General features: G+C 34.7%; 99 protein-coding genes and 3 tRNA genes (2 of these 102 running past the window's edge). 70 read left to right on the top strand and 32 right to left on the bottom strand.

Translation table 11 applies throughout. The features are described 5' to 3' along the window. From B0A80_RS05905 to B0A80_RS05875, 7 genes are all read left to right on the top strand, one after another. Nucleotides 1–2,618 carry the 3' portion of a 2-oxoglutarate dehydrogenase E1 component gene (locus B0A80_RS05905; protein WP_089076714.1) on the top strand. The gene continues 157 nt to the left of window position 1, outside the view, so the window shows 2,618 of its 2,775 coding nt (coding positions 158–2,775); the start codon falls outside the window, past its left edge; the stop codon is at nt 2,616–2,618. 83 nt (nt 2,619–2,701) lie between these two features. Continuing rightward, on the top strand, nt 2,702–3,937 hold the full coding sequence (odhB, locus tag B0A80_RS05900; RefSeq protein WP_017494618.1) for a 2-oxoglutarate dehydrogenase complex dihydrolipoyllysine-residue succinyltransferase: 1,236 nt from the start codon (nt 2,702–2,704) through the stop codon (nt 3,935–3,937). Between the two features lie 216 nt (nt 3,938–4,153). Beyond that, on the top strand, nt 4,154–6,619 hold the full coding sequence (locus B0A80_RS05895; protein WP_070906108.1) for a TonB-dependent receptor: 2,466 nt from the start codon (nt 4,154–4,156) through the stop codon (nt 6,617–6,619). 58 nt (nt 6,620–6,677) lie between these two features. Then, entirely contained in the window at nt 6,678–7,010 is a 333-nt protein-coding gene (locus tag B0A80_RS05890; RefSeq protein ID WP_017494616.1) for a hypothetical protein, read from the top strand. 18 nt (nt 7,011–7,028) lie between these two features. Then, nucleotides 7,029–7,331 carry a hypothetical protein gene (locus tag B0A80_RS05885; protein ID WP_070906109.1) on the top strand — a complete coding sequence of 101 codons (303 nt, stop codon included), beginning with the start codon at nt 7,029–7,031 and terminating at the stop codon, nt 7,329–7,331. A gap of 3 nt (nt 7,332–7,334) precedes the next feature. Then, nucleotides 7,335–8,894, top strand: coding sequence for a PepSY-associated TM helix domain-containing protein (locus B0A80_RS05880; protein ID WP_070906110.1), 1,560 nt, complete (start codon nt 7,335–7,337; stop codon nt 8,892–8,894). Nucleotides 8,895–8,904: 10 nt separating this feature from the next. After that, entirely contained in the window at nt 8,905–10,062 is a 1,158-nt protein-coding gene (locus tag B0A80_RS05875) for a PepSY-associated TM helix domain-containing protein (protein WP_233430715.1), read from the top strand. Nucleotides 10,063–10,630: 568 nt separating this feature from the next. Here B0A80_RS05875 and B0A80_RS05870 read toward each other — a convergent pair. Further along, a complete protein-coding gene (locus tag B0A80_RS05870) occupies nt 10,631–10,978 on the bottom strand; it encodes a toxin-antitoxin system YwqK family antitoxin (protein ID WP_017494612.1) in 348 nt (115 codons plus the stop codon). A 210-nt stretch (nt 10,979–11,188) separates the two neighbouring features. Then, nucleotides 11,189–12,184: a TlpA family protein disulfide reductase gene (locus B0A80_RS05865; protein ID WP_089076713.1), complete on the bottom strand. Its 996-nt coding sequence runs from the start codon at nt 12,182–12,184 to the stop codon at nt 11,189–11,191. A gap of 157 nt (nt 12,185–12,341) precedes the next feature. Between B0A80_RS05865 and aspS the strand changes: the two genes are divergently transcribed. The 18 genes from aspS (at nt 12,342) to B0A80_RS05775 (ending at nt 32,921) form a co-directional block, all read left to right on the top strand. Continuing rightward, on the top strand, nt 12,342–14,093 hold the full coding sequence (gene aspS / locus B0A80_RS05860) for an aspartate--tRNA ligase (RefSeq protein WP_017494610.1): 1,752 nt from the start codon (nt 12,342–12,344) through the stop codon (nt 14,091–14,093). 402 nt (nt 14,094–14,495) lie between these two features. Next, on the top strand, nt 14,496–14,690 hold the full coding sequence (locus tag B0A80_RS05855) for a cold-shock protein (protein ID WP_007137066.1): 195 nt from the start codon (nt 14,496–14,498) through the stop codon (nt 14,688–14,690). Nucleotides 14,691–14,931: 241 nt separating this feature from the next. Then, complete coding sequence (locus B0A80_RS05850; protein ID WP_026109777.1) at nt 14,932–15,297, top strand: NADH-quinone oxidoreductase subunit A; 366 nt, start codon at nt 14,932–14,934, stop codon at nt 15,295–15,297. A gap of 161 nt (nt 15,298–15,458) precedes the next feature. After that, a complete protein-coding gene (locus tag B0A80_RS05845) occupies nt 15,459–16,007 on the top strand; it encodes an NADH-quinone oxidoreductase subunit B (RefSeq protein ID WP_017494608.1) in 549 nt (182 codons plus the stop codon). Between the two features lies 1 nt (nt 16,008). Then, a complete protein-coding gene (locus B0A80_RS05840; RefSeq protein WP_017494607.1) occupies nt 16,009–16,530 on the top strand; it encodes an NADH-quinone oxidoreductase subunit C in 522 nt (173 codons plus the stop codon). A gap of 24 nt (nt 16,531–16,554) precedes the next feature. Continuing rightward, nucleotides 16,555–17,793: an NADH-quinone oxidoreductase subunit D gene (locus tag B0A80_RS05835; protein ID WP_070906113.1), complete on the top strand. Its 1,239-nt coding sequence runs from the start codon at nt 16,555–16,557 to the stop codon at nt 17,791–17,793. A 194-nt stretch (nt 17,794–17,987) separates the two neighbouring features. After that, nucleotides 17,988–18,518 carry a complex I 24 kDa subunit family protein gene (locus tag B0A80_RS05830; RefSeq protein WP_070906572.1) on the top strand — a complete coding sequence of 177 codons (531 nt, stop codon included), beginning with the start codon at nt 17,988–17,990 and terminating at the stop codon, nt 18,516–18,518. Between the two features lies 1 nt (nt 18,519). Next, a complete protein-coding gene (nuoF, locus tag B0A80_RS05825) occupies nt 18,520–19,887 on the top strand; it encodes an NADH-quinone oxidoreductase subunit NuoF (protein WP_017494604.1) in 1,368 nt (455 codons plus the stop codon). A gap of 86 nt (nt 19,888–19,973) precedes the next feature. Further along, nucleotides 19,974–21,005 carry a 2Fe-2S iron-sulfur cluster-binding protein gene (locus tag B0A80_RS05820; protein ID WP_017494603.1) on the top strand — a complete coding sequence of 344 codons (1,032 nt, stop codon included), beginning with the start codon at nt 19,974–19,976 and terminating at the stop codon, nt 21,003–21,005. Between the two features lie 3 nt (nt 21,006–21,008). Next, nucleotides 21,009–22,061, top strand: a complete 1,053-nt coding sequence (gene nuoH / locus B0A80_RS05815; RefSeq protein ID WP_070906114.1) for an NADH-quinone oxidoreductase subunit NuoH — start codon at nt 21,009–21,011, stop codon at nt 22,059–22,061. A gap of 156 nt (nt 22,062–22,217) precedes the next feature. Next, complete coding sequence (locus tag B0A80_RS05810) at nt 22,218–22,763, top strand: NuoI/complex I 23 kDa subunit family protein (RefSeq protein ID WP_026109775.1); 546 nt, start codon at nt 22,218–22,220, stop codon at nt 22,761–22,763. Then, entirely contained in the window at nt 22,764–23,303 is a 540-nt protein-coding gene (locus B0A80_RS05805) for an NADH-quinone oxidoreductase subunit J family protein (RefSeq protein ID WP_017494600.1), read from the top strand. It begins immediately after the preceding gene. Then, entirely contained in the window at nt 23,303–23,623 is a 321-nt protein-coding gene (gene nuoK, locus B0A80_RS05800) for an NADH-quinone oxidoreductase subunit NuoK (RefSeq protein WP_017494599.1), read from the top strand. The genes B0A80_RS05805 and nuoK overlap by 1 nt, the downstream gene beginning before the upstream one ends. Before the next feature lie 6 nt (nt 23,624–23,629). Beyond that, nucleotides 23,630–25,513, top strand: a complete 1,884-nt coding sequence (gene nuoL, locus B0A80_RS05795; protein ID WP_089076712.1) for an NADH-quinone oxidoreductase subunit L — start codon at nt 23,630–23,632, stop codon at nt 25,511–25,513. A gap of 10 nt (nt 25,514–25,523) precedes the next feature. Continuing rightward, nucleotides 25,524–26,963 carry a complex I subunit 4 family protein gene (locus B0A80_RS05790; RefSeq protein ID WP_017494597.1) on the top strand — a complete coding sequence of 480 codons (1,440 nt, stop codon included), beginning with the start codon at nt 25,524–25,526 and terminating at the stop codon, nt 26,961–26,963. Nucleotides 26,964–27,031: 68 nt separating this feature from the next. Next, nucleotides 27,032–28,423: an NADH-quinone oxidoreductase subunit N gene (locus B0A80_RS05785; RefSeq protein ID WP_070906116.1), complete on the top strand. Its 1,392-nt coding sequence runs from the start codon at nt 27,032–27,034 to the stop codon at nt 28,421–28,423. Nucleotides 28,424–28,590: 167 nt separating this feature from the next. Then, nucleotides 28,591–29,364 (top strand): Bax inhibitor-1/YccA family protein, encoded by a 774-nt coding sequence (locus tag B0A80_RS05780; RefSeq protein WP_089076711.1) that lies wholly within the window; start codon nt 28,591–28,593, stop codon nt 29,362–29,364. A gap of 707 nt (nt 29,365–30,071) precedes the next feature. Then, nucleotides 30,072–32,921: a pectate lyase family protein gene (locus B0A80_RS05775; protein WP_089076710.1), complete on the top strand. Its 2,850-nt coding sequence runs from the start codon at nt 30,072–30,074 to the stop codon at nt 32,919–32,921. Between the two features lie 85 nt (nt 32,922–33,006). Here the strand turns inward: B0A80_RS05775 and B0A80_RS05770 are convergent, their stop codons facing one another. Together B0A80_RS05770 and amaB are read right to left on the bottom strand one after the other, a co-directional pair. After that, entirely contained in the window at nt 33,007–33,750 is a 744-nt protein-coding gene (locus B0A80_RS05770; RefSeq protein WP_070906119.1) for a hypothetical protein, read from the bottom strand. A gap of 110 nt (nt 33,751–33,860) precedes the next feature. Continuing rightward, nucleotides 33,861–35,414, bottom strand: coding sequence for an L-piperidine-6-carboxylate dehydrogenase (gene amaB, locus B0A80_RS05765; protein ID WP_017494592.1), 1,554 nt, complete (start codon nt 35,412–35,414; stop codon nt 33,861–33,863). A gap of 181 nt (nt 35,415–35,595) precedes the next feature. Between amaB and B0A80_RS05760 the strand changes: the two genes are divergently transcribed. After that, the gene (locus B0A80_RS05760) at nt 35,596–36,555 is read left to right on the top strand and encodes an MBL fold metallo-hydrolase (RefSeq protein WP_089076709.1); all 960 of its coding nucleotides are present in this window, start codon (nt 35,596–35,598) and stop codon (nt 36,553–36,555) included. 340 nt (nt 36,556–36,895) lie between these two features. Here the strand turns inward: B0A80_RS05760 and B0A80_RS05750 are convergent, their stop codons facing one another. The 3 genes from B0A80_RS05750 to B0A80_RS05740 all read right to left on the bottom strand — a co-directional run bounded on the left by B0A80_RS05750 (nt 36,896) and on the right by B0A80_RS05740 (nt 39,114). Next, nucleotides 36,896–37,207 carry a hypothetical protein gene (locus B0A80_RS05750; RefSeq protein WP_070906122.1) on the bottom strand — a complete coding sequence of 104 codons (312 nt, stop codon included), beginning with the start codon at nt 37,205–37,207 and terminating at the stop codon, nt 36,896–36,898. 126 nt (nt 37,208–37,333) lie between these two features. After that, nucleotides 37,334–37,873, bottom strand: a complete 540-nt coding sequence (locus B0A80_RS05745; protein WP_089076707.1) for a 3-hydroxyanthranilate 3,4-dioxygenase — start codon at nt 37,871–37,873, stop codon at nt 37,334–37,336. 140 nt (nt 37,874–38,013) lie between these two features. Next, a complete protein-coding gene (locus B0A80_RS05740; RefSeq protein ID WP_089076706.1) occupies nt 38,014–39,114 on the bottom strand; it encodes an endonuclease/exonuclease/phosphatase family protein in 1,101 nt (366 codons plus the stop codon). Nucleotides 39,115–39,342: 228 nt separating this feature from the next. On the opposite strand from B0A80_RS05740, the gene B0A80_RS05735 reads away from it, so the two are divergent. The 3 genes from B0A80_RS05735 (at nt 39,343) to B0A80_RS05725 (ending at nt 41,544) form a co-directional block, all read left to right on the top strand. Further along, a complete protein-coding gene (locus tag B0A80_RS05735) occupies nt 39,343–40,242 on the top strand; it encodes a S66 peptidase family protein (protein ID WP_089076705.1) in 900 nt (299 codons plus the stop codon). A 167-nt stretch (nt 40,243–40,409) separates the two neighbouring features. Next, nucleotides 40,410–40,769, top strand: coding sequence for a YraN family protein (locus B0A80_RS05730; protein WP_089076704.1), 360 nt, complete (start codon nt 40,410–40,412; stop codon nt 40,767–40,769). Nucleotides 40,770–40,887: 118 nt separating this feature from the next. Then, complete coding sequence (locus tag B0A80_RS05725) at nt 40,888–41,544, top strand: hypothetical protein (protein WP_008466087.1); 657 nt, start codon at nt 40,888–40,890, stop codon at nt 41,542–41,544. Between the two features lie 68 nt (nt 41,545–41,612). On the opposite strand, the gene mfd is transcribed toward B0A80_RS05725, so the two are convergent. Beyond that, on the bottom strand, nt 41,613–44,978 hold the full coding sequence (gene mfd / locus B0A80_RS05720; protein ID WP_089076703.1) for a transcription-repair coupling factor: 3,366 nt from the start codon (nt 44,976–44,978) through the stop codon (nt 41,613–41,615). After that, nucleotides 44,971–45,597: a hypothetical protein gene (locus B0A80_RS05715; protein WP_017494582.1), complete on the bottom strand. Its 627-nt coding sequence runs from the start codon at nt 45,595–45,597 to the stop codon at nt 44,971–44,973. The genes mfd and B0A80_RS05715 overlap by 8 nt, the downstream gene beginning before the upstream one ends. Nucleotides 45,598–45,906: 309 nt before the next feature. On the opposite strand from B0A80_RS05715, the gene B0A80_RS05710 reads away from it, so the two are divergent. Then, the gene (locus B0A80_RS05710; RefSeq protein WP_017494581.1) at nt 45,907–46,845 is read left to right on the top strand and encodes an L-threonine 3-dehydrogenase; all 939 of its coding nucleotides are present in this window, start codon (nt 45,907–45,909) and stop codon (nt 46,843–46,845) included. A gap of 194 nt (nt 46,846–47,039) precedes the next feature. Here B0A80_RS05710 and B0A80_RS05705 read toward each other — a convergent pair whose 3' ends face one another. From B0A80_RS05705 to B0A80_RS05695, 3 genes are all read right to left on the bottom strand, one after another. After that, nucleotides 47,040–47,387 (bottom strand): helix-turn-helix domain-containing protein, encoded by a 348-nt coding sequence (locus B0A80_RS05705; RefSeq protein ID WP_089076702.1) that lies wholly within the window; start codon nt 47,385–47,387, stop codon nt 47,040–47,042. A gap of 234 nt (nt 47,388–47,621) precedes the next feature. Next, nucleotides 47,622–49,502 (bottom strand): M1 family metallopeptidase, encoded by a 1,881-nt coding sequence (locus B0A80_RS05700; RefSeq protein WP_070906129.1) that lies wholly within the window; start codon nt 49,500–49,502, stop codon nt 47,622–47,624. Between the two features lie 62 nt (nt 49,503–49,564). Continuing rightward, nucleotides 49,565–51,199, bottom strand: coding sequence for a S8 family peptidase (locus B0A80_RS05695; RefSeq protein WP_089076701.1), 1,635 nt, complete (start codon nt 51,197–51,199; stop codon nt 49,565–49,567). Nucleotides 51,200–51,711: 512 nt separating this feature from the next. Here B0A80_RS05695 and B0A80_RS05690 point away from each other — a divergent pair. The 4 genes from B0A80_RS05690 to B0A80_RS05675 all read left to right on the top strand — a co-directional run bounded on the left by B0A80_RS05690 (nt 51,712) and on the right by B0A80_RS05675 (nt 65,009). After that, nucleotides 51,712–55,830: an RCC1 domain-containing protein gene (locus B0A80_RS05690; RefSeq protein WP_089076700.1), complete on the top strand. Its 4,119-nt coding sequence runs from the start codon at nt 51,712–51,714 to the stop codon at nt 55,828–55,830. Between the two features lie 149 nt (nt 55,831–55,979). Further along, the gene (locus B0A80_RS05685) at nt 55,980–60,806 is read left to right on the top strand and encodes a T9SS type A sorting domain-containing protein (protein ID WP_089076699.1); all 4,827 of its coding nucleotides are present in this window, start codon (nt 55,980–55,982) and stop codon (nt 60,804–60,806) included. Nucleotides 60,807–60,808: 2 nt separating this feature from the next. Beyond that, nucleotides 60,809–61,501 (top strand): glycoside hydrolase family 78 protein, encoded by a 693-nt coding sequence (locus B0A80_RS05680; protein ID WP_089076698.1) that lies wholly within the window; start codon nt 60,809–60,811, stop codon nt 61,499–61,501. A 178-nt stretch (nt 61,502–61,679) separates the two neighbouring features. Then, nucleotides 61,680–65,009, top strand: coding sequence for a T9SS type A sorting domain-containing protein (locus tag B0A80_RS05675; protein WP_089076697.1), 3,330 nt, complete (start codon nt 61,680–61,682; stop codon nt 65,007–65,009). Nucleotides 65,010–65,097: 88 nt separating this feature from the next. On the opposite strand, the gene B0A80_RS05670 is transcribed toward B0A80_RS05675, so the two are convergent. Further along, on the bottom strand, nt 65,098–65,955 hold the full coding sequence (locus tag B0A80_RS05670; RefSeq protein ID WP_070906135.1) for an MBL fold metallo-hydrolase: 858 nt from the start codon (nt 65,953–65,955) through the stop codon (nt 65,098–65,100). A gap of 296 nt (nt 65,956–66,251) precedes the next feature. Between B0A80_RS05670 and B0A80_RS05665 the strand changes: the two genes are divergently transcribed. The 6 genes from B0A80_RS05665 (at nt 66,252) to sufD (ending at nt 71,222) form a co-directional block, all read left to right on the top strand. Further along, nucleotides 66,252–66,581, top strand: coding sequence for a HesB/IscA family protein (locus B0A80_RS05665; RefSeq protein WP_017494570.1), 330 nt, complete (start codon nt 66,252–66,254; stop codon nt 66,579–66,581). 94 nt (nt 66,582–66,675) lie between these two features. Beyond that, nucleotides 66,676–68,124, top strand: coding sequence for a Fe-S cluster assembly protein SufB (gene sufB / locus B0A80_RS05660; protein WP_017494569.1), 1,449 nt, complete (start codon nt 66,676–66,678; stop codon nt 68,122–68,124). A gap of 7 nt (nt 68,125–68,131) precedes the next feature. Beyond that, on the top strand, nt 68,132–68,620 hold the full coding sequence (locus B0A80_RS05655; protein WP_070906136.1) for a flavodoxin family protein: 489 nt from the start codon (nt 68,132–68,134) through the stop codon (nt 68,618–68,620). A gap of 12 nt (nt 68,621–68,632) precedes the next feature. After that, nucleotides 68,633–69,379 carry a Fe-S cluster assembly ATPase SufC gene (gene sufC, locus B0A80_RS05650; RefSeq protein WP_017494567.1) on the top strand — a complete coding sequence of 249 codons (747 nt, stop codon included), beginning with the start codon at nt 68,633–68,635 and terminating at the stop codon, nt 69,377–69,379. Between the two features lie 39 nt (nt 69,380–69,418). Next, entirely contained in the window at nt 69,419–69,787 is a 369-nt protein-coding gene (locus B0A80_RS05645) for a four helix bundle protein (RefSeq protein WP_089076696.1), read from the top strand. A 118-nt stretch (nt 69,788–69,905) separates the two neighbouring features. Then, nucleotides 69,906–71,222 (top strand): Fe-S cluster assembly protein SufD, encoded by a 1,317-nt coding sequence (sufD, locus tag B0A80_RS05640; protein ID WP_017494565.1) that lies wholly within the window; start codon nt 69,906–69,908, stop codon nt 71,220–71,222. Nucleotides 71,223–71,327: 105 nt separating this feature from the next. On the opposite strand, the gene B0A80_RS05635 is transcribed toward sufD, so the two are convergent. Then, nucleotides 71,328–72,677, bottom strand: coding sequence for a serine hydrolase domain-containing protein (locus B0A80_RS05635; RefSeq protein ID WP_089076695.1), 1,350 nt, complete (start codon nt 72,675–72,677; stop codon nt 71,328–71,330). Between the two features lie 220 nt (nt 72,678–72,897). On the opposite strand from B0A80_RS05635, the gene B0A80_RS05630 reads away from it, so the two are divergent. The 6 genes from B0A80_RS05630 to B0A80_RS05605 all read left to right on the top strand — a co-directional run bounded on the left by B0A80_RS05630 (nt 72,898) and on the right by B0A80_RS05605 (nt 76,998). Then, on the top strand, nt 72,898–74,112 hold the full coding sequence (locus B0A80_RS05630; protein ID WP_089076694.1) for an aminotransferase class V-fold PLP-dependent enzyme: 1,215 nt from the start codon (nt 72,898–72,900) through the stop codon (nt 74,110–74,112). An 83-nt stretch (nt 74,113–74,195) separates the two neighbouring features. Next, the gene (locus B0A80_RS05625) at nt 74,196–74,549 is read left to right on the top strand and encodes a hypothetical protein (protein WP_233430714.1); all 354 of its coding nucleotides are present in this window, start codon (nt 74,196–74,198) and stop codon (nt 74,547–74,549) included. 2 nt (nt 74,550–74,551) lie between these two features. Beyond that, entirely contained in the window at nt 74,552–74,977 is a 426-nt protein-coding gene (locus B0A80_RS05620) for a SufE family protein (protein ID WP_070906141.1), read from the top strand. 87 nt (nt 74,978–75,064) lie between these two features. After that, nucleotides 75,065–75,388 (top strand): SUF system Fe-S cluster assembly protein, encoded by a 324-nt coding sequence (locus B0A80_RS05615; RefSeq protein ID WP_017494560.1) that lies wholly within the window; start codon nt 75,065–75,067, stop codon nt 75,386–75,388. 69 nt (nt 75,389–75,457) lie between these two features. Beyond that, nucleotides 75,458–75,967: a DUF2480 family protein gene (locus B0A80_RS05610; protein ID WP_089076692.1), complete on the top strand. Its 510-nt coding sequence runs from the start codon at nt 75,458–75,460 to the stop codon at nt 75,965–75,967. Nucleotides 75,968–76,047: 80 nt separating this feature from the next. Further along, nucleotides 76,048–76,998 carry a DUF3078 domain-containing protein gene (locus B0A80_RS05605; RefSeq protein WP_089076691.1) on the top strand — a complete coding sequence of 317 codons (951 nt, stop codon included), beginning with the start codon at nt 76,048–76,050 and terminating at the stop codon, nt 76,996–76,998. 41 nt (nt 76,999–77,039) lie between these two features. On the opposite strand, the gene hflX is transcribed toward B0A80_RS05605, so the two are convergent. The 11 genes from hflX to B0A80_RS05560 all read right to left on the bottom strand — a co-directional run bounded on the left by hflX (nt 77,040) and on the right by B0A80_RS05560 (nt 89,775). Beyond that, on the bottom strand, nt 77,040–78,269 hold the full coding sequence (hflX, locus tag B0A80_RS05600; RefSeq protein ID WP_017494557.1) for a GTPase HflX: 1,230 nt from the start codon (nt 78,267–78,269) through the stop codon (nt 77,040–77,042). A 173-nt stretch (nt 78,270–78,442) separates the two neighbouring features. Further along, on the bottom strand, nt 78,443–79,312 hold the full coding sequence (locus B0A80_RS05595; protein ID WP_017494556.1) for a hypothetical protein: 870 nt from the start codon (nt 79,310–79,312) through the stop codon (nt 78,443–78,445). Between the two features lie 138 nt (nt 79,313–79,450). Then, nucleotides 79,451–80,800 carry a DUF5689 domain-containing protein gene (locus tag B0A80_RS05590; protein ID WP_089076690.1) on the bottom strand — a complete coding sequence of 450 codons (1,350 nt, stop codon included), beginning with the start codon at nt 80,798–80,800 and terminating at the stop codon, nt 79,451–79,453. Nucleotides 80,801–80,820: 20 nt separating this feature from the next. Then, nucleotides 80,821–83,658 (bottom strand): carboxypeptidase-like regulatory domain-containing protein, encoded by a 2,838-nt coding sequence (locus tag B0A80_RS05585; protein WP_089076689.1) that lies wholly within the window; start codon nt 83,656–83,658, stop codon nt 80,821–80,823. A gap of 239 nt (nt 83,659–83,897) precedes the next feature. Further along, nucleotides 83,898–85,115, bottom strand: coding sequence for an MFS transporter (locus B0A80_RS05580; RefSeq protein WP_081603498.1), 1,218 nt, complete (start codon nt 85,113–85,115; stop codon nt 83,898–83,900). Between the two features lie 265 nt (nt 85,116–85,380). Continuing rightward, nucleotides 85,381–86,421 carry a Gfo/Idh/MocA family oxidoreductase gene (locus tag B0A80_RS05575; RefSeq protein ID WP_089076688.1) on the bottom strand — a complete coding sequence of 347 codons (1,041 nt, stop codon included), beginning with the start codon at nt 86,419–86,421 and terminating at the stop codon, nt 85,381–85,383. Nucleotides 86,422–86,579: 158 nt separating this feature from the next. Continuing rightward, nucleotides 86,580–87,650: an NADH:flavin oxidoreductase/NADH oxidase gene (locus B0A80_RS05570; protein WP_089076687.1), complete on the bottom strand. Its 1,071-nt coding sequence runs from the start codon at nt 87,648–87,650 to the stop codon at nt 86,580–86,582. 468 nt (nt 87,651–88,118) lie between these two features. Further along, nucleotides 88,119–88,913 (bottom strand): CPBP family intramembrane glutamic endopeptidase, encoded by a 795-nt coding sequence (locus B0A80_RS05565; protein WP_165769225.1) that lies wholly within the window; start codon nt 88,911–88,913, stop codon nt 88,119–88,121. A gap of 78 nt (nt 88,914–88,991) precedes the next feature. Further along, complete coding sequence (locus tag B0A80_RS21070; protein WP_262487638.1) at nt 88,992–89,117, bottom strand: hypothetical protein; 126 nt, start codon at nt 89,115–89,117, stop codon at nt 88,992–88,994. Between the two features lie 52 nt (nt 89,118–89,169). Beyond that, the gene (locus B0A80_RS20945) at nt 89,170–89,331 is read right to left on the bottom strand and encodes a hypothetical protein (RefSeq protein ID WP_017494546.1); all 162 of its coding nucleotides are present in this window, start codon (nt 89,329–89,331) and stop codon (nt 89,170–89,172) included. 111 nt (nt 89,332–89,442) lie between these two features. Next, nucleotides 89,443–89,775 carry a hypothetical protein gene (locus B0A80_RS05560; protein WP_233430713.1) on the bottom strand — a complete coding sequence of 111 codons (333 nt, stop codon included), beginning with the start codon at nt 89,773–89,775 and terminating at the stop codon, nt 89,443–89,445. A gap of 296 nt (nt 89,776–90,071) precedes the next feature. Between B0A80_RS05560 and rseP the strand changes: the two genes are divergently transcribed. The 3 genes from rseP to B0A80_RS05545 all read left to right on the top strand — a co-directional run bounded on the left by rseP (nt 90,072) and on the right by B0A80_RS05545 (nt 91,682). Further along, nucleotides 90,072–91,412 (top strand): RIP metalloprotease RseP, encoded by a 1,341-nt coding sequence (rseP, locus tag B0A80_RS05555; protein ID WP_017494544.1) that lies wholly within the window; start codon nt 90,072–90,074, stop codon nt 91,410–91,412. 86 nt (nt 91,413–91,498) lie between these two features. Continuing rightward, nucleotides 91,499–91,572: transfer RNA gene (locus B0A80_RS05550), tRNA-Asn, on the top strand. A 36-nt stretch (nt 91,573–91,608) separates the two neighbouring features. After that, nucleotides 91,609–91,682: transfer RNA gene (locus B0A80_RS05545), tRNA-Asn, on the top strand. 74 nt (nt 91,683–91,756) lie between these two features. On the opposite strand, the gene B0A80_RS05540 is transcribed toward B0A80_RS05545, so the two are convergent. Then, nucleotides 91,757–92,209, bottom strand: a complete 453-nt coding sequence (locus tag B0A80_RS05540; RefSeq protein WP_233430712.1) for an SRPBCC family protein — start codon at nt 92,207–92,209, stop codon at nt 91,757–91,759. A gap of 426 nt (nt 92,210–92,635) precedes the next feature. Here B0A80_RS05540 and B0A80_RS05535 point away from each other — a divergent pair, with 426 nt between their 5' ends. The 17 genes from B0A80_RS05535 to B0A80_RS05450 all read left to right on the top strand — a co-directional run bounded on the left by B0A80_RS05535 (nt 92,636) and on the right by B0A80_RS05450 (nt 106,527). Then, nucleotides 92,636–93,868, top strand: a complete 1,233-nt coding sequence (locus B0A80_RS05535; RefSeq protein ID WP_089076685.1) for a site-specific integrase — start codon at nt 92,636–92,638, stop codon at nt 93,866–93,868. Then, on the top strand, nt 93,858–94,835 hold the full coding sequence (locus tag B0A80_RS05530) for a hypothetical protein (RefSeq protein WP_123922192.1): 978 nt from the start codon (nt 93,858–93,860) through the stop codon (nt 94,833–94,835). Before B0A80_RS05535 ends, B0A80_RS05530 begins: the two co-directional genes overlap by 11 nt. Nucleotides 94,836–95,002: 167 nt before the next feature. Beyond that, entirely contained in the window at nt 95,003–95,284 is a 282-nt protein-coding gene (locus B0A80_RS05525) for a helix-turn-helix domain-containing protein (RefSeq protein ID WP_089058909.1), read from the top strand. Nucleotides 95,285–95,632: 348 nt separating this feature from the next. Beyond that, nucleotides 95,633–96,793, top strand: a complete 1,161-nt coding sequence (locus tag B0A80_RS05515; protein ID WP_089058910.1) for a VapE domain-containing protein — start codon at nt 95,633–95,635, stop codon at nt 96,791–96,793. Nucleotides 96,794–97,075: 282 nt separating this feature from the next. Then, nucleotides 97,076–97,990, top strand: coding sequence for a toprim domain-containing protein (locus B0A80_RS05510; RefSeq protein WP_165769224.1), 915 nt, complete (start codon nt 97,076–97,078; stop codon nt 97,988–97,990). A 5-nt stretch (nt 97,991–97,995) separates the two neighbouring features. Continuing rightward, on the top strand, nt 97,996–98,247 hold the full coding sequence (locus B0A80_RS05505; RefSeq protein WP_089058911.1) for a hypothetical protein: 252 nt from the start codon (nt 97,996–97,998) through the stop codon (nt 98,245–98,247). Between the two features lie 152 nt (nt 98,248–98,399). After that, a complete protein-coding gene (locus B0A80_RS05500; protein ID WP_123922193.1) occupies nt 98,400–98,717 on the top strand; it encodes a plasmid mobilization protein in 318 nt (105 codons plus the stop codon). Next, nucleotides 98,701–99,798 (top strand): relaxase/mobilization nuclease domain-containing protein, encoded by a 1,098-nt coding sequence (locus tag B0A80_RS05495; protein ID WP_089076683.1) that lies wholly within the window; start codon nt 98,701–98,703, stop codon nt 99,796–99,798. Before B0A80_RS05500 ends, B0A80_RS05495 begins: the two co-directional genes overlap by 17 nt. Beyond that, nucleotides 99,795–100,127, top strand: a complete 333-nt coding sequence (locus B0A80_RS05490; RefSeq protein WP_165768080.1) for a hypothetical protein — start codon at nt 99,795–99,797, stop codon at nt 100,125–100,127. Before B0A80_RS05495 ends, B0A80_RS05490 begins: the two co-directional genes overlap by 4 nt. A gap of 1 nt (nt 100,128) precedes the next feature. After that, complete coding sequence (locus B0A80_RS05485; RefSeq protein WP_089076682.1) at nt 100,129–102,051, top strand: type IV secretory system conjugative DNA transfer family protein; 1,923 nt, start codon at nt 100,129–100,131, stop codon at nt 102,049–102,051. 40 nt (nt 102,052–102,091) lie between these two features. Next, nucleotides 102,092–102,631: a conjugal transfer protein TraO gene (locus B0A80_RS05480; protein ID WP_089058915.1), complete on the top strand. Its 540-nt coding sequence runs from the start codon at nt 102,092–102,094 to the stop codon at nt 102,629–102,631. Between the two features lie 70 nt (nt 102,632–102,701). Beyond that, entirely contained in the window at nt 102,702–103,163 is a 462-nt protein-coding gene (locus B0A80_RS05475) for a hypothetical protein (protein WP_123922194.1), read from the top strand. Between the two features lie 156 nt (nt 103,164–103,319). After that, a complete protein-coding gene (locus B0A80_RS05470) occupies nt 103,320–103,520 on the top strand; it encodes a hypothetical protein (RefSeq protein ID WP_089076680.1) in 201 nt (66 codons plus the stop codon). A gap of 83 nt (nt 103,521–103,603) precedes the next feature. Continuing rightward, nucleotides 103,604–104,017 (top strand): hypothetical protein, encoded by a 414-nt coding sequence (locus tag B0A80_RS05465; RefSeq protein WP_089058918.1) that lies wholly within the window; start codon nt 103,604–103,606, stop codon nt 104,015–104,017. 207 nt (nt 104,018–104,224) lie between these two features. Then, nucleotides 104,225–104,695 (top strand): hypothetical protein, encoded by a 471-nt coding sequence (locus tag B0A80_RS05460; protein WP_123922195.1) that lies wholly within the window; start codon nt 104,225–104,227, stop codon nt 104,693–104,695. Between the two features lie 205 nt (nt 104,696–104,900). Then, a complete protein-coding gene (locus tag B0A80_RS05455; protein ID WP_089058920.1) occupies nt 104,901–105,869 on the top strand; it encodes a hypothetical protein in 969 nt (322 codons plus the stop codon). Nucleotides 105,870–105,957: 88 nt separating this feature from the next. Continuing rightward, nucleotides 105,958–106,527 (top strand): YkgJ family cysteine cluster protein, encoded by a 570-nt coding sequence (locus B0A80_RS05450; RefSeq protein ID WP_123922196.1) that lies wholly within the window; start codon nt 105,958–105,960, stop codon nt 106,525–106,527. Between the two features lie 127 nt (nt 106,528–106,654). Here B0A80_RS05450 and B0A80_RS05445 read toward each other — a convergent pair. Further along, a tRNA-Leu gene (locus B0A80_RS05445) sits at nt 106,655–106,734 on the bottom strand. A gap of 228 nt (nt 106,735–106,962) precedes the next feature. Between B0A80_RS05445 and B0A80_RS05440 the strand changes: the two genes are divergently transcribed. From B0A80_RS05440 to B0A80_RS05425, 4 genes are all read left to right on the top strand, one after another. After that, complete coding sequence (locus B0A80_RS05440; RefSeq protein WP_017494542.1) at nt 106,963–107,904, top strand: ribose-phosphate pyrophosphokinase; 942 nt, start codon at nt 106,963–106,965, stop codon at nt 107,902–107,904. 128 nt (nt 107,905–108,032) lie between these two features. After that, nucleotides 108,033–108,644, top strand: a complete 612-nt coding sequence (locus B0A80_RS05435) for a 50S ribosomal protein L25/general stress protein Ctc (RefSeq protein WP_017494541.1) — start codon at nt 108,033–108,035, stop codon at nt 108,642–108,644. A 541-nt stretch (nt 108,645–109,185) separates the two neighbouring features. Next, complete coding sequence (gene pth / locus B0A80_RS05430; RefSeq protein WP_089076679.1) at nt 109,186–109,812, top strand: aminoacyl-tRNA hydrolase; 627 nt, start codon at nt 109,186–109,188, stop codon at nt 109,810–109,812. A 138-nt stretch (nt 109,813–109,950) separates the two neighbouring features. Next, complete coding sequence (locus B0A80_RS05425; protein ID WP_017494539.1) at nt 109,951–110,559, top strand: superoxide dismutase; 609 nt, start codon at nt 109,951–109,953, stop codon at nt 110,557–110,559. Nucleotides 110,560–110,649: 90 nt separating this feature from the next. On the opposite strand, the gene B0A80_RS05420 is transcribed toward B0A80_RS05425, so the two are convergent. The 5 genes from B0A80_RS05420 to B0A80_RS05400 form a co-directional block, all read right to left on the bottom strand. After that, complete coding sequence (locus B0A80_RS05420; protein ID WP_070906151.1) at nt 110,650–110,994, bottom strand: hypothetical protein; 345 nt, start codon at nt 110,992–110,994, stop codon at nt 110,650–110,652. 711 nt (nt 110,995–111,705) lie between these two features. Then, nucleotides 111,706–113,604, bottom strand: a complete 1,899-nt coding sequence (locus tag B0A80_RS05415; RefSeq protein ID WP_070906152.1) for an amidophosphoribosyltransferase — start codon at nt 113,602–113,604, stop codon at nt 111,706–111,708. Nucleotides 113,605–113,686: 82 nt separating this feature from the next. Beyond that, nucleotides 113,687–114,610 (bottom strand): PfkB family carbohydrate kinase, encoded by a 924-nt coding sequence (locus B0A80_RS05410; protein WP_017494535.1) that lies wholly within the window; start codon nt 114,608–114,610, stop codon nt 113,687–113,689. Between the two features lie 240 nt (nt 114,611–114,850). Continuing rightward, on the bottom strand, nt 114,851–115,246 hold the full coding sequence (locus B0A80_RS05405) for a hypothetical protein (protein WP_089076678.1): 396 nt from the start codon (nt 115,244–115,246) through the stop codon (nt 114,851–114,853). A gap of 4 nt (nt 115,247–115,250) precedes the next feature. Further along, nucleotides 115,251–115,343, bottom strand: the end of a protein-coding gene (locus tag B0A80_RS05400) for an RNA polymerase sigma factor (RefSeq protein ID WP_089076677.1). It continues 474 nt past the right edge of the window; only the last 93 of its 567 coding nucleotides appear in the window; its start codon lies beyond the right edge, outside the window — the gene reads right to left on this strand; the stop codon is at nt 115,251–115,253.

Below are 115,343 nucleotides of genomic sequence, written 5' to 3'. Positions count from 1 at the left end.
TTCAACGAATCGTTGAATACGTAACAAACGACAACGTAGATTGTAGTTTAGTTTCTGATAAATTACAAAAAGAATTCAATGTCCTAAAATTAATCGATGCTTACCGTACTCGCGGGCACTTGTTTACCAAAACAAACCCTGTTCGTGATCGCAGAACATCGTCTCCAACTTTAGACATTGAAAATTTCGGATTAACAACTGCTGATCTTTCAACAGTTTTTGATGCTGCTCAGGCAATCGGAGTAGCTCCTTCTACACTACAGGATATTGTTACACGTCTTCAGACTATTTACTGCCAGCACATTGGTATCGAATACATGTACATCAGAAATCCCGGCGTTGTAAAATGGATCCAGGACAAACTGGCTGTAAACGTAAACCAGCCAAACTTCTCTTCTGACGAAAAGAAAACAATCTTAAATAAATTAAACCAGGCCGTATCTTTCGAGAACTTCCTGCATACTAAATATGTAGGACAAAAACGATTCTCATTAGAAGGTGGAGAATCTATCATCCCGGCTTTGGACGCTTTGATCGAGCAGGCTGCCGAAAAAGGAGTAGAACAATTCGTAATGGGAATGGCTCACCGTGGTCGTTTGAACGTTTTGGCTAACATCTTCGGAAAATCAACTCAGGATATTTTTGGTGAGTTTGACGGTAAAGATTACGATCAGGAATATTTTGACGGTGACGTAAAATACCACTTAGGTCTTACTGCTGACAAAAAAACAAGAACAGGAAAAAACATCAACATCAATTTAGCACCAAACCCTTCACACTTAGAAACGGTTGGAGCTGTAATTGAAGGAATCACAAGAGCAAAACAAGACAAATACTATCCGAACGATTTTTCTAAAGTATTACCTATTGCCGTTCACGGTGATGCTGCAATCGCAGGTCAGGGAATCTTGTACGAAATCATTCAAATGTCATTGCTTGACGGATACAAAACAGGCGGTACTATTCATATCGTAATCAACAATCAGGTTGGTTTTACCACTAACTATTTAGATGCACGTTCGTCTACGTACTGTACAGATGTTGCCAAAGTAACGCTTTCACCGGTATTACACGTAAATGCTGACGATGCTGAAGCGGTTGTACATGCTGTATCTTTTGCCTTAGATTACAGAATGAAATTTGGACGTGACGTATTTATCGATTTATTAGGATACAGAAAGTACGGTCATAACGAAGGTGATGAGCCTCGTTTTACACAACCTGTTTTATATAAAATCATCGCTAAACATAAAAATCCAAGAGATATTTATGCAGAGAAATTATTGTCTGAAGGCATAATCGATGCGTCTTATGTAAATGCTTTAGAAAAAGAATACAAATCTGCTTTAGAGGAAAACTTAGAAGCTTCCCGTAAAAAAGATTTGACTATTATAACTCCGTTCATGCAAAATGAATGGAATGGATTTGTTCAGGTAACAGATACACAAATGTTAGGAAAAACAGATACTACTTTTGACAAGAAGGAACTGGATTCTATCATCAATACAATCTCAACGTTACCGGCAGACAAGAAATTCATCAACAAGATCACTAAAATTGTTACCGACAGAAAAGTAGGATACGACAACAACACTCTTGATTGGGGAACTGCAGAAGCATTGGCTTACGGTTCACTTTTAACAGAAGGATTTGACGTTCGTATTTCCGGTCAGGACGTAGAGCGTGGTACATTCTCTCACCGTCATGCGGTAGTTAAAGTGGAAGATTCTGAAGAAGAAGTAATTTTACTGGACACTATAGCGAACAAAAAAGGAAAATTCGGTGTTTTCAACTCGCTTTTATCTGAATACGGTGTCCTTGGTTTTGATTATGGATATGCATTAGCGAATCCAAATGCTTTAACGATCTGGGAAGCACAGTTTGGAGATTTCTCTAACGGAGCCCAAATCATGATTGACCAGTATATTTCTTGTGGAGAAGACAAATGGAACAACCAAAACGGTATTGTTTTATTATTGCCTCACGGATATGAAGGTCAGGGAGCGGAACACTCTTCTGCAAGAATGGAACGTTACTTACAACTTTGTGCAAGACACAATATGTATGTTGCCGATTGTACAACACCGGCTAACTTCTTCCACTTGATCAGAAGACAGATGAAAACGAAATTCCGTAAACCATTGGTAGTTTTCTCTCCAAAAAGTTTATTACGTGATCCAAGATGCGTATCTACTGTTGAGGAATTAGCAAACGGAAGCTTCCAGGAAACAATCGACGATACTACAGTAAACAAAAAAGACGTAAAATCTTTAGTATTCTGTACCGGTAAATTCTACTACGACATTGTAGCTGAAAGAGAAAACAACGGAAGAAATGATGTTGCAGTGGTTCGTATCGAGCAATTATTCCCTTTCCCTGTAGAGCAAATCAAAGAAATCATCGCACAATATCCAAATGCTGACGATTACGTTTGGGCACAGGAAGAACCTAAAAACATGGGAGCTTACAGCTTTATGTTGATGAACTTTGACCTTGTGAAATGGAGATTAGCTTCATTAAAAGCTTACTCTGCTCCGGCATCAGGAAGTTACACACGTTCAAAACGTCGTCATGCTGATGCTATCAGAATGGTATTCGATAAAAATTTATTCAGATAAAAAACAATGTTTCAAGTTTAAAGTTTCGGGCCCCTACAAAACCTGAAACTTTAAACAAAATAAACTTTAAACAAAGAAATAAGATGATTTTAGAAATGAAAGTCCCTTCACCAGGGGAATCTATAAAAGAAGTTGAAATCGCAACTTGGTTAGTAAAAGACGGCGATTATGTAGAAAAAGATCAGGCTATTGCTGAAGTTGATTCAGACAAAGCTACTCTTGAACTTCCTGCTGAAATGAGCGGAGTTATTACGCTTAAAGCGGAAGAAGGTGATACAGTAGCAGTAGGTGCTGTAGTTTGTTTAATCGATACTGACGCAGCTAAACCATCAGGATCTGCTCCGGCTGCTGAAGCTCCAAAGGCAGAAGCACCAAAAGCGGAAGTAAAAGCTGAAGCACCAAAAGCTGCTCCGGTTCAGGCTCCGGCAGCAACAAGTTACGCAGCAGGAACTCCATCTCCGGCAGCAAGAAAAATATTAGACGAGAAAAACATTGCTCCGGCTTCAGTTTCAGGAACTGGTAAAGGTGGAAGAATCACTAAAGATGACGCTGTAAATGCAGTACCTTCAATGGGAACTCCAACAGGAGGAAGCCGTGGAACTGAGCGTACAAAATTATCTATGTTGCGTCGTAAAGTAGCAGAGAGATTAGTTTCGGCTAAAAACGAAACAGCTATGCTTACTACTTTCAACGAAGTAAACATGACACCAATCAACCAAATTCGTAACGAATACAAAGATGCTTTCAAAGCAAAACATGGCGGTTTAGGTTTAGGATTCATGTCATTCTTTACAAAAGCAGTTACAAGAGCTTTAGAATTATACCCTGATGTTAACTCTATGATGGATGGTGACTACAAAATTGCTTACGATTTTGCCGACATCTCAATCGCAGTTTCAGGACCAAAAGGATTAATGGTACCAGTAGTTCGTAACGCTGAATTATTAACTTTCCGCGGAATCGAGGCTGAAATCAAAAGATTAGCACTTAGAGCACGTGACGGTCAAATTACCGTTGACGACATGACAGGAGGAACTTTCACTATTACTAATGGTGGAGTTTTCGGAAGTATGTTGAGTACTCCAATTATCAACCCTCCTCAGTCAGGAATCTTAGGAATGCACAACATCATCGAGCGTCCAATTGCTGTAAACGGTAAAGTGGAAATTCACCCAATGATGTACGTTGCACTTTCTTACGACCACAGAATCATTGACGGACGTGAGTCAGTTGGTTTCTTAGTAGCTGTAAAAGAAGCTTTAGAGAATCCATTAGAGTTATTGATGAATGGAGATGCTAAACGCGCTTTAGAATTGTAATTGTAATACTTTTCAACAATCATACAAAACCTGCTTCTTAACTGAAGCAGGTTTTTTTTCTTAATATTAACTTAAAATCGACTTAAGATGTTAAAAAATTAAACAATAAAAAATTTTACCCTTTAAAAATTGTTTTATTTAGAATAAATAAGAATAGTTTGTTTGGTTTGTATTCTGCACTTAAATTTGCGCTATTAAAATCAATTCTAAATAATAATGAAAACCAAATACACAACAACAATTTTGGCTTTTCTCTTTGTACTGCTTGCAACTCCAACCATGTGGGCACAGCAAAGAGCAAGCATAAAAGGACAAATTAGCCTCACTAACAATCAGGCCGCAGATAATGTGACCATTATCTTAAAAGGGACCAAAATAGGAACCAATACGGACAGCAGAGGTTTTTACGAAATTAAAAACATCAAACCGGGAAATTATGTGATTAAAGTTTCTGCGGTTGGGCATTCTTCAAAAGAAAAAAGTATTTCTCTTAATGGCGGAGACGAAATAATTGAAGATTTCACGATCAGTTCCAATTCTGAACAACTGGACGAAATTGTAATCAACGGTCACGGAAAAAAGAATCCATTAGCCCGCAAAGAAAACCAACAAGTATCAAGATTACCTCTTAAAAATCTTGAAAACCCACAAGTTTATTCTACTATTACAGGCGAGTTGTTAAAAGAACAAGTCGTAACCAATATCGACGACGCTCTTAAAAACGCACCGGGATTAACCACACTGTGGGCTTCTACAGGACGTGGAAATGATGGTGCAGGCTACTTTTCCCTAAGAGGTTTTGCTGTTCAGCCGACTATGATTAACGGATTACCGGGATTAACAAATGGAAGCCTTGATCCTGCCAATATCGACAGAATAGAAGTAATCAAAGGACCATCAGGAACCTTGTTTGGAAGCAGCCTTATTTCCTACGGAGGATTAATCAATATTACAACCAAAAGACCTTACGATCATTTCGGAGGAGAAATAAACTACACTACAGCTAGTTACGGATTAAACAGAGTTACTGCCGACGTCAACACCCCATTAGACGACGAGCACAAAGTAAACCTGCGCATTAATTCTGCTTATCACAATGAAAATAGTTTTCAGGATGCAGGATTTAAAAAATCATTCTTTTTTGCCCCTTCTCTGTCTTACGAAGTAAACGATAAACTTTCGTTCTTTGTTAATACTGAATTCATGAACAATAAAGCGACCAATCCAACCATGTTGTTTTTAGACAGAGGGACACCTTTAAGAGTTCACAATATGAAAGAACTAGGTTATGATAACAAACGTTCTTATACCAGCAACCAGCTTGCTATAGAAACGCCTTCTTACAATCTGCAAGGACAGATGGTTTACAAGTTTACTAACGAATGGACTTCTCAAACTGTTATTTCAAGAGGATCATCAAGATCAGAAGGCTACTATTCTTACTTATACGAAGGAACTAAAGGTTATCCAAAAGTCACTGAAGGTATTGTATTAGGACGTTTTATAAACTACCAGAATTCTACGACACTAACCACCGATATTCAACAGAATTTTATTGGTGATTTTAAAATTGGTAAGTTGAGAAACAGAATTGTTGCCGGTTTCGACTACTTCAACAACGCTACAACAGACAACGGAACAGGATATATTGCCAATGGAAGCATCTATATTGGTAACGCAAGTTTACAAACCGTAAACGAAAATGTTTTCAAAATTACCGACCCTACAAAATACATTACAACCGGTGATAACGGAAATTTATCAAAAGCCGGAACTGACGATCTTTTGGCAAAGGCAAAGACAAACAACAACAAAACAAAACAGGAAGTGTACAGTGTTTATGTTTCTGACGTAATCAACTTTACCCCTGCATTGTCTGCAATGGCAAGTGTACGTATAGACCGTTTTATGAACGCAGACAACGGAGGATACAATCAAACTGCTTTTTCTCCTAAATTCGGATTAGTGTATCAGCCAATTTTGGATAAAGTTTCTGTTTTCGCCAATTATATGGATGGATTCTCAAACGTCGCCCCGGGTGAAGACCTAAATGCCGGCATAAGAACTCCAAGAATTTACAACCCGGAACATGCCAATCAATTTGAAGTTGGTACCAAACTGAACCTTTTCAAAGACAAACTTTACGCCACTTTCAGTTACTATGACATCAAAGTTACCGATCAGGTTTACAGCATCAGAACAGATGCTACAAACTCTACTTCTTACCAAAATGGAGGTCAGAGAAACAAAGGTTTCGAAGCTGAAATCGTTTCTAACCCTGTTCCCGGTTTAAATATTGTATTTGGATACAGCTATAATGATGCAGTACTTACAGCTGGTGATTCTGAATTTGTAAACTTCAGACCGGAAAGCGCAGGAGCAAGAAATTTAGCGAATCTTTGGGCCAGCTACAAATTTTTGGAAGGACCGTTACAAGGATTCGGATTAGGTTTTGGAGGAAATTATGTAGGTGATAACAAAATCATGAACAGAAAAACAACCGGAGCATTTACGATTCCTGAATATACTGTATTAAACTCTTCTATTTTCTATGCTGCAGAGAAATTCACTTTAACCTTAAAAATGGATAACATTGCAAATGCAGATACTTATGATGGATGGTCTACGATTCATCCCAGAAACATGAGAAGTGTAGCAGCAAGTTTCGCTTATAAATTCTAATAAAAATCAAAAAAACACCTTTCTTTACAGGAAAGGTGTTTTTTAAATTTCATCAATCATGATCACAATTGCAAGTCTTATTGTTTTTTTAGCTTTTTACACGCTGTACTACACCTCGAAAAGAGCCACATTATCGTATGATTTAGGCTTTGAAAAATGGATGAAAAGCAATCCTAAATCAACCAGGTTTTTAGGCCTGGGGCTTCTTTTACTGGCTTATGCGCTCTGGCTGTTCACACAATCTTTGTGCTGCGGCACCCTAATGTTCTTTATTCAGCTCATGACCATTGGGAGTTTGATCATCATTTTGGCTCCTCTAAAAAAAATAAGCCGCTTTACTATTCTCGGTTTTTTTATACTTGCAGCTCTACTGGAATTTTATTACTACTAATTCATTTCTAATTAAAATATGCCGGCCAATCCAAAATATTTAACCCAATCCAAATGGCAAAGATTTGCCAAAATTACAGCTGCCATATTAGGCGGCTACTTTGTTTCAGTCACCTTTCATTTGGCTTTAGCAGCCTGGTTCAGCCGTGCCGATATATTGATGACCATGGCTTTTAGCGGATTCATCCTCTGGGTAGCCCTGATGGTCGTTGCCTTTCTGGCTAAAAACGGATGGAAAATATGGGGAATCTACATCCTTATTACTTTAGTTTTCTCTCTTTTAATATACCTGGGTCAAACCTACAATCCAATAGCAAAATAATCCATGAACAATCGTAATTACAACATCTATTTTCATACCCATACCGTTAGCGGAATTGTGATCAGCGTAGTGCTTTTTGTGATTTTCTTCGCGGGCTCCTTTTCTTTCTTCAGAGATGAAATCATCAATTGGGAAAGAAATGAATCCTCAGCTATAAGTAGAGAAATTCAACTGGACTATACGTCGGCCCTAAAGAAACTTGACAAAGAATACGTACTACACGGGAGAAATCTGACCTTTTCTAAACCAAATATCGAACGAAGAGTTGCCGTTTATATGGAAGGTACAAAAGATACTTTGGCGCCTAAAGAACAAAAAGAAGGATCCTTTTTTTATCTCGATACCAAAACCTTCAAAACCTTTACCTACGAACAATCTTATTCGCTGGGAGAATTTTTATACCGTCTGCATTTCCTGGCACAGATTCCCTATCCTGTTGGGTATTATCTATCGGGTTTCACAGCATTGTTCTTTTTATTTGCCATCGTAACCGGGCTTTTACTGCATTGGAAAAAAATCGTCTCTAACTTCTATATCTTCCGTCCAAAAGAAAAACTAAAAACCTTATGGACAGATGCGCATACCGCCTTAGGAATGATTGGTCTGCCTTTTCAATTTGTATATGCTGTAACCGGAACCTTTTTCATGATTAAACTCTTAATTGTGGCTCCGGCAGTAATGGCTTTATACAAAGGCGATCAGGACAAATTATACAAAGAACTGGAATATACCGATCCTGAGTACAAATTCGATAATAAGAAATTAGCAGCCCCATTTAATATTGATCAGCTTGTTGCGAAAACAAAAAGCAGCTGGAAAGATTTTGAAATTACCCGAGTTTTCATTCAGAATTACGGAGATGCTAACATGCACGTTTTGGTTGAAGGTGAAATGTTAAGCCACAAAAAATTCACCGGAATTGGGAAGATCGTGTATCGAATTGCGGACGGAAAAGAAATTGCCAGAAAAAATCCGATTACTCAAACAAGCTATTTAGATGTCGTAAAAAATGTGCTATACCGCATACATTTTGGCGATTACGGAGGTTACGCTCTCAAAATTGTAAGTTTCGTTTTAGGTATAATTACCTGTTTTGTCATCATTTCGGGCGTTATGATTTGGTTAGTCGCCAGGCAAAAAAACAACTTACCCGAAAAGAAAAAACGCTTTAATGCCGGAGTCGTTCGTATTTATTTGGCCATATGCCTGAGCATGTACCCTATCACGGCCTTTGCTTTTATTGCTGCCAAAATATTCCACCCTCTTACTCAGGATCAGTTATATATGGTTTACTTTATAGGATGGCTTATTCTTACCGTATTTTTCATCCTTAAAAAGAATGATGCTTTTACCAACAAATACTGCTTAATTTCAGGAAGTATGCTAGGTTTTTTAATCCCAATTACAAACGGAATTGTCTCCGGAAATTGGTTTTGGACCTCTTTCATGCAGAACAGAATTCAGGTCTTTTTTGTGGATGTTTTTTGGATATTCCTGGCTTCCATAACCCTTTATGTTGCCTATTCATTAAAACCTAAAAACGAAGCCGTTTCTAAAAAATAAATAAAATTACTTGCTCCCCATTGATTTTGCGTATAATTTTGCGTTTTACGATAAAATGGGATTCAAAACACAAATACGATTTCTACACAAATGGCTCGGATTAATTTCCGGGCTTATTGTTTTTATTATCAGTATTACCGGTTGTATTTTTTGTTTCCATGATGAAATAAAAGACATCACCCGTAAAGAATGGCGAATCGTTGAACCTCAGAACAAACCTTTTGTTCTACCCTCCGTATTGAAGGAAAAAGCCAAAGAGATTCTTCCAAATTACAAATCGAGTATGGTTTCATATTACGGAAAAAACCGTTCCGCAATTGTTTACACCTATGCTGATAGCGAAAACCGATACCTCTACTTCAATCCCTACACAGGAAAACACCTGAAAATCGAAGATCCCGATACCGACTTTTTCATTATTGTCGAACGCATTCATTTGTATTTACTCTTACCGGATTATATAGGAAAACATATCATTGGAAGCGCAACCATCATCTTCATTCTATTAGTAATTTCAGGACTCATCCAATGGTGGCCCAAACGAAAAAGCGATCTCAAACGAAGCTTTACTGTAAAATGGTCCGCTAAATGGAGACGTGTCAATTACGACTGGCACAATACTTCCGGATTTTACATTTCGATAATTGCCGTAATTATAGCCATAACCGGTTTAACTTTTACCTACGAATGGGTAGGTGACGGAATCTATAGTACGTTCAATTTCGGGGGAGACAAAACGCTGGAAATAAAAGTACCTGTGATCGATACCACTAAATTCAATAACAACTCCGTTACTGCCGTCGATCGCGCTTTTACAACAACCGCAAAACTTCAACCCGATGCCGAAATGTATTTTGTTACCTTTCCACAGCAAAAAGGTAGCATAATCGACACAGGGGCTTATCCGCATGCTTTACGATACGACCATCAAAGCAACTATTATTTTCATCCGAACACCGGAAAACTGCTCCAAAGCGAACCGTTCCAAAAGAAAACTCTAGGCCTACAGGTTGTCGAAATGAATTATGGCATACATACTGGACAAATCTTAAACCTGCCCGGCAAAATTATTGCCTTTATCGTAAGCTTAATTGCGGCCGCACTTCCTTTAACCGGTTTTATCATCTGGTACGGAAGAAATAAAAAAAGTAAAAAAAGCAGAGCATAAAAAAAACTCTCCTCAATTTTATTGACTTATTCATCCACAAGTTTTTTTTAAACTCCCGCAGATTTAGCAGATTTAGATTGTTTTGCAGAATACCAAACAAAAAAACCAGCACAATCAGCTAACCCGAGCGAAAGCGAATTGGCGAAGCAATCTGCGTAAAAAAAGGATCAAGAACAAAAGTCGGGAAGAAAAAGGCTGAAAGCCTGAAAAGCAACAACATCGTGCGCAGCACTATGAATTAGACTAAGGTGTAGAATTACCCTGAAAGGGCAAAAGCAAAATTATACCTTACAATTTTCAATAAAGACCAAACCGCTCTTTTATAAAATATAATTCAAAATAGAATAAAATCAACTTTTTGCGTGTAAGCTTCTGCCCTTTCAGGGCGTAACCGATATTTGCTATCATTACTCATAGTGCTGCGCACCATTCTATTGCTTAAGCTCTTTCAGAGCAATACTCCCAACTTTTGCACCTGATCCGAAAAAACTAAAATACCGAAATACAAAGGCATAAAAAAACCGTCTCGTTAAAAAACGAGACGGTTTTTTTATATCTCAGAAATCTTCTAATTTCTATTGGCTAAAGCATTTTTCTGTAAATTCTTAACAGATGTTACTTTGCTGTTTTCATACGCCACTTCGCAAAGATTTTTATCATTGAAGAAAATCCATTTTCCTGTTTTTACTCCTTCAGTGTATTCTCCAACAGCCATCTTATTTCCTTTTGTATCATAAGATACCCAAACACCATCTAACTTACCGTCTTTGAAGAAACCCTCTTGTTGAACACTACCATTTTCATAGTAATACGTAGCTTTTACTCTATTTCCAACAGCTTCCAATTCCGGTTTTATCTCTTGTGCAACTAAAATTCCAGAGAACAATATTGCAACTAAAATTACACACTTTTTCATATCTTTAGGTATTAATGTTATCAAATCTTTATCAAATATAATCAATTGTTTACATTAAAAAAACTTTTACTTAACAATTTGGTAACATTAGATGAAAGCTTAACATTGGAAATTTTTCAAAAACAAAAAAACCAAAGCTTAAGCCTTGGTTTTACTGCTATTTCCTAAAAAAATATAAACCTTTTATAAACTTGTAATTTGAAACGTAAGTTACTTTAATAACGCATCTAATTGCGTCTGAAGTTCTGGAGATGAAGGTCTTTCCGCATCACTACTTACTACTTTACCGCTTGGATCCACAATAATAAATCTTGGAATTCCGGTAACACCATAGCTTGTTACAAACTCAGATTCCCAGTCTTTATCAGCAAATAATTGAATTCCTCCAAGCTTCTTATCCGTCACAAACTTCTTCCATTTTTCATTATCCTTCGCTTTATCCACAGATACGCTCACGAACTCAATATTTTTTCCATGATACTTCTCTTCCAATTTTTGTAAATACGGAATCTCAGCTCTGCATGGTGCGCACCAGGTAGCCCAAAGATCAATATAAACATACTTCCCTTTTAAATCAGAAAGCTTTGTCTTTCCTCCTTTATGATTTTCATAATTAAAATCAGGAGATAAGGTTCCCGTCATTTTTTTGGCTTTTGCAGCACTCTCATAATCATCTTTAGCATAGCGGTTAAAACTTTCAAATTTCTTTTTCAAAGCCGTCGTAAACTCAGCATCAAAATTACCTTTCTCTAAACTTCCCAGATCCGTTTTCAGCTTTGCTTCCAATAGTGATGCAAATTCTGTAGCTTCCTTAACAAAAGCTTCCTTCTGAAACTTTTCATCATTTAAAGCCTGCTGAGCCAGAAAATTACTTTCGTCAACCCCTTTACCTTTGTACACAATCGTTTCATCAAACTCCTTGGCATCCATTGTCAGGTTAACATCCGAATTCGGTTTTAAATACAAGTTAGAACCTTCCGTTCCATCTGAAAACATATAAAACCCTTTAGGAGCATCAAAAGAAGCCACAAAAATTCCCTTTTTATTAATTGGAATCACCTGTTTGAAATTATCCTTTCCTTTTATCACTAAAGTATCACTGTTTCTATTCGTAATCTTAGCGGTAAATTTAATTGGGCTCTTGACCTGACCGATCACACCCAAGGTGCTGCAAATCAACAAACCGGTTATTAAAAATTTGTTCATATCAATTAGAGTTTAGATTTTGTAATCCAAATCTAACGAAATTAGCCTCTCGAAATTTAAGAATTAACAAAATATTTCAAATTTCTAAGCATCAAGTGATCACTTTACTATATTAATTTGAATTTTGTGTTTACTTTTGCAGTCTAAAATTTTGATCATGTATAGAAGTCATAATTGTGGCGAATTAAACGCCTCAAATATTAACACGGAAGTTACACTAGCGGGTTGGGTTCAAAAATCACGCGATAAAGGATTTATGAATTGGGTTGATTTACGTGACCGTTATGGAATTACACAACTTATTTTTGACGAAAGCCGTACGGATAAAGCGGTTTTTGAACTTGCCAAAACATTGGGAAGAGAATTTGTAATTCAGGTAAAAGGAACCGTAATTGAGCGTGAAGCCAAGAACAAAAATATTCCAACCGGTGAAATCGAAATTTTAGTATCAGAACTAACCATTCTGAATGCTGCTTTAACACCTCCTTTCACAATCGAAGATGAAACGGATGGTGGTGAAGATATCCGAATGAAATACCGTTACTTAGACATCAGAAGAAATCCTGTAAAAAACAGTTTATTGTTCCGTCATAAAGTAGCTATGGAAGTTCGTAAATATTTATCAGACTTAGATTTCTGCGAAGTAGAAACTCCATACCTTATCAAATCGACTCCGGAAGGAGCGAGAGATTTCGTTGTACCAAGCCGTATGAACGAAGGACAATTTTATGCCTTGCCGCAATCACCGCAAACCTTCAAACAATTATTGATGGTGGGTGGAATGGATAAATATTTTCAGATCGTAAAATGTTTCCGTGACGAAGATTTACGTGCGGACCGTCAGCCTGAGTTTACACAAATTGACTGCGAAATGGCATTTGTGGAACAGGAAGACATTTTAAATATTTTCGAAGGTCTGACCAGACATTTATTAAAAGAAATCAAAGGTATCGAAGTAGATAAATTCCCAAGAATTACCTACGACTATGCCATGAAAACATATGGAAATGACAAACCTGACATTCGTTTCGGAATGGAATTTGGTGAATTAAACGAATTTGCGCAACACAAAGAATTTCCGGTATTCAACGCTGCAGAATTAGTAGTAGGTATTGCCGTTCCGGGAGCAGGAAACTATACCCGTAAAGAAATCGATGCCTTAATTGACTGGGTAAAACGCCCTCAGGTTGGAGCATCAGGAATGGTGTATGCCAAATGCAACGACGACGGAACTTACAAATCTTCTGTAGATAAGTTTTACGATCAGGATGATTTAGGCCAATGGGCAAAAATCACAGGAGCAAAACCGGGAGACATGATTTTTGTTCTTTCGGGACCTGCCAATAAAACCCGTGCACAGCTTTCGGCACTTCGTATGGAACTTGCAACCCGTTTAGGCTTGCGTAATCCTGAAGTATTTGCACCATTATGGGTAATTGATTTTCCACTATTGGAATTAGACGAAGAATCAGGGCGTTATCACGCAATGCACCACCCGTTTACCTCTCCAAAACCGGAAGACATGCAATTGCTGGAAACTGAACCAGGGAAAGTTCGCGCAAACGCTTACGATATGGTGTTAAACGGAAATGAAATTGGCGGAGGTTCGATTCGTATTCACGATAAAGCAACACAGCAATTAATGTTCAAATATTTAGGCTTTACCGAAGAAGAAGCAAAAGCACAGTTTGGTTTCTTAATGGACGCCTTCCAATTTGGAGCACCGCCACACGGAGGTTTAGCTTTTGGATTAGACCGTTTAGTAGCCATCTTAGGAGGTCAGGAAACCATCAGAGACTTCATTGCATTCCCAAAAAACAATTCGGGACGCGATGTGATGATCGATGCTCCTGCCGCAATCGATGAAGCTCAATTGAAAGAACTTGCTATAAAATTGGATTTGAAATAATTTCTTATTCTTTTTCTAGAAAACAAAAAACGACAGCTAAAAGTTTCAGTTGTCGTTTTTTTATGCAGTTTGTCGTCATTTTACCCTTTTTTCGTGTTAATAAAATCTTAAAACAGGAAAGAAATCCCTAGTAAACACAGGCTTTTTCCCACAAAAACAAGTCTTAAAAAATCAAACTCCGCTTAATATACGAAATTTTTGTAAAATATAAGCTACTTTTTTAACATTTAATTATAATAATTAATGATTCTCAAATAAAGTATACACATACCAAATTTGATGCAATATAAATAGCGAAAAGACTGTTAATCAATAATTTTTACAAAAATTTAACAGGTATATGTCTTTTGTATGAATTTATATGTTACATTTGCTTTATTATAAATTATTATTACAATTACAATGCGTACAGGTACAGTAAAATTTTTCAATGAGTCTAAAGGTTATGGATTCATTACAGACGAAGAAACAGGAAAAGACATCTTCGTTCACGCTTCAGGAATTAACGCGGAAGAATTACGCGAAGGAGACCGTGTAAGCTACGAAGAAGAAGAAGGAAGAAAAGGGAAAGTTGCTGCTAAAGTAGCAGTAATCTAAGAAAAATATAGCAATTTATTTTTTTTGCCTCTGAATGGTTTTCAAAACGTCCCGAAGTATCGGGGCGTTTTTTTTTGCTCAAATCTTAAAAAAATACTAAAATCCTTGGATCTTATTTATAATCAATAAAAATTAGCGGTTAACGCGGTTTCAGGGTACACTTAAATCATTTTTTAGCTTGTGATTTACAGAGTTGAAAGTTATCTTTGTGGCTTATTCTTTAAGTAAAAAAGCTAAGTTTATGCAATCTGATCAATACAGTTACATTCCTATTTTAATGCAGTTCATTTTGGCTGTGGGTTTTGTCGCAGGAACCATCGTTATTTCCGGAAAATTAGGTCCAAAAAGAAGTTCTGAAGTAAAAGATAAAAACTTCGAATGTGGTATCGAATCTGTTGGAAACGCACGTATTCCTTTTTCTGTAAAATATTTCCTTGTAGCCATTTTATTTGTACTGTTTGACGTAGAGGTAATTTTCCTTTACCCATGGGCAGTAAACTTTAAAGAATTAGGCGTAGAAGGAATGCTTAAGATGATTGTTTTCATGTCGCTTCTTTTAGTGGGTTTCTTTTATATCATCAAAAAGAAAGCCTTAGACTGGGAATAAAGAAATTTTAGATTTTAGATTTCTGATTTTAGATCTAAGCATCTGAAATTAAAATTTAAAATTTAATCTTAAACTAAATTTAATACTGATTTAAAAAAATTGATTTTACTTTTTAAGGTTTCAACAATCTAAAATCTAAAATCAGAAATCTAAAATAAAAAATGAGCGATTCAAATGTAAATATGGTTGCGCCGCCGGAGGGAGTTACTGGTGAAGGTTTCTTCGCTACAAAACTGAATGATGTTGTAGGTTTGGCAAGAGCCAATTCATTATGGCCACTACCTTTTGCAACCTCATGCTGTGGTATCGAATTCATGGCAACAATGGCTTCACATTACGATTTAGCACGATTTGGTTCTGAGCGTGTGAGTTTCTCTCCTCGTCAGGCAGATATGCTTTTAGTAATGGGAACTATTTCAAAAAAAATGGCGCCTATTTTAAGACAGGTTTACGAACAAATGTCTGAACCACGCTGGGTAATTGCTGTTGGAGCCTGTGCTTCATCAGGCGGAATCTTCGATACTTATTCTGTTTTACAAGGAATTGACAAAGTAATTCCGGTTGACGTTTACGTACCGGGATGTCCTCCAAGACCGGAACAAATTGTTGACGGAGTAATGAAACTTCAGGAATTAGTAAAAAGCGAATCTGTAAGACGCAGAAGCTCTCCTGAATACCAAGAATTACTAGCTTCATATAATATTACTTAAGATGGCTTTAGAAAATACCCTGATCCAAGATAAACTTACAGAAACATTTGACACAAGTGTTTTTAACTTTCAACAGGAAAGAGATATTTTTTCATTGGAAACTACCGCTGATAAAATCACAGCCCTGATTCTTTTTTTAAAAAACGATTCCGATTTACGCTTCCACTTTCTAACTGATTTATGCGGTGTTCATTATCCGGACAACGAAACGGATCGTCAGTATGCTATTGTTTATCATTTGCACAACTGGTACGAAAACAAACGTATTCGAATCAAAGTATATCTAAACGGTGAAAAACCGGAGATCAAAACCATTTCAAATATTTTCCTGAGTTCAAACTGGATGGAAAGAGAAACATACGATTTCTTCGGAGTCAATTTTATTGGACACCCACAATTGAAACGTATTTTGAATATGGACGAAATGGTGTCTTTCCCAATGCGAAAAGAATTCCCAATGGAAGACAGCGGAAGAACTGATAAAGACGACAGATTCTTTGGAAGAACAACAACAAATTGCTAAAAATAAATAATTCAACATTATAAAATGTCAGAACTATTATTATCACCAGAGCATCGATATGCTAAAATAATTAAGGACAAACTAAACGAAGACGGAAGTGAACTTTCGGTACTGAATTTAGGTCCTACGCACCCGGCGACTCACGGTATTTTTCAAAATATCCTGTTGATGGATGGTGAAAGAATTCTTGAGGCTGAACCAACAATCGGTTACATCCATAGAGCTTTTGAAAAAATTGCTGAAAATCGCCCTTTTTACCAGATTACTCCTCTTACAGACCGAATGAACTATTGCTCCTCTCCTATTAACAATATGGGATGGTGGATGACTATAGAAAAACTATTGGGAATTGAAGTTCCAAAAAGAGCTCAGTATCTTAGAGTAATTGTAATGGAGCTGGCCCGTATTACAGATCACTTAATCTGTAACTCGATTCTGGGTGTAGATACTGGTGCTTATACTGGTTTCTTGTACGTTTTTCAATTCAGAGAAAAAGTTTATGAGATTTACGAAGAAATTTGTGGAGCTCGTTTAACAACAAATATGGGAAGAATTGGTGGTTTCGAGAGAGACTGGTCGCCTGAAGCTTTCCGCAAACTAGACGTTTTTTTAGAAGAATTCCCTGTGGCCTGGCAAGAGTTTGTTAACTTATTTGAAAGAAACAGAATTTTCCTTGACAGAACCGTAAACGTTGGTGCTATCTCAGCAGAGCAGGCAATGGCTTACGGATTTACAGGTCCAAACTTACGTGCAGCGGGAGTTGATTATGACGTTCGTGTAGCACAACCTTACTCCTCTTACGAAGATTTTGATTTTGTTGTCCCGGTTGGAAAATCAGGTGATACTTACGATCGTTTCTGTGTTCGTAATGCTGAAGTTTGGGAAAGTTTGAGCATTATTCGTCAGGCTTTGGCTAAAATGCCGGCAGGAAACGAATACCATGCAGAAGTTCCGGATTACTACCTTCCTCCAAAAGAAGACGTTTACACTTCGATGGAATCTTTAATTTATCACTTTAAGATTGTAATGGGAGAAGTTCCTGTACCGGTTGCAGAAATTTACCACCCGGTTGAAGGAGGAAATGGAGAAGTAGGATTCTATTTGGTTACAGACGGAAGCCGAACGCCATACAGATTACATTTCAGAAGACCTTGTTTCATTTATTACCAGGCTTATCCGGATATGATTAAAGGAGCTTTACTTTCGGATGCAATTGTTATTCTATCCAGTTTAAATGTAATTGCAGGAGAATTAGACGCGTAAAGATATTGTAGATTGAAAATTTTAGATTTTAGATTGCAGAATGGCATACTTAAAATTTAGATTGAAAATCTAGACTTATATAGAATTGAAGAATTCAGATTGAAAAATCTAAAAACTAATAAAGATTGCAGAATATGGGTTATGGACAAAGATTTAAAAAATCTGAAATCCAAAATCTAAAATCTAAAATAAAAATGGAACGAAAACATTACAAACAAGAAATAAACATGACTGAAGCGTTGATGTCCCGCATCAATGAGTTGATCAGTCATTATCCTGAGGACAGAAGAAAATCAGCTTTGTTACCTGTTTTGCATGAAGTGCAGGACGCTCATGACAACTGGTTAAGCATTGAGTTACAGGATAAAGTTGCCGAAATTTTGCACATCAAACCAATTGAGGTTTACGAAGTGGTTACTTTTTATACCATGTACAACCAAAAACCAATTGGAAAATACATGTTCGAATTTTGCCAGACTTCTTGTTGTTGTTTAAATGGTGCTGAGAATTTAATGGATTATACTTCTGAGAAATTAGGCATCAAAATGGGAGAAACCACTCCGGACGGAATGTTTACCATTGCCGGTGTAGAATGTTTAGGCGCTTGCGGATACGCTCCGATGATGCAGTTGGGAGATTTCTACAAAGAAAAATTGACAGAAGAAAAAATCGATCAGTTAATTGCTGATTGCAGAGAGGATAAAATAATATTACACGATAAATAAGATGTCACAGAAAATATTATTAGATAAAATCAACATTCCGGGTATCAAAACCTACGAAGTATACCGCCAAAATGGTGGATATGCCTCTGTAGAAAAAGCTTTGAAAACACTTACACCGGATGAAGTTACCGAAGAAGTAAAAAAATCAGGACTACGTGGTCGTGGTGGTGCAGGTTTCCCTGCCGGAATGAAATGGAGTTTTATTGATAAAAAATCAGGAAAACCAAGACACTTAGTATGCAATGCCGACGAGTCTGAACCGGGAACTTTCAAAGATCGTTATTTGATGGAATTTATTCCTCACTTATTGATCGAAGGAATGATTACCTCAAGTTATGCCTTAGGCGCTAACCTGTCTTATATCTACATTCGTGGAGAATATATGTGGGTTTTCAAAATATTAGAAAGAGCAATCGCCGAAGCTAAAGCTGCCGGTTGGTTAGGAAAAAATATATTAGGTACAGGTTACGATTTAGAGTTACACGTTCACTGTGGAGCCGGAGCTTATATTTGCGGAGAAGAAACTGCACTTATCGAATCTCTGGAAGGTAAAAGAGGAAATCCTCGTATTAAACCACCTTTCCCGGCGGTTTCAGGACTTTGGGCCAATCCAACAGTGGTAAACAACGTAGAAACTATCGCTACTGTGCCATGGATCGTAAACAATTCCGGTGACGATTATGCGAAAATCGGTATTGGACGTTCAACGGGAACTAAATTGATTTCGGCTTCAGGACACATTAAAAACCCAGGAGTTTATGAAATTGAATTGGGTTTAAGTGTTGACGAATTCATGAATTCTGATGAGTACTTAGGAGGAATGTCTTCCAGCAGACCTTTAAAAGCGTTTGTTCCGGGAGGATCTTCGGTGCCTATTTTACCTGCCGAATTAATTTTTAAAACAGCAAACGGTGAAGACCGTTTAATGACTTACGAATCTTTAAGTGATGGTGGTTTTGCTACCGGATCGATGTTAGGTTCAGGAGGATTTATTGTGTACAACGACACCGCTTGTGTGGTTCGTAATACCTGGAATTTTGCCCGTTTTTACCACCATGAATCTTGCGGACAATGTACACCTTGTCGTGAAGGAACAGGATGGTTGGAGAAAATATTATGGAGAATCGAGAACGGCCAGGGCCGTGAAGAGGATATCGAATTATTGTGGAGCATCCAGAGTAAAATCGAAGGAAATACGATTTGTCCGCTAGGTGACGCAGCCTCATGGCCGGTAGCCGCAGCAATTCGCCACTTTAGAGATGAATTTGAATATCACGTTCGTTTCCCGGAGAAAATTAAAAATAGAGATCACTTTGTTGCTGAACCTTTCTCACAAGTGAAGCATTTAGTAGGCAAACAAACAGTTTAAAAATATAGTTTAAAGTTTTAAGTTTTTTTAGTTTCAAGTGAAAGCCTGAAACCTGAAACCTGAAACTAAAAAAACAAAAGTAAGAGATGAAAGTAACCATAGACGGTCAAAGTATAGACGTAGAGCCAGGAACAACAATCCTGCAGGCTGCACGTATGATTGGTGGAGATTTAGTTCCGCCAGCCATGTGTTATTACTCAAAATTAAAAGGCAGCGGTGGAAAATGTCGTTGTTGTTTAGTTGAAGTTTCGAAAGGTAGTGAAGCTGACCCAAGACCAATGCCAAAATTAATGGCATCTTGCGTAACAGGATGTATGGACGGAATGGAAGTGAACAGTAAATCTTCTGATCGTGTAACAGAAGCCCGTAAATCGGTAACGGAATTTTTATTGATCAACCACCCGCTGGATTGCCCTATTTGTGATCAGGCTGGAGAATGTGATCTTCAGAACTTAAGTTTTGAGCACGGAAATCCAAAATCACGTTTTATTGAAGAAAAAAGAACGTTCGAACCGGAAGATATCGGTCCGAATATTCAACTGCATATGAACCGTTGTATCTTATGTCAAAGATGTGTACAAGTTGCCGATCAATTGACAGACAACAGAGTTCACGGGGTATTAGATCGTGGAGATCACGCTAATATTTCAACCGGAATTTCTAAAGCAATCGACAATGAATTCTCAGGAAACATGATCGACGTTTGTCCGGTTGGAGCTTTAACCGATAAGACTTTCCGTTTCAAATCGAGAGTATGGTTCAACAAACCTTTTAATGCTCACAGAGAATGTACCACTCCTGGATGTTGTGGTAAAACAACTGTATGGATGTTTGGAGGAGAAATTCAACGTGTTACCGGTCGTAAAGATGAGTACCATGAAGTAGAAGAATTCATTTGCAACAGCTGTCGTTTTGACCATAAAAATGTGAGTGACTGGGTAATTGAAGGACCAAGAGAATTTGAAAAAGATTCTGTAATCAACCAAAACAACTACACTCAAAAATTAGAGAAAGTTGAAATCGATACAGAGAAAAATATCCTTTTAGGTAGAGATATCGATCGTAAAAAAATTAGTATGGCTGCAATTCCATTAACTACTAATGATAAAAAATCTTAAGAAATGGAAAGTGCATTTATTATAGAAAAAAGTGTCGTTATTGTTGTCGTTTTTGCGATTACTATGATTATGGCGATGTATTCTACCTGGGCTGAGCGTAAAGTTGCTGCTTTTTTACAGGACCGTGTAGGACCAAACCGTGCCGGATGGGGAGGATTATTACAACCTCTTGCTGATGGTATGAAATTATTCTCGAAAGAGGAGTTTTTCCCAAATACACCAAATAAATTTTTATTCATCGTAGGACCCGGAATCGCAATGAGTACGGCTTTAATGACCAGTGCTGTTATTCCTTGGGGAGACAAATTACATGTTTTTGGCCGTGATGTTTATTTACAGGCCACTGATATCAATATTGCGTTATTATATATTTTTGGTGTTCTTTCTGTTGGAGTTTATGGTATCATGATTGGTGGATGGGCTTCTAACAATAAATTCTCTTTGATGGGAGCTGTTCGTGCAGCTTCACAAATGGTTTCTTATGAAGTTGCCATGGGATTATCGATGATTGCTTTGTTGATGATGACCGGAACTTTAAGCTTAAAAGAAATTTCCTTACAACAACAAGGAATGAACTGGAATGTTTTTTACCAGCCGTTATCTTTTCTAATCTTCTTAATTTGTTCTTTCGCTGAAACCAACAGAACTCCTTTTGATTTGGCAGAATGTGAAAACGAATTAATTGGAGGTTACCATACGGAATATTCCTCCATGAAAATGGGATTCTATTTATTTGCTGAATATGCAAGTATGTTCATCTCAGCTACTATTATCTCGGTATTATTCTTTGGTGGATACAATTATCCCGGAATGCAATGGATGGTTGATAATGTAGGGGTAAACGCAGGAAATATTTTAGGTATCGTAGTATTGTTTGCTAAAATATGTTTCTTCATCTTTTTCTATATGTGGGTACGTTGGACGATTCCAAGATTCAGATACGACCAATTAATGAATTTAGGCTGGAGAATTTTAATACCGCTTTCCATTATTAACATTATGATTACGGGTGCTGTAATATTAAGACACGATATCGCAGCAGCTTTAGGATTCTAAGAACCGTAATGCCCTAGCCCTGATAGCAGCGGCATCCTTTTGTGGTGGGGTTCACCACAAAAGATACAGCGGATAGCAGGATTAGCTTAAAAACAAAAATAAAACAGATTTAATTTGTATCATACAAATAGTGAATCGTAAATCATACATTAAAAAATGTCAATAGAAACTATATCATTATCGGGTAGAAAAAAGGTGGTCTCTAATAAGGAGATGACTTTTATGGAACGATTGTATCTTGTGGCGATTGTAAAAGGATTGTTTATCACACTTAAACACTTATTCAGAAAAAAAGTGACGATTCACTACCCTGAACAAGTGCGTGAAATGAGTCCGGTTTATCGTGGTCAGCACCAATTGAAACGTGATGAACAAGGTCGTGAAAACTGTACTGCCTGCGGATTATGTGCTTTATCATGCCCAGCAGAAGCGATCACAATGAAAGCTGCTGAACGTAAAGCAGATGAAAAACATTTGTACAGAGAAGAAAAATATGCTTCAATCTACGAAATCAATATGTTACGTTGCATTTTCTGTGGTTTATGTGAAGAAGCCTGCCCAAAAGACGCCATTTACCTGACGACTTCAAAAGTTTTGGTACCTTCAAGCTATGAAAGAGAAGATTTCATTTTTGGAAAAGACAGATTAGTGATGCCTCTTGACGTGGCTATCAAAAATGCTCAACTTAATAATGCTAACTAAATGATACATATTCCCGATTTTGCACACGCAACAACTGTACAAATTATATTTTGTTTCTTAGCGTTTATTACGGTGATTACCGCTTTCCTGACTATTTTTAGCAGAAACCCAATTCATAGTGCTATTTACTTAGTGATTTGTTTTTTCTCTATTGCCGGTCATTATTTACTATTAAACTCTCAATTTTTGGCTATCGTACACATCATAGTCTACTCGGGAGCGATTATGATTCTGTTCCTGTTTACGATCATGTTGATGAACCTGAACGAACAAAAAGAAGTGCACCGTCCCAGAATTACTCGTTTAGGGGCCATTGTCTCTTTTTGTTTGATTTGCATAGTATTAATCGCAATTTTTATCAACTCTAAACCAATTGTTGGCGAATACGACTCAACGGGTGAAGATTTCCAATCAATCAAAGTATTGGGTAAAATTTTGCTGAACGAATATATGGTTCCGTTTGAATTTGCTTCGATCTTGCTTTTAGTAGCCATGATTGGAACTGTATTATTGTCTAAAAAAGAAAAATTAAATAAATAATGGGTAATATATTAAATCAAATAGGTATTGAAAACTACATCTTTTTGAGTGTTGTACTTTTCTGTATTGGTATTTTTGGTGTATTGTACAGACGAAACGCTATTATCGTTTTCATGTCTATCGAAATCATGTTGAATGCTGTTAACCTTTTATTTGTTGCTTTTTCAACTTACCATCAGGATGCGCAGGGACAAGTCTTTGTGTTCTTTTCGATGGCAGTTGCTGCAGCAGAAGTTGCAGTTGGATTGGCTATTTTAGTTTCGATCTTTAGAAATTTAGGTTCGATTAGTATCGATAATTTAAAAAATTTAAAAGGATAAATAAAAATGGATACCAATTTAGCTTTACTTTTAGTTTTATCTCCTTTTTTAGGATTTTTAATCAATGTTTTCTTCGGCAAGAGCTTAGGAAAAACCGTTTCAGGAATCATCGGAACTGCTGCTGTAGTGGTTTCTTTTGCTGTTACACTTTTCTTTTTCAATCAGGTGAGCCAAACCAAACAAGCGCTTCAGGTTACTTTATTTGACTGGATTCAAATTAGTAATTTAAAGATCAATCTTGGATTTTTATTAGATCAGTTGTCTTTACTTTGGTTGCTTTTCGTAACTGGTATTGGATCGCTGATTCATTTATACTCTATCAGCTATATGCACGACGATGAGAATATGCACAAGTTTTTTGCTTATTTGAATCTGTTCGTATTCTTCATGATTACTCTTGTAATGGGAAGTAACTTGTTAGTTTTATTTATTGGTTGGGAAGGTGTTGGACTTTGTTCGTACTTATTAATTGGATTCTGGCACAAAAACCAGGATTACAATGATGCTGCGAAAAAAGCTTTCATCATGAACAGAATTGGAGATTTAGGTTTATTAATCGGAATGTTCATACTAGGTTCAATGTTCTCTACTTTAGATTATGCTACTTTAAAAACGGCAATCGCAGGAGCAGCGAACTTAAACATCCCATTGCTTTCATTAGCTGCTTTATGTTTGTTTATTGGAGCTTGTGGTAAATCAGCACAAATTCCATTATACACCTGGTTACCTGATGCGATGGCAGGACCAACTCCGGTTTCGGCATTAATTCACGCTGCGACAATGGTAACCGCCGGTATCTTCATGATTACCCGTTTGAACTTTGTATTTGATTTAGCTCCGGATGTTCAGTCTGTTATCGCTATTATTGGAGCTGTAACTTCATTAGTTGCTGCAACAATCGGTTTGGTTCAGACCGATATCAAAAAAGTATTGGCTTACTCTACCGTTTCTCAATTAGGTTTAATGTTTTTGGCCTTAGGATTTGGTGCTTATGAAGTAGCTGTTTTTCACGTAATCACACACGCTTTCTTCAAAGCTTGTCTGTTCTTAGGTTCAGGATCTGTAATTCATGGTTTACATGGGGAACAGGATATGCGTAAAATGGGTGGTTTGCGTAAAGCGATGCCAATCACTTTCTGGACAATGTTAATTTCATCATTAGCCATTTCAGGAGTTCCATTTTTCTCTGGTTTCTTCTCTAAAGACGAAATTTTATTAACGGCTTTCCACCATAGCATCCCGCTTTATGTGGTAGGATCTGTCGCTTCTATCATGACGGCATTTTATATGTTCAGATTAATGTTCCTTACTTTCTTTAAAAATTTCAGAGGAACCGAAGAGCAAAAACACCACTTACATGAAAGTGACGGATTGATTACTTTTCCATTAGTGATTTTAGCTATTCTGGCTACTTTTGGAGGATTGATCAGTTTACCTGGAAACAGCTGGTTAAATGGTTACCTAGCCCCTCTTTTCACTAAAGTAGCAGGCGAAGAACATCATTTAGGCACAACAGAATACACTTTAATGGGTGTTGCTGTTTTGGGTGGATTGTTAGGTATTCTAATTGCTTATGTGAAATACTTCAAACTAGATAATGTTCCGGAAGCGGATGAAAACATTAGCGGTTTGACCAAAGTGTTATACAACAAATATTATGTAGACGAAGCTTACGATGCTATTTTCGTTCGCTCTATCAACGGATTATCAAGATTTTTCAGAGACTATATCGAAACTGGCCTTTCTGCCCTTGTTTTTGGATTAGGAAAAGTAGCCAACGAATTGGCTTTTCAAGGTAAAAAATTACAAAACGGAAGTATCGGATTATATCTTTTTGCATTTGTTTTAGGGCTTTGTGCCATTGTTTCCTATATATTTTTAGCTAAATAATTTTACAACTATGAACGTTTCTCTTATATTAATTATTCTTCTAATTGGTGCATTTGCCACTTATTTTGTTGGTGACAAGCTAGCATCAAAAGTAGCTTTGTTCTTTAGTTTGGCGGCTTTAGGTTGTTCAATTGTTTTATTAAATCATTTTTCAGCTGGTGAGAATATCAGCCTGATTAATACCTGGATTACTCAGCCTAAAATTTCATTTGCTCTTAACGCAGATGGTTTAGGTATGGCGATGCTTTTGCTTACTGTAGCTTTAACACCAATTATTATATTCTCTTCTTTTGGTAACGAATACAAAAATGCCAAAGGTTTTTATGCTCTAATTTTATTTATGGCTTTTGCTATGACAGGAACGTTCCTGGCAGCAGACGGTCTTTTATATTATATTTTCTGGGAGTTGGCGCTTATTCCAATTTACTTTATTGCCCTTATCTGGGGTAATGGTGATGCCGAAGAACGCAGAAAAGCAGTAGTTAAATTCTTTATCTACACGCTGGCAGGTTCCTTGTTCATGTTAGTTGCTTTTATCTACCTGTATCAAAAAGCCGGAAGCTTCTTAATCGAAGATTTGTACAAATTAAATTTATCAGCTTGCGAGCAATTATGGATATTCTTAGCTTTCTTCCTTGCTTATGCTATTAAAATTCCAATTATTCCTTTCCATACCTGGCAGGCAAATGTATACCAAAAAGCACCAACTGTTGGAACGATGCTTTTATCCGGTATCATGTTAAAAATGGGATTGTACAGTGTTATTCGTTGGCAATTACCCCTTGCACCATTGGCTGCAAAAGAATACATGAACATCTTTATCGCTCTTGGAATTGCTGGTGTGATCTACGGATCAATTGTAGCTTTAAGACAAAAAGATCTGAAGAAATTGTTAGCTTACTCGTCTTTGGCGCACGTTGGTTTAATTGCTGCGGGAACTTACACCCTAACTATTGACGGTTTACGTGGAGCTGTATTGCAAATGATTGCTCACGGTTTTGTGGTAGTAGGTTTGTTCTATGCTGCCGAAATTATCTTCAGAAGATACGAAACCAGAGAAATTTCACAATTAGGCGGTATTCGTACACAATCTCCAAAATTCACTTCAATGTTTTTAATTTTGGTATTGGCTTCTGTTGCTTTACCAAGTACTTTTAACTTTGTTGGAGAATTTACTGTTTTGTATAGTCTTTCTCAAATTAATATCTGGTTTGCTGTTTTAGGTGGAACTACTATTATTTTAGGAGCTTATTATATGCTTAAAATGTTTCAAAATGTAATGTTGGGAGAAACCAATTCGAAAACTTTTGCTGACGTTTCTGTTAATGAAGGAATTTCATTAGTAGCGATTATTGCAGTGTTGATTTTCTTCGGATTCTATCCAAAACCAATTACAGATTTGATTACACCAAGTTTAGAAACGATTCTGAACGTTATCAATAAAAATTAAAAAATATTTTAAATAAAAATAAATTAGGGCATCATTAGTTTTAGATTTCCTAAATCAAAAAAACAAAAATGAATACATTAATAGCTATAACAGGATTGGGTATTTTTTGCCTATTGTTTGAAATTCTTAATTTAAGAAAGGCCATTGTTCCTATTACCATCATTGGTTTACTAGGTGTTTTGGCGCTTAACTTTTACGAATTCGGATCAACAGCAAGTTACTATAACAATATGATTACAGTGAGTAAGTTCTCTGTCACATTTTCATCGTTGTTTATTGTGTTGACCATTTTCCTGGTAGCATTAAGTCATAATTTTTACGAAAATCATCCAACCAAAATCTCCGATTTCGTTGCGATCAAAGTATTTTTATTAGCCGGGGGAGTGGCTATGGTTTCTTTCGGAAACTTAGCAATGTTCTTCTTAGGAATTGAAATTCTGTCTATTGCTCTTTACGTTTTGGCTGCGAGCGATCGTTTGAATCTAAAAAGTAATGAGGCGGGTATGAAATATTTCTTAATGGGATCTTTCGCATCAGGAATCATTTTGTTCGGAATTTGTTTGATCTACGGAGCAATGGGAACTTTTGATGTAGCTGAAATCCACGAAGTCTCTTTATCTGCCGAATTGCCAATCTGGTTCCCAATCGGAATGATTTTGATGATTATTGGTATGTTGTTCAAAGTAGCAGCGGTTCCGTTTCATTTCTGGGCTCCGGATGTTTACGAAGGTTCTCCTGCATTAACTACTGCTTTAATGAGTACCTTGGCAAAAGTTGTAGCGATCGCTACTCTTTATAAATTGGTTTCTGCATTGAATTTCATTCCATCACTAGACAATCAGGATCTTTTAGGAACTTTTGAAACTATTGTTGTAATCGTTTCAATCGCTTCTATGACTGTTGGAAATATAATGGCATTACGTCAGGTAAATGTAAAACGTATGCTGGCATTCTCAGGAATCTCGCATGCCGGTTTTATGTTGATGACTTTATTAACGATAGCAACCTCAGCAGGTGTTTTATTGTACTACACAGCTGCTTATGCATTGGCCGGAATCGCTGCATTTAGTGTTGTTTTATATGTGTGCAAAAATCAGGATAACGAAGATATCACGAACTTTCACGGTTTAGGAAAAACAAATCCTTTATTGGCAGCAATCCTTACAGGTTCGTTGTTGTCTATGGCCGGTATTCCTATTTTCTCTGGTTTCTTTGCTAAATTATTCTTGTTCAACCAAACCATTCAGGCAGGATATATTGCTCTGGTAATTGTAGCGGTTATCAATTCAATTATTAGTGTTGGATACTATTTCAAACTAATCTTAGCGATGTACTCTAAAGAACCGAATCAGGAGCGTACCGGAAAACCTTTCCTTATTTATGCCGTTGCTGTTATTTCAATTGCCTTGAACATTGCTTTAGGTTTATTCCCTTCTTTAGTTTTAGATCTTTTAAAATAAGAATTTCAATATCAAAATACGAGCCGTCAATACTTAATTGACGGCTTTTTTATTTAGAAGAATAATGCTTCAAAACAAATGCTCCGAATTGTTAAAAATTCTATAGGAATCAAGGCACATCAAAAAATATCGATTATATTTGATAAGTTTTTAAAACCAATTACATTATGAACTTTAATTCAAAAAATCCATTTTTAAGCAACAAGCGTTTTTCCTCTAATGCTGTTTCAAAAGCTGAAGAAGTACATCAGGCACAAATTATCGACTACAATCAGGAGATGACTTTGTCTGGTACAATCAACAAAACGGCCATCTTGTTTTTAATTTTATGCGGATCGGCTATGGTAACGTGGTGGATGGCATTTAATGGTATGAATGTGATGCTGCCTGCTATTGGTGGTGCCATCATTGGACTAATTTTAGTTATAATTTCAGCCTTCAAACCTCAGGCTTCTCCTTATTTAGCTCCTGGTTATGCTTTATTTGAGGGACTATTCATTGGAGGAATTTCAGCCATCTTTGAAGCCAAATATCCCGGAATTGTAATTAACGCCGTTGGAGCAACTCTGGTTACTTTTTTAGTATGCCTTGGTTTATATAAATTCAGAATTGTAAAAGTAACAGAGCAATTTAAGTCAGTAGTTGTTGCGGCAACATTAGCAATTGCTACCTATTATTTAATTTCATGGTTAGTTTCTTTATTCACAAGCTGGACTCCGGTTCACTATGGAAATTCAATGATGAGTATCGGAATTAGTGTTTTTGTTATTATTATTGCTGCGTTAAACTTATTCTTAGACTTTGATCAGATCGAAAAAGGAGTACAGCAAAGAATGCCAAAATTCATGGAATGGTATGGTGCAATGGGATTAATTATCACACTAGTTTGGTTGTACATCGAATTCTTACGACTATTGTCAAAATTATCAAGCAAAGATTAATTCTTTCTTTTTCTCATAACCAAAGCCTTTTGAAATATTCAAAAGGCTTTTTTTTTGCTCTTACCCCTTCAGGATAATGCCAACTCCAAGTTAAACTATACTACTGTTTTTAAGCTTTCAGTCTGCTTTAAAACTTCATCTAATCAATACTGCGGAAATTGACAGACACCTTTAATACTTCTTTTTTCATCTCAAAAACGATCAATACCGATTGTATATTCAATATAGTCCAATTGTATTGTACTATTTTCATATTACACCGGCATTATATCAGAAAACATTCGACTAAAAAATAAGTAAAATCGATATAATTTTCAAACTCAAAAGGTATCAACAGCTGTAGAAAAGACGACTTTTAAATCACAAAACACGACTTTTTTATCGCTATAACATAAATTACTCAAAATGTTATAAATCTAATATTTTGGTTTTATTGCATTTGTTTTCTTCTCTCCATTATGCTCACAAATGCAATAAAAATGCTACTTCACAAAACCTATCGTATTTATGTAATAAATTACAATTAATGCAATTTATTACATTATCAATATTCAAAAGCACAATTTTTTATTGTTTTTCCTTTTTTATAACAAATATTTTACACATATCGAAAAATAATATATTTTTGTGTAATCGATTACAAATTTGTTTATTGAATCAATACCCAAAAAATCACAAGAAACTTTATTAACCAAAAAACCACAATTATGAAAAAAAACCTACTTATTCTGCTGCTTTTACTGCTTACAGTTCCCTTATGGGCACAACAAGTTCAAATTACCGAATCCTCGGGTTGGCTTGAATCGGCATTTGTTAAATGGCAACCTGTAAGCAATGCACAAACCTACAATGTGTATTACTCCGGTAATGGAGTCACCGATAAAAAAATTGACGACCAATTGATCAGAAGTTACGGAAGTTATTTTCGTGCAGACATTCCGGGTTTAAAAGCGGGATCTTATACCGTTAAAATCAAACCAGTCATTTCGGGTGCAGAAGGTACCGGTTCAACAACAGGTTCGTTAACCGTTGCTGCCCAAGATCGTAATGGATTTGCTTTTGAGGGCGGACGCGTTCCGGGAGGATACAAATCTGACGGAACTCCGAAAGACAATGCGGTTATTTTATACATCACGCAAAATACCAAAAACACTATTTCGATGAATATCACCGGAGCCAGTGCAAACCCTTGCGTTGGTTTACAAAACATATTGTATGCCATCAAAAAAGGAAAAGATACACGTCCGTTTATCATTCGTTTAATTGGAAATATTACCGACATGTCTGTGATGGAAGGCGGAGATGTTGTTATTGAAAATGCCAACAATGCAGCCAGTTATCTTACGATCGAAGGAATTGGAAATGATGCTGTTGCCAATGGCTGGGGCGTACGTTTGAAATCGGCATCAAACATTGAAGTAAGTAATCTTGGATTTATGAACTGCAACAGTACCGCAGGTGACAATGTTGGCATGCAGCAAGACAATGACCACGTTTGGGTGCACAACTGTGATTTGTTCTACGGAAATGCGGGAAGCGATGCTGATCAAATTAAAGGAGACGGAGCTTTAGACAATAAAACGTCAACTTACATTACTCTGTCTTACAATCACTTTTGGGACAACGGAAAAGCAAGTCTTTTAGGTTTGAGCGAAGGCACTACAAGCGGTTTGTACATCACCTATCACCACAACTGGTTCGATCACTCTGATTCGCGTCATCCTCGTGTGCGTTATTATTCGGCCCACATTTACAACAATTATTTTGATGGTGTAGCCAAATACGGTTCGGGTTCTACGTTAGGATCTTCGTTATTCGTGGAAGGAAACTACTTCCGAAACAGTAAACATCCCATGTTAACTTCTTTGCAGGGAACTGATATCTGGGACGAAACCAATCAGGTAAACAATGCCGGAACTATGGGAACCTTTTCAGGTGAAGCTGGAGGATCAATTAAAGCTTTCAACAATACTTTTGACGCTTCAAACGGAACTAATAGCATGCGTTTTGTAGCCTACAATGATCCTAATCCGTTATACAATATTTCAGGAAAAATTAGCTCCACAACCGACTTCGATGCTTATGTTGCCACAACAAGGGGAGAAACAGTAAGCAGCGCTGTTAAATCTAAATCCGGAGCCAATACTTATAATAATTTTGATACCGATGCTACGCTTTACGTAAAAAATTTAACCATCGAACAACCGGCGACTGCTAAAACAAAAGCAACTCAATACGCCGGACGTGTTTCGGGAGGTGATTTAAAATGGACATTTAACAATAGTATCGATGATACTTCTTCAACAGTAATCACGGCACTTAAATCGACACTTACCAATTACACAGGGACTTTGGTTGCTGTACAAGGGGAAGGCAATCCGCCTACAAGTTCTCAAACCCTAACTTCAACTTCCAATAACAATCAAACTGTAACCAGCGGTACTGCTATTGGAACAATTGTTTTCACCTGGGGAGGCGACGCAACAGATGCAACGGTTACAGGTTTGCCGACATCAGGAATTAGTTTTGTAAAAAATGCCACCGCCAAAACAATCACCATTACCGGAACTCCAACGGCTAATATTTCCTACTCTATCGCAACTACCGGAACAGGAACTCCGGCAACGGGTACAGGAACTATTACGGTAACCACAGCCGGCACGCAAACACTGACATCCACAAACAATAACAGTCAAACGGTTGCCAGCGGAAACGCAATTGCAACGATTGTTTTCACCTGGGGAGGAAATGCGACAGATGCTACAGTTACCGGTTTGCCAGCTTCAGGAATTAGTTTTGTAAAAAATACCAGCGCCAAAACAATCACCATTACCGGAACTCCGACGGCTACTGTTTCATACTCTATCGCAACTACCGGAACAGGAACTCCGGCAACGGGTTCAGGAACTATTACCGTTACTACCGGAACACCTGCCGGAGATGAGATTCATAACTTTACAACATCCGGAAAAACAAGTTCATTTTACACCATTACCGGAAATATGAATTCAACTAACGGATCAATAACCTATGCGGGATTAACTCTTACAGCACGTCTCAAAATAGAATCAAGTACTACCATTACCTATACTACTGCGAGTCCTTCTACTCTGACATTGGTTTTCGACTCTAACTTTACCGGAACGATCAAAGTAAACAATGTCTCGTACACTGCATCGGCCGGAATTGTGACGGCTTCAATTCCTACGGGTTCCAATACCATTACAAAAGGTTCTGTTGCCAATTTATTCTACATCAGCACGGATTACAATAGCGGAAGTACATTAAGAACGGCACAAACATCATCAGAAATCACATCAGAATCAAAAACTTCAAAAGTGATTTTATATCCAAATCCGGTTGCTGATGTTTTATACTTCTCCGAATCAGTGCAAAGTATCGAAAAAGTTCAGGTGTACAATATGTCAGGAACTTTAGTAAAAAGTGTTGGCAAAAATGTAGAAAGCATTGATGTAAGTAATTTAATTTCGGGTACCTACTTGGTAAAAGTTTATACTAATGAAGGCTCGTTCAATCAAACTGTTCTAAAAAAATAAAGCGCTCAATAGTTTAAAATTCAAAAAGGCTTCCAAATTTGGAAGCCTTTTATATTTTCAAAATCTTAAATAATATACTTTTAATTTACCAATTGGCCTGCGGAAGAGTCTCTACAATTGTATCCGGATTATCTCTTGCAAATAACATTTGTCGTTTCAATTTAAATTCTCCTATTTGATGTTCACTTGGCATACTATCATGCAATGTATTCGTAACTTCATGATCATATTTGCCTGAAATAAGATCATATTCACTCGTAAGCCACGAACCTGCACCTGAATGAAAAGTACCAATACTAATAAGAACTAATTTATCATCTATATACTTATATACAGCTTCTCTATTACCAGCTGGTCCCATTCCCTCAAGCAAAATATGCAATTTCTTTTCAGAATCTATAGAAATATCTCCAAGTCTAAAATAATCTGGATATTCCGGACCTACTGCTTCCCATGAAAGGTCTTGTAATTTATATCCTCCGCTTTCTTGCTGCAAAAGCACCAAAGTTGGACGTGAGTCTGCGCTATCATTAGTATTCTGCAAAACAATTACAACATCTTTTAGGTTGTCATCATTTAAAAATCCTTCCGCTTGCATTTTTATTTCGCAAGGTTCTAAAACAAAATCCTGGATACTTTTTCCTCTTTTTGGAAACTGAAGTTCTTTTAAAGTTACTATAGATTCATCACTTTCATACCCGTCCTCTTCTCCTTCAAAAGTGTTTTGATTCAACGTATCTTTAATCGCTACTGCCGTTTTTTCATCTGATTTTTTACTACAACTTATCATAAAAGCTGTCAAAAACAATAAAAGTATTTTTCGATCCATTTAATACCAATTTTCAATCAAAAATAAACAAAGCTCTATAAATTGGACCTAAAAAAACCGCTTATTTGGAACAAATGAAATAAGCGGTTTCTAATTGAATTTATTAAATATTACAAATCAAATTTAATTCCTTGTGCCAAAGGCAGACTCGTTGTATAATTGATTGTATTGGTCTGACGACGCATGTAAATTTTCCAGGCATCAGATCCTGACTCACGACCGCCTCCGGTTTCTTTTTCTCCACCAAAAGCACCTCCAATTTCAGCACCGGAAGTTCCGATATTTACATTCGCAATTCCGCAATCAGAACCCACTACTGATAAAAATCTTTCTGCTTCACGCAAATTATTTGTCATAATTGCTGATGATAATCCCTGAGCAACTCCATTTTGAAAATCGATAGCGTTATCCACTTCTCCCGAATATTTAATCAAATATAACACCGGAGCAAATGTTTCGTGCTGTACAATTTCAAATGAATTTTGAGCCTCCGCAATTGCAGGTTTTACATAACAGCCGCTTTCGTAACCTTCACCTGAAAGCACTCCGCCTTCCACGAGGATTTTTCCTCCTTCGGCAACCACTTTGTTTAAAGCTTTAGCATACTGCTCCACCGCATGTGTATCAATAAGTGGTCCAACGTGATTGTTCTCGTCTAATGGGTTACCAATTCTTAGTTGTTTATAAGCAGCAACCAAAGCATCCTTTACTTTATCATAAATACTTTCGTGAATAATTAGTCGGCGTGTTGAAGTACAACGCTGTCCTGCTGTACCCACAGCTCCGAAAACAGCACCAATAACGGTCATTTTAATATCGGCATCCGGAGTTACAATAATAGCATTGTTTCCTCCTAACTCTAACAATGATTTCCCTAAACGTCCGGCAACTGCCTGTGCTACAATTTTCCCCATTCGGGTTGAACCTGTAGCCGAAACTAACGGGATTCTGGTATCGGCTGTCATTAATTCTCCTATTTTATAATCGCCGTTGATCAAACAAGAGATCCCTTCCGGTAAATTATTCTCTTTGATCACCTGAGCGATAATGTTCTGACAGGCAATTCCGCAAAGAGGTGTTTTTTCAGAAGGTTTCCAAACACAAACATCTCCGGAAATCCATGCCAAAGCTGTATTCCACGACCAAACCGCTACCGGAAAGTTAAACGCCGAAATGATTCCCACAACTCCTAACGAATGGTATTGTTCGTACATACGGTGTCCCGGTCTTTCTGAATGCATCGTTAATCCGTGAAGCTGACGCGATAAACCCACTGCAAAATCACAAATATCAATCATTTCTTGCACTTCACCATAACCTTCTTGCAATGATTTACCCATTTCGTAGGAAACCAACTTACCAAGCGCTTCTTTATTGTCACGAAGCTTTTGTCCAAACTGACGCACAATTTCTCCACGTTGTGGTGCAGGAATTAAACGAAAACTTTTAAAAGCTTCTGTAGCTGCCTGCATAACTTTTTCATAATCCTCAGGCGTCGACATTTTTACTGATGCTATTAATTTTCCATCAACCGGTGAAAAGCTGTTTAAAATTTCTCCTGAAGAAAAATTCTCCAGCCCCGTTGATGTTCCTTCGTTTATTGATTTGATGCCCAATTTTTCCAGAGCCTCATTCATTCCAAACTGTGATGCTATTGTTGTCATTGTAACTTTTTTTGTTAAAATTGTTATATTTTTATGTAAAGATATTATTTCGGACCGAAAATAGACCAAACTAATTTGTTAAAATCAGGTAAATTTAGCTTTAATTAAAATGAATTACAGCTTTCTATCATGATTTATTCGTCTTAATTGATGAAATTTGTGGCACTAAAATTACTCTAATATGTCTATTCTTAACCGATTTTTAATCTGTTTTCTTTTGCTTTCCGTTCATGTATTTTCTCAAAAAGAACAAAAATCTTCCTTTCAGGTGGTTCCGTTAGGCATAAAAGGAGGAATAGATGAGAAGAATCTTTCTGCTTATTTAGTTGCCCCTACTCACACCAATGATTTTATCTGTTTAGATGCCGGAACTGTGAATGCCGGAATTGAAAAAGCAATTGAAAACAAGGTTTTTAAAGTTTCAACCAGCGAAGTTTTACGAAAATACATCAAAGGGTATTTTATTTCTCATGCACATTTGGATCATGTTTCAGGTTTAATAATCAACTCTCCTGCTGATTCTTCCAAGACGGTTTATGCCACTGAAAAATGTATGGAAATAATGGAAAACCATTACTTCAACGATCAGACCTGGGCCAATTTTGGAGATAAAGGCCCCGGAACTCCATTAAAAAAATACCATTTCCAGACTTTAAATATCGGAGAAGAAATTCCGGTTACCAATACCACGATGACGGCAAAAGCATTTCCGTTGAGTCATGTGAATCCGTTTGAAAGCACTGCCTTCTTAATTAAAAATGGAGAATCGTATATTCTCTATCTGGGCGATACCGGTCCTGATGCTGTAGAGAAAAACGACAAATTAAAGTCGCTCTGGACTTCAGTTGCGCCTTTGGTTAAAAGCAAACAATTAAAAGGTATTTTTATCGAGGTTTCCTTCCCAAATGAACAACCGGATCAATTTTTATTCGGACATCTTACTCCAAATTATCTCATGAAAGAGCTTCATGTTTTAGAAGAATTAGCAGGAAAAGGTACTTTGAATGGTTTCCCTATTATCGTGACTCATCTCAAACCACCTGTTAAGAATATTACAAAACTAAAAGAGCAGCTGCAAAAACAAAATGACTTAAAGATTAAAATTATTTATCCTGAACAAGGAAAAAGATTTGAATTGTAAATTATTTTGTAGGTATTTTTTTATAAATTTACTGAACTAATTTTTTAATAATGAAAATTGTTTGGTCAACAAAAGCTAAATATACTTTTTATACAACACGTAATTATTTAATTCAATATAGAAATACTGAAATCGCACAAAAATTTGTGAATGAAGTTTTACGAAGTACTAATTTAATTTCGAAAAATCCCCATTTAGGAAAGTTTAGGTATGATTTAGAATGTAATGAAATATTTATTACAAAACATATATCACTCTATTATGTAATTAACGAGGACTTCATTCATTTAATTCGGTTTTATGATAACCGTCAAAGACCGGCAACAATTTTAGACCTTTTTTAAATTATTCCATTACTCTTTAATTCAAGTAACATGTCTTCATGTGTCATAAAATTACCCTCTTCAAACTCTCGTTTGGCTTGTTCAATATCAGCCTTGAGCTCTAATCTGAAATTTTCTTCGGGAGAAAGTATTTTTGCTATAGACAATACTTCATCCGGAGTGAAAGTCTGAGATTTTAGTTTTCGATAGAAAGTCGGACTTGGAATACCAACTTTCTCGATAATATAATTTTTTTTATATGGAGATGTATCAATTAAATTTTCAATACTATTTACAATATTCATGTATGTAATTATTTCTTGTATCATTTTTGATATGTTTTTTACATCGTTTATAATACAAATATACACCAAATATGAATGTAAATTATTTATTTGCCATAAAAACAAAACCCGACAGGTTTTGAAAACCTGTCGGGTTGAATAAGTATACTTTTATTTCTTCGCCACAAATCTGGGATCCGATTCCATTACAGTTCCGCAATTATCGCAGGTTCTCAACTCTAACGAATTATAAAAATGTTCGAAATGCGGCAGAAAATCTTTTTCTATATTATGCAATTCAAAAAACACTTCATAGAGTTTATGATTGCAATGATCACAATGCCAAAGCAATCCGTCAGTATACCCTAATCCTGCACGTTTGCGTTCGATTACCAATCCTATTGAGCCTTCGGAACGAACCGGTGAATGGGGAACTTTAGCCGGATGAAGATACATATCACCTGCATGTAAATCCATTTCCTTTCGTTCACCATCTTCCTGAATAATCACTTTTATACTGCCTTCCAGCTGATAAAAAAGCTCTTCGGTTTCATTATAATGATAATCTTTTCGGGCATTCGGACCTGCAACAATCATCACGATATAATCACCGGAATCAACATAAAGATTTTTATTCCCAACGGGAGGTTTTAGTAAATGACGGTTCTCATCGATCCACTTTGTTAGATTGAAAGGTTTTGCTATTGCCATTTTTAAAGGTAGTAAGTTTCTAAGTAGCTAAGTTAAGGAAAAGTTTTCAGTCTCAGTGCCCGTTTTTAGTCGCGGTCGCAGTTACAGTTTACAGTGATCAACTAAGACTGGGACCGAAAACTGAGACTGTAAACTAAAACTTACTTCACTTCTTTGATTAAATATATATAAACCGGAAAATGATCACTAAATCCAACTTCTGTCAAACTATGCCGTAACGGATACCCTTTATACGGTCCTGAGCTCTGAACCAGAAAAGTTTTATTGAAAATTCCCGCTTTCCAAAAGTTAAAAGTCAAAAAATCAGCTTGTATAAGTGACTTTGTAATGATGATCTGATCAAAAATATCCCAGGAATCTCTAAATGCAATTGTACCTAAACCTTTATCGAGCATTGCCGCAAAGGGATTAAAAAGCCCGAATTCCTCCACTTCTGATTTTTTTGTCTTTGCACCCAAAACAGTTTTTACACTTTTATTAAAGGGCCCATCATTCAAATCGCCCATTGTAATCACTTTAGCATGGAGGTTTATTTGCTGTAGCGAATCGATAATTCTTCTGTTTAAACTTCCGGCAGCTTCCCGAAAAATACTGCTTGCTTTCTCCCCTCCCGATCTGGACGGCCAGTGATTGACAATAATATGAATTTCCTCTCCTTCTAAAAATCCTGAAATTAAAAGCTGATCTCTGGTAAAAACCCGATTCTTATTATCAGTTTTAATCTCAATATCATCTTCCGGTTGCTGAATCTCCTCTTCTTTATCTGCATTTTTTTTAAGATAAATACGCAGCGGAATATTGGAATATGACGTGGGTCTAAAGTATTTTCTCTGATATAAAAGTGCAACATCTATTCCTCGTTTATCCGGCGAATCAAAATGAATGATCCCATAGTCAAAAGGAAGTAAACTTGGTTGTTTCACCAGATCTTCGAGAACCGTGCGATTTTCAATCTCGGCACCACCAATGAGTACCGGAGCATTTGAGTTATCCGGCCTTCCAATTTCAGACAAAACTTTGGACAGGTTTTTTAATTTCTGTTCGTATTTTTCCATCGTCCAATGCTGAGTCCCATTAGGTGTCCATTCGTCATCGTTGGTATTGACATCATCATTAATATCGAAGAGATTCTCAAAGTTATAAAATGCGATAGTATGGATAGCATATTTTTTTGGCTGTGCCTGCAGAATTGTAAAAGATAAAAAAACGATACTACTGAATTGAAAAGAAATTACTCTCATAAACTTAACTCTTTAAAAGGTTCAATTTAAACAATTAAACCATATTGTAAGAATTTTCTAATGATTTTGTTTTTAAAAATATTTATATTTGTTTTATCTTTACGAATGAATTAGCAGAAAAACATGAAAGCGAGCACCCGTCAATACCACAGAAACTACTTTTCTATTTATAAACTCGTATTTCTTATTTTTGCTTTACAATCCATCCACTGTCAATCACAACAAAACATGATAACACCACCTTATTTACAAAAAGGAGATACTGTAGCCATTTTAGCAACGGCTAGAAAAAATATAGATGACAATCTGAAACCTACTATAGATTTATTACACAGCTGGGGACTTGAGGCTGTAGTTGGAAGTACTATTGGTTTGGATTTTAATCAACTGGCCGGTACAGATGAACAACGTGCTGCCGATTTTCAAAAACAGTTAGACAATCCAAATATCAAAGCAATATGGTGTGTTCGCGGTGGCTACGGAACAGTGAGGATGATCGATTTACTTGATTTTACCAAATTCAAACAACACCCAAAATGGATTGTTGGTTTTAGTGACGTTACCGTTCTGCACAATCATTTGAATACGATGGGCTATCAGTCCATTCACGGGATCATGCCAGTAACGGTTCCAAGAGCTACTCCTGCTGCGATCAGTTCAATGAAATCTGCCTTGTTTGGTGAACCTATTTCCTATAGTATTGCTCCGGATAAAATGAACCGCTTTGGAAAAGCAACCGGGGAGTTAGTGGGGGGAAATCTATCTATTTTATACAGTTTATTAGGTTCTCCTTCGGCAATTGACTGTAAGGATAAAATTTTATTCCTTGAAGATCTGGACGAATATCTGTATCATATCGATCGTATGATGATGAATTTAAGACGCAATGGATGTATCGAAAACCTAAAAGGAATTGTTGTTGGAGGTATGACCAAAATGAAGGATAACGAAGTTCCATGGGGGAAAAATGCGGTAGAAATTGTAGATGATGTGACCAAAAAGTACAATATTCCCGTAATTTTTAATTTCCCAGCCGGACACATTCAGGATAATAGGGCCTTAATAATGGGAAGTACCGTTACTATTGATGTAAATGCATCCGGAAGTTCTCTTACCTTTAAAAAATAATAGCATCTGAGATTTTTTCTCTAAAGAACTTCAAATACCACATATCGTAATCTCGCAAAAACGCGAAGTCGCAAAGTTATATTCCTTTCTTTGCAACTTCGCGTCTTTGCGTGCAAATTGCTCATTACTGCATAAAAAAATCACAACTCGCAATTCATAATTAAAAGATGGCAGAACACAACGAACTTGGAAAAAAAGGTGAAGATCTCGCTGTAGAATACCTCGAGCAAAATGGCTATAAAATTCTCGATCGAAACTGGACTTTTCAAAAGGCCGAAATTGATATTATCGCCGAAAAAGAATCTATTTTGGCCGTTATTGAAGTCAAAACAAGATCAAGTTTAAGCTTTGGTTTACCACAGGATTTTGTGAAACCTAAAAAGATTCAACTGCTGGTAAAAGCCGTAAATGCCTATATAAACGATAGGAAAATGGATATTGAAGTCCGTTTTGACATCATTGCGATACACAAAAACAAGGAATCATTTGCAATTGAACACATTACAGACGCTTTTTTCCATTTTTAACATAATTTTACCTTGTTATATTTGTAACAAATTGTTCTTTTATTTATATTCGCGAAGTTTTATAACACAAAATTAACTACAACAAACCAATTAAGTTACAAAAAAAAAGAAAAAAACTATGAAAACCGTTTCTTCAATCGTCGAAAATTACATTAAAACAAAACCCTTTTTATTAAATGCGTTATCACTTGGAATTATTAACCTTACTTCTCTTTCGCGGAACATTATGACCGAATTAGAAAGTGAGTTTGGTAAGGAAGTAAAACAAGGCGCTGTTGTAATGTCATTGAAACGACTCACAGAAGAACTGGATTTTAAACTGAATCATAAAATCAATAAAGTAATCAAGAATATTGGCGAAATCACGGTTCGATCTGAATTGACGGACTATACTTTTGCCGCTTCCGAAACTGTTCTGAACAAACAGGCTGATTTAATTTCTGACATTAATGCTTTATCTGATATCTTTTACACCTCATCACGTGGGGTAAACGAAACTAATATTGTAGTAAGCAGTAGCGTAAATCACTTGGTTGAAAAACATTTTATGCGCGAGAAACTTATTCAGAAATTAGACAACCTGGCCTCTATAACTGTAAAATTGCCAAAAGAAAACATCGTGGTTCCCGGAATTTACTATTTCATTTTCCAGCGTTTGGCCTGGGAAGGAATTATCATCAATGAGGTAATTTCGACTTCAAACGAATTTACCATCTTAGTTGGAGAAGATCAGGTTGATGTTGCTTTTAAAGTAATTAAGGACCTGAAAAATTAAATCTAAAAATAAAACCCGACAGATTTCAAAAATCTGTCGGGTTTAGAATATTATACCTTTTAAAATTGTTATTCTCCCAGTAACTCCATCAACTCCAATGCTCGTTTGGTCGATTTTACATTGTCAAAAGTCAATAAAAGACGTAAACCGTTAGGCGTTTGTTTTTCTTTCATCTGACAAAGATTACTATGGGTTTGTACAAATTTGATCACTTTATGAAAACGTTTGGACTGGTAATAATCTGATTGCTGGTCTGAGACGAAATAACCAATCATTTTACCTTTTTTCATCACTAACTTCTCAATACCTACACTTGTTGCAATCCATTTGATGCGAATACTATTCATCAAAGCATTGGCACGTGGCGGCATTGGTCCGAAACGGTCAATTAGTTTATTTTGAAAAATTACCAGTTCTTCCTCATTTTTCACACCGCCCAACTCGTTGTATAAACTCAAACGTTCGGTGACATTGTTGATGTATTCATCAGAAAACAATAGCTCAAAATCAGTATCAATTTGCAGATCTTTTACATATTCCTTGGTTTCGATATCGTTCTCTTCCGGATATAAGTCCTTGAATTCATTCTCCTTCAATTCTTCGATGGCCTCATTCATGATTTTTTGGTAGGTATCAAATCCAATTTCATTAATGAAACCACTTTGTTCTCCACCCAGTAAATCTCCTGCACCACGAATTTCAAGATCTTTCATCGCAATGTTAAAACCGCTACCTAATTCGCTAAACTGCTCTAAAGCCTGAATACGTTTTCTGGCATCTTCGGTCATAGAGGAATAAGGCGGACAGATGAAATAACAAAATGCTTTTTTATTGCTTCGACCTACTCTTCCTCGCATTTGATGCAAATCAGACAATCCAAAATTATTGGCATTGTTGATGAAAATGGTATTGGCATTTGGTACGTCCAAACCACTTTCGATGATGGTTGTGGCTACCAGAACATCAAAATCGCCGTTCATGAAACCCAGCATTAATTCTTCGAGTTTGGCTCCTTCCATTTGTCCGTGACCGATTCCAACTCTGGCATTTGGGACCAAACGCTGAATCATACCGGCAACTTCTTTTATATTTTCGATTCGGTTATTGATGAAGAAAACCTGTCCGTTACGCTGAATTTCATACGAAATGGCATCACGGATTATTTCTTCATTAAACCCAACAACATTGGTTTCTATAGGATATCGGTTTGGCGGAGGGGTCGTAATAACAGACAAATCCCTCGCTGCCATTAATGAAAACTGAAGCGTTCTCGGGATTGGCGTTGCCGTTAATGTTAGGGTATCGACATTCGCAGCAATGGTCTTAAGTTTATCTTTTACGTTTACTCCAAACTTTTGTTCCTCGTCGACAATCAATAAACCAAGGTCTTTAAAAACTACATTTTTATTGACTAATTGGTGTGTTCCAATCACAATATCCAGTTTCCCTTCTGCTAAATCTTTTAAAGTTTGCGCTTTCTGTTTGGCGGTTCTAAAGCGGTTCATATAACCAATGGTAACCGGCATGTCTTTCAAACGTTCTGAAAACGTACGGTAATGCTGGTAAGCCAAAATGGTGGTCGGAACCAAAACGGCTACCTGTTTACTATTGTCTACTGCCTTAAACGCCGCACGTATCGCTACCTCTGTTTTTCCAAAACCTACATCACCACAAACTAAACGATCCATCGGACGATCGCTTTCCATATCCGCTTTGACTTCCTGAGTCGATTTAGTTTGGTCGGGCGTGTCTTCGTATATAAATGAACTTTCTAATTCATTCTGCAAATAACTGTCCGGTGCAAACTGAAAACCTTTTTCCAGACGTCGTTTCGCATACAACTGAATTAAATTGAAGGCAATATGTTTAACCCGCGCTTTGGTTTTTTGTTTTAAAACTTTCCAGGCGTTTGATCCCAGTTTATAGATTTTTGGAGGAGTTCCGTCCTTTCCGTTGTATTTGGAGATTTTATGAAGCGAGTGAATACTCACATACACAATATCATTATCGGCATAAACCAATTTTATAGCTTCCTGCGTTTTACCTTCAACCTGAATTTTCTGCAGGCCGCCAAATTTTCCAATTCCGTGATCGATATGCGTTACATAATCACCAACCGAAAGCGCGGTTAATTCCTTAAGCGTAATATTCTGCTTTTTCGAATAACCGTTTTTGATATTAAATTTATGATAACGCTCAAAAATTTGGTGATCGGTATAGGCTGTAATCTGACTTTCTTCATCAATAAATCCCTGATACAAAGGCAATACAACCGTATGATATTGTTTTCGAATGTTCTCGGAATTAGCTTCGTCTAAAGTTTCGAAAATATCATGAAAACGCTTGGCCTGAGTTTCATTCGAACAGAACAGATAATTTTTATATCCGTTAAAGTGATTGTCGCTCAGGTTATTCAGCAGCAAATCAAATTGTTTATTGAAGGATGGCTGCGGATGAATATGAAAATCGAATGTTTTGGTGGTCTTGAAAACAGGTTTTGAAGCCAATTCGACTATTGAAAAATCTAGCGCCCGTTTGATAAATGAGCTCTGATTTAAGAATAGTTTCTCAGGTTCAGCCCTTTTTATTTCTTTTGAAAGTTTCTCGAAAGCTTCTTCGGCTCTTACGAATTGTTTGTCTAACTGAGTGAAAAGTCCTTCTGTATTTTGAATAAACAAAACGGTTCTCTCGGCAATATAGTCTAAGAAACTCTCTCTGTTTTCCTGAAAAAGTTTGTTCTCGACATTCGGGATTATCGTGATCTTTTTATGGGTTTCTACTGATAATTGTGTTTCTACATCAAAACTTCTGATACTGTCTACTTCGTTACCAAAAAACTCTATTCGGTACGGATGATCGTTGGAAAACGAAAATACATCGACAATTCCGCCTCGAACAGAAAACTCTCCCGGTTCTGTGATAAAATCGACTCTTTTAAATTCATATTCAAACAAGACTTCGTTGATAAAATCTATCGAAATTTTATCGTTCAAAGCGACTTTCAAAGTGTTTTTATCAAGTTCCCTGCGTGTCACTACTTTTTCGAAAAGTGCTTCGGGATAAGTAACAATTACGGCAGGTTTTTTACGGGAATTGATTCGGTTTAAAACCTCAGCACGAAGCAAAACATTAGCATTGTCTGTTTCATCAATTTGATACGGACGGCGAAATGACGCGGGATAAAACAACACATCCTGTTCTCCAATCATTTGTTCGAGATCGTTCAAATAATAAGCAGCTTCTTCTTTGTTGTCTAAAACAACTAAAAAAGGCAATTCTGATTTTTTGAAAACAGCACGCAAAACAAATGAAACTGCCGATCCTAACAATCCGTTAAGATGCATTTTTATTTGTTTCTGTTCCAGTAATTGTGTGGCAATCTGCTGATTTTTTGGCAGATTATCATACAGGGTATATAAGGCGTTTTTACTCAACTTTTGGTGTGTTTGGATCTATATTTTTCCCCGGAATCGGAGCTGTGGTCTCGTTTGGAATGGCACGAGCGGTATCTAACATTCTTAAGAAATCTTCCTCACCTTCTTCTTTCGGAATTTTACTTTTTACAATAACAACATCCATCTGTCTTTCTAATGAAACCAATTCTTTGTTGATTTCACCAATTAAAAATGTCACTTTCTCTGAAGGAATTTGATTCAGATGAATGAATAAATCCATCATTCTGACTTTTGTAATCAAAATAGAAATTCGGCTTCTGATCTGTGGAATATTGAATTCTGCAGGAATATTATTGTTTAAAGCCATTACTTTTTTTGAAATCGCAGTTGATTTCTTTTGAAAGGCTCCAATTGTTTTTCTGGGTTTATCTCTGAGTTCATTCAAAAAGTCACGCCACTCACTCCACGAATTCACTTTTTGCTCCGAGATTTCGTTGATTGGCTCATCGATAAAAGACCAGCTTTTATTGATTTTATTAAAAATGACTTCGTTTTTTTTGGCTTCCTTTTCGTTTTCAGCGCGACGTTTTTCATCTTCATTCTGACATGAATTCAATACAAAAACAAAAAGCAAAAAAAGAGATATCTTATATTTCATTTGGTAAAACATTAAGCTACAAAGTTACAAAGTAATTTTACAATTACGAATTCTGATTTTCGGTACAAATTACATTATTTAGCTGCCATTAGACCGAAACAAATTTAGGAATTCTACTTTGTAAGACTTATGGAAAAATCCTGAATTTCTGATCGAAAATACTTATAATTTATAATTTACATTCTGTATTCAACAGCGAATAATCTAAAAAAGAATCTTTATCATTGTTAAATTTATAATTTGTTCTCCTTAAAAGCGAAAACATTTGCGAAAACGTTATATTTGTCTCTCAAAAAAACTATTCAAAAAATGAATCCAAAAATATTAATCATTGGTGCCTGCGGTCAAATTGGGACGGAACTGACTCAAAAACTGCGCAAACTATACGGAACAGACAATGTAATTGCTTCTGATATTAGAAAATTAAATACTGACGTTGTAAATTCCGGTCCGTTTGAAGTAGTCAATGCTTTAGATTTCAACCAAATTGAGCATCTTGTTGAAGTGCATCAAATCACTGATATATATCTGATGGCAGCACTTTTATCGGCTACAGCCGAGAAAAACCCTGCATTTGCTTGGGATCTGAATATGAATTCATTATTTCATGTTTTAAATTTAGCAAAAGCCAAAAAGATAAAAAAGATATTCTGGCCTTCCAGTATTGCGGTTTTCGGGCCTACTACACCTAAGGAAAACACTCCTCAATATACCGTAATGGAGCCTTCTACGGTTTACGGAATTAGTAAACAAGCGGGAGAAAGATGGTGCGAATACTACCATAATATTTACGGAGTTGATGTTCGAAGCATCCGTTATCCGGGCTTAATCAGCTGGTCGACGCCTCCTGGTGGCGGAACTACAGATTACGCTGTTGATATTTTTTACAAGGCTATTGCCGATAAAAAATACGAGTGCTTTTTATCTTCGGAAACAAAAATGCCAATGATGTATATGGATGATGCAATTGATGCAACTATTAATATCATGAAAGCACCTGCGGAGAAAATTAAAATACATTCTTCTTACAATTTAGCTGCAATGAGTTTTACTCCTACTGAAATTGCTGCAGAAATTAAGAAACATATTCCTGAATTCGAAATAACTTACAACCCTGATTTCCGCCAAAAAATTGCGGACAGCTGGCCGGCTAGTATCGACGATTCTCAGGCAAGAGAAGACTGGGACTGGAAACATACTTTTGATCTTGAAACCATGACAAAAGACATGTTAGAGCATTTAGGATAAGATCTGCTTACAAAATATAAAAACGCACAAATTGTGCGTTTTTTTTATGCTTCTCATTTGCTCACCGATATTACTCATTAAACAGATGAATAAAGATTTTTCTATTCTTCTCCATCTGGTTACTTTTTGAGAAAATAATCTATTAATAAAAAGTATCTTTTTAAAATTTATTTCTAAAATTAAACAATACTTTTTCATTCTCCTTCTTTCTCCGGGATCTCTGTTTGCCTTTCGATCAATAAAACGGTCTTTTCTATTCTTTTCAGAAGTTTAAATATGGTAATGAAAGATACCGGATCTGCGGTCAGATTATCTGAAATTAGAATCTTCCCCGCTTTTCTTTTGTCTTTAACGTCTACCAGCCTATCTACACTAATCTTATATAAAGCGGCTATTTTCTTTAAGTTTTTATACGTTGGATAAAAGATATCGCTTTCCCATTTTCCATAAATCGTTTGTGAAACTTTCAAAATAGTCGAAATCTCCTTTTGCGACATTCTTTTTTCTCCTCTTAATTTTTGCAGCTTTGTACCAAAAGTCATTTTATTATTTTTGAAGCGAATATACTACAAATATATCTTTTGTTGCTGATTTAATCGTTTAAAATTAGAAGAAAATTCTTAGTTTCATCTTTTATGGATTTTATGGCTTAAAAACTATTGATCCCTCCTCTTCATCACGCGTCAAACCATAATAAAAACTCTAACTGTAAAAAAGCAAAAAAGCCAAAGCTAGCAGAAAACTAACTTTGGCTTTTTTTATATTTTAAGTGACTATTACTTCACCTCATAAACATTATTTGCTGCTTTTACATCGGCCATTAATCCACTTGGATCAATCGTGATTTTCTTAATGGCAGTTTTGTTTTTGTCTATTGTAAAACTATAATTCGATTGTGCCCAGGCCCAGTCGTCTAAAACGGTTCTTTTTACATTCGGGTTTGGATTTGGCTTGATGAAGTTCATCATTCGTAACGGAATATAGAAACTTTCAGAAGTACCATCTGTGTATTCCACTGTTAAATCAATCGGCATTGGCATTCTTCCGATTCTTTCTAAAGTGATATTGGTTTTTCCTGCGTTATCCGCTACTTCTTTGATACCATAATCAATTGTATTGGTAGTTCCTGTCCAATCGATTAAATACCAATCTAATTCTGCTCCTGAAACTCTCTCTGCTGATCTTTTAATATCATTTGGAGTAGGGTGTTTGAATTTGAAATCATTGTAATATCTTTTCAAAGTAGCATCTACATTGTCTTTTCCAATTACATACTCTAATTGCGACAAGAAAAGGCTTCCTTTTACATAAGAAGAAATACTGTAAGGTCTGTTTTCATCATAACGGTCTCCATGAGTGGTTTGTGGCTGCTCTTTTCCCGAATTAACCAGGCTGTAATAAGCAGCATAATTTCCTTTAAACGGATTCACTTCTTTTTTATCGCCTTTCAATTCATTCAAAGCACTGTCTTCGATGTAAGTAGTAAAACCTTCATCCATCCAAGGGTGTTTTGATTCGTTTGAAGCCAAAATATGCTGAAACCAGGAATGTCCTAATTCATGAGTTGCTGTTCCTAAAATCCCTTCAAGAGTTCCGTTTCCAAGCATTAGGGTACACATTGCATACTCCATTCCGCCATCTCCACCCTGAATAAAAGAGTATTGTTTGTACGGATATGCTCCCACTCTGTGGTTGTAATAATCCATTACTTTCACCATTAAAGGTTCTAATTGTTTCCAATTTGCAGTTGTTTTTGGATTGTTTTTGTAGAAGAAGTGCAAATCAACATCATTTGGTCCTTTTACAATATCATGCGTGTATTCTTTATCTGCTGCCCAGGTAAAATCATGAACGTTTGGTGCAATAAAATGCCAGGTCAACGTTTTTGTTTTCTTTGGATAAGTAACGGTTATACCTGCATCTTCATAACCGTGACCTATTTGATTCTTATCTTGTAAATATCCTGAACCTCCGATAGTATACTCTTTATCGATTGTAATTTTCACATCAAAGTTCCCCCACACGCCATGAAATTCTCTGGCGATGTATGGATCTGCATGCCAGCCTTCGAAATCAAATTCGGCTAATTTTGGGTACCATTGTGACATTGACAATTCTACTCCTTCAGAATTATTACGTCCAGTACGACGAACCTGAACCGGAACTTGTCCGTCAAAATCTAAAGTAAAGGTTGTTTTAGAATTTGGTAAAATTGGTTTCGCCAAAGTCACTTCTAAAATAGTTCCGGAAACTCTCGTTTGTGCCGAAACTCCATCTTGTTTAAAATCTGAAATTTTTAAATATCCAATTTCATTTGGTTTTAAAGTTTCAATTCGGCTTTGTTTGGTTTCTTTACCATCTGCGCCTTTTACTTTATTTACCATTCTTCCATCAGGATCTTTTATAGAATGCAGACGAGCATCCATTTCACTTCCCGGCTGAAATGCATTTAAAAATAAATGGTAATACACTTTCTTTAAAGTATCAGGAGAGTTGTTTGTGTACACTAACTCTTGTTTTCCTTTGTACTGATAGTTTTTTACATCCATGGAGACTTCCATTTTGTAATCGACATGTTGTTGCCAATAAGGAGCGCTTTGTGCAAATGCTGAGTTTAAACTCAAACTCAAAAAAGATAGTAGTAAAATTTTTCGCATGGTTATTTCAATCAAAATGGAAGAGCGCGAACTCTTCCATTACATTAGTATTCTGTTTTTGTTTATTTTTTAGACATTTTTTCGGCCATCAATAAAGCATTGTAAGCGTTAACCATTTTAGCTGTTCTTGAAGATTCTGTCGAAGAAACCGCTACCGGTTTTGCTTCAGGATTATGGTTTTCACCCAAAACAACCATTGATGGAAGCGCCACTCCTGAGTCCATTAAAATTTGTTTTACCTGAGCTGCTTTTAATTTTGGATAGTACGAACGTATCAGTGCTGCCACTCCTGCTGCATTTGGAGCAGCCATTGAAGTTCCTTGCAGGTATTTGTACTTATTGTTGGGTACTGTTGCATAAATTTCTTCACCCGGAGCAAAAACATCTACATTTATTTTTCCAAAGTTCGAAAATCCTGCTACAACAGTTTCGCCATATTCTTTATTAAGTGCCCCAATTGTGATTACGTTATCAGCAAACTCTTTAACGTTATCTTCTGAGTCGTTTGGATAATTGATGTTTTTGGTCTCATCAATATTGTATCCGTCATTTCCGGCTGCATGCACTATTAGAACATCTTTTTTTGCTGCATATTTTATTGCATCATACACCCATTTTTTATGAGGAGAGAAACTTTTTCCAAAACTTCCGTTGATCACTTTTGCTCCGTTGTCTACTGCATAGCGAATCCCTAAGGCAATATCTTTATCGTATTCATCACCATCCGGAACAGCTCTTACGGTCAGGATTTCTACATTATTGCTAACTCCGTCTCCTCCTAAATTATTCCCGCGAACCTGCGCAATAATTCCGGCTACGTGTGTTCCGTGAAGCGCTTCCTCTTTATCAGGACCAAAAACAATATTATTTCCGTAACGTGTGTTTTTAATATCCTCCGGATTATCTCCTACTATTTTTCTTCCGTCAAATTCTTTATTTAAGTTGTAATTCAACTGACCGTAAACCTGCTTACTATACTCTTTTAACTCAGAGTCAGGGTCAAAAGTTGGCCCTGCATTCGTTAAAATTTGAGTCATGATCTCTTTACTCTGGGCAACTTTTGGATCTGTAGAGGTTATAGTATTTAGATCCTCAATTTTATAAGTTGTTTTATTAAGTTCTTTTTGTATTGTTTTATGAACTTCTAACAAAAAGTCAGATTGTTGCTTGTCTCTTAAAGCGTCTTCGTACTTTTTAGTATACTGCGCCAAAGCCTCTTTATATTCAGGAGATCCGTCATCACCTTTTTTAACGACACGCGTTAATTCAAGATTTTCATGAACAGCATTTCCTAAGAAATTCCATCCGTGAACATCATCAATAAATCCGTTTTTATCATCGTCGATTCCGTTACCCGGAATTTCTTTGGGATTGGTCCAGATCATCCCTTTCAGATCTTCATGTTCGATATCGACACCTGAATCTACAATTCCCACGATCACCTTCTTTCCGGTTTTTCCTTGCAATAATTCAGCATAAGCTCTATCGACACTCATTCCCGGGATCGAATCTTTGATTAAATCAAGATGACTCCATCTTTTTAATTCATTTTCGCTAACAGGGGCTTTTTTAACAACGGCTAAAGGAGCTTTGATAAAATCTTTTCTTGCCGATTCCTGCGCTTGCATAGTGGTGGTGCAACCTGCTAAAACGATTAATGCAAAAGCAGATAATTTGAGGGGTTTTATATGACTCATATATCTAATATGTATTCTAAAGTTAAATTATGGGTCTAAATTATGATTTTTTGTTACATAAAGCTAACGATTAACACTGTGTTATGATTTTTTGTTTGTGTTTTAAGAAAGTGTAAAATATAATTAAGATTCTTAACTTCAAATATTTACACAAATCCTTACATTCAAAAAATAGTTGCTAACTATTTTTTATTTTAATGAATAAAAAAATATGGTTTACGTCTTTCCGTAAGGAAAATTCGTCTAAAACTATTATCCTTGCGTCAGAAACCTCAAAAACATACTTTTATGAAAATAAAACTACTTTTTTTGCTTCTGTAAAATGTATCTCCCAGATATACCAAACTATCAGTAATATACTGAAGTACAATTCTTAGCCGGTTTTAAAACAGCAATAAAAAAGGGTATCCTTTTTTTGTTGTTATTACTATTACTAATCAAGCTTAAAGGCTCACTCAATAAAACCTATTCTAACCAAAAAACACACTATTAAATAACCAAATTTTTATCGTATGAGAAAAATTTTACTTTTATTTTTAATACTTTCTTGTTTTCAAATTAAGGCTCAATGTATCCAATCTATAGCTGCCGGATACAACCATAATATTATAATAAAGCCGGACAGCACCATGTGGGCATGGGGCAATAATGGTAATGGTCAATTGGGAGATGGTACAACAACTCAAAAAAACGCTCCTGTAAAAATAGGGACGTCAAATGACTGGAAAACAGTAAGCGCCGGATGGGGACATACCGTTGCAATGAAAGCAGACGGAACTTTATGGGCTTGGGGTTACGGTTCATTAGGGCAAATAGGAAATGGTCCAGGCACTGTTACCGGTTATAATGCTGTCCAACAAATCGGATCGGCAAAAGATTGGCAAAGTATATCTGCAGGAGGAAATTACACCATGGCAATAAAAACCGATGGTACTTTATGGGCTTGGGGATATAATTCTACAGGACAATTAGGCGATGGCACTACTGTTAATAAAAATACTCCAATACAAATAGGAACCGATACTGACTGGCAAACTGTAGCAGCAGGTGGAGAACACACCATTGCCTTAAAAAAAGACGGTTCTTTATGGGCATGGGGAGAAAATTCTAAGGGAGCTCTAGGAGATGGTACGTTAGTTAGTAAAACCATTCCAACGAAAGTAGGAACTGCTAATGACTGGAAAACAATTTCTTCAGGATACAGTCATTCAATCGCTCTAAAAACTGATGGAACTTTATGGGCTTGGGGAGAAAATATAAATGGCGGAGTTGGAGATGGAACCTCTCTAAATAAAAATTTACCAACACAAATTGGGACATCTACAAATTGGAAAAATATTTCTGCCGGATGGAACGCTAGTTATGCGATCCAAACCGATAATTCATTATGGGCTTGGGGTGAGAACTTATTCGGAAAACTGGGCAATGGTACAACTATTGGAAGTAACACTCCTATACAAGTAGGAACAACTACCAGATGGTCTTTAATTTTAGCAGGTAACTATCACACTGTTGCTGTCGATACAGGTGGAGATATATGGACGTGGGGCAGAAACCAAAGTGGACCATTAGGTGACAATACAACCATCGATAAAAAAGTGCCAACAAAAATAGATTGCCCATCGTCTTTAACAATCACAACATCCTTTACTGCTATAACCTGCACCGGTTATGCTAATGGTTCAGCCTCAGTAACAGCTGTTTCTGGCGGTACGATGCCGTATTCATATCTTTGGTCTAATGGCTATACAACTTCAACGATTACAGGATTATATCCGGGAAATTACACCTGCACGGTAAGCGATGCTACATCATCAGTATCCAAAACCATCACGATTACAGAACCAATTCCTATTGCTGTTAATGCAACTGCGACATCTGTTTGTAATACTAAAAATGACGGAATTATAACCGCTATGGCAACTGGCGGAACGCAACCTTATCAGTATGCTATGTATCCTGCCATGAATTTCCAGTCTTCAAATATATTCTCTAATTTATCAGCAGGCACGTACTCGATTATTGCAAAAGATGCCAAAGGATGTACAACCAATCCTTATACAATAACCATAAACTCATCCGTCACAGCTGCTCCAACTGCAAATGCACAGTCTTTTAAAAGTGGTGCTACTATTGCCAGTTTACAGGCTACGGGATCTAATCTTAAATGGTATAGCAGCGCTATTATACAGAGCAACTTAAATTTATCTACTTCTTTACAGACAGGTAAATACTACGTTTCTCAAACTGTTAATGGATGTGAAAGTACCAGAACTGTTGTTGATGTCACTGTGATTCCCGCTTTGATAGACGGGCAAGTACCAACAAATGGTTTAATTGCTTATTTCCCTTTTAATGGAAATGCGAATGATCTTAGCGGAAACGGATCAAATGGAACTGTTACAGGCGCTACACTAACATCAGACAGATTTGGAAATAGCAATACAGCTTATAGTTTTGATGGTACAAACAGTTATATCGATGCTGTTCTGCCAAATATTCCTAAAAACAATTCTTCGAGAACAATTTCAGGATGGTTTAAAACAAATGATGCTTTTTCTGATCCGAATAAATATCAAGTCTCCATTTTTAACTATGGGACTTTAGCAAAATTACAAAGATTGTCTCTTTCTGTTTATAGTAAAGGTTACCTTGAAGCAATAACTGGTTCTGATTTTTCTAATGATGATTTTTATGTAAACAACTTTAATTATTCTAACAACGATTGGTATTTTTTCACTGTTACCTATGATGGAACTCAGCTTTCGATATATGTAAACGGCAAATTTGTGGATCAAAAAGCGGTGAATTTAAATACTGTCGGCACTCTTTTTAGAATTGGACAAAGAATTTCCGGAGATAACACAAAAGAAGGCTTTAAAGGAACGATCGATGATATTGCTATTTGGGATCGTGTACTTACACCGGAAGAAATTTCAGCTTTATATACGCCTGAAAATGCAGAAAATTACACTTTAATTCCTGACCCTAATTTTGAACAAAAATTAATTGATAGCGGGATTGATAACGGGACTATCGACGGTAAAGTTTTAACCTCTAAAATCAGTAATGTAAAGATCTTAAATGTTACCAATCGTAATATTTCAGATTTAACAGGAATTGAAAATTTTGTATCATTAACTGATTTGTATTGCGGTCAAAATTCATTATCAGCATTGAATGTGAGCAAGAATAAAGCTTTGACCACTTTAGATTGTAACAACAATAAAATAACTTCCTTAGATGTAAGCAATAATACTGCCTTACTTAATTTAAGCTGTTACGCAAACCGATTAACCTCTTTAGATGTTAAGGTAAATACAGCGCTGCTAAAATTAGATTCAGGTTCAAACCAATATACTTCTTTGGATGTGAGCACCAATACTGCTTTAACATTTTTGGGCTGTAATACCAGTCAATTAACTTCTATAGACGTGAGCAAAAACACTGCTTTGACTCTTCTGGATTGTCGTGAAAACAAAATAACCAACCTGGATGTTTCTAAACTCACTACTCTAACAGAGTTATATTGTCAGTCTAATCAATTAAAAGATTTGAACATAAGCAAAAATAAATCCCTGGAATTTTTAAATGCTGCAAAAAATCAAATAACCACTTTGGATCTAAGCATAAATACGGCCTTAGTGGGTTTATATGCTCACACTAATCAATTAACAAGTCTAAATTTGAAAAATGGAAATAATGTTAACTTTCAATTGCCATTTCTAAATATTACAAACAATCCAAATTTAAGCTGTATTCAAGTTGACGACAAAGCCTATTCTGATACAAACTGGGCTGCAAAAAAAGATACAATTGCAAGTTATAACACTAACTGTACCTCCGGTTTTGCTCAGATTCCAGATCAAAATTTTGAGCAAAAATTAATTGATTTAGGAATTGATATCGACGGCTTAAACGGAAAAATCTCTGTTGCAAACATAAGCACCATTACGTCTTTAGATCTTTCAAACAGTACTATCAAAGATCTGTCAGGCATCGAGAATTTTACAGCACTAACATTTTTAGATTGCAGTAATAATCAATTGAGGGCATTAGATGTAAGCAGAAATCTTGCTTTAGAAACACTAAATGCTTCAACAAACCAAATCACTACATTGGACTTTTCCAAAAACAGTAAACTTAAAATCGTATATGTAGCAAATAATCCATTACTATCATTAAATCTTCAAAATGGTAATAATAGAAATTTTGTTTTAGCATCTCCAACAGATAAAAAAACGGCCTCTTTATATACCAGCTTTTTAGGACTTAAAACTCTTGGTTGCATACAAGTTGATGATGCCAATTATTCGAATGCTAACTGGTCCCGAATCAAGGAGCCCAACACAATTTATTCTAATAGCTGTAAAAATTTAGGAATAGAAGATTCTGTTTTTGATAAAATAACAATGTATCCAAACCCAACAAGCGGTGAAGTGAACATTAATAATATCGCTTTAGAAAAAGCAACAGTTTATAACTCATTAGGACAATTGGTAAAAACATTTACTTTAAATTCAAGTGATACAAACAATACAATAAACTTATCCGATTTACCAAAAGGAGTTTATTACGTATATTTAATCCATCAGGATGCCGCTTCTGCGAAAAAAGTTATCCTTAAATAATACCATTTCTTTAAGCTAAAAAATCCCATTCGCCGCGGCGAATGGGATTTTTTTATTATTCAAAAGTTCAGTCCTTTCATTACGTCTTCCCGTAAGGAATATTCAATTTTATTACTTACTCTTGCGCGATCTAATTTTAAACTCGTTCTATGAAAACAAAACTACTCTTGTTACTATTTCTATTAAATTTTTCTTTATACGCCCAGACCACTAAAATTCCGGACTTAAACTTTGAAAAATTCTTAATAAACGAAAAATATGACTCCGGAGTTCCGGATGGTCAGGTTTTAACTGCAAATATCTCATCAATAAAGACATTAAACCTCACAGGATTAAACATTAATGATCTAACCGGAATTGGTGATTTTAAAGCATTAACACAGCTCATTTGCTCTTTTAATAACTTAACATCAATTGATGTCTCGGGCAACACTTCCCTAATTACCCTGAATTGTTTTTCAAACAAATTAACAAGTTTAAATATTAGTAAAAATACCGCTCTGACCAATTTAAATTGTGCAACCAATCTAATAACCAGTCTGGATTTAACTGCTAATTTAGCTTTGAGTACTTTAAATTGTTATGACAACAAATTAAAAAACCTGAATATCGCTAAAAACTTATCGCTAAAAGAAATTAACTGCAGCGCTAACGATTTTACAAACGGATTAGTTCTATCCAACAACACGGCATTGACTTTTATAAACTGTAATTTCAGTAACTTAACCACTCTTGACGTTTCTGCCAATCTGTATTTACAAAGTTTAAATTGCCAGGGTAATAGCTTAAAAACATTAGATGTTTCTAAAAATACCAATCTTACGTTTTTAGATTGCTCTTCAAACAACCTAACTACTATCAACTTAAAAAATGGTAATAATACTCGTTTAACCACTACTTCAACTTTTAAAAGAAACCCCAACTTAACCTGTATTCAAGTAGACAATGCCTCTTATTCTAATACTAATTGGGCAAATCTTAAAGATGCAACTCCAAATTATGCCGTTTCATGTGATGATCAAAAATATACTCTAATTCCTGATGCAGATTTTGAGAGACAGTTAATTTATCTTGGTTATGACAAAGATGGCGTAAACGGAAAAGTTCTTACAAGTGCAATCTCGAATGTAAAAACATTAAAGATTACATATACTGCTATCAATATCAAAGACATCACAGGAATACAAGATTTTACAGCTCTCGAAAGCCTGGCTTATGGCGGTAATACATTCAAATTGAGTTCCATAGATCTTTCGAAAAACGTAAACTTAAAAACACTTGATCTTACTTCTAATAGTTTAACAACTCTGGACTTGTCTAAAAATGTCAATCTGGAGAATTTAGCTCTTGGTAGCAATCAACTAACAAAATTAGATCTTTCAGATAATACTAAGCTAAAGAGCCTGATATTAAACAATAACTTACTTGAATCTTTAACTATAACAAACAATAAGGATTTAACACTACTTAATTGTTATAACAATAAATTCACAACCGGGATCGATCTGTCTCAAAACACTTTGTTAACCTCTCTGGACTTAGGTTTCAATAAAATTACAAGTTCAAATTTTGACAACAACACTTTATTAAAAACTCTAAGGTTGAGTGGAAATAAACTAACATCTTTAAATCTTTCTAAAAACACTGCATTAGAAAGCTTAGATTGTTATAATAATGTTTTGACGAATTTAGATCTTAGTGCAAACGTAAATTTAAAGACTGTTGTCTGTCGTGACAACCAGTTAACGAATATAAATATTACCAAAAACACCTTATTGCAAACACTTGAATGTGGCAGTAATAAACTAAAGGAATTAAACACGTCTGAAAACAAAGAGCTAACCTATTTAAGCTGTCTTTCTAATAGCTTACAAAGCTATAATCCTTCTAAAAACTTAAAACTAACAGTTTTAGATTTAGGGTACAATAGATTGAATAATCTTGATGTATCTCAGAATACCTTATTAAAAAATCTAAGATGTGATGTTAATAGTCTTAACGCTATTGATGTTTCAAAAAACTTAAACTTAGAAGCTTTAAGTGTTAGCAATAATAGTATTGAAAGCATTGACCTGACAGCTAATTTAAATTTACAAAGTTTTTATATTGAAAGAAACAAACTTACAAGTCTTGATCTTTCAAAAAACAAATTACTGACTTCAGTAAATGTTACTAATAACTTGCTTTATGATTTAAACCTGAAAAATGGTAATAATAAAAATTTCACACAATACACAAAGTTTAACAACAACCTTTCTTTATCTTGTATTGTGGTTGACGATGAGACGTATGCAAATCAAAACTGGGTGACATATAAAGATTCCTGGGCAAATTTTTCTACAGATTGCAGAGCTTACACTACTATTCCGGATGCTAATTTTGAAAACAAATTAATTGCTCTTAAAATTGATACTGATGGGGTAAACGGAAAAGTATTAACACAAAGTATTGCAAGCGTAAAATCTTTAGATGTTTCTGGCAGTTCAATCGCCAACTTGACAGGAATCCAGGATTTTGCAGCTTTAGAGACTTTAAACTGTAAAAACAACCAATTAACATATTTAGATTTTACTAAAAATCCAAACCTAACCTCTTTAGATTGTTCAAACAATAAGCTTGTAAGTTTAGATTTAAACAACGAAAAAAATACTTTGCTAAACAAAAGCACTTCGTTGTTTAACAATAATCCGGATTTAAAATGTATTCAGGTGGATGACGAAAGTTATTCAAATACAAATTGGGCAAACTTAAAAGACGCAACCGCTTCATACAATAAATTTTGTAACTCATTTACAGCGATTCCGGATGCTAATTTTGAAGGAAAATTAATTGCTTTGGGAATAGATACTGACGGGAAAAATGGCAAAGTATTAAGTTCAAGCATTGCCTCTGTAACCACTCTTAATGTTTCAAACAGCAATATATCAAACTTAAAAGGAATTGAAGGTTTTACAGCCTTAAAAGAATTAAATGTTTCTTCAAATTTATTAGTCGAAATAAATCTGACAAAAAATCTTAAACTGACTACTTTAAATTGTAACTCAAATAAAATTTTAAGTTTAAATCTTTCGGCAAATACAGAACTTACGCAAATACAATCGTCTTCAAACAATTTGTACAGCCTGAATCTGAAAAATGGTAAAAACACCAATTTAACCAACATGACTTTGGGCAATTTCACCAACAACCCTTCATTGACATGCATTGAGGTTGATGATATAAATTATTCGGCTACAAATTGGGCAAACGCAAAAGATGCTAATGCAAACTACTCTGTAACCTGTACTTCGGTTGCTTTTACCATTATTCCGGATGCTAATTTTGAGAAAAAATTAATAGCCCTTAAAATTGATACTGATGGGGTAAATGGAGCCGTACTTACTTCAAGTATTAACACACTTAAAGATCTTAATGTAAGCGATTCAAATGGCAGCCCTGTAAATCCTATTCAGGATTTAACCGGAATTCAGGATTTTGTTGCCTTGGAACAATTAAATTTCTCTTATAATTATATTTCAAAAGTAGATCTTTCAAAAAACACTGCATTAAAAACACTGTATTGTAATAAGAACCGCTTAACAGAATTAGATCTTTCTAAGAATACCTCTTTAAGGTTAATCTATTGCTTTGAAAATCAATTAACCTCTTTAGACTTTTCAAACAATACTGCTATTACAGAGATAATTTGTGGAAACAATGCACTACGCAATTTGAATGTTACAAAAAATGCTTCTTTGAATTTATTAAATTGTGATCATAACCAATTAACGACTCTTGATCTTTCAGGAAATAAAAATTTATCTTATCTGCAATGTCAGGTAAATAACCTTACAAGCTTAGACTTTTCAAACAACTTGTATTTAGTGCAATTAACTTGTAACAACAATCAGCTGAAAAAACTGGATATGTCGAAACAGGTCTCATTACAGCATTTCATTTGTAATTCTAATCAGTTAACAGAATTAGATTTAACCAAAAACAAGGATTTATATGCCTTTAATTGTCAATCAAATCAGTTGTCTTCAATTGACATTTCAACTAATTCAAAAGTTGGTTTTCTAAATGTTTCTGATAATAAACTAACTTATCTAAACATTAAAAATGGTAATAATACTAAATTGAACACTACTGGATACAGTATTCTTGATTTTAGAAAAAATCCTGATTTAACTTGTATCCAGGTTGATGATGTTACCTACTCTAACACAAACTGGTCTACACTAAAAGATGATACAGCAACTTACAACACTAGTTGTGGTGCTATCCTGACATTACCAATTGATAATTTTACTGTTGAATCTAAAAGTGAATCCTGCTTAAATGAAAATAATGGTGAAATAAACATTACTGCAAAATCTACTCAAAACTATACGGCTGTAATAAATAGTAAAAACTATGATTTTACCAATAATAGTCTAAAAGTTTCAGGTTTAGCTCCGGGAACTTATACCGTATCCATTACGGTTGCGGGCCGCACATTCGAACAAAATTTTACGATTACAATTGCAAAAGCAACAACCGTTTCAGGAAAATCTGTTGTAACTGATAAAAAAGTTAATGTTGAAATCATTGAAGGAACAGCTCCGTTTACTGTATTTGTTAACGGAACAGAACAGTTTCAAACCAATGATGCTTCTTTTTCTGTAGATGTTACTAAAAATGCTTTAGTAGAAGTAGTAACTGCAAAAGCTTGTGAAGGTGCTTTTGCTAAAAATGTTTCTGTTTCTGATTTCGAATCACAAATTTTATCTGCTTATCCAAACCCTACTTCGGGAAGTTTTGAGATAGAAATTCCAGGTGCTAAAAATGAAGTTCAAGTAGAATTATACAATTTTTCCGGTCAATTAATTTCAACCAAAACACTTGTTATCGAGAGTGGAAAAATAAAATTAAATCTTGAAAATCAACCTTCAGGAATCTATGCTATAAAAGTTTATTTAGATACTCCTGAATACATTAAAATTATAAAAAAATAAAAATGAAAAATCTTATATACCTCACAATCATTGGTCTTTTATTTGCGGCTTGCGGTGGCAGTGACGATTCAGGATCATCCGAAGCTATTAATGTAGCGCCAACAGTACCTGCATTAAAAACTCCGGCCGATAATAAATTATGTGTAGACAATACTGTTTCTTTTCAGTGGGATCTTTCTACCGATGATAATAAAGATGTTATTACCTATCAAATTCAGGTAGCAAAAGAGAATACGTTTGCTCAAATTGTAAAATCATCTGAAGTGACTACTAATAACACTTCAATAGCACTGGAAAAAAACACGGCCTACTTCTGGAGAGTAAAAGCGACAGACAGTAAAGGACTGGCAAGTACTTATTCCGCTACTTTTAAACTCTATACCAGTGGTGAAACAGTAGTAAATCATATGCCATTTTCTCCTGAATTGGTATCACCGGTTTTAAACGCTACACTAAACGCAACAACTGTTTCCTTAAAATGGAATGCAACTGATGTTGACACTGCAGATGCACTGACTTATGACGTTTATTTTGGAACAACAAATCCGCCAACAGAAAAAGTAAGTGAAAATAAATCTGAAAAAACAATTGATGTTACAACGGTAGCTACCAAAGAATACTTCTGGAAAGTTGTTGTAAAAGACAACAAAGGAGGAGAAACTGTTGGTCAAATCTGGAAATTTAAGACCAATTAAGAAGCTTAATAATTACAATTAGTTAAACCAAAAAATCCTGTTTTCGATATACTGAAAACAGGATTTTTTATGCCTCCTATGATCCGCTCCGAATTACAACTATGTCCATTACGTCTTCCCGTAAGGAAATACCAATCTAATTTTGTAGACTTGCGCGATACTATCATAAATCAAGTCTATGAAAACAAAACTACTCTTGTTGCTGTTCCTGGCAAGTTTTTCTATTTATGCACAACAGTATACTTCCATTCCTGATGTGAATTTTGAAAACAAGTTAATCGCATTAGGAATTGATTCCGGAACTGCTGATGGAAAGGTATTAACTGCCAATATTATAAAAGTTAAAATTTTAGACCTTGGCACCACAATAATTTATGACTTAACAGGGCTTGAAGATTTTTCTAACTTAGAAACCTTGTATTGCTCTGGAGCTTCCAACCCTAGTGGAGGAGTAACAGGTAAATTGACAAAATTAAACGTTACTAAAAACACAAAGCTAACCACATTATACTGCTCCGGAAATCAGCTAACAGACTTAGATGTATCCCAAAATTTAGCCTTAAAATTGCTCTATTGCCCTTATAATAAACTGACAACAATTGATGTCACTAAAAATTTATCATTAGAGCAATTTCTAATTGCAGGAAATAATCTAACAACTATAGATGTTTCTAAAAACCTTTCATTAACTCAGTTGAATGTAAGCTCAAATCAAATTTCAAATATTGATTTAACCGCTAATACAGCCCTGGAAGCACTTACTATTAATCAAACTAAAATAACAGATCTTGATGTATCTCAAAATTTAAAGCTTGCTCGTTTGTACGTCTCCGGAAACAATTTATCAAAAAGTCCTGATCTAACCAAAAACAAAGCTCTTGAGTCTTTCACTGCAGCAAACAGTCAATTAACAACGATAGATCTTTCTCAAAATAAAGCTTTGCGTAGTCTGGACCTTCGTCAAAATAAGTTCGAAACATTAGACGTTTCCAATAATCCGACCCTAACTACTTTATATTTACAAGAGAATCTATTGACAAGTTTAAATCTCACTAACAATACATCCTTACTTGCCAATCAAATCTCTTTCATATCAAATCCAAAATTAACTTGTATTCAGGTTAGTGATGTTACAGCTGCAAATACAAATTGGTCAACCAAAAAAGACCCAACGACATCCTTTTCCTCGACCCCTTGTATCGCTCCTGGATCATACACCTTAATTCCGGATATTAATTTTGAGAAAAAACTAATAACATTAGGAATCGACTCGGGAGCTCCAGACGGAAAAGTCCTGACATCAAAAATTTCCGATATTACAGAATTAAATCTATACAATAGTAATATTACCAACTTAACCGGAATTCAGGATTTTAAATCTTTAACGTCATTAAGTTGTATGTCTAATAAGATAACGGATCTTGACATCTCTCAAAATCAAGCTTTAACCTCTCTAAATGCAGGTGATAACAAACTATCCAAATTAAATACTTCAAAAAACATTTCTTTAGAATACCTATCACTGTTTGATAATGAAATAACAAATCTTGATATTTCTAAAAATGTTAATTTGAGACTTCTAAGCGTTGATTCAAACAAACTAACCAATATTGATACATCCAACAATAAAAATCTATCTGCATTATGGTGCGCTTCAAACCTGTTAACAAGTTTAGATCTTTCTAAAAACCGATCTTTAACATCTTTAGAATGTCCTGAAAATAAATTATTGACCACAATAAATTTAAAAAATGGAAACAACCGCTCTATGCAAATTACTTACAATGCTACTAATTTTACAAAAACACCATTACTAACTTGTATCATAGTCGACGATGCTCTTTACTCAAATGAAAAATGGAAAAACTTTAAAGAAACTTCCGCATCGTACTCAACTATAGACTGCTCTCAGGTTACGGCAATTCCAGATCCCGCTTTTGAAGATAAGTTAATTGCATTAAACATTGACAAAGACGGTAAAAACGGTACAGTTTTAAACAGCAGTATTGAAAATATAGCTTCTTTGGACGTTGCTTCAAGCACTATAAAAGACTTAACCGGAATTAAAGGTTTCACCAATTTAAACTCTCTAAATTGTTCCGGAAATCTATTGTCTCTTTTAGATGTTTCTCAAAATAAAGCTTTAACCCTTCTTAATTGCACCAATAATTCTTTAGAAAGTTTAAATCTAAAGAACGGGAATAATATAAATTTTGATGTAAACTCTAATTTTAAGAACAATCCTAATCTAAATTGCATTCAGGTTGATGACGATATTTATGCCAATACGAATTGGGCGGCTCTCAAAGATTCGACTGCAAATTACAATTTAGACTGCACCATATACACCCTAATTCCAGACTCTAATTTTGAAGATAAATTAATTGCTCTGGAAATTGACAAAGACGGTAAAAATGGTAAGGTTGCAACCGCAAGTATCAATAAAGTAACCTTCTTAGACCTTTCTAATTCTAATATTAGTGATATTAAAGGTATAGAAGATTTCACTTCATTGACCTACCTAGATCTTAACTTTAACAATATACAGTCGATTAATTTAAGCCAGAACAAATCACTTATAAAATTATCACTGCACGACAATAAACTAAAAGCTCTGGATCTCACTGCTAACAAAGAACTATTTAATTTAATGTTTAGTATGAATCAAATTTCAACCATTGATTTATCGCAAAATAAAAAAGTTCATTCCGTAACGGCGGATCGAAATCAGTTAACTAGCATTGATTTATCAGCAAATCCTGAACTAGAATCACTTTATTGTGGTCACAATGATCTAACAACATTAGATGTATCAAATCAACCTAATCTTTTACAGTTAAACTGCGTCTATACGAAAATTTCAAAACTAAATGTTTCTTCTAATCCAAAATTAGAAGACTTATATTTTGATAATGCTCAATTAACCACTTTAGATCTTAGTAATAATCCTCGTTTAAAAAGATTAAATCTTGCCTGGAATCAGTTGACATCACTAGATTTATCACATAATCCCCTTTTAGAACTTGTTTTCCTTGAATTTAACCCGTTAACTTCACTGAATATCCAAAATGGTAACAATAAAAATTTCGTATTGCCGTCTAAATCCGGAAAAAATGCCGCTACGGCCATATACACCAGCTTCTTAGGAAATAAAACACTAAACTGTATACAAGTAGATGATGCCGATTATTCAAATGCCAATTGGGCAAACATTAAAGAAAAAAACGCTACTTATTCTAACACTTGTAAAACATTAGGTATTGATACCAACAATTTTGAAAAAGTAGCAATCTATCCAAACCCAACCAAAGGCGAAGTAAACATTCAAAATGCAAGTTTAGAAAAAGCAACTGTTTATAACAGCTTAGGCCAGCTTGTAAAATCATTTATCTTAAATTCAAGTATCACCCATAATACGATCGATTTATTCGGGCTGCCAAAAGGCGTTTATTATGTGTACTTAATTAATGGGGATGCTGCCTCAGCTAAAAAAGTTATTGTAGAGTAATTATAATTTGTTGAATTAAATTTGTTAATAAAAAGTCCCATTTTCGACATCATGAAAATGGGACTTTTTTGCATTTATAGCTTTAATTTTAAAGAATTTCTTCGCAGGTAAATACTTCTTTTAAGCGAACACCTTTTTCGGTCTGTTCTACTGTTATAATTTGGTTATGTGCATCATGCTCTAAAAACAAATAATAATTGTGGTCTGCTGCTGCGTTCAAAAATTTAGATTTCTCCGGCATTGTCAATAAAGGTCGTGTATCATAACCCATCACGTAGGGTAACGGAATATGCCCGGCAGTGGCTAACAAATCGGCACAGAAAACGATCGTTTTATCCTGATATTGGATATGTGGAATCATTTGCTTTTCGGTATGGCCATCCACATAATAAATTCCAAAATTCATTTCTTCAGAAAAACCGAAATCACTTTCGGGACGCTTTATAAAATTCAGCTGTCCGCTTTCCTGCATAGGCAGAATATTCTCTGAAAGAAAAGAAGCCTTTTCGCGTGCATTGGGTTTTGTTGCCCATTCCCAATGATTTTCATTCGTCCAAAACTTTGCATTTTTAAAAGCAGGCTCGTAAAAAGTCCGGTCTGAATTCCATTGCACACTTCCTCCACAATGGTCAAAATGCAAATGCGTCATAAAAATGTCTGTAATATCGTCTCTCTGAAAACCATATTTTGCCAACGATTTGTCTATCGAATGCGATCCCCACAGCGAATAATAGCCAAAAAACTTCTCCGATTGTTTGTCTCCCATTCCGGTATCAATCAAAATCAGACGATTTCCATCTTCAATAAGCAGGCAGCGTGCAGCAATATCAATTAAGTTATTAGCATCGGCAGGATTGGTTTTGTTCCAGATGGTTTTAGGAACTACGCCAAACATAGCGCCTCCATCTAACTTAAAATTTCCGGATTCTATAGGGTAAAGTTTCATGAGAATAGATTTTTAATAGGAAAACAAAACTAGGAAATACTATTTCATTTTTACAACAAACCATCATAAAGTCTTCAAAAAACAATAATAAAGTCTCATTCTTTTATCAATATAACATATATCTATTTTAACATTTGTTATAATAATGTGAACCGTTATGGAAAAAGGTTTTTAAGTCGTATCTTTGCCGATAATTTCATTTCAACATTGAAAGACAGCACTTTAAAATCGTAATCTTCGGATTACTATTTTTAAGAGCAAAATTGAGGTGAAAGCAAAAATAAACACGATAAACAATGATAAAAGTTTCTGATACTGCCAAAAATAAAATCATCGATTTGATGAGAGAAGATGGTTTTGATGCTGCTAGCGACTACGTAAGAGTAGGCGTAAAAAGCGGTGGATGCTCTGGTTTGTCTTATGATTTAAAATTCGACAAAACCAAAGGCGACGACGATAAAATATTTGTAGACAACGACATAACAATTGCAGTTGAAAAGAAATCATTTCTATATCTGGCCGGAACAATTCTTGAATTTTCAGGTGGATTAAATGGAAAAGGTTTTGTATTCAATAATCCGAATGCAAGCAGAACTTGTGGTTGCGGAGAATCTTTTTCACTATAAAATAATTAAACGATTGCAAAATTTAAAGATTTAAAAATTACAGAAGTGATAGTATTTAAATCCTTCAATTTTTGAATCTTTCAATAAAGAAACAATGAGCAAATACACAGAAGACGATTTAAAAATCGAACTCGAAACTAAAGAATACGAATACGGGTTTTATACTGATATTGAATCGGAGACCTTTCCTATTGGCTTAAACGAAGACATCGTAAGAGCTATTTCCCTTAAAAAAGAAGAACCTCAGTGGATGACCGACTGGCGCATTGAAGCTTTTCGTGCCTGGAAAGAAATGATTGAACCGGAATGGGCAAATGTACATTATGAAAAACCAGATTTCCAAGCCATTTCATACTATTCTGCTCCAAAACAAGTAGATCCAAACAAAACTTTGGACGATGTAGATCCTGAACTTTTAGAAATGTACAAAAAGTTAGGTATCTCTGTCGATGAACAAAAAATGATGAACAATGTCGCTATGGATATTGTAGTCGATTCTGTTTCTGTAGCTACGACTTTCAAAAAAACTCTTGCTGAAAAAGGAATTATTTTTTGTCCAATTTCAGAAGCTATAAAAGAACACCCTGAATTAGTTAAAAAATACTTAGGAACTGTTGTACCTCAAAAAGACAACTTCTATGCTGCCTTAAACTCAGCTGTTTTCTCTGACGGAAGTTTTTGCTATATCCCAAAAGGCGTTCGTTGCCCAATGGAACTTTCCACTTATTTCAGAATCAATCAGGCAGGAACTGGTCAGTTCGAGAGAACACTAGTTATTGCTGATGAAGGAAGTTACGTTTCATACCTTGAAGGCTGTACCGCTCCAAGCCGTGACGAAAATCAATTGCACGCTGCTGTAGTTGAACTAATCGCTTTAGATGACGCTGAAATTAAATATTCTACCGTTCAAAACTGGTTCCCTGGAAACAAAGAAGGAAAAGGTGGTGTTTATAACTTCGTTACCAAAAGAGGTTTATGCGAAACAAATGCTAAAATTTCATGGACACAAGTAGAAACAGGTTCTGCTGTAACCTGGAAATATCCTTCTTGTGTACTTAAAGGAGACAATTCGGTTGGAGAATTTTATTCAATTGCAGTTACCAATAATTACCAACAAGCTGATACCGGAACTAAAATGATCCATTTAGGAAAAAATACTAAATCGACTATTATTTCTAAAGGTATCTCAGCCGGTAAATCGCAAAACAGCTACCGCGGACTAGTTCAAATTAGCCCAAGAGCTGAAAATGCCAGAAACTTTTCGCAATGTGATTCTCTTTTAATGGGGAACAATTGTGGTGCACATACTTTCCCATATATCGAAAGTAAAAATCCATCAGCCAAAATAGAGCACGAAGCAACAACAAGTAAAATTGGAGAAGATCAGGTTTTTTATTGCAACCAGAGAGGTATCCCTACTGAAAAAGCTATCGCCCTAATTGTAAATGGTTTCAGTAAAGATGTATTGAACAAATTACCAATGGAATTTGCTGTTGAAGCTCAAAAGTTATTAGAAATTTCTTTAGAAGGATCTGTTGGTTAATTGCGAGATGGAAGATAAAAAAGTAATCATTTTAGGTTCCTCCCGAAAAAACGGAAATACAACCAGAATCGCGGATGAAATTTCTAAAGAAACCGGAATAGAAGTAATTAATCTGAGTGATTATAATATTTCCTATTATGATTACGAAAGTAAAAACAGAGAAGATGATTTTTTTCCTTTAATAAAAGGTATCATCGAGAAGTATGACACTTTAATTTTTGCAACGCCTATATATTGGTATAACATGAGTGGAATCATGAAGGTATTCTTTGACCGCTTTTCGGATTTAATCCGAATTGAAAAAGAAACCGGAAGAAAACTCAGAGGGAAGAAAATTGGTGTGATCTCCAATTCACACGATAATGAAATTGAAGAGAGTTTTTACATTCCGTTCAAAAAATCAGCCGATTATCTAGGCATGGAATATTTAGGACACGCGCATTTTAATGCCAACATCCTAAACGAAACAACAAAAATAGAATTGACATTTATATAAAATAAAAAGACAATGTTATCAATAAAAAACCTTCACGCCTCAATTGGTGATAAAGAAATCCTTAAAGGAATTAATATAGAAGTAAAAGCTGGCGAAGTACACGCTATCATGGGACCAAACGGTTCAGGAAAAAGTACACTTTCGGCTGTAATTGCCGGAAACGAAAACTATGAAGTTACTGACGGAGAAGTTTTCCTTGACGGAGAAGATCTTGCTGATCTTGCTCCTGAAGAAAGAGCACACAAAGGAGTTTTCCTTTCTTTTCAATATCCTGTAGAAATTCCGGGAGTTAGCGTAACTAACTTCATGAAAACTGCCATCAATGAAACTCGTAAAGCAAACGGTCAGGAAGAAATGCCTGCAAACGAAATGCTAAAAGTGATTCGTGAGAAATCTGAATTGTTAGAAATCGACCGTAAATTTCTGTCACGTTCTCTTAACGAAGGATTTTCCGGAGGAGAGAAAAAAAGAAATGAGATTTTTCAAATGGCAATGCTAGAGCCAAAATTAGCCATCCTTGACGAAACAGATTCGGGTCTTGATATTGATGCCCTTAGAATTGTTGCCAATGGTGTTAACAAATTGAAAAGCGAGAAAAACGCCATCATCGTAATCACGCACTACCAACGTTTATTAGACTATATTGTTCCGGATTTCGTTCACGTTCTTTACAACGGAAGAATCGTAAAATCTGGAGGAAAAGAACTAGCCTACGAATTGGAAGAAAAAGGATACGACTGGATTAAAGCGGAGAATTAATACCGTCATAAAGTCGAAAGTCATAAAGTCGAAAAAAACATGAGTAAGTTTAAATCTTTTGAAGAAATAAATTCATGGCAGAAATCCAGAGTCTTCAATAAGAAAATATATTTGATTACTGAAAATTCTAATTTCAAAAAAGACTTTGATTTTGTTAGACAAATTAGACGTGCATCACTTTCTATATCATCAAATATAGCAGAAGGTTTTGAGAGAAATACTGATAAAGAGTTTGTCTACTTTTTATATGTAGCCAAAGCATCCGCAGGAGAAGTTAGATCTCAATTGTATTTAGCTTTTGATTTAGAATATATTATAAAAGAAGAATTTGAAATACTTTTAGAATCGGTAACAGAAATATCGAAACTATTAAGCGGTTTCATAAAATATTTGAGTCAAAAGTCATAAAGTCGAAAGTTGTAAAGTCTTTTTAGACTCAACTTAATTTATGATTTTTTCACAAAAATAGTCGACAATCCAAAGTCTTTCGACTTTCGACTTTCGACTTTAAGACTAAACAAGAAAAATGGATTTAAAAGAAAAATTAGTATCGTCTTTTATGGCTTTTGAAGAGCGTGTCGATGTACATTCAGATTTGCATGACATTCGCACCAAAGCACTAAAAAACTTTGAAAATAAAGGTTTCCCAACCAAAAAGGAAGAAGCTTGGAAATACACATCGTTAAACGCCATCTTAAAAAATGACTTTACGGTTTTTCCTAAGCAGGAAAGTGCAATCGAATTTAATCAGGTAAAGAAATATTTTTTACATGAAATCGACACTTATAAATTAGTGTTCATCGATGGTGTTTTTAGCTCGCATTTGTCTTCAACTACACATGACGGAATCGATGTTTGCTTAATGTCTTCGGCATTGACCAAACCAAAATATAAAATGATCATTGATACCTACTTCAATCAGATTGCAAGTAAAGACGATAGTTTGACTTCGTTAAATACTGCCTTTGCAAGTGAAGGAGCTTTCATCAATATCCCAAAAAAGAAAGTAGCCGACAAACCTATTGAAATTATGTATTTCTCTACAGGTAATGAAGCTGCATTAATGGTTCAGCCTAGAAATCTGATTATTGTTGGTGAAAACTCACATGTTCAGATTATCGAGCGTCACCAAAGTTTGAATGAGAATCCCGTTCTGACCAATTCGGTTACAGAGATTTTCGCTCAAAAACGTGCCATTGTTGATTATTATAAAATTCAAAACGACAATAGCGAAGCGAATTTAGTAGACAACACTTACGTTTCTCAACAACAGGAAAGTCATGCTTATGTTCATACCTTTTCATTTGGAGGAAACCTAACGCGTAATAACTTAAACTTTTATCATTTTGGTGAAAGACTGACAAGTACACTTAACGGAATCTCGATCCTAAACGACAAACAGCACGTTGATCATTATACTTTAGTGAATCACGCAACGCCAAATTGCGAAAGTTTCCAGGATTATAAAGGAATTTTCTCTGATCGTTCAACAGGAGTTTTCAACGGAAAAGTTTTAGTAGAGAAAGAAGCTCAAAAAACAAATGCTTTTCAAAAAAGCAACAACATTTTATTGAGTGACAAAGCTACGATCAACGCCAAGCCGCAATTGGAAATTTTTGCCGATGACGTAAAATGTTCTCACGGTTGTACAGTTGGACAATTAGACGAAACAGCAATGTTCTACATGCAGTCACGCGGAATCCCGAAAAAAGAAGCAAAAGCATTATTGATGTACGCCTTCTCAAATGCCGTAATTGAAAGCATTAAAATACCGGAATTAAAACAACGAATTACTAAAATCATCGCTACAAAATTAGGCGTTAATTTAGGATTTGATTTGTAAAATGATTTTACCGAAAGGTTCGCAAGGAGTTATACAAAGTTCGCAGGGTTTAGTTTTAAACTTTGCGAACTTTGCGCTTTTTACTTGGCATCTTTGCGGTTAAATTTATTTTTTTATTGAAGAAATAACCTCCTTCAAAAATTCATTAAAATCAAAATAATGATCTCCTTCATTCACTCCCATCCTAACAATTACCATATCCAAAGATGGAATAATCGCTACCATTTGTCCCTGATAGCCATTACAATAAAACATATCACGAGGCGCATCGGGAAACTTCCCTCCGGCATTTAACCAAAACTGCGCTCCATAACCTCCATTTGAAGTATTCGTTGGAGTTGCGGTATATTTTACCCAGCTTTCCTCTAAGACCTGCTCTCCGTTCCAGTTTCCCTTATGTAAATACAGCAGTCCGAATTTTGACCAGTCTCTCGCTGTTGCCCACGCATAAGAAGATCCTACAAAAATTCCCGACATATCCTGCTCTACAATCATCGAGTTCATCCCAATTTTATCAATCAAGGCACTGTACCAGAAATCAAGATACTCCTGTTGTGTCTTAAACTGACCTCTTAAAATTCGGCACAATAGATTAGTGGTTCCCGAAGAGTAATACCAATGTGTATTAGGTTTAAATTTAGCGGGTTTATCCATTTGCACTTTCCCCATATCTTCTGCCTGAAAAAGCATTTCTGTCGCATCACAAATTTTAGTATAATCTTCCTCCCATTCTAAACCTGAGTTCATATGAAGCAAATCATTAACGGTAATATTTTTACGATCGTCATTTCGCCATTCCGCAATCGGAGCAGGTTTATAAATGTCAATTTTTCGTTGTTTCGCTAAAACGCCAAAAGCCGAACTGGTGATACTTTTAGTCATCGACCATCCTAAAATTTTACTGTCTTTATTAAAACCGGTATCGTATTTTTCAGCAATTAATTTGTCTTTATATACCACTACCACGGCACGCGAACGTTTATTCTTTTGGCCTTTTACATCAAACGAACCGTCCACAGCCTTTTTCAGTTTGGCATAGTCAATATTTGAAAAAGTGGTATCCTTTGGTTCTTTATTCCCATAAGGAAAAGAAAGATTGTTAACCAATTTTGTTCTTTTTGGAAGCAGGTAGGGCTTCGAAATATCATAATCATTGTCAATCAAAGTAGCGCCCAGTCCTTCTCTGTAAATTGCTTTTCTTTCTTTCAATCCATAAACTGTAGAAACAGCAAACTTACCGGCATCATCAATAGTATTCTCCGCTAAATCAATCATGTGGATATCATTATCCGTTTTTTCGATTAATTCCTTCGAACGATTGTCAATAAAATGACCTGATGCAACACTCTTAGCCGAGAAGCCTGAAATCAAATCCAGTTTGGGATAAGTAGTAAAACCGAAATACAAAAAGGCAAGAACTAAAACAAGTACAAGTAATTTAAGAATTCTTTTCATATGACTAATGCTATTTTTAATGCAATATAAATAATTTACCATCAAGATTATACAACTTATTCCAGAAATAAAATTCATGAAATATAAAAAAATGACTCAATTTTTAAAGAATCTACAAGCAACCGTTCAATTGATAGCATCATAAAAGGAAATTATAGTTTTAATGGATAAACCCATTTTGTTTTAGTACTTTTGTAGGTAGAATTTTTCTAAATAAGACATGTTAGACATCCAAAAAATAAGAGCTGATTTTCCGATACTTTCAGAAAAAGTGAACGGAAAACCTTTAGTATATTTCGACAACGGCGCAACTTCACAAAAACCACAAGTTGTGATTGATGCGATCGCAAAGTATTATCAGGAAATAAATGCCAACATTCATCGTGGTGTTCATACTTTAAGCCAATTGGCGACTGATGCTTACGAAATTTCAAGAGTAAAAATCCAACATCATATCAATGCGAAATTCTCGCACGAAGTACTTTTTACTTCCGGAACAACTCACGGAATTAACTTAGTAACCAATGGTTTTGCTTCTATTTTAAAACCCGGAGATGAAGTTATTGTTTCTTCATTAGAGCATCACAGTAACATCGTGCCTTGGCAAATGTTATGCGAGAAAACAGGAGCAACTCTTAAAGTTATTCCAATGAATGAAGAAGGTGAACTAATAATAGATGCTTATGATGCCTTATTGTCGGAAAAGACAAAAGTGGTAACGGTAAACCATATCTCGAACGCATTGGGAATTATCAATCCGATCAAATACATGATCGAAAAGGCTCATGCTGTTGGCGCTGCTGTTTTGATCGATGGTGCACAGGCCGTTCCACATTTAAAACCTGATGTTCAGGATTTAGATTGTGATTTTTATGCTTTTTCAGGGCATAAAATGTGCGGACCAACGGGAACCGGAATTCTTTATGGAAAAGAAGAATGGCTGAATAAATTACCTCCCTATCAAGGTGGCGGTGAAATGATCAAAGAAGTTACTTTCGAGAAAACGACTTATGCCGATTTACCTCATAAATTTGAAGCAGGAACTCCTAATATTGCGGGTGGAATTGTTCTAGGAACGGCTGTTGATTATTTGAACCATATTGGTTTTCATAACATTCATCAGCACGAAACACATTTATTACAGCACGCAACCAAACGTTTATTAGAAATCGAAGGATTGAAAATTTACGGAACCGGAAAAAATAAAGCTTCCGTGATTTCGTTTAATATTGATGGAATTCATCCGTACGATATTGGTTCCATTATCGACAAACTGGGAATCGCAGTGAGAACCGGACATCATTGTGCGCAGCCAATCATGAATTTTTTCTGCATTCCGGGAACGATCCGTGCTTCATTTTCTTTTTACAATACCAAAGAAGAAATTGACATAATGGTTGAGGCCATTAAAAAAGCGAAAGCTATGTTAAGCTAAAAAAATCTTTTATGAGGATATTATCTTTGTTGCTCTTAACCTTTTTTATTGGAACAAGCTGTTCCAGCCAAAAAAAAGCCGACATGAAAGCTACCGAAATTGAATACTCTGCAGTTTCCCGAGGCACTTACAAAGTAATCGTGGTACAGAATAAAACAGTTTCAGTAACCAATGGCCGCAATGCTCAACCGATAGAGAGCAAAATAGATGATTTCAAATGGAAGCAGATTGTAGCTGAATTTTCAAAAATCAATCTCAAAACTATTCCGGACTTAAAAGGCCCAACACAAAAACGCTTTCATGATGGAGCTGCTCTGGGAAATTTAAAAGTCACTCAGAATCAGAAAATATATGAAACTCAGGGTTTCGACGATGGATACCCTCCAAAAGAGATAGAAAATTTGGTAAATTTGCTACTGGATTTTACGAAAAAATAATTATGACGATAAAAGAAATACAAAACGAAATAATCGACGAATTTTCAATGTTTGATGACTGGATGCAACGTTACGAGTACATCATCGAATTAGGAAAAAGTCTTCCGTTAATCAAAGAAGAATATAAAACCGACGACAATTTAATCAAAGGATGTCAGTCTAAAGTTTGGCTGCAAGGGGAACAAAAAGAAGACAGCATTGTCTTTACTGCCGATAGTGATGCCATCCTGACTAAAGGTATTATCGCGATTTTAATTCGTACATTCTCCAATCAAAAAGCATCCGATATTTTAAGTGCCGATGTTGATTTTATTGACGAAATTGGTCTAAAAGAACATTTATCTGCAACACGTGCGAATGGTTTAGTATCGATGATTAAAAACATCAAAATGTACGCATTGGCTTTTGATGCAAAAAATAAAAATTAAATCATTAAGACATTAAGTTTCGTAAAGGCTTATACTTAACATCTTAATGGTAAAACAAAAAACTTACGTTGAAAAACAAAAAATAAAATGGAACAAGAAATAGACACAAACGAATTAGGAGAATCTATCGTAAAGGTTTTAAAAGGCATTTACGATCCGGAAATTCCTGTAGACATATACGAGCTGGGATTGATTTACGATGTAATGGTCAACACCGATTACGAAGTAAAAATCTTAATGACTTTAACTTCTCCAAACTGCCCTGTCGCAGAAAGTTTGCCAAGAGAAGTAGAAGAAAAAGTAAAAACAATTGAAAACATAAAAGATGTTGATGTTGAAATTACTTTCGATCCGCCATGGAGCAAAGACTTAATGAGCGAAGAAGCAAAATTAGAATTAGGAATGCTTTAATATTTGTTTCAAGTTTCAAGTTTCAAGTTACTCAACTTGAAACTTGAAACCTGAAACCAAAATTTTCTTATGGAAGAAATCATCAATAAAGTTGCCAATAGTGCCTTGGAGGTTTTTGATCTTGAAGATTATTACCCAAATGGAGCACGTGTGCAAATCGATATATCACAATGGCTTTTAGAAGGTTTTTTATTAAAGGAAAAAGACTTTAGAGAGCATTTAAAAAATCACGACTGGTCGCAATATCAAGATCAATATGTGGCTATAAACTGCAGTACAGATGCAATTGTACCTGCCTGGTCTTCTATTCTGGTTGCAATCCATTTGGCTCCATATGCTAAAAAAGTGGTGAACGGGACTATAGAAGATCTCGAAGCAAGCTTATACGAAGAAATATTAAGCAAACTGGATTACACTCCCTATAAAGGTAAACCTGTTATCGTAAAAGGCTGTTCCCGTAAACCTGTACCTACCCGTGCATACATTTTAGCAGCAACCTATTTACAGCCTTTTGCAAGAAGTATCATGTATGGCGAGGCTTGTTCGGCGGTACCCTTATACAAAGAACCAAAGAAATAACACCCCTTACCAACTGCATCCCATAAGGCTTTTTAACGATTATTTAGTATATTTGTTCTTACACATTTAAACCAGATATCATGAAAAAGCTAGCGTTATTACTTCTTATTTTAGCAAACTTTACTTTTGTTCATGCGCAAAATTCAGAAAAGGAACTGATCCAGAATACTGAAAAAGCAGTAAAAAAAATAAATGATACTATAGAAGATGAAGGATGGAAGGCAAAAGGTACTGTGTCTCTTTTACTGAATCAATCGAGCTTTAACAATTGGGTTGCCGGGGGCGAAGACAGCTTCTCCGGAACTTTAGGAATCAATTATGACTTTAATTATAAAAAAGACGATCTCACCTGGGACAACAAAATTCTGGCTTCGTATGGTCTTTTGCAAACTAAAAATGCCGATTTCGAAAAAAAGACTGATGACCGTTTAGAATTTAATTCAATTGCAGGAAAGAAAGCTTTTGGAGATTGGTATTATTCTTTCTTTCTAAATTTCAGAACCCAATTTACAACTGGTTATCTTTATGGGAAGGATGTAAACGGGAAGGAAATCCGAACTGAAAACACCAAGTTTATGTCTCCGGGGTATCTAACTACAGGACCTGGTATTTACTGGTCTAAAACGGAGAATCTAAAAATAAACTTTGCTCCTCTAACTTCAAAATTTACTTTTGTAGACCGCGCTTATACTTCGGGAATTGATCAGGCAACCGGGCTTCCTTATGTAGACGGAGCCTACTTTGGAGTAGATGCTAATAAAAGTATGTTATACGAACTCGGGTTTTATGCTTCGGTTTATTACAAATTGGCTATTATGACCAACATAACTGCCGAGAATACCCTGAATTTGTATTCTAACTATTTAAGAGATCCGCAAAATGTAGATATCAACTATTCGTTGAATGTTATTATGAAAGTTAACAAATTTCTATCGGCAAACTTATCCTTTCAGGCCATCTATGACGATAATGCTTTCAGTGGATTCCAAACCAGACAAGTGTTTGGCGTAGGAATAAATTTCGGCTTCTAATAAAAATCAAAACGGCTTTTGATTACTCAAAAGCCGTTTTTTTATTCTTCTTCTTTTTCGATTGCATCTTTATAATCCGGATACAAAAACTTATTATACGGAAATCTGGTGATATGAATCTGGCGGACTGCCTCGTAAACCATTTCTCTGAATTCTTCAAAATTCTGTTTTTGTGTTGCAGAGATAAACAGTGTTTTATCTTCTCCAACATTACTCATCCAGGTCTGTTTCCATTCCTCAAGAGTATAATGTCTTCTTGTTCTCTCCGTAATTAAATCATCTTCATCAATCGTCAAATGTTTGTAGGCATCAATTTTATTAAAAACCATAATAGTTGGTTTGTCATTACTCTTAATCTCTAACAAAGTTTGATTTACCGATTCGATATGGTCTTCAAAATCAGGGTGTGAAATATCTACAACATGCAATAATAAATCGGCTTCACGCACCTCATCAAGTGTACTTTTAAACGAATCTACCAGTTGTGTTGGCAATTTTCTAATAAAACCTACGGTATCTGATAATAAGAACGGTAAGTTTTTAATCACTACTTTTCGAACAGTGGTATCTAAAGTTGCGAATAATTTATTTTCAACAAAAACATCACTTTTACCAATCGCATTCATAAGGGTCGATTTTCCAACATTGGTATATCCTACCAATGCCACACGAACCATCGCACCGCGATTACTGCGCTGAATGCTCATTTGTTTGTCGATGGTCTTGATTTTATCCTTTAATAACGAAATTCGGTCACGCACGATACGTCTGTCCGTTTCGATCTCGGTTTCTCCCGGACCACGCATACCAATACCCCCTTTTTGACGCTCAAGGTGCGTCCATAAACCTGAAAGTCTGGGCAGTAAATATTGACATTGTGCCAACTCAACCTGTGTTCTTGCATAAGAGGTCTCTGCTCTTTGTGCAAAAATATCCAGAATTAAATTCGTTCGGTCTAAAATTTTACAATCAATAATTCTGGAAATATTCTTTTGTTGTGATGGTGATAATTCGTCATCAAAAATCAACGTCGATATATTGTTTTCTTTTACAAAAAGATTGATTTCATCTATTTTTCCTGTCCCTACAAAAGTCTTCGGATTTGGACGTTCCATTTTTTGAGAAAAGCGCTTAATCACTTCACCTCCAGCGGTAAAAGTCAAAAACTCTAATTCATCCAGATATTCGTTAAGTTTTTCTTCACTTTGATTTTGAGTTATAATACCTACAATGGCTGTTCTCTCAAAATTTATAACTTCTTTTTCTAACATAGCTTTGAATAAGGTGCAAATTTAATGATTTGTAAGGTACTAACCCTTATAGAACTTGTTTTTTAAACCGTATTTGAAAAATTACCCTATTCTTTAAAAATCCAAATCCCAAATTCCAATTGTTAATCGAAGTTTGGGATTTGGGATTTGATTTTTCAGTTTTAAAATTTACGTTACTCGTAAATAAAAGTCTTTTCTGTTTTTACAATTCCATTCTCCTCTATCTGAGAACAAGAGATTGGAAAGTTCAACTTATTGTATTTGTATTTTCTGCTCACTCCGACCAAGACAGTAGAGGAAGGGCTAAAAACAATTTCGTTATTAGGGGAGATGGATTCAAAGCTAAATTCTTCCTCATGATAGGAGATCATAGGTACAATCACTTTATAATTGTCTCCAAATAAGCTTTTAACAATTAAAACATCAACAGAGTTTTTATCATCAAAAATAAAACTTTTCGAAATTTTATCTCCTACCAAACCTTTATGCTTTATGACATTATCGTTGAAGTAAACATATTCAATTTTACCAATGATGGCTTTATTTCTGTCTCGAGAAGTACGTCGCACAATAGCACCGTTTTCAACAATATACTCGATATCATCAACTAAGTTCTGGTGATTAGTGCTCTTTTTGGTAATTACCTTTACTCTGGCTCCTTCGTAGGTAAAAGTTACTACCTTGGTAATATAATCGTTGCCTTCCTGGTATTTTTTAACAAACTTCGTAATGTTATTGTCGGCATCATACGTATAATTCACAACTTCTTTCCAGTCACTTCCTACCTTATCTTTAACCGTCATATCCAATAGTCCTTTGGTATTGTAAAAGAAATGCTGAATGACATCTGAAGTAGTAATGGTTTGTATTTTTCCGTCTTTAAAAACAACTGTTTTGTTTACAATTTCACCATCTTTAGAATTCTGGTAATTTGTTTTTACAATATTAATTTGTTTCAGTCTCACAGGTTTAGCATCCTGATTCTGACTATGTACTAAACACGGGAAAACCATCATGATGATGGCAAGAAAATAGATTTTCATAGTGGTATTTGTATTGATTTGGGGTGACCAAAATACAAAATTCTATTAAAATCTAACCGTTTAAATCTCAAAAACAATACCGTATTAAATTATCGTCTAAAAATCAACACCTTAACTGAATCTCTATTAAAAACAGCCTTATTTTTCAGCAAAAATTCTAACATCATCAACCATAAAAGCGCCATTCAAAGTTTTATCCTTACCCGAACCTAGGTATTTAAATGCAATATTAATACTCCCTGAATAGGAAGATAAATCAATTGCTCCGGAACTGATAAAAACCCGGGACGGTGTTGACAATGACGGAAATTTTGCTGTTAGTTTTGTCCATTTTGCTTTGGTTACACTAGAACCATCGAAATTAGTTGAAACATAGACTTCAAGCACATTTGATGGCGAATCAATCTTTAAGTCGTGCTGTGCGCTTCTAAAGGATAATACTGCACTTTTATAACCGCTCAAATTGATTTTGGGAGTAACCATCCAGGCAACATTTTCAGCTGCGGTTGTACTTGTAGTATTAAACTCTGCATAACCGTTTCCGGCATACAGCATGCTCTCCCATAATTTCGAAGCTTTCTCAACAATGTTACTCCAACCCGGCAAAGTGAAATTCACATTATTTTTCACGGATTGAAAATCTTCCACAAAAATCGGAATATCTCTTTTTCCGTTCATTTCCAGATCTTTTTCTGATCTGCTCATTAGTTGATAATCTGATCCGTATTTGGTCAAAACTCCTCTCACTTTTCCGCTCCCTTCCGGTACCAATTTATTAGCAAAACCAGCATAACTGCTTGTTCTGAAAATAATCTGATTGCCACTTTTATCCTGAAGGTTCCAATTTGTCGAACCTCCTACATTGTTAGACTCTTCAAAATAATGACGGCCAATCGCTTCTTCCGCAAACTGGACTCCGCTTAACTCCACCAGCGTATTAAGCTTATCATCATTTAGCGCTTCTTCTACAGAAATTACTTGCACCAGCTTACTTTCATCCATTATTGTACAAGACCCGTTAAGTACAGTTTTATAATCGGTCTGCGAAATTCTGCCAATCATTGGATCTCCCGAATTGCTTACTGACAAACTTCCGATACGCAAACCACCAAAATATAAATCTGTAAACTGATTCTTTAATTTGATATACACTTTATTCCCTACCCGAAAATCGATATAGGTGTTGGTAACATCAACCGCAATACTAAATCCTATTGCCGGTGTTTCATCCGTTGCAATAGTTTGCAGGAAAAGTATCTTAAAGAAATTTCCTCCCTCATCGCTTGACACTACGTAAGCCTCAATAGCATCATCGTAGCCATATTGTTTCGGAACAGGCCCTGAAAAATCTTTGACTTTCTGAACCTTTTGATTAATGACTAAATTCGGTTGTGTACATTCTAGTTTTGGAATTTCAGCTTCATTATTGCAGCTGTAAATTATCAGCAGCAAGAATACATAACCGAAAACTAATAATCTATTTTTCATTTCAAATTGGTTTTAAAATTTTACAAACTCATTGTCAGGTTCACAAAATAAGTTCTTCCATATCCATAATAATATTTAGAACCAAATGAGGGTGTTCCACTAGAAACATCCTGATTGAGAGCTCTGAAATTAGCATTTCGGGCTTGTTCAAAACCACCTGTTTTGAACACCGCATTCAGAACATTATTAACACTCCAGAAAAGCCCGATATATTTGTGAGCGATACGCCAGGACTTTCCTCCTGTAATATTTAATAATGAAACCGGATTAAATTTTTCCTGTTTCAGTAAAGCAGCTGTCCGTTCTTCTGTCGCTTCCGGAAAGAGGTGACCATTCACGGCGTTTACATAAAACCGATTGGTCCGTGCAATTGGCGAAACGTCAATATAAGCTTCGGACAAATAATTAATATTCGCTCCCAGCCACCAAAATTTAGGATCTCTGTATTCTAATCCAATCGAATAAGCTTGTTGGGGCATGCCCGCTTGTTTGTAGTTTTTAAGATAGGATTTTCCAAAATCAAAAATGGTCTGGGTACCGTCTTCTGCCACATTTGCATCGTTAGTTATAGATACATTAGGATTACTGCTATAGACATAATTACCGTATGCTGCAGATGAAGTCACTTTTAAAGTTGATGAAATTTGCCATTCAAGACTAAATTCCATACCAATATTTTTCTTGTCCAGATGCGTTAAAGTCTGACTAACAAATGCATCCGTATTGTTATAAGCTGCCCCCTGATCAAAAATTCCTTCAGCGAAGAAAAAGGAAGTTCGGGTCGTATTTTTAATCAATGAATAATAAATTGTAGAACGAATTTTAAAATTTGGAGAACGAAAAACATAGTTTCCTTCGGCACTACTTATACTTTCATTTTCAATTCCGTCGACTATTGAATTATTCAATCTGGAATTTAAAAACGTGTTTCGTAAGGATGGTGCTCTGCTAAGATGCATTCCGTTAAAAAACAGCCATTGTTTTCCTGAAATTTTATAGGTCAGACCTACTTTAAAACCAAAATTTTCAAAATTCACCTTGTTACTTTTTCCAAGTGATGATGTTGGATAAATCCCATTTTGATACAATCCTTCTCTCTGGTAATTGGAAACAGAATAAGACTGTCCTAAATAAAAATCTGTTTTATTATAACTGAATTTAAACTGTGTGAAAGCATCAATTGTGGTCGCAAAAAGATTATAATTGTAACCATAAATATCTCCTTCTTTTACCTCACGATTTGGATTTTGTAAATCAGACTGTGCTTGATTGCCTTGGTAAAACGCATCAATGTCTTCAAAATATTGCCCTCCCAACAAATCTAAAAGATATTGAAACTGATGTGACTTTAAATTTCTGAAAGTAATTCCTCCATCAAAAGCAGTATTCTCTGTTAATTGCATATTCAGATTTGAATTTGCGGCTAGGGTCTTATCATCTGTTCGGTCTTCGTATAAAACATAATGACTTTGTGCGGGTTCAAATCCGCTAATTGTTCCATCAGCATTTAAAATTGGTTTCTGATTGGCACGATATAATTCATCCCAATTGATTTGGCGATCTTCGAGAAAATTTACTTTTGCCTTTTCTGCACTTATAAAATCGGGGGTGAAATCTCCTGAAAACTCCCCTTTATCTTTTCCGTAGATTGAGGTATAATAACTGGGTAATTTTTGATAATACACCGGATCAGGACTGGGGGTGTTTTGATAGTCAATAGTACTGTTTCCTACCTGACCAAATTGATACATTAAACTGGAATTCAGATTTGTTTTCTCATTTATTTTGTAATAATGATTTAGCATCAATACCGGTTCTTCGACTCTTTTTACTCGCGCATTTCTCTTTTTCCCGTTTTGAAATCCCCAATAAGAATTGTATTTCTCATTGGTTAATTGGGTAACTTCATTTGTATTTGCCGAATTTTTCCCTCTTGAATTTGGCGTATAAAACCCTGTAAAGTTCAATGAATGGTTGTCATTCAGTTTCTTTTCTACACTAATAAAAAAAGATTCTGCTTTGAAATTTGTTCCGTCAAAATAACCTTCATCCGACCAGCGTTTTCCTGCTGAAAGTACATAAGCCCAACCGGAAGCATTCATTCCGGAAGCATAAGTAGCAATAGCCCGCCAATTGTAGGCTGTATTGCTCCCGGAAAAAGAAATCTGGCTACTTTTTCTGTACAATGAAGCACGTGTATTTATTTGCTGGGTTCCTAAAACTCCTCCAAAAGTATAATTTGAAGCCGCTGCTCCGACTGAAAATTCCTGATTTCGCAACACATTGTTCAAACCTCCCCAATTACCCCATTGCGGTCTTCCGTCGTAAATTTTATTCGTGACCATACCGTTAAGCATCATCGTCCCATTTTCGCTGTCCAGACCCCGAACTCTAAATCGGGCCTGTCCCCAATTGAAAGCTGAAGCTTGCATAAAAGCATCTCTTGAAGATTGCAAAAGACCTGAAGTCATTTCGGAAGAACTATTATCATCCAAAAAATCGCTGTCTAATAAGGTGATGAGTGCTGCCGGTGTCTCCTCTGAAAAATTATCTTCTAACGGTAAAATCCCCAGTTCAACCTTTTGACCCGGGTTCGATTGTATTTTTAAAAGAAGATCTTTATAGCCCTGACTGTGTATCCATAATAATTGTTCTCCCTTTATAGCAGAGTGTAATTCAAACTTTCCCTTTGCACCAGTTAATTGTGTTATGGAAGAATTTTGAATGTTTACCACAATATTTTCCAATGGATTTAGAGTCTTTGAGTCAACTATAGTTCCTGAAAAAGTGGTTTGTTCTTGCGCAAACAAAAGACTAATAGGCAATAAAACAAATAGTAACGTTCCTTTTTTTATCATGAAAACCCCAATTTACTTTTATAATTTTAGTTTTAGGATTGGATATTTTTAAAAACAAAAACATCCAATCTCTTACATCAAAAGATAAAATTGGTTTTTGGAAGAGATAAAAAATAATAAGCTAATACTCCTTATTTAGTTTCAGGATTCAAATATAAACAAAAAACAATAAGAAAGTATTTTCTTGTTAAATAAAATTTAACTTCAAAACAATCTCTCGCTTTTTTTTAGCGTACAAACTAAGAGGCTATCCTGATTTTGGAAACCATAAAAGCAATCAGAACTCCGAAAATTCCAATAAAAGCGAATGAAAACTGAAGTCCAAAAGTTTCAGCGATATGTCCGATAACCGGTGGTCCCATTAAGAACCCCAAAAAACTTACACTCGAAACAATAGTTAAAGCTTCTCCGGGTGGAACGGTCGGGTTTTTCCCTGCCATACTATAAACGGTAGGAACTATAGTGGCAACTCCTAAACCAACTGCCATAAAAGCAATGGTACAAGGTATAAGATAAGGAAGAAAAACGGCTGTAAAAAGTCCGGCAGAAATCATAACACCACTAATTTGCATCACACGTTCACGTCCAAATTTATTGATCAGACCGTCTCCCAGAAAACGTCCGCTTGCCATCATAATCATGAAGGAAGTATATCCTAAAATCACCAACGGACCGGGTGCTTTTACGATATCTTTAAAGTAAACTCCGCTCCAGTCGAACATTACACCTTCGCTTGCCATACTACAAAATCCAATCACTCCAAGCCAGATTAAAGCGCTGTCCGGTTTTACAAATAACTTCTTTTTCTCGTTCTTAACTTTGATTTTTTCTTTGGCTTTAATTAAAAACTTAAAGTTAAAAGCAATCATTATTAATACGATTCCCGCCACGATCAGGAAGTGATGAAGAGGACTTAGTTTTAAAGCCAGCATTCCCAACCCTACTAAAGCCCCGGTAAATCCGGCAAAACTCCACATGCCATGAAAAGACGACATGATTGTTTTCCTAAAAAGAACTTCGGTATAAACGCCTTGTGTATTGACCGCGATATTGGCCAGATTTCCAAACAATCCAAACAGAAATAATCCTAATGACAATTGTAAGGCGGTAGTAGCCAAACCTAAATTGGCCAGACATAAAACATACATGATTAAGGAAAGAATCAAAATTCGATGACTGCCAAATTTTGTAACCATCTTACCTGAGAATGGCATAATTAGTAATTGTCCCATTGGCAAAGCAAAAAGAATAGAACCAAGGTCTCCTTCGGTTAAATGCAATGCTGTTTTAATGTCCGGAATCCTGCTTGCCCAGGTCGCAAAACTTAAACCCATTCCAAAATAAAACATCCCAACAGCCAAACGAATTCGGTTCAGATAGGAGATTTTAGCTTCTCTGTAAGCTTTCTTAATTTTTCCTTTGGTTTGGAATAATGCTAATGGATTGAAGTCGATCAAAATAATTCGTTTTGGATTTAACACTATAAAAGTACTAAAAAGCTGCTTTATGACCTATAAAACCTGACTGTTACTCAATTTACAACGTTGTATGTTTATAATTTTTTTGAGGGACAAAGGTTCTGAAAAGCAAAGGCGCAAAGTTTTTTGTCGTTAACTACTTCTAATTGTTTTATTTTATAGACTATGATACTTCTTTTCAGATTTCAAGAATTAAAAAATCTGTGACAATCTGTTTTATCCGTCAAATCTGTGTGCAGCTTCACTACAAATTAATTACTTTTTGCTGCGTATGACTTGCGATTGCTGCTTCGATAATCTGCATTACTTTTACTCCGTCCTGTGCAGTAACCGGTTCTTTTTCATTCTTTACGATAGCCTCATAAACACCATCAAAGAAAGAAAAATAATTGCCCTGAAGCGTTGGAATTTTTTCCCTGATTACTTCTCCATCAATTTCGGTGTGTAAAAGGCCTTGTAAAACCTCTGATTCTGTACCCCAGGATTCCAGATTTGGCTTTTTACCTAATTTTAAATCATCTTCCTGAACATCTCCACGAGGTTTTAAAAATGATCCTTTTTTACCGTGAAGCACATAAGCAGGATTAGCTTCTCTCACAAAAAAACCGGCTTTTAAACGGACTCTGAAATTTTCATAAATCAACAATAGATCGATCCAGTCGTCCACCAAAGTATCCGCTCTGGTAAAACGAATGTCTCCAAAAACTGCATTTGGAGAACCAAACAAACAAACGGCCTGATCAATTAAATGCGGACCTAAATCTTTCAGGATTCCGGCACCATCATTTACAGTTTCTTTATGTGCTTTAGGACTTAATAACGGATTGTATCGGTCAAAATGAAATTCAGCTTCGATCAAATCTCCTAAAACCCCATCACCAATTACTTTTTGAACCGTTTTAAAATCACTGTCCCATCTTCTGTTTTGAAAAACGGCTAATTTCAGTCCTTTTTCTTTTGCAATTGCAGCCAGTTCCTGAGCTTCGGCTACTGTTGTGGTAAACGCTTTTTCAACTACAGCATGTTTTCCGCTCAAAAGTACTTGTTTCGCATATTCATAATGCGTTCCCACGGGTGTGTTTACAATCACCAAATCGACATCATCCGCCAACAAGTCTTCGATCGAGGCATAACTTTTTACAGCCGGATAATCCTGCTGAATGAGTTTTTTGCTTCTTTCCCAGGAGCCCAATAATTCAAACCCTGGGTGTATATTTAAAAATGGAGCATGAAACACCTTCCCTGACATTCCATATGATAATAGTGCTGTTTTTATTTTTTGCATTTTGTGTTTAGTTTTTTGCCACAGATTATTATGATTAAAAAGGATTTTATTTCTGCCACGACCCGAGCAATAGCGAACGGACGAAGTAATTCACAAATTATGTTAAGTTTTTAAACACAACGATTTGTATAGATTCGTGAATTTGCGGCAATAAAATATTAAATTTTCGCTCTTTCGTATTGTTTTGGCCACTGAATATCGTCGTTTAATTCTTTAGCAAAATCTAAAGGTAAATTCGGATTTCTGAGCGATTCTCTGGCAAACAAGATCACATCGGCCTGACCACTCTCCAAAATTTCTTCTGCTTGCTTAGCTTCTGTAATTAAACCGACAGCCCCTGTTAAAATAGAAGCTTCTTTTTTTATTTTGGCTGCGAAAGGAACCTGATAATTGGGCTGTAAAGGAATCTGCTGATGCGAAACTAATCCGCCTGACGAAGTATCAATTAAATCAACACCTTTTTCTTTTAAGAGTATTGAAAGCTGTACGGATTCCTCCGGATTCCATCCTCCTTCTACCCAATCTGTAGCTGAAATTCGAACCAATAAAGGCAAATCAGACGGCCATTCGGATTGTACAGCTTCAACAATTTCTAAAGTCAGACGGATTCTGTTTTCGAAACTTCCACCATATTCATCATCTCTGACATTCGTTAAAGGTGATAAAAACTGGTGCAGCAGATATCCGTGCGCTCCATGAATTTCCATGACCTGAAAACCGGCTTTAACGGCTCTTTTTGTTGCTGCTTTAAAATCTGAAATTACTTTTTGAATTCCATTTTTATCTAAAGCTTCAGGAAGAAAAGGTTCATCATCATGATACGGGATCGCACTTGCCGAAACAGTCTGCCACCCACCTTGTCCTATATCTAATTTTTTATTGCCCTCCCATGGAATCGAAACACTTGCTTTTCGTCCGGCATGTGCCAATTGAATTCCGGGTACAGCATTTTGAGAAAGAATAAATTCGTTAATTGTTTTTAATTTTTCAATATGGTCGTCTTTCCACAAACCTAAATCAGAAGGAGAAATTCTTGCCTCAGGAGAAACTGCGGTAGCTTCCTGGATGATTAAACCTACTCCGCCACTGGCACGACTGCCCAGATGAACCAAGTGCCAATCGTTTGCAAATCCGTCTATTGCCGAATACTGACACATAGGAGAAATAACAATTCTGTTTTTTAAAGTAATCTTTTTTATGGTTAAGGGAGCAAATAATAATGAGGTCATATTGTAACTTTTAATTGTTTTAAACCGCCTGTTGGCTATGACGGTACTCTAAAAAGTAAAGTTACGGTATCTGCTTAAAAGTAAAAATTCAAATGTTTATTAATTAACAAACATTTAAAACAAGTTTCGCTTGTTCCAGAGAGCATAATATTCCAGATGCAACAATTCAAAACGATTTTCAGATTCCAGGATCGTTCCTTTTTTCATAACCAGTATGTTTTAACAACAAGATTTTTCAGCGTGTTTATTGGATCAAAACCGAAGTACATTCTTCTTTTATTTTTAAATATGTCCTCACTAATATGAATATCTAAATCTTGGTTCAATAATAGATTTAATTAAATAGACAACTGCAAACATCACAATGAGTACTATTTTAACTGTTTTTGTTTTCAAATCACACTCTAATAATTTTTAATTATTTTGATAAGGAGAAAAGTTATTCTACTCACTATAAAAAACTTTCTTTCATTTATTTCCGAAGATCTCGCTTGTCTTTAATCGGTATAAGAAAAGACTGGAAATTGAAAAAACAATGGTCGTTATAATTGATCCTTCAAACCCAAAATCACCTCCACTTAAAAAATAAGGCCTTTCAGGATAATATTGTAAAACGCTCGTTACCTTTAAACCACTTATATTACTCCCTAACAAACAACCAATCGAGAAATTCCAAAAAGCATGGATAAAGCCACATAAAAAAATTGAGTTACTCTTTAAGTATATCAAACTAAAAAAAACTCCTGCCACCACAATATTAATCAAACCTATAATATTGATATTAGGATTAAATAAATGAAAGAAACTAAAAAACACCGAAACTAATACTATATTCTTAATTGAAATTTCTTTTATCAGAATCTTATACGGAATATATCTGAATAGAATCTCCTCTAATAATGCCGAAAGAAATATTAAGATAAAATAGCCAATAATTTCAATATCCCAATTTACAGTACTTTCTACTTTAATCCATTTAAATATAATCAGAAAAAAATATACTATAAATGATATCAAGCATGTAAATACAACTAACCAATAATTAGTTTTTTTACTAAAAAAATTACTTTTAAAATTTTGATACCATTTTTGTTTTCTAAACAGGTATACAATGTAAATTAATTGTGGGCAAAATGTAGCAATCCACATTTTATAACTAAAACTATTTATTCTAAAATCTTCAAAAGCAATAAATATAAAAGGTATCGATATAAAAGATATAATTAAAAAAGCACGAATATAGAAGTTTATTATTTTTTTCATATTTAATAAAAATAGCATTATCCTTTTTGTAATGTTACTAAAAGGATAATGCTTTTGCTACAATTCTAATAATTTAAACTAAATTTCATAATGATGACCACCTCCTACTGGATGTGCAGCAATACTATCAGCAGCTCTTTCTAATAAATATCCTGTAAATCCAAGCACGAATCCGATAAGTGAACCTCCCTCAATATGATTCATTTCCTCTGTGGTTAATTGTGTTAAATTTTCCATTTTTTTAAGTTTTAAATTTTTATTCAAAAAGTTCTTTAGCTGCTTTATAGCCTTTTTTGACATCATCCTGCGAATACATTAATTCATATGCAACTTCAGCCAAAAGCCACCAATAACCCCCATCAACTTCTTGTACTTCCTGAGCACTAAGCTCCACTAAATTCAAATTTTCTAAATTCATAATTTTAAATTTAGACCGTTCATTAATCTTTTCAATAAAATCATTTTCTCGAGAATTGATTCATAAGAACAAACTTACAATACTTCCGTCTAATAACATTGGACGGAACTCTTAACCTCCGAAAATTTCTTTCCTTTCTTCGTCTTTAATTATACTGAGCGAATAATGTACTATTAGCTCAAAGGAAGTTTCATAATAAAAGCTCTCTCTTTTTTTACAATATTTTAATGGCGCATCAAATCCTTTAATTATTTCCAATTCATTGTAAAGCTGGCTTCTGCTTAAAAGCATTTTTTTTGCAAAAGCAGCCGGCGAGCCTGTTTTCTCCTCACAGATTAACTGATGAATCCTTTTCATTCGCTCTATTTTCTCTATAAAACTCATCGGCTGCAATAAAATTAAGTGAAACATAAAATCATTAAACACCAGTTCTTTCTTCTTCATAAGAAAGCAACGGCATAAAAAAGTAGGAAAATTACAAAGTATTTTTGCAGCAAATTGCCTCAATAAGCCATAAAACTATCATGATAAGACTTATTTTACACCCAAGTATCTTTTTATCACAAGGCAAGAGAAAAAAACATTATCTCTTTCATTTTTATGAAGAAGACTTTAGTTCTGTTTCAGAAAAATAAGAATGAAGTATTAACAAACATTTAAAACCTTATGTATTATATTGCACTATCAAATTAAAATAGAAACGTTACTTTTGTGCGTTAAATACGAACTAAAAATACAAAATGGATATAGTTATCAAACTCTCTCAATTTCTATTGAGTTTATCTTTACTTATTATTCTTCACGAATTAGGGCATTTTATTCCCGCAAAATTATTTAAAACAAGAGTCGAAAAATTCTACTTATTTTTTGATGTTAAATATTCACTTTTAAAAAAGAAAATTGGCGAAACTGAATACGGAATCGGATGGTTGCCATTAGGAGGTTATGTAAAAATCTCCGGAATGATCGACGAAAGTATGGACAAGGACCAAATGGCTCTTCCTCCACAACCTTGGGAATTTCGTTCGAAACCGGCGTGGCAACGTTTAATTATTATGTTGGGTGGTGTTACGGTAAACTTTATTCTGGCCTTTATTATTTACATTGGAATGGCATTTGCTTACGGTGATATTTATGTAGCCAATGCGGATCTGAAAGATGGTGTTTTAGTTGAAAACCCTGTAATGCTAAAAACAGGTTTCAAAACCGGAGATAAATTCCTGGCTGTTGACGGACAAAAAATCGAAAATTTTGATAATGATATCAACATGAAAATTATCATGGCCAAAGAAATCTTAATCGAAAGAAACGGACAGCAACAAACCATAAAAATGCCAACTGACTTTGTCGATCAATTGTCAAAACAGGAGAAAGCACATCTTGTAGACATGAGAATCCCTTTTGCAGTGGCAAGTGTTACGGAAGAATCCGGAAATACAGCTTTAAAACCAAAAGATTTAATTGTTAGCCTTAACGGTCAGGACGCAAGATACTATGATCAGGTAAAAACAATTTTAGAAAGCAACAAAGGCAAAACTATTCCTGCTGTTGTTTTACGTGATTTAAAGAAAGTACCAATTACAGTTAAAATTTCTACAGCCGGAAAACTTGGTGTTGGCGTTGGAGGTTTGAATATCGAATCCTTAGAAAAATTAGGATACTATAAGGTAAGCAAAAAAAGCTACACTTTCTTAGAATCAATTCCGGTTGGACTTACAAAAGGTAAAGATCAGTTGGTAGGTTACGGAAAACAACTTAAAATGATTTTCAATCCTGAAACGAAAGCTTACAAACAAGTGGGTGGTTTTGCAGCTATTTTCAACATTTTTCCAAGCAGCTGGAGCTGGGAAACCTTCTGGTCGATCACTGCTTTATTATCAATTATGCTTGGAGTAATGAATTTATTGCCAATTCCTGCTCTTGATGGTGGTCATGTAATGTTTTTATTATACGAAATAATTAGTGGTAGAAAACCAAGCGATAAATTCCTTGAAAACGCCCAAATGGTTGGTTTCGTATTACTTATAGCACTGCTTTTATTTGCTAATGGTAACGACATTTATAAGGCAATTGTGAAATAGAAAAAAAAATCAATAAAAAGTGCCAAAATATTTTTGAGAAACTAAAAAACGTCTTATATTTGCACTCGCTAAAAAGAACAGCAACTTCCTCCTTAGCTCAGTTGGTTAGAGCATCTGACTGTTAATCAGAGGGTCCTTGGTTCGAGCCCAAGAGGGGGAGCAACTTTTTAGCAAACATATTTACCTTTAAGGTGATTCCTCCTTAGCTCAGTTGGTTAGAGCATCTGACTGTTAATCAGAGGGTCCTTGGTTCGAGCCCAAGAGGGGGAGCTTACTAAAAACCACTTACAAACGTAAGTGGTTTTTTTTTATTCTTTTATTTTATGCAATACCAGGATCACAATCTAAAACTTTCGCTTTTGATAAGGCGTACCCTCCCCATCCTCACAATAACCCTTAAGACTCAAAAGAAACATCGCCCAGTTGTAATTACACCATTGATAGAATTCCGTTAGCTCACGCCAGCCAAAATGCTTCAAAACAACCGCCGTTACTCCATCCTTCTCCGTTAGATCAAACGAAATACCCGTTCCAATCCACTCCGGATCTGATTCCACACATTCCCACACTATTCTTTTATCACGAAACAATTCGACCACCTTCATTCTTGTCACATCCTCCTCTCCGAAACCAAACTCATTGACAAAACCCACTTCCGGCTTAACAATCAATTCCTCCGTCCAGACAGCAGCCAAACCTTCCCGCATCGTCAATACCTTATAAACCTCCGCGATAGGCGCTTTAATATAATTGATATGCTCTATTTTTTCCATTTTCATAACTAGATTATTATTCATATACTCAAAGTTAACAAGTTTTACATTACTTCAACACAAGCCGTTATCTCAAAATTCCAAGAACTCTAATTCACCTCTTCACCAAAGAACACACCCCTTCACAACATCAATAGGCTGCAAACCCACACAAACACAACAAAAAAACCCGCGGTTGAAACCGCGGGCAATATTCAAATCAAAGATCAAGTTCAAAATTTATAAAGCACAAAAAAAGCCCCTTCTAAACAGAAGAGGCTTTAAGTACCCGGAGCCGGAGTCCGTTAATACTTTAGTTATTTTCACCTGTCTTTAGTGTTCTTTTTATTGCTATATTTGAGATAGATATAGTGCGGAAAGGATTTTTTTCTTAGTTTTTTCAACTTTTAAAATCAAAATAAACCACCTTTTTAGCCACCCTTTATTATAATTTAATCCGTTTTAGCTAGAATGAAAGTGATTTTTGAACTAAGGAAAGAGAAAATAACATCAAATGGACTAATCCCAATTCAGTTTGTTGTTAGAGCTGAAGGAATTAGAATAAGAAAGAATGTAGGTGTTAGTACCAAAGAAATCTATTGGACAGGCTCAAGAATAAAACCTAATCTAAAAAAGGAAGAAAATAATAATTATCAATTCATTAATGATGAATTACAAAGAATTGAATCGAAAGTAAATGATGTTTTTTTCTTTTTCAGGGCAAATAAGATACCTTTCTCAAAAGAAAAATTCTTGGAGCAGTATGAATCCAAAGAAACCAAAATAAACTCTGAATTTGATTTTTTTGAATGTTTTGGTGAATATTTATTGTCGGGTTCATTATCCAAAGCCTATAACACAATAAAAGCGCAGAAAACAATAAAAGGTTATTTACAATCTTTTCAGAATGAAACAGGGTTCAAAATTTCATTTAATAAAATTGATAATATTTTTTATGAAGAATTAATGAAATATTCTTTTTTCGAGAAGAAGATTAAGAATAACTATTTCGCAAAGATAATAGCCGTTTTAAAGTCCTTTTTAAAGTGGTGTATAGACAAAGGTTACAACAATCTTAGAGAATTTGAGAAGTTTAAAGGAATAGAGCATGATGTTGATATTATTTATCTTACGCATGATGAATTAATGCAGTTGTATAATTATGACTTCGAAAATTCAAGACTAAACCACACTAAAGACTTTTATTGTATGGGTTGTTTTACTGGACTTCGATTTTCCGATTTGTCACAGTTACATCAAGCAAATATTACGGAAACTCATATTAATATCTCAATTCAAAAAACAAAAACTCAAAACCACATTATAAGACTGAATAAGTTTTCTAAAGAGATATTAGATAAATATCAAGGAACAATCTATGAACCATTGCCCTCTATATCAATGCAAAAATTTAATGATTACATTAAAGAATGTTGTCAGATAGTTGGAATTAATAAACCGACAACAATAACAGGATTCATAGGAACAAAGAAAATTCAGAATACATTACCTAAATATCAATTAATTACTAGTCATACAGCCCGAAAAACCTTTATCACAAATTCTTTATTACTTGGCATGGAACCGAAAGCAATTAAAAAGATTGCGAATATTAAAAAAGATGCTGTTTTAGATAAATATATGAAGATTACAGAAGAGTACACTGATGAACAAATGGACAAATGGAACAATTATGAGAAATAGTAAAAACAATGAAAATGAATTAGGATTGAAAGAAAAATATCCTAAAATATTGATTGAATTTGAAAATATTGTTCGTGATGGCAGAAAATACAATCTAATAGATAGATTTTTTCATTATTCAATAGAAGAAATAAAAATGTTAGAGAATATCGATAAACAGGATTTAACCAAAAATATAAAAAATGATATTTTAAAAGAGATTGAAAATATCTTCTCTGAATTAAGAATAAACCTTATTAATAAGATAAAATATTGTTTTGGACTGCATTCCTTTTCAAGTTATTTAAATAATAGAAAAACAACGATCTTCGACAACCCTTCACTACTAGGAATTTCTCCGTTTTTATTTGACCAGTTCGAATGGGAATGCGTAATTATTAATGAAATTAAGAAGAGTGGATATCGTATAACGAATCTATATAATGTTGAAAAAATGATTACCAATAATCTAGAAGAAGCTCTGTTTCGATTGGATAAAGAAGAATTTGTTTGTCTTTATGGATGGAATAAAAAAAGTATGTCAGCAAATGAGTTGTTTTATTTGATCCGAAGCAGAATGTTTGAAACTGCTAGAAAATCAAAATCTCCTGAGCTTGTTGTTAAAGAACTAATTAAAAAACATACTGTTATAAACGCTCAAAAAATTAGTTTGACAGGAAATTTTAATGAAGGAAAATTGATTAATAAGATTTTTGAAGGATTTGGTGTTAAAAATATCAAATTAAGTAATGATGAAAAAAATGACATTAGAGCTTTTGTAAGCCAGAATTTTAAAAATTCAGCGGGTAAAAGCTTAAAACATCGTGAAATAATAAATAAATCTTTTTTCAATCTTCATATAAAATTATTCAAAAATATTCTAATTGCTAATAGGAAAGCACTTAGATGTGAGCGAAAAGACATTGCAAGAATAATAAACAAAACTCTTCCCGAATTAGGAGAACTAAAAACCATTGAAAATTACTAAAATTTAAATTAAAAAGAGTTTTCTAAAACTTAAAAACTACAATATAACTTACTTATTTTTAATTGATTAGGCTTAAATTTTAAAGATTTTAAAATTTAAGCCTTTTCTTATTTGGAATTTTACAGTGTTAATAAAATCATTAATACTAACTAAAAATAAGTAAAGCTATGTCGGTACTATTGTATTCCCACAGTAAACAAGATTTAGAAAAAGTTGTAGAAATAATCCTTAGTAAAGTACAGAATCTTCAACTTTCAAAATCTTCAAATGAGTCTCAGAAAGAAGACCTAATTTCCCAAAAAGAAGCTTGCAAATTTTTAAATATTTCCCTTCCGACTATTATTACCTGGAGAAAAGAGAAAGATTTACCACACTACAATTATAACGGAAGATATTTCTATTCTGAGAAAGAGCTTCTAGAATATGGCAAAAAACATAATCATAAGTAAGGTTTTGTTTACCTGTTACCTCATTTTTAATTTAAAATCATTTTTTATGGAAACTAAAACAATCAAATTGTTAGTACTTGTAAGCGTATTTCTTTCACTTGCAATAGTTCAAATTTTCTTCTTGTTTAACTATGAATATAAGCCTTTTCCCTTAGTGCCAGCATTTGCAATCTTAAACAGCATTGTTATTATCCTTTATTCAAAAGCCATAACGAACAATTTAAAAGAAAACTAGTAAAAGAAAAAAGACGTAAAAACACCTCGCTAAAAGCTTTTTACGTCTATGATAATTTTTCTAATTGAAGACGATGCAAATTTATGCAAAGTTTTCCATATCAGTATAGTTAAATGGAAAATAAAAAAGAAGAAGATGGTGATTTTGTATCGAACATTTTCGAAATGACTGAAAATTACTTCAAAAGATATGAGTTTAGATATAATGAAATCGCATTAGATGTTGAGTATAAATCTAAAAAAGATAAAGAATTTAAATCTGTAAACGAAAACTCCTTGTACATAGAGTTACAAAAGGCAGGTATAAAAATATCTATTTCTAATCTTTTAGCACTTCTACGAAGTGATTATGTGGCAAAATTCAACCCTATCAAAGAATATTTTTTGACTTTGCCTGAATGGGATAAACAACCACACATTCAAAAATTATGTAGCTATCTAACTACCAATGATCAAAAACAATTTGAATATCATTTTATAAAATGGTTGGTCCGTTGTGTAAAATGTGTGTTTGATGAAGAATATTTTAACAAACAAGCTTTTGTAATAGTACAAAAAGCACAAAGCAGTGGAAAAACATCGTTTTGTAGATTTATCTGCCCACCCGCCTTAAAAAATTATATAGCAGAAGATATTTCAAACGATAAAGATGCTCGAATTCTATTAGCAAAGAACTTTCTAATAAACTTAGATGAGCTAGCTGTTTTATCAAAACAAGAAATTAACCATCTAAAAGCCTATTTCACAAAAACAGTTATTAATGAACGATTACCCTATGATCGCAAAAACACCATTTTATCAAGAATATGTTCATTCATTGGGAGCACCAATCAAGCTACTTTCTTAAACGACGAATCTGGAAGCGTGCGTTGGTTATGCTTTGAACTCACAGAACAAATAAATTTTGCATATAGTAAAGATATTGACATCAATAAAGTTTGGGCGCAAGCTTATGCTCTGTTGAAAACAGATTTTAATTGCGAATTGTCAAAAAAAGACATTGAAGATAACGAGAAACGAAATTCTAAATATAAAACGTTATCCGCAGAACACGAAATTATAAGTAAGTATTTCAAAATACCCGAAGATCCAAAGGAAGCTCAGTTTATGACCTCAAGTGATGTGTTGCATTATTTATCAATTAAATACCCTAAACTCAATCATATTAATATAGGCAAAGCTATGACAGGATTAGGCTTTGAAAGAGTTAAAGACAGAGGAAGACAGATTTATGGCTATATGGTTATACCCTTACCTCTATTTCCAATGAATTAAAACCAACAGAAAAGACTCTTTATATCTTACCTAGTTACCTAAAATTCATTAAAACCTTATAAACACAAGCATTCTCTAGGTAACTTAATAAAGTTTAATCTTACCTAAAGTTACCTAAGTTACCTAAAATGATAATGCAATAATAATCAGTTATTTATGAGGTTATTGGGTAAGATAGGTAAGATCATAAAAAAAGCTCAAATCATCTTACTGCCCTTGTTAATACTGGTTTAGGTAAGTAGGTAAGAAGAAAACGTAAAAAACAGGTTAGCCTTTTAGCTTTTGAAAAGAAAAAAACTAATCAATATCAGTTTAACTCATAAAATTACAGCCATGAATACGATACAAGCAAAAGAAATATTAATAGAAAAAGTTCTTCAAAATTTAGGCTGTGAGCCGACAAAATCTAATGAAAATGAATCTTGGTATCTAAGTCCGTTTAGGATTGAGAAAACAGCTTCTTTTAAACTAAATAGAAAGATTAATCGATGGTTTGACCACGGCGAACAAAAAGGAGGTAATGTAATTGACTTTGTAATTGAAAAATTCGGATTTAATGTTACTGAAGCTTTGTGTTATTTAGAAAAGTTTGATTCATTTTTTTCTTTTCAAAAGCAAGTTTTTGAGACTCCAACTAAAGAGCAAAACAATGAGAATAATATCGAAAAAACAATCCCAATTAAGCATTTGGCATTAATTCAATATTTAAAAAGCAGAGGCATTACCAAGTTTCAAACAGAGAACAATTTAAAAGAGGTTCATTATACCATCAACCACAAGAAATATTTTGCGATAGGATTTGAAAACAGAAGTGGTGGTTTTGAAATTCGCTCAAAGTATGCGAAAATCTGTTTAGGTAAAAAAGATGTTACTATAATTCCAAACCAATCTCAAATATTAAGAGTGCATGAAGGCTTTTTTGATTACCTCTCCTTTAGTCAAATCAGAGTTAATAAAAAGCTGGAGCAATCGGATTATCTCATTTTAAATTCTGTCGCATTGATAACTAAAAACTTATCAGTTTTGGAAAACTACCAAACAATTGAATTGTATTTAGATAATGACACTGCAGGAAATAAATACACAGAAATTATCAAAGAAGCTTTTCCAAATTCAATTGATTGTAGAGGAAAATATAAAGGATACAAAGACCTGAATGAGTGGTTTTCAATATATGAATTAGAAATCAAATATTAGAAAAAATGGAACTAGCGAACATAAATATTTACATCCAAACTTTATTGGTTGAGAATTTAAACTTCACGAATGAGGGGCTCAAAAACAATGAGAAATTGATTCGATTTGCTAATGATGTAATGAGGGATGACTTCTTAAAATTTATTATTGATGTGCAATGTACTGTCGATGAAAAAGCAATTGAAAACCCCGCTGGATATTTCATTGGAGCTTTAAAAAATGAACTAAAACGAAGAGGTTTTCCAAAAGGAAAATAATCTAATTCCAAGATTTGACCGAATTTATATGCACATAGTGATATACGCAAAGTTTAGAATTTCAAGATGTGTTTTCCGCTATCGCTACAAACATATCTTGCATTTTCTCCCGATGGTCGCAAATGAAAAACACAACAATTAAAATCATGATTATGAGTCAAGCAAGAACAAAAATTATAATGTTCAGAACTACAACCATTGAGAAGAAAATCATTGAAAAAAAAGCAAAAAATCGAAAAATGAATACTGCTAGTTTTTGCAGAATGGTAGCCTTAGAACGTAAAAATAAATCTGTTTTTACGGAGGAAGAATTAAAAGCTTTTGAAAATCTACATTACATACGAAATGGTTTTGTCAAAATTAATAACCTTCTAAAAGATAAAGATTCTTTGTTTGCCTCTGAGGTAATGAAAACAGTTAAACAAACTGATTCAGTTTTAAAAATTTTTAGTGATGGTAGGCAAAGCTAAAAGCATCGGACACACATCAAATGCAATTGACTATGGAAAAGACAAATTGAATGCCGAAGAAATCACTAGGCACAATGTAATTGGTAGTACTGGATTAGAAATTGAAAATGAGTTTAAGATATATCAAAATCTAAATTCTAATACGAGACTAAATACTATCTCAGTTGTACTAAGTCCAGAGCCTGAAGACGGAAGAAAATTAACAAACGAAGATTTTAAGCAAATCACCGAAAGTTATCTTGAAAAAATGAATTTAAAAGAGCACCAGCATATTGCCTACGTTCATAAAGATAGAGACCACAACCATTTACATATATATGTAAACCGAATTGACAACAAAGGCAATGCCTATAAAGACTCCTTTATCGGGAAAAAGACTTCTCAAAAAGCTAATGAAATAGCGAAAGAAAAAGGATTGATTTCAGCAAGGGACAGGATGTTTCAAAACATTGAAAAAAACAGAAATGAGCTAAAAGAAATCAAAGCGGAAATCTATAAAAAGCATCAGGAAGTTTTAAAGCAAAACCCTCAAAGCTTTCAAAATTGGATTAATCAAATGGATTTAAAAGGATTAGAAGTAAAACCAACCATAAATAAACAAGGGCAGATTCAAGGTTTTAGGATTTTAGACAAGGAAACAAAAAATGATTTTAAAGCTAGTGAAATACACCGTTCTATGTCAGCTAGCAATTTGATAAAAAGTGGCTTAAAAAACGACTTAAATCACAATCTCGATACTACCCTGAAACGTGTACAAGGAAACAAGATATCAAAAAGCCATTCCAATAAAAACTTAGTCAACACAATTCCGAAAGAAATTAAAAAAGAAATAAGTCAATTCAGTAGGAATGGAACTAAATCAGTTGCTCAAGTATTAGGAAAACAGAAAATTACTAAAGAGGAATTTAAATATATAAAAGATGTACAGAATCCACTGATAAAGGTCGAGATGAAAAATACTGAAGAAGAACGTTTAGACTCAATTTCAAAAGACATTGAATACGCAAAAAACCTTCAAAAACTTGAAGACTCTCTAATAGAAAAACCAAACAATAATTTAAAATTAGAATTAGATAGATGAAAAACATAGAAATAGTTGCGGAAATCATCGCTGATGAAACTAAAAAACTAGAAAAATTAGTTTCGGAGCAATCAAGTTTAGTACAGGAGTTTTCTATCTGTATGGACAAAGCGGAAAAAATTGAAATACAGCCAAGAACTGAGCGTCTTGAAGAAATTATATCGCACTGGAATCAGCTATTTACAGCTCAAAAAAATCAAATTCAAGAGTTACAGCATAATCAAGATAACGAAAACAAAAAACAAAGATTAGGAACATACATTTTACTGATTTTGACAATAATCTTACTGTTTTCAATTCTATTAATATTAATATTTAAAACGATATAACATGGCAGATCACGGGTTTAGCATCGGGGAAGTAAACACACTTGTAGGTATTATTGGTAAAATTTTAAAAGCAATTTTTCTTATTTCTGTAGTGTCAAGTGTAATACTTTTGGAAACCCATTTATTTGGGTTCTCTATAACTAATTTGTGGACTGATTCTTATAATTTTCAATTAAAGGAATTAAAGCCAAATTACTTTGCAAATGGATATAATAACTTCTTGTATCTGTTTTCAAAATTTGTAGCTAGTAAGATGCCATATTGGGCAAATTTTGGAGTGATTTTATGTATTCCCTCGATAGTTTATGTTTCATTTTATCATGCCAAACAAAAGCGATTTCCAAGAGTGATTATCAGTACTATAATCAACAATATTTTAATCATTTTTTTGATTGCAATGTCAGGAAAATTATTGAGCACACTTATTGGAGATTCTGGGGCACTAATCTGTATAACTCCTGTTTTTTATGCGATTTATCTATTAAAATTTAAAAACCTAAAGAAAACATCTCAAACCGAAAAATTTAATAAGGTTAAAGAAAAGTCCAAAAAAGATGACGGCTTCACTTTCAAAACAAATAAAGGTGAAATAAACTTAGATAATCCGTACAGGGGAATCTATATTCAGGGTGGAGCAGGTTCAGGAAAATCAGCTAGTATTTTTGAACCTGTCATTCAGCAGATTGGAGAAAAAGGCTTTACAGGAGTATTGTATGATTTTAAAAGTCCCGAACTCACCGAAAAAATTTTCTTAAGTTATGAAAACACTTCAATAAAAGTCAAAAATATCGATTTTAAGTACCCTTTATTAAGTGACAGAGTGAATCCCATACATCCAAAATATTTAACCAAAATTGCGATCGCAAATGAGTATAGTCAGGTTATTATCAACAATCTTTTGCCTGAATCAATTAAGAAAATGGATTTTTGGCTTGGTAGTGCCAAGAATATTTTAGTATCTGTCATTTGGTGGTTAAGACAAAAGCATCCCGATATATGTACGCTACCACATGTGATATCATTTATAGTACAAACTTCATTTGATGTTTTAGTTCAGAAGATATCGGAAGACCCCGAAGCAAAAGGTATGTTAGCTGCATTGCAGGAATCTATTGATAGAAATGCAGACCGTACAATTGCAGGAATGCTAGCAACCCTTCAAAATGCTTTATCTATTCTTAATGCTCCTGATGTTTTTTGGATTCTGTCAAGCAACGATATTGATTTGCATTTAAATAACCCCAAGAACCCTCAATTTCTATGTATTGGGAATGACAGTACATTACCTACCGTCTACACTCCTGCAATCTCGCTTATTATTTCTGTAGCACTTAGGCAAATGAATCAACCAAATCAGCAAAAATCAGTTGTGTTATTAGACGAGGCTCCAACAATTTTCATTCCAAATATTGAACAAATTCCTGCTACAGCAAGGAGCAATAAAATCTCTACAATATTTGGAGTCCAAGATTATGCTCAATTAGCAGATAAATACGGCGAAGGAAAAGCTCAAGTTGTTATTTCAAACCTAGGGAATCAGTTCTTTGGTAGGACTACCAATTATAAAACAGCGGAAGCAGTTCAAAATATTTTTAGTAAAAAAGATGAAGTATTTACATCAAAAAGTTCAGGCGATGGCACCAGTGGCAAATTCGTCCATTTGGGGAGTAATACCAGTTCAGGTACTAGCGAAAATATACAAGAACGAAATCGTGTAAAAATTAGCGACATAGTCAATTTAGCGCAAGGAGAGTTCTACGGTATTATAGCTGAAGGAAGCCCGAGAGAATTTTTAAAAACTCAATTTTTAAGAGACGAGATAAAAGGGAAATATATCAATCAGAAAATCCCAATAAGCGAAAGCATAATGCAAGAGAATTACTTTAAAATCATTGCAGAATGCAAAGAAATAATTTCAAGTTAAAAATTTTTAAATCAATTATAAATTAAAAACAATCAGAAAAATGAAAAGAACGAAATTGTTATTAGGAGCACTATTAATAAGTGCTGTAGGATATTCTCAGACCTACAAAAATGCTTTTGGTGTTAGCATTGGGGCAACACAGGATGGTTACGGTGTTATGCTTAGTCATAATTATTTCATCAACGATAGAAACTCAATTTCGGCTTCTATTCTTGCAACCGATGCTAAATACAAAGTCGGAGAAGATAAAATAGGTTACAACGACATTACGCTTAATTTGGGGTATTCTGTTCCCTTGTATCTTACTCAAAACAGAAAATTTGGGGTTGTCTTCGGGAGCGGTGTAGTACTTGGCTACGAAATAGTGAACGGTAACAAAGATTTAAATTTAAGCAATGGAAGTTTGATTTTGGACGAATCAAAATTCATTTACGGGGCTTATATGGGATTAGACTTTGACTACCTTATTAATGATAGAACAACGCTTTTCATAAAAGTAAACGAGTATTATCATGCTAATTCAGATCTAGGAAAATTTGTTCCGTTTGCAGGAATTGGATTAAGATATTATACCAATTAAATAGATTAAGTAAACAATATAATTATATATAATAAAGATGAAAAAAAATATTAGAAAAATCGGAATATTAATGATAATATTTTCTTTAATGGCTTGCACCAAAGAAGTAGATGTTTTAGAGCCAAAACTAGCAGGCTCTTACAAAATTAAATCAATTATAACAGATTTACCTGTTGATTTAGACAACGATGGAGTTGCTAATACAGATATGAGTAAAGAAAAAGACCGTGGCTATTGTCGTTTTGATGATACTTTTTCGTTTAATAATGGTAATAAAGGAATTTGGGCTGATGGTTCTGATATTTGTAGCAATGCCTTAGAGCCTTCTGACGATTATTTTAATTACATCTATGACAAGGCAAAAAAAACTATTTCTATGGAAATATTTCACAAAGGACAAAAGGAAAGTGAGTTTTTAGAGCTTACAGACGTTTTTGTCAGCTACAAGGACGGAAGACAAACACTTAAATTTAGTTTCTACGACGAACGTTATACTAACAGAATAGTAACGTACTATCTTGAATCTGAATAAACAGGATAATTAATAAACATGCTTTTTCAATTAAACTCTTTTAATTGAAAAGGCATATTGAGTTTTTGCACCATACAAGATTGCCAAAAGTGAATGCACATTTGCACTCGTAAGATTAAAAAAATAAAATTCTGATTACTTATATCAATTATTATAATGAATAAAGATTTAAAAAACAGTACTAGTTTTTTAGCCTCAAAAGAAGATGAAAAAATCGTTGGATATACTACAAGGGGAACCCCTTTAACTGTTTCTGAATATAAAGAAAAGATACAAAATCGTATTGATGCTGTGAAAAATGGAATAGCGAAAACATTTACTTCCGAAGAAGTATTAAATCATATTCTTAAAAGATGATTATTTAAAATATACTGTATAAATAATTACTATAATTTATATTTACAACATTAACCTAAAAAAAATCACAATTTTACAGATCTATGGATGATTCAAATATTATAGCATTAGTATTAGGAGGAATAGGCTTTATAATTTCAATTGTTAGCCTACTATTTTCCCCAAAAATAGCTTTGAAATCAAAACGATTGGAAAAGAGGCTTGAATATAGATTCGAATTATTTCAGAAAATATTAGAGTTATGGGAGTTTACTAATCAATCTGCTATAAAGCATGATGTTAGACCTATATTATCTGAAATTAATAAACTAATTCAATTGTATGGGTATAATTCCGAAATTAATTCGTTCAAAGAATTAGTGAGTTTTTATAATTACTATGCTCAAAATCAAGATGAAGATAGCAGGCAAAAACTTATGACAAAATTTAATGATTTTTTTTCAATCTCTTTTAATGCGTATAGAAAAGAAATTATTTTAGAGAAATTAGTAGATTGATATTTTTTGCATCTCATAGTCAGTTCTAATGATTGCGAAAATGGTTTGCGTGAATAAATAACGTGAAAAGCTATTCCGGATCTTTTCTTCAGGAAGGCAAAATAACGTTAAAACGAGAACCAGGAACAAGCTACAGAAACACAAAATAACGTGAAAACACAAAAAGTGTTTACAGCTGGCCAATTAAGAATTATGAAAACAAGTTTTATGAAAACAAAAGCGTTTATTGAAATAGGTAATGACGGAACTTATAGCGTGTATATTGAAAATAGTACCTTGAATTACGGTATACACGGAACTGGTAAAACTGTAAAAGAAGCTGTAGAGGATTTTTTAAATTCATATCAGGAAATGAAAGATTTTTATAATGAAAAGGGGAAGGAGTTTATCGAAACAACTTTTGAGTTTCAGTTCGATGTGGCTTCTTTTCTAAAGTATATGGAGATATTTCATGCAGAATCAGACATACTCGAAGATGATGAATTAGGTTTATTGATTAAAGATTTTGAGAGTAAAGATTATTTAACGGTTGAAAGGGTTCTAAAAGCGCTAAATGTTAACTTAGTTGAGAATGATAACATTTTAGATAATATTAAAACAGGGTTGGAAGAAATGAAATTCTTTAAAAATGGAAATTTAAAAACGACTCCAGCTAAAGATTTTCTAAATGAATTATAAAATAGAATTATCCTTAAAAATGCACATTTACACTCGTAGAATAAAATAGATATTCTCTAACTTGTCTGAAATTAATTATTTGAAACCAAGATATTTATTATATTAGCTTGAATGAATTAGTAAATTTATGACACGAAGCTTGTAGGGTATAATATTATACTGTTTTATGGTTCGTATAAATAATTTATGCACAAGTTAAAAATAGATGATGCAAAAAATACTTTTAGAAGTCAAAAAAAAAGCGGAGAAAAAATTACGCAAATGCATGTTTGATAATTGTTCTAATCAAGCAATCAAATCCCACGTATTGCAAAAAAATGGAATTCTTCGAGAAATTTCTGAAAACAATCATTTAATACAATTGGTCTCAGCAAATCCATTTGAAATGCAAGAAAAAGGGATTTCAGATTTCAAATTAGTTGGTATAAATGATGTTTATACTTTTAAGGGATTTTGTAGTGACCATGATTCGGAAGTATTTAAATCAATCGAAAATGAAAATGAAATTGATTTTCAAAATAAAGCTCAACAAGCATTGTTTTGTTATCGTGGATTATGCCAAGAGATTAGGCGAAAAGAGATTGCAAATGAATGGATTATTGATTTAAAACCACATTTTCCTTATCAATATTTGTCGTTGATTACTTCACTGTCTGATGGCTTTATTGATGGTATAAGCAATTTAACTTTTTTTAAAACTGAATTAGAAAAATGCATAATTTCCTCCAATTATGATCAATTTATTTTTGAAACTATAAAAATTCCTAAAATAGATCTATGTGTTTCAGTTCCTCTAAATATTGGAAATCTTGAAATTCCAAAAGATAACGATTATGAAAAATGGAGAAATGAAAATAAAATTGTTCCAACCTCATTCATCAATTTATTTCCGAAAGAAAATGAAAATTATGTAATAATCGGGTTTCATAAAGACTACCCTTGTAATTGGACCAGTAATTTTATCGAAATAATGAAAACAGCTAATCGAGAAGAAATTTTTAAAGAAATTAGTGATTTATTGACTTTGCGATTAGAATTTTGGACAATGTCTAAATCGCTTTTTGATAAAATACCGCAAATAAAGATTGCCGAATATAAATTTCTATTTTCACAAAATGTATTCGATCATAGTCCCGAGCTAAAAACTGATCTAAATTTTTTTGAAAACATATAGCTAAGTGCCTAAAAAATAGTTCTGATTGTTTTTTGGAATTTGTAGGTACAAGATAAATAATCCCAAGAGAGGGGCTAACAAGTGTATTATGAAAGATATGTACGAAGATGTTAAGACTGGAATTGACCGATTTATATTGCAACAAAAAAATTGTTGTAAAATTGGTTGTGCATTTTGTTGTTATCAGACAATTGAAGTAATAGATATTGAAATTGATGCAATCAAAGATTTCTTAGTCAATAAAATTGATGAAATAACAAAAGAGAAAATAAAAGAAAACTTAAAAGAGTATTTCATTTTTTTTAATAAAAACACTCCCAATAATAAAATTTTAGATGAACATGATTTAATTAACCATTTTCAAGACATTGCTAACACTTCAAAATGTAAATGTCCTTTGTTAATAGAAAATAAGTGTAGTATATACGAGGGAAGACCATTGGCATGTAGAATCCATGTTGTAGAAAAAAATCCAGAAATATGCGAAGCCGAGCCTTATAGGGATTCAGCCCCTCTAGCAATAAATGTGAGAGGAAGTCTATTGCAATATGTTTTATCAAAAAAGAAAACCTATATAATTCCTTTGGCATATTTAATAGCAGAAGCATTAATGCCTGAAATGGAATTAAAGCCAATTAAAAAATTATATATGAATTAACCCTCTGCTAGTATTTTTTATATTGATTTGCTAAAATTAAGGATAAGTGGTTTAGAATTTAGCCACCTTTCCGACCACCCTAAAAAGTAAAAACCTCTGAAAATCAATTGATTTCAGAGGTTTTAAGTACCCGGAGCCGGAGTCGAACCGGCACGGTTTCCCACAGGTGTTTGAGACCAGCGCGTCTACCAATTCCGCCATCCGGGCTTAGCAGACGAAAAAACAATCAAAATTTGATTATTTCAACGCAATAGAACAAGTTTATTATGATGTCATAACTGTGCTTATTCCTTTAACACGGTGCAAATGTAAAAAATAAAATTAAAAATTCTAATAAAAATACTTAATTTTTTCCTTTCAGTGTCCAATAAATTTTCTAAATTTGCACCTCGTTAAAACGAAGCACACACAACTAACTACAAAACAACAAATTAAATGTCGCACCTAGAACCAGAAGCTAAAATTTTTGCTTGTTCACAAAGTGTCTATCTTGCAGAAAAAATTGCAGAACAGTACGGAATTCCGTTAGGAAAAGTAACGATGTCGAAGTATAGTGATGGAGAATTCCAACCATCGTACGAAGAATCAATAAGAGGATTACGTGTTTTTATCGTGTGTTCAACTTTCCCATCTGCTGATAATTTGATGGAATTGTTACTTATGATTGATGCAGCAAAACGTGCATCAGCAAGACACATTACAGCTGTCATGCCTTATTTTGGTTGGGCAAGACAAGACAGAAAAGACAAACCAAGAGTTCCGATTGGAGCAAAATTAGTAGCTAATTTATTAGATGCTGCCGGAGCGACAAGAGTAATGACAATGGATTTGCACGCAGATCAAATTCAGGGGTTTTTCGAAAAACCGGTAGATCATTTATTTGCATCTACAATCTTTTTACCATACGTAGAAAGTTTAAAGTTAGACAATCTAACTATTGCATCTCCGGATATGGGAGGTTCAAAAAGAGCATATGCTTACTCTAAGTTTCTAGAATCAGATGTAGTAATCTGTTACAAACAAAGAAAAGCAGCCAACGTTATCGACACTATGGAACTAATTGGTGAAGTAAAAGGCCGTAACGTAATATTAGTAGACGACATGATCGATACAGGTGGAACATTAGCTAAAGCCGCAGATTTAATGATCGAAAAAGGAGCATTAAGCGTTAGAGCCATTTGTACACACGCCATTTTATCAGGTGAAGCCTACGAAAAAATTGAAAACTCTAAATTAAGCGAATTAATCGTTACCGATTCTATTCCTTTAAAAAGAGAATCAAAGAAAATAAGAGTCGTGAGTTGTGCACCTCTTTTTGCCGAAGTTATGCACATGGTGCACCACAACAATTCCATCAGTGGAAAATTTATAATGTAAATTTTGGCCGTAAGCTTTAAGCAATAAGCCGTAAGCACTCCAATAGTTACTTTATAATAAGCTTAAAGCCTACAGCTTAAAGCTTATAGCAACATAGAATATTTATTAATAACTATATTTTTTTTACAATGAAATCGATTACAATTAAAGGATCAGAAAGAGAAAGCGTGGGCAAAGTGTCAACTAAAGCCTTACGTAATGCTGGAGCGGTTCCTTGCGTGTTATACGGAGGAAATCAAGCAGTACACTTCTCAGCAGACGCTGCAGCGTTCAAAAACTTGGTTTACACTCCAAACGCACACACAGTTGTGATTGAGCTTGGAAAAGGAAAATCATTTACAGCAGTTTTACAAGACATTCAGGTTCACCCTGTTTCTGACAAAATTTTACACATTGACTTCTTCCAATTATTTGATGATAAAGAAATCACAATGGAAGTTCCTGTGAAAATCGTTGGTACATCTAAAGGTGTTCTTGCAGGTGGTGTTTTACGTTTAAACCAACGTAAATTAAAAGTTAAAGCTTTACCTAAAAATCTTCCTGATTTTGTTGAAGCTGACATTACTCCACTTGAAATGGGTAACAAATTATATGTTACTAAAGTTGGAAAACCAGAGTACAAAGTTATGCACCCGGACAACACTGTAGTTTGTCAGGTAAGAATCTCTCGTGCTGCTATGAAAGCTGCTCAAGAGGCTGCAAAAGCTGCAAAAGCTCCTGCAAAAGGAAAGAAAAAATAATTTTTTTCATTCAAAATACAAAGCATCAATCGAAAGGTTGGTGCTTTTTTTTTGAGATGCTGAGATGCTGAGATACTAAGGTTCTAAGTTTTTTTACTACAGGACGGCTTCGACTCCGCTCAGTCCGACATTTTTGACAAATATTAAGTGTGTCCGGCTGAGCGAAGTCGAAGCCCTTTAAAGCTAATTCTCTAATTATCTGTTTTTTTTCTTAGAAGCAGAAAATCCCGTTTTCATAAAACGCGACACTCCTGCCATCCGCTATATCTTTTTATCCGCAAAAAAAAGCGGCTAAAAAGGATACCGCTTCTGTCAGGGCTAGCCAGAAGTTTCGTTTTTCATCAGACAAGAGGCGTAAAGGTTCAGAGGTACAAAGGCGCAAAGGTTTTCAAACAATCTTGTCGGTATGATAAAAATGATAAAAAATAATCCGCGTAGACCCATTCAAATCCGCATCATCAGCATCCCGTTCTTTGCCGTTAAAAGCAAATTATCTAATTAACAAATTGGCACATTCTCTAATTAACCCTATTTTTGTACCATGATAAAATGGATAACAAAACTGTTTTCATCAACCCAAAAAGAAGAGAACACTGATTATATGAAAAAATATTTAATCGTTGGATTAGGCAATATTGGTGCCGAATACGTAAATACACGACACAACATAGGTTTTAAAGTACTTGATTTTTTAGCTAAAAAAGAAAGTCTTTCATTCGAAACCGTAAAACTGGGCGCTTTGGCCGAATATAAATTTAAAGGAAGAACTTTTTTTCTGCTCAAACCAAATACCTACATGAACCTGAGCGGTAAAGCCGTAAAGTACTGGATGGACAAAGAAAACATTCCATTAGAGAATATCCTGGTAATTACAGACGACCTAAACCTTTCTTTTGGGACGATCCGCATCAAACCAAAAGGCAGCGACGGAGGACACAATGGACTTAAAAACATCAATTTAGTTTTAAACACCCAACAATATACCCGCTTTAGATTTGGGATCAGCGATCAATTCAAAAAAGGGCAACAGGTAGACTACGTTTTGGGAGATTGGGATGAAGAAGAAAAAGCAAAATTGCCCGAACGTTTAGAAGTCGCTTCAGAGATCATTAAATCTTTTGGTACCGCCGGTCTAGAAAACACGATGACTACTTTCAACGGAAAATAAAGAATTACAATACGTTAGCATTCCGAAAAACGAATTATCAATTAATTAAATGGAATAATAACGAAATAGTATTTCCAATTCCAAAGTTAAATGTCTAAATTTGGAATAAATAATTATAAATCATAAAATCATAATATCATGGCTTTTGAATTACCTCAATTACCTTATGCATATGATGCATTAGAACCACATATTGATGCCCGTACAATGGAAATTCACCATTCAAAACATCATAATGCTTACACAACAAATCTTAATGCAGCAATCGCCGGAACAGATTTAGAAGGTAAAACTATCGAAAACATCTTAATCAATCTAGATAAATCAAATGCAGCAGTTCGTAACAATGGTGGAGGTTTTTACAACCACAATTTATTCTGGACTGTAATGTCTCCAAATGGCGGTGGATTACCAACAGGTGATTTACTTGCTGCTATCGAAGCTTCTTTTGGAACTTTTGAAGAATTTAAAGCAAAATTTGCTAAAGCCGGTGCTACACAATTTGGTTCAGGATGGGCTTGGTTATGCGTACAAAAAGGTGGGAAATTAGACGTTTGCGGAACTCCAAATCAAGACAATCCATTAATGCCAGAAGTAGGTTGTGATGGAACTCCAATCTTAGGAATGGATGTTTGGGAGCACGCTTACTACCTAAACTACCAAAACAGAAGACCTGATTATATTGAAGCTTTCTTCAACGTAATCAACTGGACTGAAGTTGCAAGAAGATTTGCTTTAGAGAAATAAGAAAATAGAGTAAAGATTATAGAAAAAAGACGAATGGCCTAACGGTTATTCGTCTTTTTTTTATCGTTTAATTTCGCTCAAACATTTCATTTACATAATACTGGATATAACCAGCATGTAGATCAGCAGTGCCATAAAAAATAATATCAAATTAATATTACGCAATTCTTCCTCTTTCTTCATTTGTAAAGCTATGGTTTCAGCAAACATATAAGCAAACCATACTATCGGAGCAAATATACTAAGCAACAGAAATTCAAACTCACTTCTATTACTCAAATCAGGAAGCGACAATAGCACGAGTGGCCCTCCGGCAATAATAGCCAAAATTACAATCCGGACAAGTAAATGCCTGACTCCTCTTTTTGCTTTTAGAATTACACCCCTTGAATTTCCATTATCTGCCTCAAAAGACTCCTTAAGTTCCTGATTCATTTTTTTTCGAGTTAACCTATTCTTCCCTATTCTTTACACAAGAAGCATTGCACTTCTAATTGAGTCCTAATATACCGCAAGAAAGGGTAATAAAAAAATTACAAAAAAGAGAAATGTGTGAAAATTAACCCATCGTATTGTTTGACTTAATTCAGAGTCATATTACTATTTAGAATCCAACTTTCTTGTCGTTAAAAGCCAATTCTTCTTAATACAGAAGAAAATAGAACAAAGATTATAAATAAAAAAAAAGACGACTGCCAAATGGTACTCGTCTTTTTTGTCGTTATATTTCGTCTTTACTCTATTCTCTTTGTTCTATGCTCTTTGTTCTATTCTCTAAAAAAAAGAAAATAAAAAAGGCGGAATCACTTCCACCTTTTTTGCCCCAAATCTACCATAAACTTAACCTACTAATGTTATGGTTCTGTAAAGGTATGGCAGCTATTCGAATGAAAAAAACTTTCTAGACGAATGGCAAATATATCCGATAAAGTGAATGTAATATCTTACTTTAGAAATACTTGAGTTTATTCCAATAAAAAAGGTGGAATTACTTCCACCCTTTTTGCCCCAAATCTACCATAAACTTAACCTACTAATGTTATGGTATTTCAAAAGTATTGCAGCTTTCCAATTTCACCAAACAAATAAGACGAACGGCAAAAAAAATCGATGAACTGCACAATTTAACCTTTTGTTAGTATTTTATTAATACGCTCTCGCGTCTTTTCCTTCGTAAAAATTCATGAAAGCTCTGTTAACCACACGGTTCCCTCCTGGAGTTGGGTAATCCCCTGTAAAGTACCAATCTCCTAGATTTTTCGGACAAGCAATATGCAAATCTTCTACTTTTTGGAAAATAATTTTTACTTCGGCATTAATTTCAGGAGAGCTTAACATTTCGGCTATTTTATCTGAAATTTCTTCAGGAGTAAACTGATCGTAAATTGCCGTAACGTAGTTTACAACATCCGTGTCTACATAATTCTCCTGAGCTTTACACTTCGTATAAACCTCGTCAACAATATGATACAAATTTCTTTCTTTCAACAAAGCCAGAGCCGCTCTAAAAGCTACAAGGCCTTCCAGTTTCGCCATATCGATTCCATAACAGTCAGGATAACGAATTTGTGGTGCCGATGAAACGATTACGATACGTTTAGGTTTCAAACGATCCATCATCTTTATGATACTCATCTTTAAAGTAGTACCACGAACAATACTATCGTCAATAATAACCAGATTGTCCGTTGGCTTAATTACTCCATACGTAACATCATAAACGTGAGCAACTAAATCATCACGACTACTGTCTTCTGTAATAAAGGTTCTTAGTTTAGCATCTTTAATCGCTACTTTCTCTGTACGAATCTTTACAGCCAGTAATTCCTGTAAAGTCTCAGCATTAAGTGTGTTTCTGTTGGCTAAAATATAATTGTTTTTTCTTTGATTTAAAAAATCCTGAGCCGCTTCAACTAAACCATAAAAGGAGGTTTCAGCTGTATTTGGAATATAAGAAAACACCGTATTATCGGTATCACTGTCAATTGATTCCAAAACAGCAGGTAAAATTAATTTTCCTAAATTTTTACGTTCCTGATAAATTTCAGCGTCACTTCCTCTTGAGAAATAGATTCTTTCGAATGAACATGCTTTTTTAACAGTTGGCTCTAAGATTTGATTCATAGAAACTTTTCCGTTTTTCTTAATGATCAAAGCATTTCCCGGTTCGATTTCCTGTACACTTTCAAAAGGCACATTAAATACGGTTTGAATAACCGGTCTTTCAGAAGCCACAACTACCACTTCATCATCCTGATAATAATATGCCGGACGAATTCCTGCAGGATCTCTAAAAACAAAAGCATCACCATGACCCAATAATCCGGCCATTGCATATCCTCCGTCTAGGTTTTTAGCAGAACGGGCTAAAATTTTCGCAATATCCAATCGGTCTGCAATTACCGGAGAAGCCTCTCTTTTAGAATATCCTTCGAGTTTGCAATCCTGATAAAGCTGCATTACTTCTTTGTCTAAAAAGTGTCCGATTTTCTCCATTACAGTAACCGTGTCAGCCATTTCTTTCGGATGCTGACCCAGTTCTACTAAATTTTCGAAAAGCTCTTTAACATTAGTCATGTTAAAGTTCCCTGCCAAAATTAAATTACGGTGCATCCAGTTGCTTTGACGCAGGAATGGATGTACACTTTCAATGCTATTTTTTCCGAAAGTTCCGTAGCGAACATGCCCCAGAAACAACTCTCCTATATAAGGTATGTTTGCTTTCTGTTTAGCAACATCGTCTGCATATTCCGGATGAGAACTCATCTCTTCATTAATACGCTCGTTGATTTGCTTGAAAACATCCTGAATGGGCTGTGAATGATTGGAACGAACTCTGCTGATATAACGTTCACCGGGAGCCACATCTAATTTAATGCTAGCAAAACCAGCTCCGTCTTGTCCACGGTTGTGCTGCTTTTCCATCATCAGGTACATTTTCTGTATCCCATAAAAAGCTGTTCCGTATTTTTCTTTGTAATATTCAAGCGGTTTAAGAAGTCTAACCAAAGCTATACCACATTCGTGTTTTAAAGCGTCGCTCATTGTGTTGTGTATTTTGTGTTGTTGTAAGTTGTGTGTATAAACGTAATAAAAAAGCCCCGTTATTATTCGAGGCTTTTGGGCATTATATTTCTATGTCAAACTGAGTTAACGACTTAAACTGTTGTAATCGAATCGCTACTTCAGCTTTGCTTAAGCTCTCCATCCTTTCTGTTCCAAATTTCTCTACACAGAATGAAGCTAAATTTGAACCGTAGATGATCGCATTCTTCATATTGCCAAATGAAATGTTTTCACTTTGCGCAATGAATCCTGAGAAACCACCTGCGAAAGTGTCTCCCGCTCCTGTTGGATCAAAAACATCTTCTAATGGTAATGCCGGAGCAAAGAATACTTCTCTGTTGTGGAATAAAAGCGCACCGTGCTCTCCTTTTTTGATCACCACATATTTTGGTCCCAATTCCTGGATTTTAGCTGCTGCTTTTACTAATGAATATTCTCCCGAAAGCTGTCTTGCCTCTTCATCATTGATCGTGATTACGTCAACACGTTTGATAACGTCTAACAATTCAGGTAAAGCACAGTCCATCCAGAAGTTCATAGTATCTAAAACTACTAATTTTGGTTTTTTCTCTAACTGATCCAAAACACTGCTTTGTACTAATGGATGTAAGTTTCCTAACATCACCACATCGGCATCTTTATAGTTTTGAGGAACTTTTGGTTGGAAATCAGCCAAAACATTAAGTTCTGTCACTAAAGTATCTCTGGAATTTAGATCGTTGTGGTACAAACCGCTCCAGAAAAATGTTTTACCGCCTTTTACAATTTCGATACCTGAGATATCAATATTTTTTGAAGTCAATAAATCCAAATGTTCTTGAGGGAAATCGTCTCCAACTACAGAAACAATAGCCGATTGCAGGTTGAAAAAAGATGCTGATAAACCAATGTAAGTCGCAGCACCACCTAATATTTTATCTGTTTTTCCGAAAGGAGTTTCAATCGCGTCGAAAGCAACCGTTCCAACAATCAATAATTTATTCATTTTATGAATTTCGAATTAGGGTGCAAAGATACTTCATAAGTTACAATATTGCAACGGTTTAGGTTCTCAAAATTTTCATAAATAAACAAGAGTGTTTTTCAACACAAAACAATTGTAAATGAAATACTTACACCATAATATTTTAGGAAGTCAAAATATGTTTTACAGATTTAAAATACAAGATTTATTTTTACGAAATACTTTTGAAGCTTTTACTGATTTACAACACTAAGACCAGTTTTATACCTGATATTTTTTATCAAAATAATTTTTCAAAACCCCAACCTGAATCAAAACCATAAAAGGAACTACTAAAATCGCATATAAAACATTTTTAGATAAATGTATTCCTGAAAACAACGTCGAAATCTTATCCGTATATGATTTTCCAATTTCCAGATTATTATTGGTTCCGCCAAAGAATACTGCGTAAACCATCAAAGCAATCAAACCTAAGCCAATCACAAACCAGGTCGATTTAGAAATCAGAGGTTTATACACTTTGACTGCACTCTTTTCAGCTACCTGAATCTGAGCCATTACTTTTGAGGTAAAATCAATTGAAGGCGAATCTAAAGTGGTTTCGCTCATCATTTTATCAATAAGATTTTCTATGTTTTTATCGCTCTCTTTCATCACATTACACTATTTCTGGTTCTAATTGCTTTTTCAATATCACAGCTAATTTTTGTCGGCTTCTAAATAATTTCACCTTAACATTATTGGCTGTAAT

Source organism: Flavobacterium tructae (assembly GCF_002217475.1).
GTDB classification, from domain to species: Bacteria; Bacteroidota; Bacteroidia; order Flavobacteriales; family Flavobacteriaceae; genus Flavobacterium; species Flavobacterium tructae.
The sequence above is the reverse complement of the archived record's forward strand: the minus strand, read 5'-3'. Positions and strand labels throughout refer to the sequence as shown.

Excerpts from the sequence above, each read along its gene's own strand:
- odhB (WP_017494618.1), top strand. The coding sequence starts at position 2,702 with ATGATTTTAGAAATGAAAGTCCCTTCACCAGGGGAATCTATAAAAGAA.
- B0A80_RS05895 (WP_070906108.1), top strand. The coding sequence starts at position 4,154 with ATGAAAACCAAATACACAACAACAATTTTGGCTTTTCTCTTTGTACTG.
- B0A80_RS05890 (WP_017494616.1), top strand. The coding sequence starts at position 6,678 with ATGATCACAATTGCAAGTCTTATTGTTTTTTTAGCTTTTTACACGCTG.
- B0A80_RS05885 (WP_070906109.1), top strand. The coding sequence starts at position 7,029 with ATGCCGGCCAATCCAAAATATTTAACCCAATCCAAATGGCAAAGATTT.
- B0A80_RS05880 (WP_070906110.1), top strand. The coding sequence starts at position 7,335 with ATGAACAATCGTAATTACAACATCTATTTTCATACCCATACCGTTAGC.
- B0A80_RS05870 (WP_017494612.1), bottom strand. The coding sequence starts at position 10,978 with ATGAAAAAGTGTGTAATTTTAGTTGCAATATTGTTCTCTGGAATTTTA.
- B0A80_RS05865 (WP_089076713.1), bottom strand. The coding sequence starts at position 12,184 with ATGAACAAATTTTTAATAACCGGTTTGTTGATTTGCAGCACCTTGGGT.
- aspS (WP_017494610.1), top strand. The coding sequence starts at position 12,342 with ATGTATAGAAGTCATAATTGTGGCGAATTAAACGCCTCAAATATTAAC.
- B0A80_RS05855 (WP_007137066.1), top strand. The coding sequence starts at position 14,496 with ATGCGTACAGGTACAGTAAAATTTTTCAATGAGTCTAAAGGTTATGGA.
- B0A80_RS05850 (WP_026109777.1), top strand. The coding sequence starts at position 14,932 with ATGCAATCTGATCAATACAGTTACATTCCTATTTTAATGCAGTTCATT.
- B0A80_RS05845 (WP_017494608.1), top strand. The coding sequence starts at position 15,459 with ATGAGCGATTCAAATGTAAATATGGTTGCGCCGCCGGAGGGAGTTACT.
- B0A80_RS05840 (WP_017494607.1), top strand. The coding sequence starts at position 16,009 with ATGGCTTTAGAAAATACCCTGATCCAAGATAAACTTACAGAAACATTT.
- B0A80_RS05835 (WP_070906113.1), top strand. The coding sequence starts at position 16,555 with ATGTCAGAACTATTATTATCACCAGAGCATCGATATGCTAAAATAATT.
- B0A80_RS05830 (WP_070906572.1), top strand. The coding sequence starts at position 17,988 with ATGGAACGAAAACATTACAAACAAGAAATAAACATGACTGAAGCGTTG.
- nuoF (WP_017494604.1), top strand. The coding sequence starts at position 18,520 with ATGTCACAGAAAATATTATTAGATAAAATCAACATTCCGGGTATCAAA.
- B0A80_RS05820 (WP_017494603.1), top strand. The coding sequence starts at position 19,974 with ATGAAAGTAACCATAGACGGTCAAAGTATAGACGTAGAGCCAGGAACA.
- nuoH (WP_070906114.1), top strand. The coding sequence starts at position 21,009 with ATGGAAAGTGCATTTATTATAGAAAAAAGTGTCGTTATTGTTGTCGTT.
- B0A80_RS05810 (WP_026109775.1), top strand. The coding sequence starts at position 22,218 with ATGTCAATAGAAACTATATCATTATCGGGTAGAAAAAAGGTGGTCTCT.
- B0A80_RS05805 (WP_017494600.1), top strand. The coding sequence starts at position 22,764 with ATGATACATATTCCCGATTTTGCACACGCAACAACTGTACAAATTATA.
- nuoK (WP_017494599.1), top strand. The coding sequence starts at position 23,303 with ATGGGTAATATATTAAATCAAATAGGTATTGAAAACTACATCTTTTTG.
- nuoL (WP_089076712.1), top strand. The coding sequence starts at position 23,630 with ATGGATACCAATTTAGCTTTACTTTTAGTTTTATCTCCTTTTTTAGGA.
- B0A80_RS05790 (WP_017494597.1), top strand. The coding sequence starts at position 25,524 with ATGAACGTTTCTCTTATATTAATTATTCTTCTAATTGGTGCATTTGCC.
- B0A80_RS05785 (WP_070906116.1), top strand. The coding sequence starts at position 27,032 with ATGAATACATTAATAGCTATAACAGGATTGGGTATTTTTTGCCTATTG.
- B0A80_RS05780 (WP_089076711.1), top strand. The coding sequence starts at position 28,591 with ATGAACTTTAATTCAAAAAATCCATTTTTAAGCAACAAGCGTTTTTCC.
- B0A80_RS05775 (WP_089076710.1), top strand. The coding sequence starts at position 30,072 with ATGAAAAAAAACCTACTTATTCTGCTGCTTTTACTGCTTACAGTTCCC.
- B0A80_RS05770 (WP_070906119.1), bottom strand. The coding sequence starts at position 33,750 with ATGGATCGAAAAATACTTTTATTGTTTTTGACAGCTTTTATGATAAGT.
- amaB (WP_017494592.1), bottom strand. The coding sequence starts at position 35,414 with ATGACAACAATAGCATCACAGTTTGGAATGAATGAGGCTCTGGAAAAA.
- B0A80_RS05760 (WP_089076709.1), top strand. The coding sequence starts at position 35,596 with ATGTCTATTCTTAACCGATTTTTAATCTGTTTTCTTTTGCTTTCCGTT.
- B0A80_RS05750 (WP_070906122.1), bottom strand. The coding sequence starts at position 37,207 with ATGATACAAGAAATAATTACATACATGAATATTGTAAATAGTATTGAA.
- B0A80_RS05745 (WP_089076707.1), bottom strand. The coding sequence starts at position 37,873 with ATGGCAATAGCAAAACCTTTCAATCTAACAAAGTGGATCGATGAGAAC.
- B0A80_RS05740 (WP_089076706.1), bottom strand. The coding sequence starts at position 39,114 with ATGAGAGTAATTTCTTTTCAATTCAGTAGTATCGTTTTTTTATCTTTT.
- B0A80_RS05735 (WP_089076705.1), top strand. The coding sequence starts at position 39,343 with ATGATAACACCACCTTATTTACAAAAAGGAGATACTGTAGCCATTTTA.
- B0A80_RS05730 (WP_089076704.1), top strand. The coding sequence starts at position 40,410 with ATGGCAGAACACAACGAACTTGGAAAAAAAGGTGAAGATCTCGCTGTA.
- B0A80_RS05725 (WP_008466087.1), top strand. The coding sequence starts at position 40,888 with ATGAAAACCGTTTCTTCAATCGTCGAAAATTACATTAAAACAAAACCC.
- B0A80_RS05715 (WP_017494582.1), bottom strand. The coding sequence starts at position 45,597 with ATGAAATATAAGATATCTCTTTTTTTGCTTTTTGTTTTTGTATTGAAT.
- B0A80_RS05710 (WP_017494581.1), top strand. The coding sequence starts at position 45,907 with ATGAATCCAAAAATATTAATCATTGGTGCCTGCGGTCAAATTGGGACG.
- B0A80_RS05705 (WP_089076702.1), bottom strand. The coding sequence starts at position 47,387 with ATGACTTTTGGTACAAAGCTGCAAAAATTAAGAGGAGAAAAAAGAATG.
- B0A80_RS05700 (WP_070906129.1), bottom strand. The coding sequence starts at position 49,502 with ATGCGAAAAATTTTACTACTATCTTTTTTGAGTTTGAGTTTAAACTCA.
- B0A80_RS05695 (WP_089076701.1), bottom strand. The coding sequence starts at position 51,199 with ATGAGTCATATAAAACCCCTCAAATTATCTGCTTTTGCATTAATCGTT.
- B0A80_RS05690 (WP_089076700.1), top strand. The coding sequence starts at position 51,712 with ATGAGAAAAATTTTACTTTTATTTTTAATACTTTCTTGTTTTCAAATT.
- B0A80_RS05685 (WP_089076699.1), top strand. The coding sequence starts at position 55,980 with ATGAAAACAAAACTACTCTTGTTACTATTTCTATTAAATTTTTCTTTA.
- B0A80_RS05680 (WP_089076698.1), top strand. The coding sequence starts at position 60,809 with ATGAAAAATCTTATATACCTCACAATCATTGGTCTTTTATTTGCGGCT.
- B0A80_RS05675 (WP_089076697.1), top strand. The coding sequence starts at position 61,680 with ATGAAAACAAAACTACTCTTGTTGCTGTTCCTGGCAAGTTTTTCTATT.
- B0A80_RS05670 (WP_070906135.1), bottom strand. The coding sequence starts at position 65,955 with ATGAAACTTTACCCTATAGAATCCGGAAATTTTAAGTTAGATGGAGGC.
- B0A80_RS05665 (WP_017494570.1), top strand. The coding sequence starts at position 66,252 with ATGATAAAAGTTTCTGATACTGCCAAAAATAAAATCATCGATTTGATG.
- sufB (WP_017494569.1), top strand. The coding sequence starts at position 66,676 with ATGAGCAAATACACAGAAGACGATTTAAAAATCGAACTCGAAACTAAA.
- B0A80_RS05655 (WP_070906136.1), top strand. The coding sequence starts at position 68,132 with ATGGAAGATAAAAAAGTAATCATTTTAGGTTCCTCCCGAAAAAACGGA.
- sufC (WP_017494567.1), top strand. The coding sequence starts at position 68,633 with ATGTTATCAATAAAAAACCTTCACGCCTCAATTGGTGATAAAGAAATC.
- B0A80_RS05645 (WP_089076696.1), top strand. The coding sequence starts at position 69,419 with ATGAGTAAGTTTAAATCTTTTGAAGAAATAAATTCATGGCAGAAATCC.
- sufD (WP_017494565.1), top strand. The coding sequence starts at position 69,906 with ATGGATTTAAAAGAAAAATTAGTATCGTCTTTTATGGCTTTTGAAGAG.
- B0A80_RS05635 (WP_089076695.1), bottom strand. The coding sequence starts at position 72,677 with ATGAAAAGAATTCTTAAATTACTTGTACTTGTTTTAGTTCTTGCCTTT.
- B0A80_RS05630 (WP_089076694.1), top strand. The coding sequence starts at position 72,898 with ATGTTAGACATCCAAAAAATAAGAGCTGATTTTCCGATACTTTCAGAA.
- B0A80_RS05625 (WP_233430714.1), top strand. The coding sequence starts at position 74,196 with ATGAAAGCTACCGAAATTGAATACTCTGCAGTTTCCCGAGGCACTTAC.
- B0A80_RS05620 (WP_070906141.1), top strand. The coding sequence starts at position 74,552 with ATGACGATAAAAGAAATACAAAACGAAATAATCGACGAATTTTCAATG.
- B0A80_RS05615 (WP_017494560.1), top strand. The coding sequence starts at position 75,065 with ATGGAACAAGAAATAGACACAAACGAATTAGGAGAATCTATCGTAAAG.
- B0A80_RS05610 (WP_089076692.1), top strand. The coding sequence starts at position 75,458 with ATGGAAGAAATCATCAATAAAGTTGCCAATAGTGCCTTGGAGGTTTTT.
- B0A80_RS05605 (WP_089076691.1), top strand. The coding sequence starts at position 76,048 with ATGAAAAAGCTAGCGTTATTACTTCTTATTTTAGCAAACTTTACTTTT.
- hflX (WP_017494557.1), bottom strand. The coding sequence starts at position 78,269 with ATGTTAGAAAAAGAAGTTATAAATTTTGAGAGAACAGCCATTGTAGGT.
- B0A80_RS05595 (WP_017494556.1), bottom strand. The coding sequence starts at position 79,312 with ATGAAAATCTATTTTCTTGCCATCATCATGATGGTTTTCCCGTGTTTA.
- B0A80_RS05590 (WP_089076690.1), bottom strand. The coding sequence starts at position 80,800 with ATGAAAAATAGATTATTAGTTTTCGGTTATGTATTCTTGCTGCTGATA.
- B0A80_RS05585 (WP_089076689.1), bottom strand. The coding sequence starts at position 83,658 with ATGATAAAAAAAGGAACGTTACTATTTGTTTTATTGCCTATTAGTCTT.
- B0A80_RS05575 (WP_089076688.1), bottom strand. The coding sequence starts at position 86,421 with ATGCAAAAAATAAAAACAGCACTATTATCATATGGAATGTCAGGGAAG.
- B0A80_RS05570 (WP_089076687.1), bottom strand. The coding sequence starts at position 87,650 with ATGACCTCATTATTATTTGCTCCCTTAACCATAAAAAAGATTACTTTA.
- B0A80_RS05565 (WP_165769225.1), bottom strand. The coding sequence starts at position 88,913 with ATGAAAAAAATAATAAACTTCTATATTCGTGCTTTTTTAATTATATCT.
- B0A80_RS21070 (WP_262487638.1), bottom strand. The coding sequence starts at position 89,117 with ATGAATCATATTGAGGGAGGTTCACTTATCGGATTCGTGCTTGGATTT.
- B0A80_RS20945 (WP_017494546.1), bottom strand. The coding sequence starts at position 89,331 with ATGAATTTAGAAAATTTGAATTTAGTGGAGCTTAGTGCTCAGGAAGTA.
- B0A80_RS05560 (WP_233430713.1), bottom strand. The coding sequence starts at position 89,775 with ATGAAGAAGAAAGAACTGGTGTTTAATGATTTTATGTTTCACTTAATT.
- rseP (WP_017494544.1), top strand. The coding sequence starts at position 90,072 with ATGGATATAGTTATCAAACTCTCTCAATTTCTATTGAGTTTATCTTTA.
- B0A80_RS05540 (WP_233430712.1), bottom strand. The coding sequence starts at position 92,209 with ATGAATAATAATCTAGTTATGAAAATGGAAAAAATAGAGCATATCAAT.
- B0A80_RS05535 (WP_089076685.1), top strand. The coding sequence starts at position 92,636 with ATGAAAGTGATTTTTGAACTAAGGAAAGAGAAAATAACATCAAATGGA.
- B0A80_RS05530 (WP_123922192.1), top strand. The coding sequence starts at position 93,858 with ATGAGAAATAGTAAAAACAATGAAAATGAATTAGGATTGAAAGAAAAA.
- B0A80_RS05525 (WP_089058909.1), top strand. The coding sequence starts at position 95,003 with ATGTCGGTACTATTGTATTCCCACAGTAAACAAGATTTAGAAAAAGTT.
- B0A80_RS05515 (WP_089058910.1), top strand. The coding sequence starts at position 95,633 with ATGGAAAATAAAAAAGAAGAAGATGGTGATTTTGTATCGAACATTTTC.
- B0A80_RS05505 (WP_089058911.1), top strand. The coding sequence starts at position 97,996 with ATGGAACTAGCGAACATAAATATTTACATCCAAACTTTATTGGTTGAG.
- B0A80_RS05500 (WP_123922193.1), top strand. The coding sequence starts at position 98,400 with ATGAGTCAAGCAAGAACAAAAATTATAATGTTCAGAACTACAACCATT.
- B0A80_RS05495 (WP_089076683.1), top strand. The coding sequence starts at position 98,701 with ATGGTAGGCAAAGCTAAAAGCATCGGACACACATCAAATGCAATTGAC.
- B0A80_RS05490 (WP_165768080.1), top strand. The coding sequence starts at position 99,795 with ATGAAAAACATAGAAATAGTTGCGGAAATCATCGCTGATGAAACTAAA.
- B0A80_RS05485 (WP_089076682.1), top strand. The coding sequence starts at position 100,129 with ATGGCAGATCACGGGTTTAGCATCGGGGAAGTAAACACACTTGTAGGT.
- B0A80_RS05480 (WP_089058915.1), top strand. The coding sequence starts at position 102,092 with ATGAAAAGAACGAAATTGTTATTAGGAGCACTATTAATAAGTGCTGTA.
- B0A80_RS05475 (WP_123922194.1), top strand. The coding sequence starts at position 102,702 with ATGATAATATTTTCTTTAATGGCTTGCACCAAAGAAGTAGATGTTTTA.
- B0A80_RS05470 (WP_089076680.1), top strand. The coding sequence starts at position 103,320 with ATGAATAAAGATTTAAAAAACAGTACTAGTTTTTTAGCCTCAAAAGAA.
- B0A80_RS05465 (WP_089058918.1), top strand. The coding sequence starts at position 103,604 with ATGGATGATTCAAATATTATAGCATTAGTATTAGGAGGAATAGGCTTT.
- B0A80_RS05460 (WP_123922195.1), top strand. The coding sequence starts at position 104,225 with ATGAAAACAAAAGCGTTTATTGAAATAGGTAATGACGGAACTTATAGC.
- B0A80_RS05455 (WP_089058920.1), top strand. The coding sequence starts at position 104,901 with ATGATGCAAAAAATACTTTTAGAAGTCAAAAAAAAAGCGGAGAAAAAA.
- B0A80_RS05450 (WP_123922196.1), top strand. The coding sequence starts at position 105,958 with ATGAAAGATATGTACGAAGATGTTAAGACTGGAATTGACCGATTTATA.
- B0A80_RS05440 (WP_017494542.1), top strand. The coding sequence starts at position 106,963 with ATGTCGCACCTAGAACCAGAAGCTAAAATTTTTGCTTGTTCACAAAGT.
- B0A80_RS05435 (WP_017494541.1), top strand. The coding sequence starts at position 108,033 with ATGAAATCGATTACAATTAAAGGATCAGAAAGAGAAAGCGTGGGCAAA.
- pth (WP_089076679.1), top strand. The coding sequence starts at position 109,186 with ATGATAAAATGGATAACAAAACTGTTTTCATCAACCCAAAAAGAAGAG.
- B0A80_RS05425 (WP_017494539.1), top strand. The coding sequence starts at position 109,951 with ATGGCTTTTGAATTACCTCAATTACCTTATGCATATGATGCATTAGAA.
- B0A80_RS05420 (WP_070906151.1), bottom strand. The coding sequence starts at position 110,994 with ATGAATCAGGAACTTAAGGAGTCTTTTGAGGCAGATAATGGAAATTCA.
- B0A80_RS05415 (WP_070906152.1), bottom strand. The coding sequence starts at position 113,604 with ATGAGCGACGCTTTAAAACACGAATGTGGTATAGCTTTGGTTAGACTT.
- B0A80_RS05410 (WP_017494535.1), bottom strand. The coding sequence starts at position 114,610 with ATGAATAAATTATTGATTGTTGGAACGGTTGCTTTCGACGCGATTGAA.
- B0A80_RS05405 (WP_089076678.1), bottom strand. The coding sequence starts at position 115,246 with ATGAAAGAGAGCGATAAAAACATAGAAAATCTTATTGATAAAATGATG.